This window comes from Alloprevotella sp. oral taxon 473 str. F0040 (genome assembly GCF_000318095.2).
Lineage (GTDB): Bacteria > Bacteroidota > Bacteroidia > Bacteroidales > Bacteroidaceae > Alloprevotella.
Genome location: NZ_KB290717.1, coordinates 122,520 through 237,862, shown reverse-complemented (window position 1 = coordinate 237,862; position 115,343 = coordinate 122,520). Strand labels below are relative to the sequence as shown.

Below are 115,343 nucleotides of genomic sequence, written 5' to 3'. Positions count from 1 at the left end.
TCAAACTTTTGTCCTGCACCTCCCCAGTCCTTGCGAAGGATACAAACACGACCACTCAACATCAAACCTGGCACATAGGATGGATCTAGTTGATATACTTGCTTTGCACACTGATTAGCGCAAGGATAAATCTTTTGATCCAAGAAGAACTGTCCTACAGCAGTAAGTTGCTCCTTATCCTTCTTAACTTTGGAGAGCAGCTTAGCAAAGGCCTTATTAGCAGCTTCTGGGTCACTCATCTGATTGGCGATAACCTCGTCTGCCATTGCCTGAACGTTAGCTTCCATAGGGACAGGGCTGTTTGCCTGATTCTGTGCACTCGCAGCACCAAAAGAGAATGCTGCAAACAGTAGGGCTAGGATAAGATTTTTCTTCATAGAGTCTTCTATTTATAGTTGTTTTATTCGGATTAGTATCAATTGCATAGCTTAAGTAAGCTTATCTCCCAAGTAAGCAATCTAACTGCAAATATAAGTAATTCCCAGCAAATGAAAGCTGTTTACTGGTAAAAACTTAATTTGTAAGTGTTTTTAAGGTGGTCATCCATACATAATATGGAAAAAATCAAGTTATCTCATCAAAATGGATTATATTTGCATTCTAATCTCGCAACTCACTATAAATAAGTTCATAAAATATAGAAATTATGCGTAAAAGTCTTCTTCTTGTAGTAACAACATTATTACTTGCAACCACTAGCTGTGCTTCTAAAACCAGTAAAAAGGAGTCATTGTCCACTAATACTCAGGAAACTCCAATGTCTATAGCTAATCCTTCGAATCCCGATGCTATACCTGCAACTATTGTCCCTATTAGTACAGAACTAAATGGGCATGATGCTTTTGATTCGCTTAAAAAGAAGTATAGAGGAAAGGTCGTGCTCATAGATTTTTGGGCAACCTGGTGCCCTCCATGTAGAGCGGCAATGAAGGAAGTGGACTTGATTAAAACTGAACTTCAGAAGAAAGGTGCTGTCTTTGTTTACATCACAGGCGAAACCTCTCCCGAAGCAGAGTGGAAGAATGCTCTTCAGATTATCAGTGGTGATCACTATCGTCTGACAGACAAACAATGGTCAGAACTAGGCGGAGAGCTAAACATGGCAGGAATTCCAGCTTATATGTTATTAAATAAGGATGGAAGCGTGGCATTTTCTAACATCACTCAAGGTGGCTACCCAGGGAATAGTCTGCTTCAGAATCTAATAGAAACAGCTTTAACCAAATAATCGGATGCTATTCACATCGTATCTCCAAGCATTAGGACAATATCTTGTCCTAATGAGGAGAGTCTTCGCTATTCCAGAACGATTTCGTATGTTCTGGAAACAGTATGTCAAAGAGATGGCAGCTCTGGGAGTCGACTCCATCGTTATCGTCTTATTAATTTCTTTCTTTATTGGAGCAGTTATATGCATTCAAATCAAACTAAATATAGAAAGCGCATGGATGCCTAAATGGGTAAGCGGTTATGTGACTCGAGAGATAATGCTTCTAGAGTTTTCATCATCTATTATGTGTTTAATCTTAGCAGGTAAAGTAGGTTCTAATATCGCATCAGAAATTGGTACCATGAGAGTGACTCAACAAATAGATGCACTTGAAATCATGGGGATTAATTCTGCCTCCTACCTTATCCTACCAAAGATTATAGGTCTGCTTACCATGATTCCACTATTAGTAGTTTTCTCCACTACGAGTGGTATAATTGGAGCTTATGCAACAGCTTATATAGGTCACATATTAACACCGGCACATCTAACAGAAGGAATTCAGTATGATTTTAATCAATGGTATTTCTGGATGGGAGTGGTTAAAAGCTTCTTTTTTGCTTTTATAATTTCTAGCGTGTCTGCCTATTATGGTTATCGTGTGGAAGGTGGTTCTGTCGAAGTTGGAAAAGCTTCAACAGATGCTGTAGTTAGTTCCTCGATGCTTATACTTTTCTCCGATCTCTTTCTTACACAAATGCTCTCATGATTCAACTTATAGAACTCCGCAAAGACTTTGATGATAAAAAGGTGTTGAAAGGCATCACTACAGTCTTTGAGGCAGGAAAAACTAATCTTATAATTGGGCAGTCTGGATCGGGCAAAACGGTATTGATGAAGTGCATTGTTGGACTATTCGCTCCAACTTCGGGGAAGATAGTCTATGATGGCCGAGACATTGTCCGTATGTCCAAAAAAGAGCGTGTGATGTTACGCCGAGAAATGGGAATGATATTCCAAAGTGCAGCTTTATTTGATAGCCTTACAGTAGAAGAGAATGTAATGTTCCCTCTTGATATGTTTTCAAATGAAAGTTATAAAGAGCGTCTACGAAGAGCCAGATTTTGCTTGGATCGTGTGAACTTATCTGATGCAGGACATAAGTACCCAGGAGAAATCTCTGGAGGTATGCAAAAACGTGTTGCTATTGCACGGGCCATTGCGCTGAAACCTAGGTATCTCTTTTGTGATGAACCTAATTCTGGTTTAGATCCAAAAACATCGCTAGTTATTGATGAGCTAATTCATTCAATCACTCAAGAATATGGCACGACTACTATTATAAATACTCATGACATGAATTCTGTCATGGGAATTGGAGAACACATTCTCTATATATATGAGGGACATCGTGAATGGGAAGGTTCAAAAGAAGAAGTGATGTCGGCAGAAAATGAACGTTTGAATAGCTTTATCTTTGCATCAGATCTATTCCGTAAAATCAAAGAAAGTCAGTCTGAATAACTATGTTCAACTCTTCTACTTCAACCTATCTGGAGTCATTGTTTTATGCAGTACCTCTTGCCATACTCCCCTTACTTAACTCTGGTGCACGTTTGGATTTGTGGGATCTACATAGAGCAGAACAATATGCCGCAGTCAGCAATAACCTTAATGGAGAAACTTCATTGGAGAAAGTTGATGCCAACAGTCTTACTCTCCGTTATACTCCAGCATCTACTTGGAAAATGGAATTACTTCCTGATTCGACGATTAGAATAACTCGAACTTTTTTTGCTAGAGATACGTCACAGATTACCGAACTTTACAATAAAAGATGGCAACGCATCAAGATGTAGTTCATACAAGGGCTTCTAAACATTACAGAACCTCTGTTCATCTTTTGATTTATCCATATAAATATCCCCCACGATTCCTTATCAATTCGTGGGGGATATTTGTATTGAGACCTACATCCGACACTTCCTAGCCATTATGCCTAAGATAGAGAATGCCCTGGTATAGATGACGCAACATGGGTATAAAGTGGCAAAGCCCTCGACGAGTACTATCAGCCGCAAACCAGAGACAGCGAATCCAAGCGGAGGCTCCAAATTTATAATAAGTTAGTGCTCCTTTAGAACGTTGTACACCTGCATCTACATATATCATAGAACGTTTCAACATAGTACTTGTCTCAACAACTTTATAAGGAAAATAGCGAATAGACAATCCAGCTCTAAGAGCATCTATCAACCATACTTCTTCCTCACCACAAGTCAAGAAACGAGTCCCAAGACCAAAACGCTCGTCAAAGCGTACTCTACCTTGAACTCGTTCACGACGACAGACCATTTCTATTGTCGAAATTGTATAATCCTCTGGAACACTTGTTATATTTTTCTCAAACTCTGGATAATTCTTCAATAATTTCCCTGTATAGGTACTCGCACGAAAGAACGCAACATCAATATTAGAGCTTTCATTAAAGATTCTGAAGATATAATCTACCGCACTGTCCGTTAAACGTGCATCATCATCGGCAAACATCACTAAATCAGCTTTTGCTAACTCCAATGCATGGTTACGGTTAGATGAAAGCCCTTGACCTTTATGAGCACTCACTAGTACATCCTCACGTAAAGCCAAAGAAGTGGGCAGCAAATCTAAATAACGCTCGTCCGTATACTGATACGACACAATGTATCGCACATCTTTACGTTGCGGAAGAAGCAAATCATCGATACGAACAATTCCTTTATTCAAGGAGCAAATCAGAATATCTAATGTCATACCTCAAATGAATTTAATGTGTTGATCACAGTAGTCACGTGATTGTCTGATAATACAGGGCTAATGGGTAAACTGAGTTCCTCTGCTGAAAGCAGCTCCGCCACTGGATATGTATTTTCATCAGTCCATAGCATGCTCAAACATTTCTGTTTATGAATCGGAATAGGGTAGTGGACAAGGGTTTCAATTCCATTATCCTTCAAGTAGTTTTGAAGTTTTGTCCGATGCTTAGTGAATATTGGGAAGATATGAAAAACACTCTGCATCTTCTGTTCAATATCCATGGTTGAATAAGGGAGAGTTATATAAGGGTTGAATAATTCCGTTAAATATCTTCGGGCTATAATACGACGCTTATTGTTGTCCTGAGTAAGCTCACGGAGTTTATGACGAAGAAATGCAGCTTGTAGCTCATCTAAACGACTATTTACTCCAAGAAGTTCATGATGATATTTTTCAGATGATCCATAATTAGCCAATTGCCTAATACATTGGGCTAGCCTTGCGTCACTTGTTACAACAGCCCCTCCGTCACCTAAAGCTCCCAAGTTCTTACCTGGATAAAAACTAAAAGCAGCCGCACCTTGCCAGACTCTATCCCCAGCAGAGAATCCAAGATATTGAGCTCCATGAGCTTGGGCAGCATCTTCCAACACAAATAAATTATACTCTTGTGCAATTGAGCTTATAGCTTGCATGTTGGCCATTCTCCCATAAAGATGAACAGGAATAATAGCTCGAGTTCTAGAAGAAATTAGGTCTGACAACCTACTAACATCAAGCAAATAATCTGTTTCTGAAACAGGAGCTAAAACAGGTGTCAATCCTGCTCGAACCACAGCTTGCACTGTAGCAATAAACGTATGCTCGGGTACTAGTATTTCATCTCCATCCTCCCAAGCCGCTAGCATCTTCTTACTTAGAAGCGTAAGCCAAAGAGCGTCCAAGCCATTTGCCACTCCCACACAGTAATCAGCATGGCAGAAATCTGCAAACTCTTCCTCAAACCTTTGAGTTTGAGTGCCAAGCAGTACACGGCCGCTTCGAACAACGTTCTTTAACTCTTCATCGAATGTAGTTATAAACCGTCGGTTTATGGCAGCTACATCCAAGAATTTAATCTTGTCTTTCATGAGAGTTGCAATACATATTTGTCGTAACAAATGGTATGTCCACCAAAGCTTTCTTTCTGGGCAACAAGCCCTGCATTAATTTCTGTACCCTCATTTTCCATTGATGTCCCAAAATCAAAATATCTAGGTTGCTCCGATAAAGGTCTAGCTTGTAACTGTTCAAACAAGGTAGTAAAGAGTAGGTCTAAAGCCCCAAATTTGCGACCTATAGACGAAGCAGCTATATATTGAGCATGAACGACACGAGGAGTATGGAAGAGTAGTGTACCTCCAACTAATGCCCCTTGAGTATCTTCTACCAAATGCAAGCTAATATTATTTGGAAACCTGGCTATCAAGAGTTGAAGCTCCTCTAAACTATGCACAGGGTGCACATTGTGCCTCTCTGACAAGGTAGCAGCAAGAAGACTCCAAAATGAATCTACATTACTAGAATATGATTTTACAGAGAATCCTTGTTTCAAAGCTTTTTTTACTTGTCGTTTCCTATTTGTTGAAAGCACTATAGCTTTATCCAAAGGAATAGTAGTCGAAACGTATCTTTTAAATAATCTAGCACCACATCTATACAATGCAAAAATCTGATCATCAGCTGGTCTATCGTGATATATGCTGGGGACAGGAGATACTATAATTCGATTTGCTTTATACTTTTCGCGATAAAACTGCACAACTGCATTGACTATCACACACGTTTCAATAACTCCTACGCATTGTCCTAATACTAGACCTCCGTAAGTAAGACCACCATGACTTCTAATTTCTTTATCATCCTCATGCCAAGTAGCTGGGAACAAAGCTCGTAAGCGTTGTTTGTCATCATGAACTAATAAAGAAGCATCACAAAATCGATCAGAATGGTAGTCCATGAAGGACCTTTCAAAAAGAAAGGTTGCATTTCTTGATGACTGCACAAAGGTATCCCAAATATGTTTGTCTGTAGTCTTAAATGCGCGAATATATATCATAAGAAATCAATATGAATCAGATACAGAATCAAGAAAATCCTAAAAGCAGAAAAGAACATAATATCTCTAACGAGAAAGCCTCCATAGAACAACCAAAGGAGACAGAACAACAAACTATCTGGAATTATGTTTAATTAAACTGCATTCTCTAAGAAAACCATCAAAAGTATGTAAGTAGCCATCAGGGTCATAGAGTTCGGATGTAAAGCATAACCCAACAAAATCTGATGAGAAATCATAAAGTTTCGCCCAAACCATGGATGGAATATGTATGAACCGCGAACAAGAATCTAATGTTACAACTATCTTTTGTGTCAAATCTCGTAGCTCTAACTTACAACTACCTTGCAATGCACCAAGCAACTCATGAGTTGTACGATGTGCATGACCACCGCGCTCAGCGTGCTCTGGTACATTGGTAATCCAAAATGTACGCTGTGGGAAAAATGGTAATTCAAAATGTTCAACTACATTCAAACTTCCACGTTCATCTGCGAACTGTGGTATATCAATCCATTCTACACCCAAAGGGGCAGAAGACAATTGGGAGGGGGAGATCATAATTCTAAACCTCAATTAAACATAATGACCATTCAACTAAAAGAAGGGCAAAACAAGAAACTTTTAAGATAACAGGGAATCTTCTTTTCGCTGGACTACATACTGATGTGTTTGAAAGAGGATGATGAAAAGAACAGTAAAAATCAATCAAGAACTCGGAATACCTTAGTTAAAGTAACAACATACTTTAGTGTTGATGCTTTGTACGATATATCACCTCCATTATTAGGAAGTCGACGAGCAATTGGAATCTGTCCATTTCCAATCCCTGCAACGTCGTAGGTGGCAATCATAGTAATTCTATAATTTCCACTTTCTTGGACAGTTATAGTATCTGTAGCTTCCTTGGCTTTCTCATCGTAAACTCGGGAACTTATGTATCGCTGACTACTATTATCTGCAGGTGCTACCGTCCAGTAGTAATGAACTTGATAAAGATGCTTTCCCTGTTTGGCCTCAATAGCAGAAACCACAAAGGGTTGACCTGCTTTTAGATCAGCATTCTCAACCAAGTTTTTAGCTTGAAAACCTACAAACTCTGGAAATGTAGCTGTATACTCTGCTTTATCCTCGGAACATGAGTAGAAAGAGGTAATCAGCATCAATAATAATGCTTTAAGTTTCAAATTAAACATAATCATTGCCTTTACTATATTCTTGGTCGATTATACTCTAAACTAAAAATTCAGTAGAACCTCATAAAGCCTTTGCACTGGTAACCCCATAACATTGACATATGAACCTTTAATTCCACTAATCCCTACGGCTCCAATCCATTCTTGAATACCATAACTGCCTGCTTTATCATATGGTTTATAGCAATCTACATAAAAGTCTATCATTTCGGAGGACAAAGTCGTAAATTGCACTTCCGTATGCACCGACTCCACTACAGACTTATCTTTTGTATAAACCCCGAATGCTGTTGTCACGACATGTTCTTTACCGCTGAGCAAAAGCAACATCTCCACAGCTTCTGCCCTACTCTTCGGTTTACCAAGAACCTTACCATTTATACGTACTACCGTATCTGCGACTACCAGCATTTGGTCGTCACTCAGACTTGGTAAATATGCAGATGCTTTTTTTTGAGTAATAAAGGCCGCAACCTCATCATCACTCAATTCAGTTGGATAACTTTCGTCTATACCAGGAATTACATAGGTTCGAAAAGGTAGTCCAATTTGACTTAACAACTCTTGCCTACGTGGCGAATTGCTCGCCAAAAGTACTTGATATTTCTTTAGATGTTCAAGCATAAGAGTTTTATGATTCAACTTCAAGAATAAAGTTCAAAAAAGAATCTAGGGTGTACTTTCTACCAACCAAAAGCCTCTGAGTTATGCATCCATAAATTCTTAGCGCGCAATACTTGTTCTACAACATCCCGAACACAGCCTTTTCCTCCTGAATACTCTGAAACATAGATAGAAATAGCCTTTATCTCAGGTACTGCATCCTTAGGACAACATGGACAACCGCAACATCTCATGACTTCGAAATCTGGTATATCATCACCCATATAAAGTACTTCATCAGCTTTCAACCCATTAGCCGTTATATATTCTTCAAAAACGTCTATTTTAACAGATACCCCCATAAAAATATCGGTAATACCTAATCCCATATAGCGTTCTTTGATAGTTTCATTCTTACCACCTGTAATAATAGCTACATCAAGTCCCATCTTTACAGCATGTTGGAGCGCGTATCCGTCCTTTGTGTTTGCAGTCCTAACAGGTTGTCCACCTAGCAGCAGAACGTTGCTTTCGCTCAATACCCCATCTACGTCGAAGATGAGCGCACGAATTTTAGACAAGTCGTAATTAATCATTGATGAAAAGTCTGATAGATACTCTCAGTCAAAATATTATAGATTAGCAGATGTTGAGGCTCTTGCGCCAAAATCGCTGAATGACATTCAATAACACGTTGATCTTTTCGAATAGCAGGTCCTGTTTGTGCTTCACGAGCAGATACAGTTTTAATTTTAGCAGCAGTTTCTTCAATTAATGGTTGTAACCACTCTGTTGGAAATCCATTCTGTTTTAACTGCTGTTCTGCTATATCATACAGATGATTGACAAAGTTACAAGCAAAAACGGCAGATAAATGTAATAATCTACGATGCTCCGAGGATAATGTATAAACTTTATTGGAAACACTGCGAGCTAATTCCATTAATTTCATTGTATCTTCTGTAGTAGATCCTTCTACGAAACACGGAATCTTCTTAAAATCAACGTCACGCTCTTTAGAAAAAGTCTGCAAAGGATATAAAACCCCATAAGGTATTCCTGCAGGAGCAAGCACATTTATATCAACACTGCCTGAAGTATGTACTATTAGCCCCTCGCTAAGATTACCTGGCCACTCTTCTGCAATCGTAGAGATTACGTCATCCTTAGTGGCTATTAAGTATACATCAGCCTTTGGAAGCTCATCAAGTCGAGATGTGGCCATACTCTCCTGCCCTATTCTGAGAGAAAGGCTCCTAGCTGTTTCTCCAGTCTTACTACATATTCCCACCACGTGGTGTCCAGCTTTAACAAGAGATAAAGCTAGATGCGTAGCAAGATTTCCTGCTCCTACAAGAGCAATCTTCATAGAAGTTGTTGGAAAAGTAGTCATATATGGCAAATTTACGCAATTCTCTGCAGAAAACAAAGAAGTGCAGCACAAAAGTACTGCACTTCCTATTGGATATTAAGGCAAACAACTACAGATTATCCATAGATAATGTTACCATTCTCATCTTCAAACGCTGCGGTATCTTTCGAGTATTGGTTCATAGCCCGCATGCTCATACCCATGCTTGAGAACCCACCGTCGTGATAAAGATTTTGCATGGTTACCTTGCGGGTAAGGTCAGAGAACATTACAATAGTATAATCTGCACATTCTTCAGCAGTAGCATTGCCTAATGGAGACATTTTGTCAGCAAAATCCATGAGATCGCTCATACCCTTCACACCGCTACCAGCAGTTGTAGGAGTAGGACTTTGAGATATAGTATTCACACGAACGTGCTTTTCGCGTCCATAAATATAGCCAAAGGAGCGAGCAATACTTTCTAACAAGCTCTTGGCATCAGCCATATCGTTATAGCCGAAGAAAGTACGTTGCGCTGCCACATAAGATAGAGCAACTACAGATGCATATTCATTAAGTGCATCTTGCTTCTTAGCCACTTGCAACATCTTATGAAAAGAGAGTGCTGAAATGTCAAGAGTTTTGTTGAGATAGTTATAATCTAAATCATCGTAAGTACGTTGCTTACGAACATTTAGGCTCATTCCGATGGAGTGAAGAACAAAATCAATTTTACCTCCGAGTAAACGCTGGCTTTCAGAGAAAACTTTCTCCAAATCTTCGACACTAGTCGCATCAGCTGGGATGATTGGAGCATTGAGTTGCTCAGAAAGACCGTTTAATTCGCCCATACGTAAAGCAACAGGCGTATTAGTGAGGGTAATGCTTGCCCCTTCTTCTACAGCCTTTACAGCTACTTTCCAAGCTATGGAGTGTTCATTGAGTGCGCCGAAAATAATACCGCGCTTTCCTTTGAGGAGATTGTGACTCATATGCAGTTTAAAAGATAATGATCTCCCAATAAGAGAGATTATGTTATGAATTATTCTGCGCAAAAATAGCGATTTTGTGCAAAACAGCCAACCTATAACTGAATAATTTTACTCTAGAGGAGTTTTTTTTCATTTTACTGCCATATTTGATGCTTGAGAAAAAGAGAAAATCAGGTTATATACACACAAAAAACTTTCTATATTTCAGCAAGAACAAATATATTAACAAGTAAAAGCCCATTCACAGCTAATAATAATCCTTCGGATCTATACAAAGTGTTGCTAGCATATCTGCACTCTGCAATAATGGCACTAGCGCAAACTTTCGGCAAGCTTCATAATAGGATTTTCTCATCTGAGATCCAGCCTCTCCAGCTTCAAATGCACCTCGATGCCAACGAATAGCAAGCAATTCATCCCGATGAAGTTTGAGATAATGCGAAACTATAAGATTAGATTTCTCTCCATGGCCGTAAGGAAATTCGTCTTCTTCCTCATAACCTGAATAGGTCTCCCAATATCCATAGGGATTTTTACGTCTTTTCTCACAAGGCTTATAGCGGTTACACTTCCATATATCATGAAAAAGTGCTACTATCGCTAAACTCTCTTCAGGAATCGGGTCATAGCATGCATTATCATCACTAAATACGTGTGGTTGTAACGTTGATTTATAGATACGTAGCAAGGTTTCAAACACATTTAGCGAATGCAGACACAATCCTCCAGGCTCATCTAAATGATGAGACGGAGAGGCTGGTGCAGAAAAGAAATCTGTATTGCAATTCAGGTATTCAAGAAGCCCGATTAATCCGTCTCGTTTAATGTAAAATCGACTTACATCTAAGAAAATCTTTCGGTTCTTTAGTATTTCATCTTCTGTCATAGCCTAATTCTAATCAGAGGAATGAGCGCAAACGCATCTCAGAAACAAAGCAATCACGAAACACCTCTTCAGCTTCAGGCTGCCGATTACGGAATAAACCAAAGACACTTGAACCACTACCGGACATAGAGGCATACACTGCACCCATATCATATAATGTTTGTTTGATAGCTGAAATCTCTGGATAGCGCTGAAAAACACTTAGTTCAAAGTCATTCTTTATCGTGTCTCTCCAGGTTTCCACAGGACGGGACAAAGAGAGTAATAAACTCTCACTTGAGGCTCGAGGTGTCACTAAAGCATAAGCTTCCCTAGTAGAAACATGTACTCTAGGTTTAACAAGTACCAGATTCCATCCAGAAAGTTCGAAGTCAATTGGCGTAAGTTCGTCGCCTATACCTGTGGCATACGCAGGGCGCGCGTGATAGAAAAAAGGACAATCAGCTCCTATTCTGCTTAATCGAAATTCAACATCATCATCATCCATGCCAAGTTCATATTCTTCATTGAGCAATCGCATCATAAAAGCAGCATCACTACTGCCCCCTCCTAAACCTGCACCAGAGGGAATTCGCTTATGTAGCCAAACTTCAACAGGAGGAATCTGGGGATAGTCCTCGCGAAGTTGACGATAAACCTTGACAACAAGATTATTATCAGGACTCCCATCAAGTTGAAGCCCCGTTTCATGCAGCAAACAAGGCTGAGTAGCATTAGGTGCTGATATGACCTCTAGATTATCATGCAAAGGTATGGGATAGAAAACAGTCTCAATATCATGATAGCCATCAGGACGGCGAGCAACAATATTAAGACCTAAATTAATTTTGGCGCAAGGAAAGACTACCATGGTCCAATCATATTTATAGGTTCAAGGAATTAGCATTTCACAGACAATAGAACAGCTTTATTAGCTCCTACTTTTACCTGTGTGAATGCATCAGGAATAAGGGTTATTGAAGTTTTCTCTCCAGAAAGAATATCTTCGGTAGAGAAATTCCCAGAAGTCATTGATAGAAAATCAAAGGCATGCATAGGTATACGAACCCCACAATCTGCATCTTTATCTGAAAAGTTTGCTACACAAAGAAGGAGTTCATCTTTGCCTCGTCTCAAGAAAGCAAAATGACGTTGGGGATCAAAGCCTTCACTTCCATCATAATTAACATACATCAAGTCGTAAAAAAGCCCTTCTCTTAGTGCTTGATTTATATTTCTCAATCGAAGAACGCTCTCATAACACTTATACAAATACAACTCTTTGTCTGTCAATATTTTATTTGGCACATTCTTACCCTTTGCTCCAGAAGATATCAAAGCTAATTTTCGAAGACTAGACACACTCCAATAGTCAAAAATGGTAGTTCGCCCATCTTTTCCAGAAAAACCTTCTGCATCCATTCCCTTCTCTCCGATTTCCTGACCAGCATACACCATCAAAGGGTTGTTGCCTATAAAAGCAGCAACAGCTAATGCAGGTATTGCTTTGTTCGCATCTCCACAAAAGAAATCAGAAGCTATACGTTGTTCATCATGATTTTCTAAAAAATAGAGCATATACTCCTTAATATCATCTGTACTTTGCCACACAGAAGTTATATTAGAAGCTGGTGCATTTTTACAAATCACAGCACGAAGAGTATCATAAAGTCCAACCTTATCATAAAGGTAATCAAAGCCTCCGTGATGGATATAACTACGATAAAGATTAGGATTATAGACTTCTGCAATAAACTGAACTTCATACTTTGCTTTTACTTTTGCAATTGCATGTTGCCAAAAGTAAACAGGCACCATTTCCGCCATATCACAACGAAATGCATCTACTCCCTTGGCAGCCCAAAAAAGCAGTATGTCAGTCATTTTTTGCCAAGTAGAAGGGATGGGATCGAAGTGTTGCGCTCCCCCACCGTTATAATCTACTCCATAATTAAGCTTGATTGTTTCATACCAATCGTTTGGACCAGGCCAAGCATGAAACACATCATTACCTGTTGCCTTAGCAGGATATTCTATATATGGAATCCCTCCGTGTCCATTATGCACAAAACTCTCTGTATGCAATGGTTCTCCCCAGCAATAGTAGAAGTTATTACGCGGAGAAAAAGCCATTTCATCATCATCATTAACCCCTAGATCCTCAAAATCTTTAGGAGCTACATCAGAATGATAAGATCGTGCCACATGATTAGGCACAAAATCAATTACAACTTTCAAGCCTGCTTTGTGAGTTCGTTCCACTAAAGCTTCAAATTCCGCCATACGTTGAGACACATCTTCAGCAAGATCGGGGTCAACATCAAAGTAATCTTTAATAGCGTAGGGAGAACCTGCCCTACCTTTTACTATCCAAGGATGATCTGGACGAATTCCATAGTGTGAATAGTCTGTTTGAGTAGCATGCTCTAAAACTCCCGTGAACCACACGTGAGAAAAACCAAAATCTTTAATACGCTGCAATCTATCAGTTGTAAAATCATTGAATTTAGCTACACCATTGCTCTCAATGGTTCCATTAGGAAGATTCTGAGCTGGTGACCAAGCACCGTATAATCGCGTAAAAACTTGATATATATTCATGGGGATCTAAAGTAGGGGCTTTCATACCATCGAAGAGCATTGCTCAAAGGAGACACGTAAGCCAGAAGCAATCCTCTAAAAATAAAAATATTCTACAGAATAATCGGGCAATAAAAAGAAGCAGAAGCCACAGCCCCTTGATGAGTCTGCAGCATCTGCTTTTATCTTTTAGGTATTAAAGGCTAGCACCTTGCACTGAAACGTCTGAATTTCCCTTGCATATTTTGGAAATCATACCTTGCAATGCCTTACCAGGACCGCATTCTGTGAAAACTGTAGCACCTGCTGCCACCATGCTATTCACTTCCTTTGTCCACAATACAGAAGAAGTCAACTGAGCAATAAGATTTACTTTGATTTCTTCGGGAGATGTGTGAGCAGTCCCATCAACATTCTGATAGACTGGACACTTAGGCTCTGCAAATGATGTAGTTGCAATCGCTTTCTCCAACTCATCTTTTGCAGCCTGCATAACAGGAGAATGGAACGCACCGCCAACAGGAAGAACAAGTGCACGTTTTGCACCAGCCTCTTTCAATTTTTCACAGGCCATCTCAATGGCTTCACGTTCACCTGAAATCACGAGCTGTCCAGGACAATTATAGTTGGCAGGCACTACTATCTGACCCGTTTCTTTTGCAACTGCAGCACAAATATCCTCAATGACTTGATCTTCTAAGCCAATAACAGCAGCCATAGTACCAGGGCGAGCCTCACAAGCAGTCTGCATAGCCATTGCACGCTTAGCGACCAAGCGTAGCCCGTCTTCAAAAGAAAGAGCACCAGCAGCTGTAAGTGCGGAAAGCTCTCCTAAAGAGTGACCTGCAACCATATCAGGACGAAAATCTTCTCCTAAGCAAAGCGCAGAAATCACACTATGCAAGAAGACAGCCGGTTGTGTCACTTTTGTTTGCTTGAGCTCTTCATCTGTACCACTAAACATGATATCTGTGATGTTAAAGCCCAAAATCTGATTGGCTTTATCAAAATATTCCTTGGCAATGGGATGATTCTCGTAAAGATCTTTGCCCATGCCTACGTACTGTGCACCTTGTCCAGGGAAAACGTATGCGTTCATTGTGATGATATTTGAATCTATAAATGAGTTTTACTTGAAATGTAACGTGCATTTCTCTTTACAAACAGAGAAATATCACTCTTTCCGAGAGCAAATATACTAATTATTTTGCGAAAAGAACTGTTTGAGATAGATATTTGATATCTCTTCTCTAAAATCTCCAATCTTTTGAAACAGTCATACTACCCTAGTCTTAACATTAGAAAATTCAATCACAGACTAGAATTCGTAGTACCAATTAAGACCATGATAACACAACGTTTTAACATTGAGAATCGTGTATTTTCTATGCTCTAGTCATGTAATGAAGTCATCAACCTCATAACTCTTAACCAGGCAACGCAGTATCTACCGCTCATTTCTACATGTTAAGGATGCTTCTGAATCTAACCAGCATAATTTCTCCGAGTTTTTTCATCTAAAACTCCCAGCCCAAGAACAAAATCTCCTATTTTACGCTATAAAAATAAGGAAATAACCTAGACATTGTCAAATAACCCAAAGTCTTTCCTAGTAGGCCACGTCAAAACACATCAAAAACACACATACTTACACCTATTCATACCTAACGACTTGTCTTGATAATTCGCGATTTTAACAAATTACGTAGCCATATAGTACTTGCAATCTCTCATAAACTTATCAAGGACAAACATCTACTGCATCTAGATATTTGCCCTTGATAGAAAATCCTTTTTTCACTTACCAAACAAACAATGGATAATCTTTCATAAGCTTATTCACGTATGTGCGAATTTCGGCTATAACAGACTCATTGTCATAATTGTCCAACACTCGTTCTATTAGAGCTGCAACCTCTACTACTAAGTCCTCTTTTGCTCCTCTAGTGGTAATTGCAGCTGTCCCGAGACGAATGCCAGAAGTCTGGAATGCACTACGACTATCGAAAGGTACCATATTCTTGTTTACAGTTATGTCTGCTGCAACAAGAGCATTTTCGGCTTGTTTCCCCGTGAGCTCTGGATACTTATGGCGTAAATCGATAAGCATAGAATGATTATCTGTACCCCCAGAGACTATGTCAAAACCTCGCTTAGAAAGCTCTGTAGCTAAGACACGTGCATTCTTTTGCACTTGCTTCGCCCATACTTTGAATTCAGGACGTAGAGCTTCGCCAAATGCAACAGCTTTTGCAGCTATTACATGCTCTAATGGCCCCCCTTGAATACCGGGAAAAACTGCACTATTAATGATTTGAGACATCTTTTTAATCACTCCTTTAGGTGTAGTGATTCCCCAGGGATTGTCAAAATCTTTCCCCAATAGAATAACTCCCCCTCGAGGCCCTCTCAGTGTTTTATGAGTGGTTGAAGTCACTATATGGGCGTACTTCACAGGATTCTCTAAAACCCCAGCAGCTATAAGTCCTGCTGGATGGGCCATATCCACCATCAATAACGCTCCAACTTTATCTGCAATAGAACGCATACGAGCATAATCCCATTCACGACTATAAGCAGAACCGCCGCCTACGATTAGTTTAGGCTTATGCTCTAGTGCTAGTCTTTCCATCTCGTCATAGTCCACTAAACCAGTTGCACGAACTAGATGATATGGCACTGGCTCGTATAAGATACCAGAAGTGTTCACAGCAGAACCATGTGATAGATGTCCCCCGTGATCAAGGCTAAGCCCTAGGAATTTATCTCCAGGTTTCATGACTGCTAAAAACACAGCTTGATTAGCCTGTGCTCCTGAGTGAGGTTGTACATTAGCATACTCGGCATCGAAGAGTGTACAAAGTCGATCAATAGCTAACTGCTCTACTTGATCGACAACCTGACAGCCACCATAATACCGGTGTCCAGGATAACCTTCTGCATACTTGTTTGTTAATACACTACCCATTGCAAGCATCACTTCATCACTTACGAAGTTTTCGCTAGCAATCAGCTCTACGCCATGAACTTGACGGTTCTTTTCAGCAGTAATAAGGTCGAAAATCTGTTGATCCATACTAATTATATAAGGGTAAGACTAGAAAAATAGTACTACACCAGTTTTACTTGAGTAAGGAGTTGTTCCATGTCACAATAGTGGCAAGAAAGAATTCCATCGCTCACTGTAAATCGAGTGGGCATTGGTTCGTTATTACAAATGCATTTCGGATTGTTACACCGGACAATATTAGTTAGCTCAGTAGGTAAGACTACAGCACGCTTCTCTACAACGGTGTAATCTTTGATAATGCTTAAAGTAACATTAGGCGCTACAACTGATAACTGGTTAAGTTCTAATTCAGAGAAAAAGCGATTGGCTATTTTGATGATACTCTTACGATTCATTGCACTACTCCGAAGATTATAACCTATAAACACAGTATCATGGTCTAATTCTTCAATTCCCAAAAGACGAATAACTTCAAATAGTCTATTGGATGGGATATGATCAATCACCGTTCCATTCTCAATGGCGGCAACCATGAGTTTTTCTCTTTTCATGGTGTGACTTACTCTAAATTTTCAGTGAATAACTGTTGTATCTTTTTTAATATCCTCGAGGGGGATTCCCAAGACATCACATAGAATAGCCTCACGAGCATAGAGACCATTCAAAGCCTGTTGAAAATAATAAGCATGCGGAGTTTCATCTACATCTTGCGTAATTTCATTCACACGTGGGAGAGGATGCAGAATTCGCATATTATCTTTAGCTTTCCCCAACATGTCACCTCGGAGTATATAGACATCCTTCACCCGCTCATATTCCATTAAATCAGAAAAACGTTCACGTTGCACACGCGTCATGTAGATAATATCAGCAGCCGCAATGGTGTCTTCATTAAACTCCTCGTGCTCTACAAATTTAATGCCATGCTTGTTGCAGTACTGCTTGTACTCTTCAGGCATGGCAAGTTCTTTTGGAGCAATAAAATGGAAAGTTGGATTAAAATGACGCATAGCCATAATCAAAGAATGAACCGTACGACCATATTTCAAATCACCAACAAGATGAATATTCAAGTTCTCAAGCGTTCCCTGAGTTTGAAGCATTGTGTAAAGGTCAAGTAAGGTCTGAGAAGGATGTTGGTGCGCTCCATCTCCTGCATTGACTACTGGGGTGGATGTTAGTTCACTTGCGTACAGTGCAGCTCCTTCTAGAAAGTGGCGCATAACAATCACATCACTATAATTGGCCACCATCATAATGGTGTCTTTGAGCGTTTCACCTTTAGTCGATGAAGTTACTTTCGGATCTGTAAATCCGATAACACTTGCTCCAAGTCTATGAGCGGCAGTTTCAAAGGAAAGTCTTGTACGTGTCGAAGGTTCAAAAAACAGGGTGGCAACAATGCGGCCATCCAGCAGTTTTCGGTTAGGATGACGCTCGAACTCTTGAGCCATCTCCATGAGATAAAGGATCTTATCGCGAGAAAGATCTGCGATACTAACCAAGCTACTGTTGTGTAACATAGAAGCGTTTGGATTGTTGTATTGAGAATTTAACTCCAAAACTACTAATAAATTGGATAATAACCAAAGAAAAGGGGGTTAAACTTGTGTTTCACGGCTTAACAAACATATATATAGATTGTCCTTCAATGAAATTAAAGTAGTAATCTTGGATAGCCGATAGATTATTACTACCTTTGTAGCTAGTTTTTTAGGTAATATAGATACAAATGAACACAAAACGACTCGCTACTTGGGTTATTCTTTGTAGTCTTTTCTGGACTGGAAGTGCATTGGCCCAAAAAGTTGCTAAGACTATTAGTTTCTCGATTGTAGAAACATCAGATGTGCATGGCAATTATTTTCCTTATGATTTTATCAATGGCAAACCTGGAGAAGGAAGCCTCAGTCGCGTTTCCACTTATGTAAAACAATTACGCAAAGAAAGAGGCAATCATCGTATTCTTCTTGTGGATAATGGCGATATTTTACAAGGACAACCATCAGCATATTACTACAACTACGTAGACACCGCATCTTCTCATCTCTGCGCTCGCATGCTCAATGACATGGGATATCTCTGTGCAACATTAGGAAATCATGACGTTGAGACAGGACACGCCGTATATGATAAATGGATGGATGAATGTGGCTTTGCTGTTCTTGGTGCGAACGTATATAAGCGCTCTGATCAGCGTCCTTATCTCACAGCTTATGTGCAAGAAGAAGTAGATGGCGTTCGCATCGCCGTTTTAGGTATGATCACGCCAACGATTCCTCAATGGTTACCTGAACATCTTTGGTCAAATTTAGATTTTAAAGATGCAACCGAAACAGCAAAACGGCTTGTTCCTAAGATACGCAGAGCAGCAAAAGCAGACGTTATCGCAGTAGTGGTTCACAGCGGAGTAGGTCCAGAGCATAGCAAGTCTCGCATGTTAGATCATTGTGCTTATCAAATTGCAGAGCAAGTACCGGGCATTGATGTAGTATTCTGTGGTCATGATCATCGTGAAGCAAATAGAGAAATCCTTAATGATAGTACACAGCAAAAGGTTCTCGTGCTCAACCCTGGGGCCAATGCTATGCGCGTGGCTCAAGCAGACTTTATGTTGGGACTTGATTCTAATGGGAAAGTGGTGAAGAAACAAATTACAGGACAACTGGTAGACATCCGTAATCAAGAACCAGACCAAGACTTTCTCAAAAGGTTTCAAAAGGATTTTGAAGCTATAAAAGAATTCACTACCCAAGTAATTGGCTATAATAAAGCGACACTTGACACTCGTCCTGCATTTTTTGGCTCTTCACCTTTCGTTGACTACATTCACCAGATTCAGCTCGCAGTCACTGGAGCAGACATTAGTTTTGCCGCTCCTCTGTCTTTTGATGCTGCTATACCTATTGGTCCGATAAGGATGGCAGACTTATTTAACTTATACAAGTACGAAAATCAACTATTAGTATTGAGCCTTACAGGATTAGAGATAAAGCACTATCTTGAGGAGAGTTACGGAATATGGACTAATCAAATGCACAACTCTTCTGATCATTTCCTTCTTTTCCGACCTGATTTAGAGAAGGCTTTGGAGCCTTGGCAACGTCTTCGATTTTCGTCTTACAACTTTGATTCTGCAGCAGGAATCAATTATACAGTTGATGTTCGTAAGCCCAAAGGTGAAAAGGTTTCTATACTTAGTATGGCTGATGGTACTCCTTTTGATTTGACTAAAAAATATCGTGTCGCTGTCAATTCATATCGGGCTAATGGTGGCGGCGGTCTACTCACCAAGGGGGCAGGAATCCCCTTAGACAAACTAAGAACTAGAGTTTTATGGACTAGTGATAGAGAAATGAGAGAATATCTTAGAAGAGATATTTCAAGACAGTCTGAAATCAACCCGCAATCACTAAACAACTGGAGATTCATTCCGACAGATTGGGTGAAACAAGCAGAGATTCGTGATGCAGAAATCCTCTTTAAATAACTAGTTAAGAGACTTTGCTCATAGCCACCTGCCACTTTGTGAAATCATTAAACCGTAAGTTCACCGCTAGAGCATGTAGTTTCATCACTTTTCATCGTTATGTCTTGCACGATTAAAAAAGAAATACTACCTTTGCCGTAGATAAAGCTAAATACAAACATAACTACCTTTAAAACATCACTACGATTATGTCTCTTTCTCATATCGCCCTGAGCCTTTATGCCGCTGGAGCATTGGCCAACACCCAACCCGTAAATGGTAAGTTTGAGCTTCTTACTCTCCCCTATGAAACTTCAGCCCTTGAACCCGTTATTGGTGCTAAGACGGTAGAAATTCATCATGGTAAGCATCTCAACACTTATGTTACCAACCTTAATAACCTTCTTCCAGGAAGCGGTTTCGAAGGCATGAGTTTGGAAGAAATTGTTGAGAAGTCTGAAGGCGGCATTTTCAACAATGCTGGACAACTTCTTAATCACAACCTATACTTTACGCAATTTGCTGCGCCCAATCCCGAACGTAAACCAGTAGGAAAGCTAGCTGCTGCTATCGATTCACAGTATGGTTCTTTTGATACTTTCAAGCAAGAATTTCAGCAGAAAGGTGCTACCCTCTTTGGGTCTGGATGGGTATGGCTTTCTACAGATAAAGAAGGTAAACTTGTCATTACACAAGAAGCCAACGGAAGCAACCCTATTCGTCAAGGATTGAAACCTTTAATGGGGATTGACGTTTGGGAGCACGCATACTATCTTGACTATCAAAACCGACGCCCAGACCACTTAGCTGCAGTTTGGCAAATCATTGATTGGAATGTTGTCGAAGCTCGTTATGCTTCTAAGTAAGAAACTGCATTTCTTTTATCAATCTCTCTTGAAAAAATCACCCCCATGGTATTAGGAATATACCATGGGGGTGATTGTGCATAAACAACTCTTAGACAAAGACTCTAGACTTAAATAAACAAGAATGTTGAGTAGATCTGTTAGTAAAGACTATACGCATGATTCTAGATTGTGCCCTCGATAGCTCGAAATCTCTTACTAAAACGAAGATGAAGAGCACTATTTGCAATTCTTGAATCGTTTATTTAATCCATCTACAACCTCTTTAGTAATGTCAAGTTTATCGTTTGCGTATAACACATTGTCACCTTGTTTAGAGATAATCATATCATAATGCTTCTCCCTGTTATAGTCTTTGAGAAACGACTGCACACTATCACGCAATGTCTTATTGAACTTTTCTTGCGCTTTAAGCATTCGCTGTTGCACATCCTGTTGAAGTTTTGCTCCTTCTTGTTGCAAACGAATTAAACGCTGCTGAGCAGCCTCTCCTTGAGCCTGAGATGTAAATGCACCAGATTGGACTTTCTGTTGAAAATCTACTGAAGCCTTTTGGAACTGCGACATTTTTGCATTGATCTGAGCTTCATATTGTTTGGATTTAGCTTCAAGAGCAGCTTTTTCCTTTATGCAAAACTCATATTGAGTAAGAAGGGAATCTACTTCTACATAAGCCAAAGTATTTCCAGAAGTCTCGGAATTAGCAACTTGATTTGATGTTTTGATGGCAGTGCCCTTAGGGGCTTCTTTCTTATCGCAACTTGTAAAGCTGATGGTGATAGCAATACAAAGCAAAATAAAAGGCGTGGAGAATTTTACACTAAACATGATGTAAGAGTTTTAAGAAGGAAATAGACTATTGATTGACATACTCAGATACAGCATGATCGTTTGCAATTCGCGCTTCTGTATCTTGAGTTGTAGCACACGACACTTTGTGGCGTCGCATCGCCTTATTGCCACTTATGTGCATGTTAACAAATTTCCCTTTAATGATGATTCCAATAGAAAGGAGGAAAATAGATAATGCTACAATAATTATAGTAGGGATGAGGATTTGAATCATATAAAATTGCTATATTTGCAATTGCAAAAGTACGACAACCTATTAAATGGAACAAGAGTTGTCCACATTTTAACTCACTAAGATATTTAAGATATGGTAGAGCTTACACCTAAATCCGTTTTTGATTGCTTTGCGCAAATCAATCAAGTGCCTCGTCCATCAAAGCGAGAAGAGAAGATAACTGCATTTCTGCGTAAATTTGGTGAAGATCTCGGACTTGAGACGATAGTTGACCATGCTGGTAATGTTCTGATTAAGAAACCTGCAACCCCAGGATACGAGAATCGCAAGACTGTGATTCTGCAAAGCCACCAAGACATGGTATGCGAAAAGAACAAAGAAGTAGAGTTTGATTTTGACAATGATGCAATTCAAACATACGTTGACGGAGAATGGCTCAAGGCTAAAGGAACCACTCTAGGTGCTGATGATGGAATTGGTATTGCTATGGAAATGGCTTTACTCCAAGCCACTGACATAGAACATGGTCCTATAGAATGTGTTTTCACTCGCGATGAAGAGACAGGCCTAACAGGTTCTTTTGAAATGAAATCTGATTTCATGTCAGGTGATATTCTCATTAATCTTGATTCAGAAGATGAAGGAGAAATTTTTGTTAGCTGCGCTGGTGGAGTTCGCACTGAAGCTAAATATGACTTAGAGTTGGAGGCTATTCCTGCAGGCTACAAAGCAGTAGAAGTAACCATTAAAGGACTTACAGGGGGGCATTCTGGTGATGACATTAATAAAAAGCGTGGCAATGCTAATAAGATTTTAGTTCGTTTTCTCCTAGAACAATGCGCAAAAACAGATTTGCGCTTGTGTGATATCCAAGCTGGGGGGTTACATAATGCCATCCCTCGAGAAGCTCATGCGATTGTAGTACCCCCTTCTGAACGAGTGACTGCTTTAATAGGCGACTTGTGTGAATTTGGTACTCGCATTAAAGAAGAATTCTCGTCTACAGAGCCTGATGTAATGTTCCTAGCTTCTGAAACGAATCTGCCATCAGACAGCTTGACTCGAACTCAAACAGAACGAATCTTAAAAAGTTTATCTGTAGTGCATAATGGCATCTTTGCCATGAGCCAAGATATTGACGACTTAGTAGAAACATCAAGCAATTTGGCTAATATTAAGCGAGAAGGCAACCAAATCATTGTAAACACTTCTCAACGCTCAAGTGTGGCAAGTAACTTGACTTATATGGCCGAAGTCGTTCGAGCAGCCTTTGAACTTGGTGGTGCAAAATGTGTCACTAATGAAGGTTACCCTGGTTGGAAAGTTAATCCGAAGAGCGAGATTGTTAAGGTAGCCGTAGCAAGTTACAAACGCCTTTTCAAGAAAGAGCCTAAAGTTCGCGCCATTCATGCAGGCTTAGAGTGTGGTCTATTCTCGGAAAAGTACCCTAACCTCGATATGGTAAGTTTTGGACCAACTCTACGCGGAGTTCATTCACCTGACGAAAGACTGCTTATTCCTACCGTACAAATGGTATGGGATCACCTACTCGATATTCTTAAAAACGTACCTAATGCGTAATTAGTGAAAACGTCAGCCTATATTATATCTCTAATCAGTGTTGTATCCCTTCTCGCTTCTTGTCTTAGCGAGGAGGGATTTGGCACTTCGTCCAATACTAGTATAACGTCAAGTGTAGATACTCTCTCTCTTGACACAGTTATAGCAGGAGTTCCGACTAACACATACACTTTCCAAGTTTACAACCCGTCATCTGAGAACTTGCGTATTACTCGAATCGCGTTACAAGCTGGAAACAAATCGTCATTCAGAGTAAATGTCGATGGTACATTTCTACAAGAAACCAATAGAAATAGTTGGGAATTATATAGTAAAGATAGTTTACGTGTCTTTGTTGAACTTACCGCTCCAGAGACTTCTTATGACAAACCCCAAACTATAGAGGATAAGATTTCATTTTACCTAGAGAATGGTAATACACTTAATGTAGTCCTTAAGGCTGTTGGACAGCGAGTAGAACGACTTTCAAGTACAATACTAGCAAAAGACTCCATTTTTAACAGTTCTGTACCCTATCTAATCAAAGACAGTTTGATAATTCCAGATGGGAAAACACTTACACTATCTCCTGGAACACGTCTATTGTTTCATCCTAAAGCACAGCTTATTGTCTATGGAACATTAATAGCAAAAGGCACAGCAGAACAAAACATCATACTTCGTGGTGATAGAATGGGCTATATGTTCTCTCAACAACCTTATGATAGAATACCAGGGCAATGGGGAGGCATAGTATTCAAGAAGCAAAGCTTTCATAATATACTTGATTTCTGTGATATACATAGTAGTGACTTTGGTGTAAGATGTGATTCATCTGGAGTATCAACTAGAAAACTAGTATTAAGTAATTCAATTGTACATAATGTTAGCACTAACGCCCTAACACTTAATCAGTGTAAAACAGAGATAGGCAATACACAAATCACTAACGCTGGAGGAAATTGCGTAAACATCATTGGGGGGGATAACCTTTTTATTCATTGCACTATAGGACAGTTTTATTCATTAGTTGGTGGAAGAGGAATTGCTCTTAATATCTCTAACACCATTGACCAACAACTTCTTCCTATTTCTCGGGCACACTTTAAGAATTGCATAATCACAGGTTATAATGAAGATGACATCAACATTGAAAGCTCAACACAAAACAATCAAGAAATTAATTATCTATTCGATCATTGTATACTAAATACTCCTTCTACTAGTGATCAACAGAGAATTATCGAATGCATTTTTGAAAACGATTTACCATCAAAAGAGCGTCGTGAATTGCACTTTGATCCAGCCTTTGACTTTCAAAAACTACTATTTCCTTTTACTCTGCCTTTTAATAGTCCACTGCAGGGTAAGGCGAATATAGAATTAACACGCCAAACTTTTCCTCTAGATAGATTAGGGCGTATAAGAATCATTAATGAGACATCAGCACCCGGCTGCTATGCAGGGATTACTACAAAGCAAAAGTAGAAGCTACTTATTATATCATTTCTTTTCATTTTCTCTATTAGTTCTATATAAACATGCCTGCACCTAAAACAAACAACCGCCGCAAAACTCAGGCCTCCAAAGTAGAAGACTCATTAGGTAGACTTCAGCCCCAAGAATTAGATTTTGAAAAATCTGTACTTGGAGCACTGCTACTTGAGAAAGATGCATACGCACTTATAAGCGATATCTTAACCCCTGAGTCTTTCTATGATGTAAGAAACCAGAAAGTCTTTAGTGCGATTCGCACTCTCAATTTAGCTCAAAGCCCTCTTGATTTATTGACCGTTGCAGAACAACTTCGCGTTGACGGTAATTTTGAGGAAGTCGGGGGGCCAGCATATCTAGCCTCCCTCACTCAGAATATCGTTTCTTCATCTCACATTGAGTATCATGCCAGAGTAATAGCTCAAAAAGCGACAGCACGCGAATTGATTGCATATTCTGCAAATGTACAGGACAAAGCTTTTGATCCAACTCAAGATATAGACGAGCTTATGCAAGAAGCTGAAGGTTCACTCTTCAAACTGTCTCAGAAGAAACTGAAGAAAGACTACCAGCAGATTGATCCAGTAATCAGCGAAGCCTATGAAATGCTACATAAAGCTGCAGAACGAACTGATGGTATGTCTGGGATTGCCTCAGGATTTCATGAATTAGATCGCATGACTTCTGGTTGGCAAAATTCTGATTTAGTCATCCTAGCGGCTCGTCCAGCGATGGGTAAAACTGCTTTTGCTCTATCAATGGCAAAAAACATAGCTGTAGACCAGAATATACCTGTAGCAATGTTTTCATTAGAAATGTCTAATGTACAGTTAATCAACCGTGTAATAGTCAACACCTGTGAAATTAAAGGTGAAAAGATAAAGAGTGGGCAACTTGAAGCTTACGAATGGGCTCAACTTGACAACAAGATTAAAGATCTCATCGGTAAACCCATGTTTGTAGACGACACGCCTTCTTTGTCTGTATTCGAACTACGAACAAAAGCACGTCGTTTAGTAAAAGAACATGGGGTTAAGCTGATTATGATAGACTACTTGCAACTAATGAATGCCTCTGGCATGAGTTTTGGTAGTCGGCAAGAAGAGGTTTCAACTATAAGTCGTTCATTGAAAGGTTTAGCCAAAGAGTTGAACATTCCAATATTAGCTCTTTCACAGCTCAATCGTGGTGTAGAGAATCGACCTGGCGGGGAGAACACTCTTGATTCCAAACGCCCTCAACTCTCAGATCTCCGTGAATCTGGAGCTATTGAGCAAGACGCTGACATGGTAATTTTTATCCACCGGCCTGAATACTATCATTTATACAAAGACGAGAATGGGAATGATCTTAAAGGAAAAGCTGTCATCATCATTGCCAAACACCGTAATGGTGCTGTAGGCGACGTGCTTCTAACATTTAAAGGACAGTATGCGCGTTTTGAAAACCCTAACGATGAAGCTTCCGTTCCACTCCCAGGAGAAGAATTCAATAGCATTTCACAAATAAATATAGACTCAATGACAGAAGATTATACCTCTTCTCCCCTGCCCCTCAACCCAGGACAACTTCCTTCACCTTCAGGAATTGTACCTTTCTAAGATTAAAGAGTGCAAGTTAACAATAGGAGGAGACAGAATGGAGCAGTACTAAACGAATAATACACGTCTCAAATGTAACCAAATTCTCTTCTGAACTTACAATAAAATGCACTCCATTATTTAAGAAAAGAGCAAAAAAGTTTGGCTACTTGCCCAGAAGTCACTATTTTTGTCGAGTAGTTCTGCAAGTCAAGTTGTCAAAAACAAGAGTTAAATCCGTCTGACACTTGGTTATTCTATCACCTTATAAGTGGTATTTTGAAGCTAAACGAACTACTTAAGTTCTCTCGCATCAACTAATCATTAATTCAAACCATTAATCTTTATCATCAATGGCAACTACAAATGCTACGGCACCTAAGAGTGCCCCCAAGAAATCTCAGGGTTTCACCGGCATCAAGTCCGGATTCGCAGTTATTATCGTCTGCTTCATCATTGCTGAGTGTCTTTACGTATTCGGTGCTGGTCATTTAAGCAACTTCCATGCTGAAGGTGCAACAGGTGTTCCATTCCACTTCTTCCAAGACCAATCTTACGAACCTGCAGGTATCGTAGGTACAGTTTATAAAGGTGGTTTCATTGTGCCTATCATTTGGACTCTCTTCATCACAGTTATTGCTTTGGCAATCGAACGCGCTTTCGCTATTGGTACAGCTAATGGTAAGGGTAACCTCGGTAAGTTCGCAGCAGCTGTTAAGTCTGCTCTTAAGCAAGGTGACCTCGCTAAGGCAGAAGAACTCTGCAATAAACAACAAGGCTCTGTAGCAAACGTTGTACTTGCTGCACTCACTGAGTACAAGAAGCAACAATCTACAGAAGTAGAACTCGAAAAGAAGGTGCTCGCTATTCAAAAGACAGTAGAAGAAGCTACAGCTCTTGAAATGCCTATGATGCAAGAAAACCTTCCTATCATCGGTACTATCGTAACCCTCGGTACTCTTATGGGTCTTCTCGGTACGGTAATGGGTATGATCAAGTCATTCTCTGCTATGTCAGGTGGTGAAGGTGGTGCTGACTCTTCTGCACTTGCTGTAGGTATCTCTGAAGCACTTGTAAACACCGCATCTGGTATCGCGACTGGTGCTGCTGCAGTTGTCGCTTACAACTACTTCACCAATAAGATCGACCGTCTCACTTTCGCTATCGACGAACTTGGTTTCACGATCGTAGAAACTTTCAAGACCACTCAAAAGTAATCATAAAAAGGTAACAAGACAACATGGGACGTTTTCATGTAAAAAAACAAGACACATTCATCGACATGACGCCGATGAGTGACGTCATGGTCCTGCTGCTTACCTTCTTTATGCTTACTGCAACTTTCACCAAGGAAGAACCTGTAAAGGTAAATGTTCCTGGCTCTGTTTCAGAAATTAAGATTCCAGAAAGCAATCTTCTCACCATTTTCATCAATCCAGAAGGAAAAGTATTCATGAACATGGATAATCCTAATGGCCAAAAGGCGATGGCGGAGAAATTGATCGAACAGAAGAAATTGAGTCTCACAGATGCACAGCTCAAAGCTTTCTCTGAAGTTCCTACATTTGGTACTCCCTTCAACACCATCGCAGGATGGGTTGACACTGAAGCCTCCAAGCGTAACAAACTTCTCACCGAAAGTGCTGAAGCTGGTATTCCTTGTGATAGTTTGAACAATGAACTGAAAGACTGGGTATCGGCTGCCCGCGAAGCTAATGGCGAGAACATGCGTATCGCTATTAAGGCTGACAAGAGCACGCCTTACAGCACGATCAAGAATGTTATGAACTCCTTGCGCGCTATTGATGAGCCGCGATACAATCTTATCACGACACTGAAAGGTGGCGAGGACAAATAATCTGATAGAACAAAGTTATGGCACAATTAGATACAGGCGGGAATAGCAATTCCAAGCAAAAGAAAATGAACGCCCGTGTCGACTTCACTCCTATGGTCGACATGATTATGTTGCTCGTGACTTTCTTCATGCTCTGTACAACCCTGCTCAAGCCCCAAACGATGGAAATCACGATGCCTTCCGACAAGGATGACATTAAAAAGGAGCAAAAGAGCCAAGTACAGACCGATGAGGCTATCACGATTATCATTGGCAAAGACAATAAACTCTATTATTTCGAAGGTAAGCCCTCCGAAGCTCAACTCCAAGAAACCACCTATGGTAAAGATGGTATTCGTGCAGTTCTACTGCATAAGAACCAGAAAGCCAAAGTTCAAGTAGATGCTCTAAGACGTAAACTGCAAGCTCAATTTACAGGTAACGTTGAACAAGCAAAGAAGAACAAGGAAGCATTCAAGGAAGAACTTCGCAAGATTAAGAATGCAGACGGCACTCCAACGGCTATTATCAAACCAATGGATGAGTCTACCTATCTTAACTTGATTGATGTGCTCGACGAAATGCAAAACTGCTACATCGGAAAATATGTGATCGACAAAGTAAACGATCAAGACAAGAAGATGGTAGAAGAGTTTAGTAAAAAGTAAATTCATAAGTAACAGTAATCCCTATGTCAAAAGTCGATATTATTTCGCGCGAATGGTGCGACCTCGTCTTTGAAGGACGTAATAAGAGCTACGGTGCTTATGATTTGCGTTCTAAAGCTGGTAGACGTCACCTCTATGCGATTATTGATATCCTCGTGGGTATTGCAGTCATCGCTGGTTTGATTTTCACCTACGCAAAAGCGAAGGAAGCCATCCAAGCATCTTTGGCAGCAGATACAGAAGCTGTAACTGAATTGTCAGAGTTGAAAAAGGATGAACTGAAGAAAGAAGAACCGAAAGTACAAAAGCAAGAGGAGCAGCCCAAGCAAGAGCAGCTTCAAAAAGTTGCGGTACGTGCTTCAGTTGGTTTCACAGTTCCTGACATCGTCGACAAAGTTGATGAAAGCAAGAAGGTAAAAAACCAAGACGAGCTGAACCGTAGTAACATTGCAGTAGCAGTGGCAGACTATGCTGGTGACGCTAATGGTAAGGGAACCATCGACGATCTTCTTAAAGGTCAAGAAGCTGGTGGTTCAGTAGCGCAAACCGCTCAAAAGGAAGAAGAAGCCCCCATCTACTCTGTAGTGGAACAACAAGCTCAATTCCCTGGAGGAGAAGCAGCACTTCTTGCCTATGTAGCAAAGAACATTAAATACCCAGCCATTGCAGTTGAACAAGAAATCCAAGGAACCGTGCAACTCCGTTTTGTGGTAGAGGCAAATGGTTCTATTGGTGATGTTCAAGTAATAAAATCTCTTGAATCACACTGCGATAAAGAAGCTATTCGAGTAGTAAAATCTCTCCCACGCTTCATCCCTGGTAAGCAGCAAGGTCGTCCCGTACGTGTATGGTTTACCCTTCCCGTACGATACTCCATCCAAAACTAATCATCAGTTTTGTGAGTTAGAATGACTCTAAACTGCATAATCCATCAACCTGCGTCTTAGGCCTCGGCCATGAGGCGCAGGTTCTTTTTATCCCATATAAGAGTTTAATACTTTATAGCCTTTTCTTTTTTGGGGCGTATTGAAGTGTAGTTCTATCTGAGTTTACGATATTTTTGCACACACATTGTCTCCTATTATAAAGCCCCATTTTGCTTCCATCCCCCTATACTTCATCATTATAATATCCATTTACTTTCGACTATGCGTAAACTTCTTTTCCCTTTTCTTCTACTACTATTATTAGTTAGTTGTGGTACTAATCCTAAGAAAGCTAATTCCTATTTGCACGAAGACGATGTAAAATTTGCAGCTGATGTAAGTTTCCTCCCTATTCTTCAAGAACTATCCCAACTTTATGGTCTTCGCAAACCAGAATCTGTAATGCTTCCTCTATATTGCAGTGAGGATTCTGCAATTCGCTTATTACTTGCTGATAGTGTTAGAATGGCTATCTCAACAAGACCCTTAAATGACAACGAAAAAGCTATTGTAGGGCAGCACAATCTTCCCTTACTTCAGTCCAAGATAGCCTATGATGCATTTGCACTCATAGTGAACAAAGAGAATCCAGATACGGTTATCAATGTTAATGAACTACGTAAGATTGTCCAAGGCAAGATAACTCGTTGGGAGCAACTTGAGATGGGTAGCAAGAAAGGGGAACTTAGCCTTGTTTTTGATGCGTCAGGATCCAGCACGGTTCGTTATATGAAAGACAGTCTCAATAATGGTAAAGACCTAAAAGGGAACATCTTTGCACAAGGCAGCAACTTGAAAGTTATTCAAACGATTAAGGATAATCCCAATGCTATAGGAGTTGTTTCTACAGACTGGTTACGAGTTCATCAAGGAGACACAACCACATTACAAAACTTCTATGACCTTGACGTTAGAGTAATGCTTGTTGGTAAAGTAGGGAAAGCTAAAGCAGATTGGCAGCGCCCCTATCAGTACTACATAGCAACAGGTGAATACCCTCTTGTTCGTTCTGTCTGGGAGATTCTAACTGATCCTCGCACAAGAAGTACAATACGTTCTTTTTTCTTTTTCCTGAAAGAAAATGATGGTCAACGTGTCATAAATAGTAGTTCGCAACTCCTAACTCGAAATCAAGTTCAAATTAAGGAAGTAGTGATCAAGAATTAATCCTCTTTCTACACCGATATATTTTATTCCCAATGAGCAATAGGCATACTATTGATCCTTGATACTCTCCTATTTAGTTTAATAAGAGACTTAACGAAACAGGCTGAAATCCATTTTTGGGATTTCAGCCTGTTTGTAATTCAAGACACGACTTTGATGAATACGACTATCACCTGAAAGTAACTACAAGAAATTCACTCTGGGTACCAATGCGAAATTTTGCTCCCCAAATTCCTAATCCAGAACTTACGTAATAGGTTGTACCTTTACGTTGAGAAACACCATACGCATTTTCATAAATAGCTTCAGTTAGCCAATTCCCAGGCCAGACCTGACCATGATGAGTATGCCCTGCAAACTCAAAATCAACACAATTTTCCTCAGCTTCCTCCAAATGATAAGGCTGGTGGTCTAACTCAATAATATACTTAGACCGATCAACATTATCCATTAGTTGTGCTAATGTCTTACGATGAACATTAGTCCTGTCGTCTCTTCCTATAATAGCAATGTCATCGAAATATGCAATCTCATCTTTTAGAAGCTTAATTCCTGCTTTCTCACAGAACTCACGATCAGCAGCAACTCCTGTGTAATAGTCATGGTTACCATAGATAGCGTAAACAGGAAAACCAAGTTCTTTGAACTCTTCTTCTGCCCTTTCTTCTTTTACAGGTTTGATGGTCCTATCAATCAAATCACCAGCAATTAAAAGCGCATCGGGTTCCTCGGCCTTTATCTGCTCCAACCAACGATGCAAATCTTGACGTCGATTATGATACCCTAAGTGAAGATCACTCACTAACACTAGTTTTTTAGGCTCTTTAATCTTACCTTTACCATTAAGTACTAGTTCCACACGCTTTTTATCCTCGTAATGATAACGAGCATATGAGAATAATACTAAGAGAAGCCCACACAATATGGTAGTTCCTAAGTAGCTTTGATGAAGATATTGCTTAGGTATCCAAGCTAATAAGCCACAAATATGAACTATAGCAAAAAGAATAGCCATGTAAAGAAGGACAACAATCCATGAAGTACCTAGATTGTAACCTATAGTAGCTATTTCTAGTGGAAGTTTATCTAGCCAACCACTCATTGCGACAAAAAAGGAAAGGAAAGCCAAAGCCATTAAAGAAACAGTTACTATCCTCAACCACAAAATATAGGGTAAAACTTGCCAAACCCCATAAGACACATATATTTGTCCAGCTATGGGTAAAAGCATCAAAAACAAAGCAATCGGAGGAATATTCATAAGTTTATATTTTAGCCCTGGAAATCTATTGTGAGTTCTATCTTTAGTCCTAGTCACTCAACAGAATTCACAAACAAGTTTTCATCTATACTAGTAGCAAAGTCTATACCCAAAGGATGCGCTTCCTTCATTTCTTAGCCCTGAAAGTAAGTCCTTTAGTCGCTAAAAAGCTTTTCGGGAACTATTTGTAAAAAGTTTTCTATTAACTCATCGTATAACATAGAGTATTTACTCTTAGTTAAGACTTCACGAGGTAAAGAAGTCGATAGGGCAACTACTTGTGCACCGCTATCACGTCCAGCCTTGAGCCCATTAATACTATCTTCAAAAACAACACATTTTTGTATTTCAACCCCCAAAACATCAGCAGCATTCAAATAACAATCTGGCCAAGGTTTGGAGTGAAGCACATGTTCGGCTGTAAAAACCTCAGAGAAGCAGCTAAAAAATCTGGGATGCTGAGCATACACTTTCTTCATTTTCGCTCTATTACTGCTAGTCACAACAGCACATCGGACATTCATCTCTTGTAATTGAGAAAGAAATGAAATCACACCTTCAAAAAGAGGATAATGCATCTTTCTCTCAAAATCATCAAGACGACGAGTAATTTCAGCTTGCAAAGACTCTAAGTTAGAAAAATAGGAATGATAGATTTGCACTAACGACATACCTTTAATATCCTGAGCAAAACCAGATCGTTCAGGCAAAAAATCTTGCCCAATACCTCGCCAAAAAGACTCGTATTGGCTTTCAGTATCAATGAGAACACCATCTAAATCGAAGAGAGCAGCTTTCATCTTTAATGCATTGCTTATTAAAAAGTGAGAAGTATAAAGGAAACAAAGGAGAAACCTATGTCCACAAGAAAGAATTGCATAAAATGTGTTTGGTATAAAATAAAAATTGATTGTCTCCCGACAACCAATCTTCTTTTAACCTTAAATCTAATACCATGAAAACAATGCAAAGTTACACCCTTTCTACATTTATTCCAAACAAATTGTAGAGAAACCAGAAGAAAAAAATCTTAATCAGTTGAAGATGATAGGTCAACTTACCAATTACGCATTGAATAGCTATTCATGGTCATGGAATTTATACAGACGTTCAAGTTGAACTACTTGAGTACAGTGTTCCAAAATCGCAGGACGATGAGTAATGAATATCAAGGTTTTCTTTTGACAATATGAAATTAGTCGTTTTATTACCAACTCTTCCGTTGCAACATCCAACGCAGAAGTACTCTCGTCAAAAATAAGTATTGGACATGGACGAAGCAATGCACGAGCTATGCATATACGTTGAGCCTGTCCTTCTGAAAGTCCTCCCCCAAATTCATGACATATCGTATCTAAACCTAGCGGCAAGGAAAACACAAAATCGGCTGCTGCCACATATAATGCTGATTGCATTTGTTCCTCTGTGGCATCAGGAAATGCCAATAATAAGTTGTCTCGTATTGTGCCAGAAAGTAGTGTGTTACCTTGAGGTACATAAGCTAAAGCATCTCTTCCAAGAAGAGAATATGGATAACTCCTTCCTCCCTCCAAACACCATTCTATCCTCCCCTCCTGAGGAGTTATAAGACCAAGTAACATACGAACCAACGTAGTCTTTCCTGTTCCAGTCTCACCAAGTATAGCTGACACACTACCTAAAGGGAAGTTACAAGAAAAATCCTCTAGTATCTTACGTGAATTTGAACTGTACTTATAGTGCACATTGGATAAAGATAATGTAAATGCTATACTACCTCTCAGCATCTGCTCACGAAGTACTCTAAGACTAGAATCCTCTGTTATATCTTCTTGTGAGTAAACATCCCGATCTATACTTTCTAGAGCTACGACGCGTTCAAATGCTATATGCCCTTGAATAACAGCATTAACATACTGAGAAAGATTTTTCAAAGGAGATTGTACTCGAGCTACTAATTGCACATAAGCCATGAGCGCCCCATAAGTTATCCACTCATTTTGCAAGCCTATAACTCCCCAAACAAATACAACTAGATATGCTAAGTCAAAACCAAGGCGCATCAAAAGAAATGGTCGAACAGAGTACTTGAGTTTTTGAACAACCCTTTTTTCCATTTCCAACTGAGCAGTTCCTAGTCGTTTCCTCATTATAGAATAGGCACGATGAGTTTTTATCACCAGAAAGTGCTGAGAGGCCTCTTGATATCTAGAAAGTACTTCCGCATCTTGTTCTCTCACCTTGTGAGTAAGTTCTCGTTGTTTTCTGATGTAGAGTCGACGAAGTAAGAATACTAGGGGTGTGATCAAGAGTAAACACAGCGCAAGTCGAAAATCTAAAATACCAAGGAAGACAAAAGCGCCTGTGAGCTGAAACAACATCGAGAAAATCGCAGGAAAAGTATTGACTGTCATGCCAACTAAATACTCCACATCTTTAGATATGCGCCCTTGTACGTCCCCACTGTGATATTCTTGTAGCCGTTGCCAATCACTATTCATCAATCTACTAAACAGAGCCATTCTCATATCGTTCTCTGTTTTTGTAAATAGTAAAGTACTCAACCAGCCGCTCGAGAACCCAATGATGCGTTCTAGAATGGTACCCACAACATAACACACAAGAATCAGAATCAGATTCCCAGCCTGTGCTCCTGTAGCAATATCTATTGCTGCCTTAAACAGATATACAAAACAAAGACTTAAAACCACTCCTAGAGTACCTAGAACAAGATTTAAAATATTAAGCCAACGATAAGCTAGCCAATATTGCTTCATCCAATCTAAGAATCGCAAATAGGAGCGAAGACTGAAGTTCATTGTGCTCTAAAAGTTTCTATAAATTATTGTTAGGAAAAAGCTTAAAAGTAGAGACCGTAGGTAAGAAAAACAATACACTATCCCCGTATATCCTCTCCCCACATCATTTTCTCACGCAAAACACGGAAGAAAGAGTTTGAAAATACATGAACAACTGCTATATTATAATCAGCCTTTCGAAGAGTTACTTCTGTTTCGGTCAAAAAGCTCTGACTACGTCCGTCTACCGATAATAAAAATCGCTCAGTTCGGCTATGCACTTTGAACTTAATATCGACGTCATCTCGCAATACGATTGGACGCATCGTCAAACTATGAGGAGCAACAGGAGAAAGACAAAAAGTAGCAGACTGCGGATCTAAAACAGGCCCGCCTACTGACAAGGAATAAGCAGTAGAACCTGTCGGAGTACTAATAACAAGCCCATCAGCTACATACTTAGTAAGTAACTCTCCATTCACTCTTGTTTCTATTTCAATAAGAGACGCATTATCGTGCTTCAAGAGAGCTACATCATTGAGAGCATATGGATAAGAGTCTAAAACCTCCCCTGAAGTGTTCACTTCCATCAAACTACGCTCGCTTATATTATAGTTTCCTGAAGCGACGCGCTCCAAAGCCACATCAATCATTTCAGGCTTTACATCGGCTAAAAAACCTAGTCTCCCCAAATTAATTCCCAATATAGGAATAGCTCGACGACGTATGCGTTCGGCAGCATGAAGAAAAGTTCCATCCCCTCCAATCGAAATAGCTAAATCAGCTTCACAATTTCCTACGCAAAAGCTGTTTACTTGCTTCACGACATTAGGAGCGTATTCCTGCAACACTGGCATGAAGTCTTCTGCCACCAGCACATCAAGCCCAAGCTGTTGAAGCTTAAGAATGATTTGCAGAGCACATTTGAATTTATCTGCTTGGTGGCTATTGCCAAATAGGGCAATTGTTTGAGGAGAAGAGTGCATAATAATCTGTAAATTGCCGCATTTCACACAGTACAACACGCATTATTTGAAACATTTTCGTAATTTCGCGGCATAAATTGAGAAAGAAAGTTCTTTGCTTCATTGAGCAAAATTACAGTATTCTCCTCATTATACCAAGCAATTATGACTAAACTGAGCGTAAACATCAATAAATTTGCTACATTGCGTAATGCTCGTGGTGGCAACAATCCCGATTTACTACAAGTAGCTCGTGATTGCGAACAATTTGGTGGACAAGGTATAACCATACATCCGAGACCAGATGAGCGCCATATTCGGCGTTCTGATGTGCTGGAGTTAAAAGATCACATCAACACAGAACTTAATATAGAGGGCTATCCAACTGAAGACTTCATTAACTTGGTCTGCGCGGTGAAACCTGCACAAGTAACACTTGTCCCAGATACTCCAGAGCAACTCACCTCTAATTCTGGCTGGAATACCAAAGAGAAAGCAGAATTTTTGTTGCCAATCATTTCTCACTTTCACGAAGCAAATATACGCGTTTCCATATTTATTGATCCCCAAAAAGAGATGGCGGACAATGCACTTCGTTGTGGTGCTGACCGTGTAGAACTTTATACGGAACCTTATGCTAGGCAATATCGTGTAGATCGCAAGAAAGCAGTTACTCCTTATGTAGAATGCGCGCTACATTGCCAGAAAATAGGATTAGGTATTAATGCGGGGCATGATTTGAGTTTAGAGAATCTAGCCTACTTTTCCGAACAAATTCCATTTCTTGATGAAGTAAGCATTGGGCATGCTCTGGTGTGCGATGCTCTCTACCTTGGTCTCGAAAAAACTATTGAATCTTATCTTAAATGTCTATCCACCTCTGGCAATTAAGATTTTGAAACTGTAATTGATGCAGGGCGTATACAAATAAGTAAACACGTGCAACTATACAAAAAAGAAATACTCGACAATAGATTTATGCTACACATCTTTTTGGCTGATGGGTTTGAAGAAATAGAAGCACTTACCACAATTGATATCCTTAGACGATGTGGCGTGGAAGTGCAAATTGTATCTGTAACAGGAACAAGACTCATTCATGGTTCACATGATATGTCTATCATGGCTGAAACAGTTTTTCGAAAATGTGAGATTTACAAAAGCCATGGTATTATTCTTCCAGGAGGTATGCCAGGCGCTCGCAACCTTTTTTTACATGAAGGGCTACGCAAAGCGATTCTTCACCATCACGATTGTAAAAATCTCATTGCTGCTATCTGTGCAGCTCCTATGGTACTGGGGAAACATGGTATATTGAAGGGGCATCGTGCTACTTGTTATCCGGGCTTTGAACATGAGCTTGAAGGAGCTGAGCATGTTAACGACCTTGTGGTAGAAGATGGACACATTATAACAGCTAAAGGTCCTAGAGCCGCTGTGGATTTTGCATTTGCAATTGCTTCTCGCTTTGTTGATGCCACAACCATTGCTCGTGTCAAGTCTGACATGCTATTTCTCTAAGAACGAACCTTCCACTATTCTTTTTCCTGTTTGCTTGAAACAGGTTAATAATCTTCTGCTGATATGAAATACCTCGTATGCTCAGACATTCATGGTTCTCTCCCCGTGCTTGAGAAGTTGCTCAGCCACTACCAAGAGATGCACTGTGACCAACTGCTTTTTATTGGTGACTTGCTAAATTATGGTCCCCGAAATAGCATTCCTGAGGGGATTGATCCACAAGGAATTGTCAAGCATCTCAACGCCATGGCAGAACGTATAATTGCTGTTCGGGGTAATTGCGATAGTGAAGTAGATCAAATGCTTTGTGATTTTGATCTCATGAGTGATTACACATGGATAGTAGACAATGGGATCCGCATTTTTTTGACCCATGGCCATGTCTTTGGCGAGAGCCATTTACCACGCGCTCATTTTGACATCCTCTTCAATGGACATACGCACTTACCTCATATAACACGTTTAGAGAATGGTTCGGTAGTAGTCAATACAGGTAGCCCAACATTTCCTAAAGGTGGTAATCCACCCACATTCGTCATCTATGAAGACAGAGTAGTTTCCCTTTATGATTTAGAGGGTACATTGCTGCAGAGCCTACATCTCTGATAACTTTCAAAGTGCCTAAGAATACAAAGCTGCATATTTTCTTTGACTTTTTTCACAACAGCACAGACCTATATGAGTAATCTCGCGCCTCTCCCCTATCGCATCATCGCTCTTGACTTAGATGGAACTCTCACTAATAGTCAGAAAATCATAACTTCTCGTACTTTCGAAGCTCTAATGAGCGCACAGCGTGAAGGAGTTCGCCTTGTTTTAGCGTCAGGGCGTCCTACTTTCGGTATTGCATCTCTAGCAAATCAACTGCGTTTAGCAGAGTTTGGTGGATTTGTGCTATCCTACAATGGAGGAAGAATCATTGATTGGCACAACAAAACAACGATTTATAGCCAAACAGTTCCCACTGATCTTATTGCAGACCTCTACAGGTTTGCAGAAGAAGCTAAACTCCCAATTGTAACTTACCTACCTGAAGTCATTTTAGCGAGCAGAAATGAAGGAGATTATTTAGAAGAAGAAGCACGCATCAATGGCATGCCCATCGTCGTGGCGAAAGACTTTGTAGCTGAAGCAAGTCAAATTAAGGGAGGTTCAACAAAATTTTTGATACCAGGCGACCCTCATCTTCTGCTATTGCTTGAAACTGCTATCAAAGAAGCTCTATCAGATCGCATGGAAGTTTTTCGTTCCGCACCATATTTTCTTGAGCTCCCTCCAAAAGGTATTGACAAAGCACAATCTTTGCAACGTCTACTCAAGCATATCAATCTAGAACGTGAAGATTTATTAGCTTTTGGAGATGGTTTCAATGATTTGTCTATGCTACAATTTGCTGGCACTGGGGTCGCAATGAACAATGCTGTGGATGAAGTAAAAGCCATAGCCGATTTTATCACAGCATCAAACGACGAAGATGGCATAGCTCAAGCACTAGAGCAGTTTCGCTTCTTGGCACAAAGCAAGATAACGGAAGCACTTTAATTCCATAGCTTTCGGCTGAGTTTCCGTATGAAGCTCAGCCGATTTGTCTACTATGTAAAATTACTCTCTTAAGCATTAGAGTTGTATATACAATAGAATAACCCAATCCATCTCCTTAAGATAGTCAGTATTTTTCCCAACCTAATCGTCTATGTTAAAAGCTGATTGGCGAATAAGCATTATAGAGCATAGTTGAGATAGAAAACTTAACTATCCGAAAGCACATATTTAACACCCTAAAAGAAGGTCACTGCAAGTCTGTTTAGATTTACGAGAAACTCTGTTGGCTTCCTTTCGCGCCTCATGAAGAATCTTACCTATTTTCTCCCTTCATCGTAGAAAAATCTCCGAGAAAATTCAGATTAAGTCCGATGTTGTAGATCTAGTTCTCGTAGAAAAGACTCTCGACAATCCGTGTAAATAAGTAACATTTCTCAAATAGGTAGACTAAACATCTATCTTAGGAGGTATTTTATGGTTCCACTAAGATATATTTCATTCCTCCTTAAAAGAAAACTCAGACATTATCTTCAAATTTGATTTAACACAATAGGAAGCCTAAGCTCTTAATGTATGACAAAGATTAAGCAAATCATACGCACTTGGATGTTAGCTATTGCCATATTTATAGGAATAGCTTTGTTCTTCATTGGTGATAGTTGCCTTCCCACTGCAAACGCGAAATCCATGGCGATTTATTGTATCAAGACTTTACAGCCTGTTCTCATCTTTGTTATGTTGTTGATAACTTTCTGTAAAGTAGAGCCTCGTAGTCTTCGTTTGACACGCTGGCACGGATATTTGTTAGCTTTGCAAACATTCGGATTTTTCGTTTCTACCATAGCTCTACTATGGAGTGATACTCCCTATCATCCCATTGCGGAAAGTGCACTACTCTGTTTTATAAGTCCTACAGCTACCTCGGCTGCTGTTGTTACTGATAAACTTAAGGGAGATGTTGCAGGAGTGGTTTCATATACTATACTAGCAAATATCCTCGCTGCAATCCTTATACCAGCTGTAGTCAGTTTAATGCTCCCTTCTCATGTTGATTATCTACCTTCATTATGGAGAATTATTTCTAAAGTGTTCCCCATGCTCATCTTTCCCTTTTTCATAGCATGGGGGATTCGTCGTTATTTCCCTCGTATCCTAGATTATGTTTTAACAATCAAAGACTTAGCGTTCTACATCTGGGCTGTTTGTCTCACGCTTGCCATCACCACTAGCACTAATTCTTTAGTTCACAGTCACACACCATTCGTAATTCTTCTGGCTATCTGTCTTGTAAGTCTGATAAGTTGTACTCTTCAATTTGGTTTTGGTCGAATGGTAGGTTATAAATACAGTACCCCAGTTGCAGCTTCTCAAGGAATCGGTCAGAAAAACACTGTCTTTGCAATTTGGGCTGGGTTTACTTTCTTTGATCCCATTTCCACTTTAGCAGGGGGCTTCTACAGTATCTTTCATAACCTTTGGAATAGTTATCAATTATCACAGCAAACAAGAAGACAACCAAGGACTTAAAATGTAAAGTTCGTAGATTTGGTGGAACGCAAAAAATATAGTAACTTTGCTTTGTCTTAGCACAATAGAGCTCCATCATGTTGGAGCTTTATTACTGCCACATGACAGTATGGACAACTGACAATAATAGTTCGCCCCGTATTGGGAAGACACTGCATAACATCTCCACAGCATTCACCCTTCTTTCTCTCCAAAGTTTCTTTATGATAGAAAAGCATTTCTTTTTGGAAGATGCAGACCCAGCCATCTTTTTCGGTGCTGGCAATTCCAACCTACGTTTAGTGCGCGCCTTGCGTCCTAAGCTACGCATCATGGGGCGAGATAATGTGCTTAAGGTCATGGGAGCGGAAGAAGATATGGCGGAATTTGAAGAGAGTTTCAAGCGGCTCCAACGATACTGTGTCCTCCATAATCAGCTCGATGAGGAACAAGTGATTCAGATTCTTAAAAATGTGGCAGAGAAAGCAGATTATCGAGACAATGAAACCATAGTCTATTCTATGGGTGGAAAGCCTATTGTTCCGAGAAGCTCGAACCAGCGCAAAGTTGTTGAGGCCTATCACAAGAACGATATGCTCTTCATTTCTGGACCAGCAGGTTCAGGAAAAACTTTTCTTGCTATAGCTCTAGCAGTAAGAGCCTTGAAAAACAAGGAAGTTAAGAAGATTATCTTAAGCCGTCCTGCAGTGGAGGCTGGTGAAAAATTAGGTTTTCTACCAGGGGATATGAAGGAAAAGATTGATCCTTACCTGCAACCACTCTATGATGCTTTGCAAGAGATGCTTCCCTCCATGAAACTTCAAGAATATATTGAAAATCGTGTCATTCAGATTGCTCCTCTAGCGTTCATGCGTGGCCGAACGCTCAACGACGCAGTGGTAATTCTTGATGAAGCTCAAAATACTACATCGGCACAAATTAAAATGTTCCTTACCCGTATGGGCTGGAACACTAAAATGATGGTAACAGGCGACCCAACGCAAATAGATTTACCTCCTTCACAACGTAGCGGCCTTATTGAGGCTAGCCGCATTCTACGTGAAGTTAAAGGCATAGCCTTCATTGATATGCAGCAGGAAGACATCGTACGCCATAAACTGGTGAGTCGAATTGTGGCTGCCTACGACAAAGAAGCTGCTACGCGCAAAACAAAATCGTCTGAAAAAGAAGCACCTACACTAAGCGAGGTTAAAGAAGCCTGACTTGTCAGCTTTAACGCGCGCCTTGTGTAGGTGCTTACTTTATAAAAAAGAGTGCCTAAAAATCAAATTGTAGACGAAGTTTTGGTTTAGGCTAACATTCATACACAGAGGTCATAAGATTACTTACATGCATCTCTATCCATCCACTCTACATTCTTATCGCTATTTACTCTCAAAATCTCAACAAACATGAGTGCTCTTACAAAAACCGATTTCCATTTTGAAGGACAAAAAAGTGTGTACCACGGCAAGGTGCGCGATGTGTATAACCTCGGAGAACGCCTTGTTATGGTAGCTACTGACCGTATCTCGGCTTTTGACGTTGTTCTCCCCGAAGGTATCCCTTTCAAAGGTCAAATGCTCAACCAAATTGCAGCAAAATTCTTAGATGCAACTACAGATATTTGCCCAAACTGGAAGCTTGCCACTCCAGATCCTATGGTCACTGTTGGCCTACTTTGTGAAGGCTTCCCCATCGAAATGATAGTACGTGGCTACCTCTGTGGAAGTGCATGGCGTGCTTACAAGAGTGGTGTACGTGAAATTTGTGGTATATCTCTACCTGATGGCATGCGCGAAAACGAAAAGTTCCCTACTCCTATTGTTACTCCTACCACTAAGGCTGAGATAGGAGAACATGATGCAGATATTTCTAAGGAAGAAATTTTAGCACAAGGCCTTGCCACTCCTGAAGAATACGAAATTCTTGAGAAATACACTCTAGCTCTCTTTGAGCGCGGTACTAAAATCGCAGCAGAACGCGGACTGATTCTCGTAGACACAAAGTATGAATTTGGTAAACACAACGGAGAGATTTATCTTATGGACGAGATTCATACTCCTGATTCAAGCCGCTATTTCTATGCTGAAGGCTATGAAGAACGTTTTGAAAAGGGGGAAGCTCAAAAACAGCTTTCCAAAGAATTCGTACGCGAATGGCTCATGGACAATGGATTTCAGGGAAAAGAAGGCGAACAAGTACCAGAAATGACTCCTGAAATTGTAGCAGGTATCTCCGAACGCTATATAGAACTTTATGAACATATTACGGGTGAAAAGTTCAATCGCGAAGAGAATGCGGACTTATCAGCTCGTATCGAAAAGAATGTAAGTGAATATCTAGCTAAATGAATGTTGTATCAACGACATTGATATAACATTCATTTTCGTTGCAACTTTTACAATTTATAAGATAAGTCGTAGCTTAGGCAGATTGCCCGAGCTACGACTTTTCTATTAGACTTAATCATTTAAGTCAGGACATATTACTTGTCCAAAATTCAAGATAACGTTGTGCAACTTTGATATACTCATGATGCTTCTCAATGTACTTTCGACTCTGTAGTGATAGAGTTGATATTTTGCCCTTGTTTAATACTAGCCATTCCAATTGCTCATAAACAGATTCTTGAGAAGGCAGAACATTGATAATAGGACGTAACTCAGGCTCTCCAAGTATTTCATAATTCTCTGGTTCACCTCCGCTTACAACTACCAAACCTTGTGCCATCGCTTGCAAAGCATTCATAGCAGGAGTGTAGGAATAGAGTTGATCTAATAACACATCACTTGAAGCAAGAAGCTGAACATATTTAGCAAATGGTACATTTTCTGCTTTCACATACTCGACTTCTGTAGGATAATTTGCTTTTAATCTTTCCAAGGCCCTTAGCATCACATCAGTTCCCTTGTAAGCATGGCGATGCTTCTGAATACCTATAAAGAATCGTACCTTTGATTCGCTCGTAAAAATCTTTGTCGAGCAAGAATTCCCTATAGCCATTTCATTATCTAACCTGATCGGGAAAGGGATAAATCTTACTTTATCACCAAAATGAGGACGATAGGCTGCATCATATTCATAAAGTCCAGATACAATACCATCACTATTCTCTGCTATTTCTTTATTAAGTTTTCCTTTCTCTCCATACAACCAATCGCGGATCCAAATCTCATTGTCTACACTCTTCCTTAACTTATTGCCTATATTGAAATCACTATAACGGAAAGTTTTACAATCTAGCCCTGCTTCAACCCAATAATGGTCCATCCCAAAAGCCCCCAAAAAGACTTTTCTGTTATGGCGGCGCAAAAAATGATAAAAGGGACGAATTCTTTCTGCTTTTAATGGCAAGAAACAAGGATTTATCAACTGTACGACATCATAGTTTTTGAACTGTCTAAAAGTTCGAAGCAAACGTAAAAAGTAAACAATAGAAGGAAGCTTGCCAAGGCTTGGACGCTTTAGATCTATATCACGTGGGTAATTTTTCCAAGTGTCTCCATCAGATGCCAGAGTAACTTTGTGTCCTAAGGCCCGTAAACCTAAAGCAAGCGTTGCGTGTACATTTGAATAATCACCGAGAAGAAGTATCTTCATGACAACAAAGGTATTATATCCGAAATAATGAACAAATTAGCATGTAAGAATAGCTTGATCAAAAGCATTCTTATCTAGCACACTTTTGTTGCGCAACCGCGAACGGTAAGAGTATATTGTAGGGACTGAATAGTTAAGGAAATGAGCGATGCGATTGCTATCAGTAACGCCCAAACGAATAAGTGCAAAAATCCGGAGCTCAGTATTTAGAATCTCATCACGCTTTGGGTGAACTTGGGCCTCTGGTAGAAGAAGAGCATTGAAATTATCTATGAACTGCGGAAAGAGAGTAACAAAAGCCTCATCAAAATCTGCATAAAAGGCTTGTTCTTCCTTGGTGAGAAGCTCAGCATTATGTAGTTTCTCCATGAGTTGTACATAATTTTTAGTCTTAGATAATTTAAGTAGCTCACGACGATACTCATCAAGTGTATCTATATATCCACGACAACGCTGCAAATACCTGGCTATGTAGGTTTCTTTTATCTTATCTGTCGTAGAGAGTTTGGCATTAGTCTCGAGCAACGCAGCATTTACCTCACGCACCGCAGCCAAAGCTTCCGTGAGTTCACGCCGAGCATAGGAAAGATCGCGCATCTTCTTTCGCAACAAAACAATAAAAATCAAAAGCAGTAAGACAATAAGCAAAGTGAAAGCTACAATCACGAAAGTTATTGTTTGTCGCATCTGAAGTTGCTCTTTGTGGGCTCTATTAATAATAGGGAAAACATTACTTGCTTCAAAACTACGTAGGCGAGCTTTGCAGAAGTTAGCATCATCCATTGAGCAGAGCAAATAATTGTATGATCGAGAAATCTCTCCACGATTAGAAAGTTCAACTGCAAGCTCCAATAATGCTCGATACTCTGTCACCCCACGTTCTAAATCACTCAAAGCGGCTAAACATAAATAATACAAATAGTCATCATGATTGTTGCTAGCTTCTGCAATATCCGCCAACAATGCATATAAATAGGCATGTTGCAAGGAATCTGCATGGCCGAGTGCACGTAAACAAACTTCTCTGGCGTTTTGCAGATTTCCTTCATTTAATAACTTATCAGCTTGTACAATAGCTCTATTAGTTGGATTAGTTTCTACTTGCAATATACTATCACGATAAGACGCGGTCAACTGTTGGAGAACTTTGCGATTTTCTCCGACCTCACCATAATCGGCCATCCATCCGTAGACAGAACGCGCCACTTGATAATAATAAAGCTGTAAAGAAGCCTGGTCAGCACTCACTGAAGTATTCTCCAATAAATTGGCTGCAGATCTGTAAAGTCCCATAATACCATAGACCTCAGCACGTCCTATTCTAGTCCATTGCAAAAGTTCAAAACCTCTCTTGCTGTCTTTTACATTCTCCTCAATAAGATCTAAATAAGCAAGGGCAGAATCACTCTGAAAATGTGCATATGCTCGAAAGAGTTGTTGATAGGTTTCTATGAGTTTTTCTCCTTTCTGCTCAACTGCTTTCGACTTTAGCTGCTGCAGATTATTTAGATACCGTAGGCGTAAGCTTGTTTTTTCCTCAATGGTTCGATCTAATCGTTTCAGAAGTCCCTCTGAATTTTCTACCGTAGTCTTAGCGAAAATCGTTACAGGATAAAATAGTCCTCCTAAAATAAGACATGATAGCAAAAGAGATATAATGCCAGAAGATACTACTGACAAGGAAGATAGCTTATTGCATCTGATTGAATTCTGGATCATCGGGGGAAAGAATACGTTTACCTGAAGAATACTTATTCTTGTATGTGGAAGTAGTAGAATTATGAGAACTCTTGTTTTCATTGGAGTTAATAGGCAACTCAGGCGAACTAGTCAACATTACATTGCCGCCATAACTACGCCAACGAGCCAATATACTTTGTACGTATCCTGCAGTCTCACTTCCTATCATGTAGCCATATCTCACAACTGGATCACGATAATACTGAGGCTTCTGAAGTCCTAGAATATATGGAGCAACATCATCCCACAGTTGTGGGTTCTTACCATATTTTCTGGCCAGAGCCATGGCATCACGAACGTGACCTAATCCGCCATTATATGAAGCAAGCACGAACTTTATACGTTCGTTACCATCTCGTATATCAGAGAGCTGCCCCGTAAGTCTGCGTATGAGATTAGCTGCTCCTTCAACATTTCTTCGCGGATCATTCACTTCATCAGGTGATACGCCTAAACTTGTAGCTGTTTTAGGCATCAACTGCATTAGACCTTGAGCTCCTGCCCAGGAACGAGCATTCGGGTCGAAACCACTTTCTTGAAAACTCTGAGCTGCAATCAACTTCCAGTCCCAACCAGTAGTAGCAGATGCAGATTTGAAAAGATGGTCATAAACAGAAATAATGCCACGCTCTTTCGATAGATACACAGATTGTACACGCTTTTTGACCTGATGCACCTCTTTCATTCGTTGCATCTCTGTTTTCATAACATCGACTTGCTTGTTGTCCGTGTACCATTCATTAAGCGAAGCTATCAATTCCTTGGCACTAGATCTTACCGCCCAAGCTGTATCTTCATTGCTATTGTGAACACCAGCAGCAACGAGTCCTTTTTCCTTCAATAGTTTGCAAGGGACAGGCAGCGCAAGTAAATCAGCATTTCCATCAGATAACATCTGCAATAATTCAGCTGTATCTTTAGCTATTTCCATACGCACTTTCAACCCTTCAGTAGAAGCATAATCCTCAGCCAAAGCATACTGTAACCCCATAGGTAATCCATGATAATCATAGTATGTTTCAGGCCCAGAAAGCGTGACAACGATAATCTCACCAGACCTACGGAGGTCAGCTAGGTCGTATTGCCCTGTTGTATTATGAGGCTCTTTAGTAAATGCAGCAGACATAGCAGACTCTCCCTCGCGTTTAGCCTTACAACTTACCAAAAGGAAAGAGAGAATACAAAGGAAAAAAAAGACTCTCATTTAAACAATGATTAAACTGTGTAGGGCGATATCATGGGGTTCTGTAGGAATTTCTGAAAGAACCTGTTCAGAGAACGCTACCCCCACACAATGAACGTTTTGTAAACTTCGCTGGCTTAAAAAAGAATCATAATAGGCTCTTCCGTGTCCTAATCGATGGCCCTGTGAATCAAAACCTACTCCAGGTACAAGGATATAGTCAAGAGTTGACAAATCACTAAGGGGGGCTGTCGTTGGCTCCCAAATTCCAAACTGCCCTTCCTTCATTCTAGCTTTTCCCTCATAGGGGCACACTTGAATCTTTCCATCAACAAGAGTAGGGAAGAAGAAAGTCTTTTCATCCCCCCATTGCTCGAGCACTGCCTCAGTAGACACTTCAGTAGCCATAGCATAATAAATCATCACCTTGTCCGATGACAAAAAGTGACTATCTTCAGATAGCTGGGCTATTAATTGAGAGGCTGCATACTCACGCCTTTCATGACTGAGTTGCTTCAGCACCTTGTGTAGTGTGTATCGCAAATCTTGTTTTAAATTCATAGCTTGGTCTCATCCACATTTGATGTTTAGGTACTATAATGCTAGAGGCTGTCTTCTTTACATTGGGTGCTTTAGGAAAAGCTTCCCCATTATGAAAAATCCTCAACGCACGCGCAACAAATGGGTCATCATTATTCAGATAGATTACAGCAGAACCAATTCCCAAACGATCTCCAATTATGTTACCAATAATTGAGCGCTCTAATAAGGCATGGGAAGTTCGAATCATAAGATTTCTACGCTTGATTCCATGTTGTTCGGCATAACTAACGAACTGGTCAACAATTCTTTGACTACGAAGGTATTTAGCCAATGGCAAAGCTTGTGAGTATTTATTCAATACTTGACGGTGATTATCTAAATACCAGAAAGCAAACTGGCTGATCGTTCCTGACATGTATACATCTTTATAATAAGAAGTAAACCCAAGTGTATCTCGAGGGATGAAATAGTCAGGAATAATACCACCTCCTCCATACACATTGCGTCCTAAACGAGTTTTGTATATATCTCCTGAAGTTTTTATGCTATCAGAACTGAAATATTCTCCTGTTGCAGCACGTTGAAGAAGGTCATTCTCATAATCTGCTTCATCTCCAGGTTTGAAAGGCTTTTGCACACAGCGACCAGAAGGCGTATAATAGCGTGCTACAGTGAGGCGAACCATACTTCCATCTCGAAACTCGATGGGCACTTGGACTAATCCTTTACCAAAGCTTCTTCGACCTATGATGGCAGCTCTATCATTATCTTGCATAGCACCAGCAAATATCTCACTCGCCGAAGCACTAGTTTCATCAATTAGCACTACGAGGGGTAAACTTTGATAAGCTCCTTTTCCATCACTTTTATATTCTTCCTTGTTGAAGTTCCTCCCTTCGTTATAGACTATCATGCGGTTCCTAGGTAGAAACTCATTCGCTACCTCCACAGCTGCCTGCAAATACCCACCTAGGTTTCCGCGCAAATCAATCACGAGGTTATCCATGCCTTCTGGAGATAATGTAGCCATAGCTCGAAGAAACTCAGCATATGTTTTATCTCCCCACGAAGTAATGCGGATATAACCAGTCCTAGCATCGAGCATATAACTAGCATCAACACTATTAACTTCTACATCCCCCCTAGTTATTGGAATTATTATCATATTTTTCACTCCATTTCGGCGAATACCCAGGCGCACAACACTCCCCTTCTCTCCTTTCAAATTTTTCATCACTTTGTCATTATCAATTGACTTTCCGACAAAGCTCTTTCCATTAATGGTAACTATGCGATCTCCTGCACGCAAATTAGCCTCATCTGCAGGACCACCTTCTATAATACGTACAACTCTTACGGTATCGTCATAAATCATGTACTGAACACCTATACCTGAAAAACTACCTTTCAGCTCCTGCATCGAGGCTTCTACATCCTTAGCTGAAACATACGTAGAGTGAGGGTCAAGTTCTTTCAAAATCTGTGGAAAAGCCTTTTCCACAACTTCATTCACGTCAACCTTGTCTACATATCGCTCATTGATAACTTCAAGTAACGTACTAATTTTATTCCCTGACGTGTTGATAAAACTAACTCGATTTCCAGCAAATTGGTTAGCATAAAAACTTCCAATCAAAACGCCAACAACAACGGCAATAGAGATGTAAAAGGGTAAAAGTCGAGAAGCGTAGTATTTCATTCGATTTTTATCGTTCGTGGTATCCACTCACTGAGCAAGGACGACCAATTTATATACTTTAGAAAAGACTAATAAGCTATGATGTTGAGCCCCCGCTTTTCATCATAAGACAAAATGGGGGCTTATATTTGAATAGCCAGCGGTTCAAATACATACAACATATTAAAAGGTGCATGATAGATACACACCGCTTTGCGATGTAAAACTACTGATTTCAGCAGAAACAACCAAGCTTTTTATACAAAAACAACGAGAATATACCATATCATTCTGACCTTTGTCGAATAGGTCTAACATCTTACGCCTACAAAACAAGCCAACAACTCGCTTTTTATATCAATTGTGTCAGACTCTATTTGCTTTATTATTGTCCCACACGATCTACATTTTATCATTTCAATTCTAGAAATTCACTGTTATATTACAGTTTTCCGTTTTCTAACACACTATCCTTTTAAAGTCATACTGCATTTTAACCTCAATCTCTATACTCCCCTACGTTAACTTGCGTCTTCCTAACAACTTTCTCATCATTTAGCATAGCTATCGCACTTATATCCTATTCGAAAATTTAAGATAAAACTATCTTATTGAAGAGTAAGGTGTTAGAGACAATAGAGTGATAAATAGGTCACGATATGGAAATGAGAGAAGTACTATTTTATTCATGTTTGCAATAACAAAGAACGCTCACTTTCTCATGTAAAAGAGTATCTTTGTCGCAGATAAAGTGAGCGTTCTTGTGTGTGTGATTATCTTCTTGGAAAGAGATGAATTTGTTTTCTACATATTGTATGTTTGATTGATTCCATCAATTTTACATTTAATGCCACTACTTTAAGTTCTTACTTTTTGCTACGTATTTATCCTTATCCGTGTTCATCATTGAGCCATTTCTCATAATTTTCATATAAAGGGTTGGATATGTTCATTCTTACAGTTTCGAGTATTTTGAAAGCTATTTCAAAGGTCGTATACCCACTGGTATTGTAACAAGTTGTTGCAAAAGAATGTGGTATAAATTTCCGATAACATATAGACTTTGGATTTACAATAATGTCAAGTATTTCTTTGATTCTTGTATTATCCAAAAAGATCTTCCTACCTAAAACTATATACTTGATGCAACCGTCAATGCTCAACTTGCCATCGTAGTCCATGATGAATAGTCTATGTTCATCCTCGTTAGCCCAATCCTTATGTTTCAAGAAGAACAGAGACTTCCAGTTGTTTTTTATGAACTCCTCTGGAGTCTTAGCCTCGTAATTGATATCTTTATATTCTGGGGCATTTAATAGGCTATACACCACATCTTCAAATTTGTAAAAATATTGGGACAAGACATGATTATTCTTAGCAATGAAAGCATCCTTGTCTATGACTATACAAACCCCGTTTGAATCATCAGCATAGTGAGCCCACATAGCAGGATGATTAGTACCTTCAACTCCATAACCTTGAAAGTCATAGTTCTGTGAGAAGCTGATAATATGGCATTTCTTCTTGATGTACTCTTCTGCATTGTACATTACCATGAAGTTATGGTTCAGGTACATGTTGTGTACATTGCCCTCATTCATATCGTTGAGTATTGTAAAAGAAGATGGTTTTAGAGTTAAGTCCTCCATTATCTTCTTAAAAGAGTCCAACTTAGTATAATGAAACAATATCCCATCACCCTTATATGGCAGCTCTTCAGATCCGTAGAGATATGTAGGTAATTCGGTAAGTAACATATGATTATACTTAAAATAATATTGATGGTTCCTGTGCTATAACTTTGGTTTAAACTCTCTTGACCACATTGGAGCGGTATCGTTAGAAGGTACAAATTCTACCTGAATTCGGTCTAAGCAATTCCTCTATCTCTCTGAATGAATTCTATATTTAGCACGGGTTTCTTAGACAGAAAACTATAAGCTGCAATTACCGCCATAAGATTCATTGCAAGGCCTTCTATACTTCTATGTCTAGTATGTTCCATCTGAACTATACTCTTCGGTTCACCGCTCACCATCTCGATTAGTGACCTTTTCCTCTATACCCTAATTCGAGATAAGGAATTCTTGTTTATCTCGAATTGGGGTAGACAAGAACATAATTCAGGGTGCAAGGTCTGCAACACTTGATAATCACATTTTTCTATTCTAAAATGTCTGCAAGTTCAGGGGTGAGTGCTACAATTTCATCAGACTTAGCATTATATATAACCATGCCTGTTGAATCTTGTAAGTAGAGATTGTATCTGCTTGTCTTCATTTTATCGTGTTTTAGGTGACAGGTTGAATTTATAGATGGCGTGCAACATGAAGTAGGAAGGGATGACGTTGTGGTAGATTTCGGTGCGGCCTTGCGCATTGACCGTGCGTGTCACGTTGGAAAGTTCATGCAGCAGGTCGAAGCCATCGAGAGCAAAGGTCAGATTTCCGTGCAGAATGCTGCGCTCGAGGCGAAGGTTCCAAATGAGGTGGTTGGTGTTGAGCTGCGTGTCGGTGTAGCCTCGCCGACTGAATACGGTGAAATCCGTGTTCAACCCCACCTTGCCCGGCAGGGGGAGGCGTGCAGTCAGTCCGTAACTGTAGTCCCACGCGCTAATCTCCTTGAAGTCACTGCGTCGGCCAGTAATATGATTGTAACTGCCTTGCACTTTTGCTCCCAAGTGCCAACCTCGTTGCGAATAGTTGACCGAAAGTCGTTCACGGAGATAAAGACTGCCGATGGTGCTCAACTCATGTGTGGTGCTGCCGACCACGTTGGCCATATCGACATTATGGTCGTAAGAGAAAGAGGCCTGGTTGCTCCAATCGAAAGCTTTGTTCGCACCAAACTATCCATTGGTACTGAAAGTGCCGTCGGTGCGCCAGTTGCCGTTTACATTGACCGGGCGCGTCATATAGCCTCCCGTGGCAGGATTATAGGTGCGTTCTGAGGCTAGCGCGTTAGAAGTACGTTGATAGGATACATTCAGGTTGTAGAGTTTCCTGTGCTTTTTCAGCGTAAACATTGTGAATGAAAGGTTTTGCGTAGTGCTTGGCACCAAGTGGGCATTTCCCCTTTGGATGTAGAGCGGATTGGCACTATCCTCCAATTCGAGGGCATAGATAAAGTCGGGCATTGCGCGTGACAGCGAGTAGTTGAAGGTAAATACGTGGCTGGTCTCTCCTTTCTGAAACTGTTGATGAAGATAGACTTGCGGAGAAAACAACGCCTGCGTTCGATTTCGGTCGAAGTGCTGCCCAACTTTATCGAACAACAGATGATCCAGTTCCCAACGCAACGGAAGTTGGAGGACTATCGTGGTGCGGTTTTGATGCTTCGTGCGGTATTCCATGCGCAGGCTCACCTGATGATGCCGTTGCCATAAACGCGATTGTCCGCTGTTGGGCGCGTCGAATGCCTGCATCATGTCTGCCGTTGCCGAGGGGAGCATGCCTAGGGCAAAGTTGGTGTCGGCACCCCATCCCGCAAGCCGGTCGAGGCGGTAGAAGTTGGTGTTGGCATCACGATAGTCTTGCGAATATTTGTAGCTCAAGGTCGGCCAAAACGTGCCAAGGGGCATGAAATAAGATGCTTCCGTATTGAAATTGCAATGATGGGAGGGAGCGTTGCGATAGTGGTTGCGGAAGTCGTTAGTTCCATTTCCCACACCGAGATACTCCAAACGGTAGTGGTCGAATGTCTGAGCACGATGTCGGTCGTAAACTCCGGAGAAATCAAAAGAGAAGAAGTCGTTCACCCCGAACTGTTCAAAGGGACGCCAACGTAATTGATAGGGAGCACTCAAGCGCCAATTCTCACCATTGCCGCGCATCAGCGAATAGCGGCGGTTGCGTGCCAGCTGCTGCAGACGCGTGTTACCCGGGCGAAACAGCTCGTCAAGCACCTCTCCGTTGGGCACCAGCTCAAACGGATTGACGCCCACCTCGCCGGCACGTTGCGTGGCGTCGTTGGTATTTTTGTCGTAGTTGAAACTGATTTGCCCAGATTGTCGCACCGCTTTTTTCAGAGAAAATCGATGGCTCGTGTTGAACCACGTCGTGTGGTTGTTTGCTTCCAAACGACTGAGCGAGAAGGAGCGCTGAGTGGGTAGAAAACTCTCATGGTTGTGGGTGGTGAGCGTGTAGTTGTCGGTGTGTGTCACGTCCACATTGCTCGTCCATTCAAACGTCTTGGGGTGATTTTCGTAGTTGTATTCCGCTCCAGCTGTTTGGCTAGTTTGCAAGCCCTGAGGCAGATAGGACGGCGACCACTCGCCCTTTGCTCCCGGGCGTCGCGTGTCGTTGGTGTTGTTGAGATTGCCGAAAATCGCTAAGCGCGCCAAGTCCGAAAATCGCAGCGCAAACAATCGCGCCAAGTACTTGTCTTTCGTGCCGCGTGCTGCCTCTGCATTGGCAATCCAGCCGATGGAATATTGCCGTTTGAGATTGACGTCCATCACCAGCGGCCGCTCCATTTCCTTCAGCCCCGTCATCTCCTCAAAGTCGCTTTGTTGCTCGTAGACCTTGACTTTGTTGACCATGTAGGCAGGAAGGTTTTCCAACGCAATTTTGGGGTCGCCGCGAAAGAAGTCCCTACCATTGACCAGCAGACTGCTCACCCGCTTGCCGTTCACCGTGATTACGCCGCTCACATTGAGTTGCGCCCCCGGCAGTTGCTCGATCAGCGCATCGAGCATCGAGCCTTGCGAAAGTTGGAAGGCGTCGGCGTTGTAAACGAGGGTGTCGCCTTTCATCACCATTTTTATCTTCGTTGCCCTCACCACGGCCTCTCCCAGCTTTTGCTCCTTGGGACGCTTGCGCATAAGGGCTTTTTGAGGAATGCTTACAACACCATTGTTGCGCCCGCCCAGCTTTACGGCAATGGGTAAGTAGAGCGGGAAATAATTGGGGTGCTGAAGACGAAGAATGTAGTTGCCTTCTTGGGGAATTTTACAATAATAGAGCGAAGCCGTTCGCACGTCATCATCGATATTGTACACCCATTCTCCAGAAAAGAGCACAGTCGAATCGGGAGACAGTACATCGATGGTGCCATCTTCAATAATTGCACCAGTGAAAGCGTCTGCAATATGGCCAAACACTTTGAGAGAATCCTTTTGCGAAAAAGCCGGAAAATAGAATATTAATCCAAGGAAAAAGAGAAAAACCTTCATCTTAATATCTTGTAAAAAATAACACAACACAAAGGGGATAAGTAGTACAAGAGACCACACGTAGAGTCAACCAGCAAGTGCAAAATTACAATACTTTTTTGTAGAACTCTTTTTTGGGGCTTACAAAATTAAGTTTCTGTCTGGGTCTGGAATTGATTTTCTTCTGTATCATTGCAATTTTTTTATCGGTGTAATCATCAAAGTTTGCTTGCTTAGGTATATATTGTCTAATGAGTTTGTTCGTATTCTCGATAGCCCCTTTTTGCCATGAAGAATAGGGATCGGCGAAATAGACGACCGCTCCCAAATATTTCGTAATGAGCTTGTGTGCGGCAAATTCAGGACCATTATCGGTGGTAATGGTCTTGATGTATTCCTTGTAGGGTAGAAGTAGGCGTCTGACCTCCTTAGCCAATGGTTCAGCCTTCTTCCCATGGGCAAGTTTGGTCATGAAGAGCATGTTCGTAGAACGTTCCACGATGGTGAGGATGGCATGACCAAATCGGTCCACGATTAAGTCCATCTCGTAGTCTCCAAACCTCTTGCCGTCAGCTTGTTCTGGACGTTGGTGTATGCTGATTCTATCGGCTATAGGGAAATGTTTGTGCTTAGGTCTACGTCTGTATTTTAGCTTATGACGCGTATGTTGTGCCAAGGTTCCAGTAGCATCAGCATGTATGATGTTGTAGATACTTTGGTACGACACACTGATTCCTTCTTTCTTCAAGACGCCTGATATTTGTCGTGGAGACCATTGTTCTTCTATTATGAGTTGTTTGATTCTCCACACCAATTCAGGTGCAAGAGTAGCATTGTGAACCGAACGCTTGCGACGTTCCATAGCCTTTGCATGCGCCTTGCACCAGATGTATTTGCCCGACTGAGTGCTGTTGCGTTTCAATTCACGAGAAAGTGTGGATTGACTAGTTCCCACGATACGCGCAATCTCTTTTCTTGGGCATTTTCTTTGCTGTAAGGCTAAGATTTGCGATTTTTGCTCTGAGGTTAGTTGTTAGTACATAGTAATACAAAGATAAATAATCTCCCAGAGTCCTCAAAAAGGGACTCATTTTTATGTATTGCCGGTATCGCTCTTCGGGGCTATGCGCCCCAGCTGCGAGGCAAACCCGCGTTTTCTTATAGATTAGAACCTATGAAAAAACGAATGGTTTGTTGCACTTCGATTTAGAAAGTACGAATATTTTTGTAGCTCCGGGCTTTATTTTCGGCAGTAATGGAGAACGGTATATTCGTATTTCACACTCTCGGATGAAAACATGATGACCCTCGTATTGCAACACTTTCTAACACGCAACTAATTAAATACGGTAGGTTATAATCTCTGAAAGTAGAGAACATATTATCTCCGTTATTTGTCGTATCTTTGCAACAGTAGTGCACCGATGCGCTCATTCTTTCTCTCTATATATCCTTATGGAACTCGATATTCTTCCTCTAAATCTTCCCTCCGATTCACATCGCCCTCTAGTTATAGCTGGCCCTTGCTCTGCTGAAACAGAAGAGCAAATGCTCTGCACCGCTCAAGCGCTGGCACAAAAAGGTTGCCATCTTTTTCGAGCAGGTGTATGGAAACCTCGTACAAAACCTGGAGGTTTTGAAGGGAATGGTGAAAAGGCCTTGACATGGCTGCAACAAGTTAAGACTTCTACGGGGATGCTAGTCGGCACCGAAGTAGCCACTCCTGAACATGTGGAGCTCTGTCTAAAATATGACTTAGATATGCTCTGGATAGGGGCGCGCACTACGGCAAATCCCTTTGCAATGCAATCACTCGCAGATAGTTTACAAGGAATAGATTTACCTATTTTAGTCAAAAATCCGATAAGTCCCGACCTAGAATTATGGATAGGTGCCATGCAACGGCTCAACCAGGCAGGCATCAAACGCTTAGCTGCCATACACCGTGGATTCTCAAGCTATGATAATAAACTATATCGCAATACCCCAACATGGCAAATACCCTTAGAACTTCGTCGACGAGTTCCCGAATTGCCAATCATTTGTGACCCAAGTCATATTGGAGGCAAACGTGAACTCATAGCTCCTCTCTGTCAACAAGCAATGGACTTAGGATTTGATGGGCTCATAATAGAAACCCACTGCACTCCCGACAAAGCATGGAGCGATTCAGCTCAACAAATTACGCCTGACGTACTAAATTATATCCTTTCATTGCTCATCATTCGCAACGAACACCAACAAATTGACGAAATAGTAGACTTCAGACGACAGATTGACGAATATGATCATCAAATGATGGAGCTACTAGCAAAAAGAATGCGTGTATGCCGTCAAATAGGACGTTACAAGCGAGATCACAATATTACTATATTTCAAGCAAATCGTTACAACGAAATTCTAGTAAAACGCGGTGCACAAGGAGCCTTATGCGGCATGAATGCAGATTTTATAGCCACTCTATTTGAAACTATCCACGAAGAATCGGTACGTCAACAGATGGACATCATCAATCAATGAAGATTATCCTTGCTTCTATTTTTAAGCAGATAGCAAGGTGCTTCAATTCGCACAAGGAAATCAACGAGAATATGTTTATTTTTTGGGGGCAAATCCTACAAAAATGCTCATAAAAGGCACAAGAAAGAGGAGATTTTTCTTAAATCCAGTGTGATTAGACTATCTAACAGCTGTCTTTACAAAGATATCTTCCATAAACAGTGTATTAACTATCAAACAGTTTTAAAGAGGATGACCAAACAGTAGCTTGTCTTCTAAGCTTCCTAAAAAATCATATCTCTTTGTTATTGTGACGAAACACCTAGAGACACTGTCACAACCATTAAACACCACGTGAATATTGCAGAAAGATTATAAAGGGAAGACTATTACCTTTTACAAAGAGTTTTGTTTAAGGCTCATACTTTTTGAACGAGTAGCACAAACACAAATGAACTCAATAAACTTATGGCTTTCATCTATAAAAAGCAACACGAAGTATAAACCTCGAATGAGAAAGAAAACGTAAGAATATAAATTCATAAGAACAGCTTTCGAATATACACATAAAATAGAGGAATACACAATCCTATGTGTATTCCTCTATTCTTTAAGCTTAAGTTCTCATTGGAAGTTGTCTGACCCAGCCCAACTCTTTTTCTAATCACTATTACTCTCCACTATCACATACCAAAGCACAAAGATATATATTGGCAGAGAGATAAACTTCTACTCATTTTCTAAGAATAAACATCTCGAAACCACCCCTAGAAACAACAAAAGTTGTTCATAGGGATGGAATCTTCCAATGCTAAAGATCTTATCAGATCCAATCGTGTTTTAAAGAATAGAGCTATTCAGGTGTGTCTACTTGATAGTACAAATAACACTATCACGCAACACAAGGCTGGGATAACCATAAATATCATCTCATAGTATGCAGCGTTCTACATACAACCATTAAGTCTGTACTTGTAAGTCAGTATTCTAATTAAAAGACTTTCTATACAACATAGTCTCCGAATGTAGGCTAAACACTTTTATCCTTTCGACTTTACGTCAGAGAAAATGAGAAGTAGAAACTCACAGATAACCAGAAGACTCTATTACCTTTCTGTTACAAAAGTAGCGTTTTTTCTAAGTACAACAACCCTTTCACTCAAAAAAATACAATTATTCCACACTTTTCTTCAGTATTGCTACGCATACCTAGCAAAACGCCTGAAGAATGTCACATAAAATTATGGCTATTGATTTGAAAAACGTAAGACGACAAGCGAGATTTCAAAGCAATCTTTTATTCTATTCTAAGAAGTTACCAGCTAAAATAGGTATCACATAAACATATAGCATCTACAACAGCCTTTTGAGCACCTTTATGTAGTTGCTATATTAGCACTAACTAGTAATATTCATTCAGAAACTTACTTAAACTCATAGATAATTCGTACCTTTGCAAATATCACAAGATAAACAATATTACTACATGATTGGAAGCATTATTATTGGCATTCTTGCTGGCTATATAGCTAGCAAAATACAAAAGGGGGAAGGCAGTGGATGCCTTATCAATCTTTTTCTTGGAGTCCTCGGAGGAGTAATAGGTAACTTTTTATTCTCTTTGGCTGGATTCTCAATCAACAGTATTGTTGGTGAACTTATTTCGTCTATAGTTGGAGCTGTTCTGATACTATGGATATTCTCTAGACTACGATAACTCAGATAAAACCACATTAGAAAGAGATTCTCAGACAGCACTAGCGAGTCAGAACACACTTCACACTACCATAAATCTTTTTCTAAGATTTCTTTTTCCCCAAAATAGATAGAGGAAAGATACTCACAAAGGAGGTTATAGGCTATACGATTGTCAAAAAAAATATGTTTTTTTTTGGCTGTTAGACTCATAAAAAGTAACTTTGCCCAAATAAAGAAACTGGAAATCAGAATTGTTCTGGTTTTCTGATGTATGATTATCTACCTATACAACTATATAACATCTCGTTACGATGATAAAGATTACTTTTCCCGACAGCAGTGTTCGTGAATACGAAAATGGTGTTACGGGACTGCAGATAGCTGAAAGCATTTCTAGTCGTTTGGCTCAAGACGTTGTGTCATGTGGGGTCAATGGCAAGACCGTAGAACTCAACCGCCCAATCACAGAAGATGCAACTATCTCCCTTTATAAATGGGATGATGAAGAGGGTAAGCGAACTTTCTGGCATACTTCAGCACACCTGATGGCTGAAGCTCTGCAAGAACTCTACCCTGGTACACAATTTGGCATTGGTCCTGCTATTGAGAATGGTTTCTATTATGATGTTATGCCCCCTGAAGGCGTAACGATTCGTGAAGAAGACTTCGTGAAGATAGAAAAGAAGATGCTCGAATTATCTGCCAAGAAAGAAGCACTTGTTCGTCGTCCTATTTCCAAAAATGAGGCTCTCAAGTTCTTTGGTGATCGCGGTCAATTCTATAAGAACGAATTGATAGCAGATTTAGAAGATGGCAACATCACCACCTACACTCAAGGTTCATTTACCGATTTATGTCGCGGTCCTCACCTTATGACTACTGCGCCCATTAAAGCAGCCAAGGTCATGTCTGTAAGCTCTGCTTATTGGCGCGGAGATGAGAATCGACCTATGCTCACACGCGTTTACGGTATTACCTTCCCGAAAAAGAAGATGCTCGATGAATATCTGGCTCTCTTAGAAGAAGCCAAACGCCGTGACCACCGTAAAATCGGTAAGGAAATGGAACTCTTCATGTTTTCGGAACTAGTGGGTAAGGGTCTCCCTATGTGGCTACCCAAAGGTACAGCACTTCGTTTGCGCCTTGAAGACATTTTGAAGAACATCCAAAAACGATTTGGATACCAACAAGTGATGACGCCACATATTGGTTCTAAGAATCTTTATGTCACTTCAGGCCACTATGCAAAGTATGGCAAGGACTCTTACCAACCCATCACAACTCCAGAAGAGGGCGAAGAATACTTCCTCAAACCGATGAACTGCCCTCACCACTGTGCTATCTATTCTTGGAAGCCTCGCTCTTACAAAGATCTTCCTTTGCGTTTAGCAGAATTCGGAACAGTATATCGCTACGAACAAAGTGGAGAGCTACATGGTTTGACTCGTGTGCGCGGATTTACTCAAGATGATGCCCATATCTTCTGTCGTCCTGACCAAGTAAAACAAGAGTTTCTTAATGTGATGGACATTATCCTCATCATCTTTAAGGCACTTAAGTTCGAAAATTTTGAGGCGCAAATCTCACTTCGCCACCAAACAGATCGCGCTAAATATATTGGTTCTGAAGACAATTGGGAAAAAGCAGAACAGGCTATTATAGAAGCCTGTGAAGAGAAAGGTCTTAATGCTAAAATAGAATATGGCGAAGCTGCCTTCTACGGACCAAAACTCGACTTTATGGTAAAAGATGCTTTAGGTCGTCGTTGGCAATTAGGCACGATTCAAGTAGACTACAATCTACCAGAGCGTTTCCAACTTGAGTATACAGGCGAGGACAACAAAAAGCATCGCCCTGTAATGATTCACCGTGCTCCATTTGGCTCAATGGAACGCTTCGTTGCAGTACTCATTGAACACACTGCTGGTCACTTCCCACTTTGGCTAATGCCTGACCAAGCTGTAGTACTTCCTATTTCTGATAAGTTTAACGACTACGCGCGCGAAGTACGCGACCGTTTAGAAGCAGCGGAGGTACGGACTCTTGTGGACGATCGCAGTGAGAAAATTGGTCGAAAAATTCGTGATAATGAGATGAAGCACATCCCCTTCCTACTCGTAGTAGGCGAAAAAGAAGCTGCGGAAGGCACTGTCGCCGTACGAGTACAAGGTCAAGGTGGCGGACAGGAGGTGATGTCTATTGATGACTTCGCAGCACGTGTTCGTTCAGAGGTGGCGGAACAAATGGGCGAATACTAAGCCAAAAAAACAGTTCTTCTGAAGTTATCCCCCTAGAATTTGCGCCCTGTCCAGGATGTTGGATAGGGCGCTTAACTTTATGGCTCCCCCCGTAGTCGATCAATGGACTAATCATATAGTCTTCCCTATCTTAGCCCCCTTTCTCATATAAATTTCAACAAAACTCTTCTCCTATAACAATGTCTCAATATCCAAACGCTCCATCCCCCTCATATATCCTCGAAGAACGTCGCTTACGTGACAATCTGTCTTTGATAAATAGCATTGCGAAACGAGCTAGTGTAGAGTTTATTCTAGCTTTCAAGGCCTATGCGCTGTGGCGCACATTTCCTATCTTTCGTGAGTACATCCAACATACTACTGCCTCATCACCTTATGAAGCTCGTCTTGCTTTTGAAGAATTTGGTAGTCGTGCTCACACCTATACACCAGCCTACGAAGAAGAGACCTTTCAAGAAATGCTGCGCTGTTCCTCTGTGATTACTTTCAATTCTCTAAGTCAATATGAACGATTCCGTCCTTCTGTAGAAAAATGGAATACAACTCATGATATGTCTCAATCTGTATGTTGCGGATTACGCGTAAACCCAGAATACTCGGAGATTGAAACAGCTCTCTACGATCCTTGTGCTCCAGGCTCTCGCTTTGGTGTGCTTAGTACATCACTTCCTTCTCAATTACCCAAAGACATCAGAGGCTTCCATATTCATTGCCACTGCGAAAGTAGTAGTTATGCGTTTGAGAATACCTTAAAACACATAGAACAAAAATTTGCGAAATGGTTTGACCAACTAGAATGGATAAACTTTGGAGGGGGACATCTTGTGACACGTGCCGATTATAATGCAGAACATCTAATAGCCACTTTAATGGCTTTCAAAGCTCGATATCCTCATCTACGTGTAATAATGGAACCTGGCAGCGCATTTGCCTGGCAAACTGGACCTCTAGTAGCTAAGATTGTAGACATCGTATGCAATGCAGGAGTAAAAACAGCGCTTTTCAACGCCTCATTCACGTGTCACATGCCTGATTGCTTAGAGATGCCATACCACCCTCGTATTCGAGGAGCAGAAACTCTTACAGGTGGTGCGGAAGAAGGTTTTGAAACTGCAGAGTGTGTCTATAGACTCGGCGGAAATAGTTGTCTAAGCGGAGACTATATGGGCTATTGGCGTTTTGAACGACCGCTCAATGTGGGAGATGAAATCATTTTTGAAGATATGATCCACTACACTACGGTAAAAACGACCATGTTTAACGGCATTCACCACCCTGCAATATGCCTACAACGCCTTGACGGAAACCTAGAAATACTTCGTCAATTCAAGTATGAGGACTACCGTGATCGAATGGACTGATTTCCAGAGAAATCGACTTGATCCATTATATCGCCCCCTAAATAGATTCTTCCTCATGACATTTTACCAAAAGCTATTTACGAACCATTGGTTTCCTAATTCTTTTACCGCAGTTTAACGATGCTTTCTTATTTAGATCAAGATATCACCTATCTCAAGGGAGTGGGACCACATCGTGCCCAATTGTTTCAATCACAATTGGGGATAGAAACTGTGAGAGACTTACTGCACAACTATCCTTTTCGGCATGAGGATCGAACAAAAATTCATCGAATTGCAGACATTGTAGAAGGAATGCAGAACATTCAACTACGTGGTCGCATTCTTATGATTCAGAAAGTTGGTGAAGGCCCTAAACGTAGACTCATTGCTAACTTTGCTGATGGTACAGGTTTTATACAACTCGTTTGGTTTCGAGTGTCAAAAGCATTGGAAAACATGTATAAGGTTGGAGTTGATTATCAAGTTTTTGGTGAGCCTAAAACCTTTGGAAGCTATTTCTCTATAGCTCACCCAGAGATAGAAGAGCTGGAAAGAGTAAAAAATCGTCCTCTGCTACGCATGCAGCCTGTATATCACCTCACGGAACGACTGACACGAGCACACATTTCTTCCAAAACTTTGAGCGAACTTGTGGCTACAGCTCTAGAACGTATGCCAGCACCAATCCCAGAGGTATTCGCACCAGATTTTTTAGAGGAACATTGTTTGGTTACTCACGATCGAGCCATACGTGACATTCACCTTTCGCAAAAAGCGCAAGACATAGCAGATGCAAAGCGCAGATTAAAGTTTGAAGAGTTATTCTTTCTCCAGCTTTCGATACTACAATATCATCAAGCCCGAAAAACCAATCAAATTGGTTGGCAATTTTCGAGAGTAGGGAACTACTTTAACACATTCTATAAGGAACATATTCCTTTTGCTCTCACAGAAGCTCAGAAACGGGTAATTAAGGAAGTACATTCTGATTTGCGGAGTGGCCTACAAATGAATCGGCTTCTTCAAGGCGATGTGGGTTCTGGCAAAACCATGGTAGCTACTCTCATATGCTTACTAGCATTAGATAATGGTTTTCAGGCTGCCATCATGGCACCCACTGAAATTCTAGCAGAACAACACTATAAAGGTATCGCGGAACAACTTGTACCATTAGGCATTCGTGTAGAACTACTCACAGGAAATGTAAAGGGAAAACGGCGTAAAGAGATTTTAAATGAAGTAGCTACTGGTGGAATTCAACTTCTTATCGGCACGCACGCACTAATAGAACCTACTGTAATTTTTCATAATCTCGGACTATGCGTTGTTGACGAACAACATCGTTTTGGAGTGAAACAGCGAGCAGCATTGTGGGAAAAGAATAAAAGACCTCCACATATTCTTGTCATGACAGCCACTCCAATTCCACGAACATTAGCAATGACAGTGTATGGAGATTTGGACGTTAGCGTTATTGACCAGTTGCCACCTGGTCGAAAACCGATTCAGACCCAGCACTATCGCTCTGGACAACGGAAACAACTTTTTTCTGGTATCGTACGAGAACTACAGAAGGGAAGGCAAATCTACTTTGTATATCCGCTAATAGATGAAAACGAAAAGCTAGATCTCCTAGCACTTGAACAAGGCTATGAAGCAGTGACAGAAGCTTTTCACCCATGGAAGGTCGGACGCGTGCACGGACGTATGAAACCTGCAGACAAGGAAAAAGTAATGCGTTCATTTGCTAATAACGAAACACAAATACTCGTAGCCACTACCGTAATAGAAGTTGGAGTAAACGTACCTAATGCTTCGGTGATGATTATTGAAAATGCAGAACGTTTTGGTCTAGCCCAACTACATCAATTGCGAGGACGCGTGGGGCGAGGAGCAGAACAGAGCTACTGCATTCTCATGACTAAAGAGAATCTGGCAGAAGCTACTCGACAACGTATGGACATTATGGTTGAAACTAACGATGGCTTTGTAATTGCTGAAGCAGACATGAAGCTTCGTGGTCCAGGAGATTTAGAGGGCACCGCGCAAAGTGGCTTACCTTTTGACTTGCGGATTGCTAATCTTGTAGGAGATGCAGAGCTTATGTCAGAAGCAAGAGAAGCAGCTGCAAAAATTCTTCAACAAGATCCAGATCAGCAAAACCCCTTGTTCACCTCTATATGGGGAGAATTGAGAAGAATCAAACAACAACAGCGTAATTTCTCTGGCATTTCATAGACATTTGCAACAGCAAACCACAAAGAATCAAGACAATTCACACAAAGCTCGTACTGATGGAAATTGCGATTTTCACAATTAAGTATAGCGTTCATCTACAATAAAGAGAAATAATACTCGAAATACCAAGAAAACATTTGTTGTTTTTATAGAGAATGCCGACATTTGCCATACATCATACAAACTTCTAATAAATAAGCGATATGAGACGAATCCTATTTTCTATAATTCTTGCTATGGCAGGTCTTTCTGCTGCTGCAATGAACGCACGTGATGCTCGTGAATACGCCTATTTTTTGACTGATAAAATGGCGTACGAACTTAATCTGACGCCGCAACAATACGAACGAGTTTACGAAGTTAATCTAGACTACTTCTTAGCAGTTAATTCTCCTTATGATTTAGAACGTTATCAAGAATATCGTGATGATGACTTACACTATATTCTATCAGAACGTCAATTCTGGGATTACATCAATGCCAACTATTTTTCTCAACCCCTATCATGGGGAAGAGGTAATTGGGTAGTTAATATATACAATCGCTACAGTTACCGTAATAATTACTATTTTGGACGTCCTACGTGTTATGACAGCTACCATGGTTCCAATTGGGCTTTACGATTGACTAGAGATTACTCTCCGTACTTAGGCATTTCCTTTGACTTTAGATTAGGTGGCATGCGTGATTCATATGTACGATACTACAATACGCCCATCAATGTGCAACCATATCAACATGAACCTCTAATCATACTAGATGGTCGTTATGGAGGTAGTGTAAACAGAGGCTTCAGCAACCATAGGTATAGTTCGCATAGCAATGAATACTATGTTTCTCCTTCATCTCGTTTTTATGGAAATAGCATTAGAAACTATAGTGCCCCGCAACGACAAGTTGAAATATACGAAGGAAGACGTGGGATTTCAGAAAACAACCAAGAAACTTATGATTATGGTCGCGAGTATCGCAACTATGGTAACTATCAAGGGTACAACAACTCAGTTCCTAACAAAAGACAATCTAATTCTGTAAATGATGGAACTAGGTATGATTCAGGAAGGCGTGGTAGTAGTAATTTCTCTCAACCACAACGAGACTCTCGAAGCAACGGTTATGATTTGCCAGAGAAATCCAATAACGGAAGCACGAGAGAAGTTAACGGCACCATAATTGTGGGAGGCCGTCGATAGATTAACTTCTCCCTTGAAACTATCCATCCACAATCGACTCCACATAAAACATTGATATTATTGCTTTTTCATAGCTTAGGTGGCTACTCTATTATGGGGTAGTCGCCTTTTTCCTTTAATAGAAGATAGGATATAAGTCTCACTCATATTTGCTATATATAGCTTTATTGCGTATTTTTGCAGCAAATCAATTACATAACACCATGAAATTTAAATTTCACATACTGTGGGTTCTCTTATGTTGCTCACTAACGGTACTCAAGGCTACGGCTAAAGGTAATGATAATCGCTTCAATAAAGTTAGTTTTCTTTCTTTGTCGAAGCTAGAAGTGTCTAGAGATCAAGGTCTTTCTGGAGCTTTTAGTGGAAATATTGGTGGACAAGCTGTTATTGCTGGAGGGTGTAACTTTCCCAATACCCCAGCTTCAAACGGAGGTAAAAAAGTATTCTACAATCATATTTATAGCCTACTTGATAATCAATGGACTAGAATAGGAACATTGCCAACTAATTTAGCTTATGGTGTGAGCATCACCACCCAAGAAGGCATAGTGTGTATTGGGGGTAATGATGGGAAAAATAGCAGCGACAGGGTTTTCTTGCTTAAAAAAAAGGCAAAAGATAAGCTTAGTGTTACAACTACCCCACTCCCTTCTCTTCCTATTCCTCTAGATAACTTCTCAGGTGCAGCGGCTCCAGATGGAACGATCTATGTAGCCGGAGGCCAAAGCAATGGAGTTGCTTCACAATTGGCTTTTTCACTCAAAGCAGGAGAAAAAGAATGGAAAGAACTTCCTTCAATGCCAGACAATAGTCGTATCCAATCTACGGCTGTAGTACAAAATGGAGCAAATGGACCTCTTTTCTTGGTTATTGGTGGATATTCTGATATTACTAAGAAAGTGGCTTCACAAGGCTTAATCTATGACATAAAGAAATCCACATGGCATAAAACATCTCCTATTGTCAGTGATGGGAAGCCACTTGCTGTCGTAGGAGCAGCTAGTGTACCTAGCGGGAGTATGTTTGTAGTATGCTTCGGTGGAGTAAATAAAGACATTTTTGAGTCTGCTCTTCAAGGGCAATATGGTGATGATTACTTAAAACATTCACCTGAGTGGTATAGATTCAATCCTTCACTTCTTATATACAACACGATTACGGATGCCTGGGTGACAGAAACAAGTTCTCCTCTCCTTGCTCGTGCTGGCATGTCTGTGATCCCAATGAATAACCAATGGATGGTAGTCAGTGGTGAATCCAAACCTGGCATACGAGCTACTGACGTTACCATGGTAAAAATGGAAACACATAGTGAATTTGGTTGGCTTAACTGGACAGTTCTTATTGCTTATCTTCTCATGATGATAGCACTTGGCTACTATTTCATGAAGCGTGAAAATGGTACGGAAGATTTCTTTAAAGGAGGTGGTCGAATTCCTTGGTGGGCTGCAGGCATTAGTATCTATGCCACAATGCTCTCTGCTATTACATATATGGCTTATCCAGCCAAAGCTTTCGCCACAAACTGGACATATTATCCCATGCTTGTGACAATACTTATTGTATCCCTCCCTGTGATTCGTTATTATCTGCCATTTTTCCGCCGACTTAATGTTACCTCCGCCTACGAATATTTAGAGCATCGATTCAATGCTCCACTTCGACTAATGGCATCAGCTTTATTTATAATTTTTATGGTGGCACGTATGGCTCTTGTGCTATACCTTCCTTCATTAGCACTGACAGCTGTAACAGGCATTGACATATATATATGTATAGTGCTCATGGCACTCATCACTATAGTCTATTGTACGATGGGTGGTGTTGAGGCTGTTGTGTGGGGAGATGTTGTTCAAGGCATTATCCTTGTGGGAGGAGCCCTTTTAGCAATCGCATATTTAGTTTCTTCTACAGAAGGGGGCGCATCTGGGTTTCTAAGTATAGCATCTGAGAATGGAAAATTTCAACTCTTTGATTGGTCACTAGATTATAAAAGTGCCACTTTTTGGGTTGTCATTATAGGTGGAATGGCTAACAACTTGATTTCTTACACTTCTGACCAGACAGTAATTCAGCGATATCTTACGACTAAAGACGAGAAAGCAGCCAAGAATTCCATTTTGCTAAACGGAGTCATGAGCGTATTTGTGAGTATTGCTTTCTTTGCCATTGGTGCGGGACTATTTACATTTTTCAAAACACATCCTGCAGAAATGGACTACACCATGACCAAAAATGATATTATTTTTCCCTTCTTCATGATGAGTCAACTACCTGCTGGCATTGCAGGGCTGCTTATTGCTGCAATCTTTGCAGCAACTATGAGTACTATCTCAAGTAACATCAACTCTGTTGCAACGGCTTTCACTGTTGACTTCTACCAACGCTTCAAAAAGAATGCTTCTGATCGTCACATCTTACTGACAGCACGTTATTCAAGCCTCATTTCAGGGGTGTTTGGCATGCTTATTGCTCTACTTATGGCTACATGGGACATTCTTTCCTTATTAGACTTTTTCCAAGAAATACTTGGATTGCTCTCGTCAGGTTTAGGAGGATTGTTCTTAATGGGCATTTTCTTCCCTAGAATTGGAGCTAAATCAGCAACTATGGGTTTCTTAGCTGGCATAGTTTCCGTATTCCTAACCAAGAATCTCACTGAAACCTCATTCTTGTTGTATGGTGCAATAGGGATGACCATAAGTGTATTAGTAGCATGGATCATATCTTTCATTCTACAAGAAGAAAGATCTAGTCCCATGCTTACTTGGGCAGGAATGTCTAGACAACTATAAAGCCTCATTCTTCATCTGTTTGTCTTTAATCTCAAAAAGACGAGCATATAGGACAGATTACTTTTTTCATTATAAATACAATATATCATTATGGCAAACTTAGTTAACTCTCAACAGTTCAATGAACTCAAAGCACAAGACACTCTTCTCGTAGCTGACTTTTCCGCCACTTGGTGTGGCCCTTGTAAGGCACTCGCCCCTATCCTGGATGAGGTAGGTGTGGAAATGGCAGGAAAAGCCAATGTCGTAAAGATTGACGTAGATGAAAGTGAAGATCTTGCAATCGAGTTCGGAATTCGTTCTGTCCCTACTGTACTCTTCTTCAAAAATGGGCAAATTGTGGACAAGTTTGTTGGTGTTGTCCCTAAGGCTCAAATAGTAGAAAAAATCAACAATCAACTCTAATATTTCATTCTTCAACCGTCATGTTTGGAGGACTTGGGTCCTCCTACATGGCGGTTACTTTTAACTAGACTCTTGGAACTTCTATTCTGAAACAGATTAGTACCTACAAGGGCTATACTCATCTTACCAAATAATATGGCAGTACTTGATAACGAACTCTGGGCAGATGCAGAACATGATGCTGCTGTCATAGCTCATACAAAAAGCATTCTTTCACAAGAAATGAAGGAGAAGTTCAACGAAGAGCTACTCTACTATTTTCACGATGTATTAGAAGATTACCTTGCAGAAAGTGACATTCTCGAAGGCGAGCCTGATGCTGAGGGCTATGTAAATATTGATTTAGAAGAAATCGCTAATCACCTATTGCTACAAGCTAGAAAAGATAATATAGGAGAATTTACCACTGATGAGCTACTTCTTCTTGCAGAAGCAGAACTCTCTTATGGTGATGACTTTGAAGAATAATCACTATAAGTTTACTTGTCTTCAGTGCACTAATGATTATTCTCTATAAGGAAGATAAATAGTTAGTAAAGTATAGATTAAAAGCCACATGTGTCCTGCTTTTATCCGCAAAAAAAGGCCACAAAATTTTGTTTACACAAAGTATAATCGTAACTTTGTAGCAGAAAAAACAAGCTCCAATGGTTTCAACCATACTAGTGGCTTCTCAAAATTGATAATCACTATTTTAACTCATACAGTTATGATTAATTACAAAGACCTCGGCCTCGTGAACACTCGCGATATGTTCGCTCGTGCCGTAAAGGGTGGCTATGCAATCCCTGCTTTCAACTTCAACAACATGGAGCAGCTTCAAGCTATTATTAAGGCTGCTGCAACACAAAAGAGCCCCGTGATTCTTCAAGTTTCAAAGGGTGCTCGTGAATATGCAAATCAAACTCTTCTTCGCTATATGGCAGAAGGTGCTGTAGCATATGCAAAGGAGCTCGGTTGCGCTCATCCTGAAATTGTGCTTCACCTTGACCATGGTGATAGCTTTGAAACTTGCAAGAGCTGCATCGACATGGGCTTTAGCTCTGTGATGATTGACGCTTCTCATCTTCCCTTCGAAGAAAACATCGCTCTTTCTAAAAAGGTTGTTGACTACGCACACCAATTCGATGTAACAGTTGAAGCTGAACTCGGTGTTCTCGCAGGTGTTGAAGATGAAGTTTCTCACGCTGTATCACATTACACTAAGCCTGAAGAAGTAATCGAATTCGCACAACGCACTGGTTGCGATTCACTCGCTATTTCTATCGGTACTAGCCATGGTGCTTACAAGTTCACTCCTGAACAATGCACGCGCGATCCTAAGACTGGACGTCTCGTTCCTCCTCCCCTTGCCTTCGATATCCTCAAACAAATCGAAGAGAAACTTCCAGGATTCCCCATTGTACTTCACGGTTCTTCTTCAGTTCCCCAAGAAGAGGTTGACACTATCAACCAATTTGGTGGTAAGTTGCCTGATGCAGTAGGTATTCCTGAAGAGCAACTCCGTAAGGCCTCTGAATCTGCTGTATGCAAGATTAATATTGACTCAGACTCTCGCCTTGCTATGACTGCTGCTGTACGTAAAGTCTTTGCTGAAAAGCCTGCAGAATTCGACCCACGTAAGTATCTCGGTCCTGCTCGCGACAACATGCAAAAGCTTTATGAACACAAGATTGTAGAAGTTCTTGGTTCTAATAACAAGCTTGCACAGCTCGACTAAGCACACAATGGTAGACTATATCTACAAGCAATTAAAGCGGATGTGTCAAATATGACACATCCGCTTTTTTATACTTGTACAAAATACATCTTAAGAACTAGACATAAAAAGTACAGAGAACAAACTAAAGTTCAACCACAAAAAAATCCGCATCAAACTAAGTTGAATACGGATTTTCATAATGTGGGCGCTGACGGATTCGAACCGCCGACCCTCTGCTTGTAAGGCAGACGCTCTGAACCAGCTGAGCTAAGCGCCCTAAGGAGATTCCTTATTTGCATTGCAAAGTTACAAACTTCTAAGTAATCATCCAAATTTTTCTAGTACTTATTTGGATCAGCATCTGTCATAATCCATGAATGTAAGACGATGACCATAGCAAATGATACTATCGACACATAGAGTTGAAGCAAAAGCTTTACGAACATCATCAAACTCAGCCTCATCTCACAAATAAATCGTATCTTTGTACTTATATTTCAAACTCATTTATCCCACATAACTATGTTTTCAGGAATCGTAGAAAGCACTGCACGAGTAGTAAGCATTCAAAAAGACCAAGAGAATATTCACTTTACCCTCGAATGTGATTTTATTCAGGAACTAAAGATAGACCAAAGTATAGCTCACAATGGAGTTTGCCTTACAGTCGTTCATCTAACAGATAAACAGTATGTAGTGACTGCCATGAATGAAACACTCGAACGCAGTAATCTTGCTACTTGGACAATTGGTACAGAAGTAAATGTAGAAAGGTCAATGATGATGAATGGTCGTCTTGATGGACATATTGTACAAGGTCACGTAGATCAAGTTGCTATATGCATAGGCAAAGAGAATGAAGATGGTAGCTATCGGTTTACTTTTCAATATGAAACAAACAAAGAAATGGCACAGCGCGGCTATTTTTGTGTAGACAAAGGTAGTGTAACAATTAATGGAGTCAGTTTAACAGTCTGCAATCCCACTCAAAACACCTTCCAAGTCTGCATTATCCCTTATACCTATGACAACACTAACTTTCATAGTATAGAAGTAGGTACAAAGGTAAATATCGAATTCGATATCATAGGAAAGTATATAGCACGTATGCAGCAGCTTTCATAGAATGTGTACTCAAACCTCCATGATATAAGCCTACTACTGCCCATGCGAAAGAAAGAACTCTTTACCCAAGTACTCGATTATTTCGAGAAAACAATGGATGCAACAGAAACTGAACTTAATTTTCGCAACAATTTTGAATTGATTGTCGCTGTAGTTCTATCAGCCCAATGTACAGACAAGCGCATCAACCAAGTAACTCCATCCCTATTCAAGGACTATCCCACTCCCGCAGCCATGGCACTTGCCACTCCGGAAACTATTTTTGAATACATCAAATCTGTGAGTTATCCAAACAACAAGGCCAAACACTTGGTTGGGCTTGCTCAGAAGCTAGTTGCCAACTTTAACGGAGAAGTACCATCTACACTTGAAGAACTGACCTCCCTCCCTGGCGTAGGACGAAAAACAGCCAATGTTGTTCAGGCTGTAGCTTTTCACAAAGCTGCGCTTGCTGTTGACACTCACGTATTCCGTGTATCACATCGTCTTCGTCTTGTCCCAAAACGCTGCACCACACCTTATAGTGTAGAAATGGAATTAATGAAGTACATCCCCAAAGAGAAAGTTGCAGCAGGACACTATTGGCTTTTACTTCACGGACGCTACACTTGTTTGGCTAGAAAGCCTCTTTGTCAGAAGTGCGGACTTGCTCATCTCTGTCCCTCTATAGGTGACTATATTCAAGTAAAAGTGTAATTACAATTAAGGCTTTACCCACCAATCAAGGTCGGTAAAGCCTTTTTGCTTACCTAGAAACATTATTATCTACGCGATTTATTCATACTTCGCTTAATCCAAAGATAATAACCTGTGATAGGTAGTAATGCTCCCAATAAAGCAGCAAGGAACTGCAAAACTTTGGTAAGATAACCACCCCAGCTTCCAGTATGTACAGAATACACCCATCCCTTCACCTTTACCTTGGGTTTCGCTTCTGTATAGAATTCTACACCTAACACTTTTCCTGTTTCAGCATCATAGTTGTAAGTATTGGAAGCTCTGCCATTCCCTAAACTACCAAAAGTTGCAATGGCCTCTTCTTCATCAATGCTGATAGAAGTTGCATCTGGCTGACGATGGTAAACTTCATCATAGACTCTTTGCCACACTGAATAATTCACAGGGATTACTGCAAAGGGCTTTTCTTCTTTGTTTTTTTCATTATCTTTAGCAGCTACTTTTTTGGCTTCTGACTTCACGCCAAAGATACGATAGAAACCATCTCGATACCAATCAAATGACCAAGTTGGTCCAGTTAAAGCCATTATCAAGAGAAACATTGAAGCACATGCTCCACCTATGGTGTGAAAATCAAAAAAGAAACGCTTAAATCCTTGGCCAACATGAATACGCATACGTTTTCTTAATCCACGTACTGTCTTTGGCCACCAAACAATAAGTCCACTGACAATCACAAAGACAAACATTATGGTGCTCATTCCTACTATAAGTTTTCCCCACCATACATCCGTTTCATTGTCTGGTCTTTCACATAGAAGCCAACGATGTAGCTTAAGCATTGTCATAAAAAAAGGCATTCTCTGATCCATACCTAGCACCTCACCAGTGTATTGATCAATCATCATACCAGATTTTCGAGGTTGAGAGAGATTTACTCTATATGGACGTGATGGATTCTTAGACACTGTAATTCCTCTGATAGAGACGCTATCCTTTAGTTCAGGAACAACCCTATCTATCAGTTCAGCTAATGGTAACTTTTGCGTCTTCACTTCTTTCACATGATATCTATCATAGCGTATTAGCTCGGTGATTTCGCGTTCAAAAATCTGCATTGCTCCGGTAAAACAAATCAAGCTAATAATGATACCGAAAGGCATTGCAAGCCATAAATGGAGGCGTTTAAAGGACTTCTTCATTAAGAATTCTATTATGTCATTAATTACGAAAAAAGCAGAGCATTCCATCTGATCAGCTTTGATAGTGGATGAAACGCAAAGATACAAAGAAAACAAAACTCAAACAATCGCTACTTCTAGGTATTTTATTGGTTCTAATATAATAGCACTATCAAACAAGGATTAGAACTAGATAACTCAATAAAATGGCCTCAGAGAATCATAATGATTCATCAAAAAATGGGAGATACAAAACTATCTCCCACATATTTACCTTAATAGAAAAGAGCAACCAGGATGCTATGAACTTTTGATGAGTTGCAAAAACTCTTCACGTGTCTTTGCTTGTTCGAATGCTCCGCTGAAGGAGCTTGTCGTTGTACAAGAATGCTGCTTCTCAACACCTCTCATTTGCATACACATATGCTCAGCTTCCATTACAACCATTACTCCTTTGGGGTTAAGTGCTTCACGAATAGCCTCCATAATCTGTAATGTAAGTCGTTCTTGAACTTGGAGACGGTGAGAAAAAATATCTATTACCCGAGGTATTTTTGAGAGACCACAGATATGGCCATCGGGAATATAAGCCACATGTGCTTTCCCAAAAAATGGCAACAAATGATGCTCACATAAACTATAGAACTCTATGTCCTTAACTATCACCATTTGGTTATACTCTTCTCGGAATTTGGCACTATTAAGAATAGCAACTGGATCCATTGCATAACCACGAGTTAATGTTAGCATCGCTTTGGCCACACGCTCGGGCGTCTTAAGAAGCCCCTCTCTTTCCGGATTTTCTCCAAGAACCTCGAGAGTCTCACGATAATGATATTTCAATTTTTCAATACGTTCTTGATCCGTCATATCTAATTGGAGAACACATTAAATTACAATGAAGAAGAAAAGAAGCCCTACTAAAACCTCTCTAACAAAATATTAATAAGCTCGTAGTATCGGACTCTTCACAATGGCTGCCTCAGGAGAAAGACGCTTCTTTCTGATAAGCTTTACATAATGTTGAGCTTCTTCTCGAGTCAAAAAATCTCCTACACGGCAAACCCACCTAGGAGACTGGAAATGTATGTAAACAGAAAGCTCAGGAAAATGCCGTTGCACCTTAATTTTCATCTCCTGAGCTGAACGTTTTGCAGCACGATCATTTCCTCCTGTAAATACCTGAATACGATATCCTTGAGTACGATAACGAGGACGACTTGTATCTTTCAATGGATCACCTGCTTGACGATTCGTGCTAACAACAGCACTATCCGCTACATTCAAATGATAGGTTCCATTCGCATGCAAGGATTGTGCAGCCACAGAGAAGATACTCAATAACGAAGACAAGAAAAGAAGTTTCATCATTGGAAAGAATAAACAACTATAGTTCATGATAAAACATAACTACAGCAGAAAAAATCGACTCATTCTTCCTTCAAAGGAAAACAGCGATAGTAAGAAACTTATATAAAGAATAAGGATGGCGAGATTCATAATGAATCTCACCTTCCTTACAATAGTGTAGTCAAAGGAATAATTTCCTAAGAAGCTTATTTCCAAGCATCAATAATGAGCTTAAAATCAGCAGCTTTGAGAGAAGCTCCACCGATCAAGCCACCATCAATGTCTTCCTTAGCGAAAAGCTCAGGAGCATTCTTACCGTTGCAAGAACCACCATATAGAATTGAAGTGTTGTCTGCAGCTTCTTGTCCATACTTCTCAGCTACGCACTTACGGATAAATGCATGAATTTCTTGAGCTTGGTCAGAAGTAGCTGTCTTACCTGTTCCTATTGCCCAAATGGGTTCATAAGCGATTACAATGTTCTTCCATTCTTCAGCAGAAAGATGGAACACACTTCCTTCAAGCTCAGCTTTGCAAACAGCTTCATGCTCACCAGCTTCACGTTGGGCAAGACTTTCACCGATACAGAACACAACCTTAAGACCATTTGCAAGCGCGAGGTCAACCTTTTCTTTGAGAACCTCAGGAGTTTCGTTGTAGTACTCACGACGCTCGCTGTGACCAAGAATAACATATTCAGCTCCAGTGGACTTAATCATCTCGGCTGATACCTCACCAGTATAAGCTCCAGATGCGTGGTTTGCGCAGTTCTCAGCAGAAACCTTCACAAGGCTGTGATCTACCAACTCACTCACCTTAGCTAAGTGAATAAAAGGAGTGCCAAGGATTACTTCGCAGTTGGGCTTCTCATTCTTGAGAATTTCATTAACTTCAGCGGCAAGGGCTAGACCTTCTTGAAGATTCTTGTTCATCTTCCAATTGCCGGCAACGATGTGCTTTCTCATTTTCTTTTTATTATGGGATTTATAATGTTTGTAGATACGATAATAACGACTGCCTATCCAAAGACGATCTGCAAGTAAGAGTAATCCAAAAGGAATAATAAACCAAAGGAAAAGTTTTAAGAGAGCATGACTAGTGGCGAAACGTTGAATCTGTAACTCAGGATTCTGCGTTATAGCCTTTAATTCGACTTCGTCTGGAAGATCATTTCTGCTCCACTTAGCAATTATACGTCCGTTCTTCAAAAGCATCACTCCTGGATTAGAACGCACCATGGCATTTAAAGCTTCAGTAGAACTCTCAACAAAAGGATATGCTGCACCAGTACGATCAATCCAAGCAGTTACGCTTTCTTTGCTTCCTGCTGTAGCACACAAAAGATGTTGCTGATTGTCATTTGCGAAGTCATATATATCATTGAGTTGATCACTACATCCAGCATCAGCTAAGGATGGATTTGGCATAGTTATGATATAAACCAAACCTGAGTCCGCAAGTATTTCATCAGCAAGTTCATCTCCATCTCGATCAACAAAAGAGAAGTCCTTAATGGTAGGTGCTTCTAACACCTCTGTGTGAGTATCCACATAGATCCATGAACTATCTTCGGGTAGATTATTTATATCAAAGCTACGTTGCTGTCCATTCTTCTCGTAAATGAACGTCATCTTCTGCTCCCCTTTGATAGCTTTATTAATAGATACCCCAGTGGCATAAGGAGTAAATTCCATTAAGGGCAAATAGTGCAGCGAAAAAAGAGTTACTCCAATAAGATAGACCATCGCATATAACGATAGCAACCATTGAGTATGCAAAGAGATTATACGTAAAGAATGACGCCGTTGTGTAAGAACAATCAGTGCACAAACTAATAATATGATATTCTTAGCAAGTGTTTCTCCGTTTGTCAACACAAAAGCTGTGCCAAAACATCCACAATCAGACACTGGGTTGTACACATAAATGTAGACTGTAACCAGTGTCATTATCAACATGAATCCAAAACTTCCTAAGGCTGCTACGCGCTTGCGCATTCCCAACAAGAGGTATACGCCAAGCGTGAATTCAACTAAGGCCAATAGAAGAACAGCTGCATCAAGATAGAGAGAACCTGCTGGTACATTTAGCCCCCAATGCACAAAGTAAGCCTCCAACTTATGCTCCATTCCCATTGGATCTAAAGCTTTTACAAAGCCAGAGAACAGGAAGGTACCTGCCAAAACCCACTGAGCAAGTGTGGTGATGAAGCGAAGGAGAATATGGGTGACTTTATTACTCGACATTATCTACGGACTTCTCTATTTCCAATTTGATAAGCGCAAAAATCGCATAATTTAGCATATCCATGTAATTGGCATCTATACCCTCACTCACGAGGGTTTCCCCATCGTGTTCTTCAATCTGTTTTGTGCGAAAAACTTTCGTAAGAATAAAATCTACATATGAAGACACGCGCATCAATCGCCACGCCTCATCGTAGTCGTGATTCTTCCGTAACATTAATTGAAGTGCTGCTTCTGCCTGGATATCATAGGATTCAGCCATACTGACATCGTTCAAATCTTCGTGATTTGTTCCATCTGCTATGCCCTTTTCAAGCTGGATAAGTCCCATAATGGCATAATTTACAATGGCTATAAATTCTGGAACGATTCCTTCGCCTACTTTGGAAGTACCTTTGGTTTGTAAAGAACGGATACGATTTGCTTTAATGTAAATCTGATCTGTAATGGAAGGAACTCGAAGAACGCGCCATGCAGTGCCGTAATCATACATTTTCTTCATAAATACCTCACGACATAAAGCGATGGCCTGTTCAAACTGCTGTTGCGTAGTCATAATTATATTGTGTTCTTACGCTATTATCTAGATATTTATTGCGGAAAAACGTAAATCACACTTAAAGCGCTCTAGTAAATCACAGCTATCACTACTGATAACTAGTAGCTTCGAGCTATATAGACACGTGCAACAGCTGGTTTTCCGCTAATCATGTCAGTTCCCAAATTGTCTTGTGACACATCATTGGGGATACAACGAATTGTTGCTTGAGTATCCGCTTTAAGCTGAGCTTCAGTTTCAGGAGTTCCGTCCCAATCGTAAACGAAAAAACCACCATCTTTGATACGCTCTTTAAAATCATCGTAAGTGGTGCAAGTATAAGTTTTCTCTTCACGAAGTTTCAATGCCTTTTGGTAGATATTCTCTTGGATTTCTTCCAACAAACTAACTACGCGCTCTTCTATACCCTCGAAAGACAAAGTCTCTTTCTCTAAAGTATCACGGCGCGTTACCTCGATGGTTCCATTCTCTAAGTCTCGGCCACCCATTACGAGACGTACAGGGACACCTTTTAATTCATAATCAGCAAACTTAAATCCTGGACGTTTGTTCTCAGCGTTGTCGTACTTCACTCGAATCCCCTTAGTTTGGAGCTTCTTAGTAAGTTCGCCAAGCACAGCATCAAATTTCTCTTGTTCTCCATTCTTGAAAATCGGAACAATCACCACCTGAATAGGAGCAACATGCGGAGGAAGCACCAAGCCATTATCATCAGAGTGACTCATTATCAGTGCCCCCATAAGACGAGTAGAGACTCCCCAAGAAGTAGCCCAAGCATATTCTTCTTGATTATCTTTGTTGACAAACTTAACATCAAATGCTTTACCAAAGTTTTGTCCCAAAAAGTGAGAAGTACCGCTTTGAAGAGCCTTTCCATCCTGCATCATGCCTTCAATGGTATAGGTATCAAGCGCACCAGCAAATCGTTCAGTCGCACTCTTCACTCCCTTAACCATAGGAATAGCTAGTACATCCTTAGCAAAATCAGCATAGACATCTAACATCTGTTTTGCACGAATTTCGGCTTCCTCACGGGTAGCATGCGCAGTATGACCTTCCTGCCAAAGGAATTCTGAGGTGCGAAGGAATAGACGTGTACGCATCTCCCAACGCATCACATTGCACCATTGATTACAAAGCAAAGGAAGATCACGCCAAGATTGAATCCACCCACGGAACGTATTCCAAATCGTTGTCTCAGAAGTAGGGCGAATGATAAGTTCCTCCTCTAATTTAGCAGCGGGATCTACTACCACGCCATTACCTTCATCATTGGTTTTAAGACGATAATGGGTTACTACGGCACATTCCTTAGCAAAGCCCTCTACATGTTCAGCTTCTTTTGAGAGATAGCTCTTAGGGATAAGCAGAGGGAAATAGGCATTTTGAACCCCCGTTGCTTTGAAGCGAGCATCAAGGTTCTGTTGAATGCTTTCCCAAATGGCGTAGCCATACGGCTTAATTACCATGCAACCACGCACAGGAGACTGTTCTGCGAGGTCAGCTTTTACCACCAATTCATTATACCAACGAGAGTAGTCGACACTACGTTTGGTAAGGTCTTTGAGTTCTTTGGCCATGTATATATTGAATGTGTCTTATTAACGTGATGAAATAACCGAAAGACTCAAACTGGTCATAAGAGCTTCGGTAAAAAGTAAGAATTAACGATGAAAACGACAGAGTAAACTGCAGATTTCTCGGCAAATTTACGAAATATTGCTGATATAAGCCTAGTTATTGCAGCAAAATCCCACTAAAGATTCGTCCAGAGTTCAGTCCTAATTGACGAGCAGAGAAAAAACTATCAGAGTGCGTGAAGGTATCAACACCAGCAATTTGCACATTCTGCAAGTTAACACCTATCTCTTCAAGTTCAAAAGCAACGGATGCCCACAAATCAATATGTGGTTTAACATAATTATGAAGTATGACTCTATCAGGAAAATTTGAAGCTAAGAAAGCTCTCACCACTTCATCTCCGACTTCAAAGGATGCTGGCCCTATACTAGGTCCGATGACGACTCTAATGTCACTGACATTGCTCCCCAGCTTTTTCATCTCTTCTACTGTATTTCGAGCTATATGCCCCACCACCCCGCGCCATCCAGCATGTACAGCTGCAACGACTTGTTGCTCGAAATCATATAGAAGTATGGGAACACAATCAGCTGTCGAAACTCCAATACAGACTCCAGGCAAGCGAGTTACTAAGGCATCAACTTCCTCCAAATAAGCTACTTGTTCTTGAAGAGGAAAATCAAAAAAACTCTCCTCTACAACCTTTACTTGGTTGGTGTGTGTTTGAAATGGGAGAACAACTCTCTGCTCTGTTATCCCTAATTCTTGGGCTAGCTCTGTACGACATAGAAGTACATTGTTAGGAGCATCACCACAATAAGGCGTAATATTAAAAGAGGCGTACGCTCCTTCCCCTACTCCTCCACTATTCCGAAGGGTTGAAAAAGCGCGTACACCTTTACCTAAATGATATTCAAGCAAGTTCATTTGCTAAATCTAATAGTTGTCGCTACTCTGAAATGAGAATGACTGCTCAATCTTCCACATCCTCAATCTCATAGTCTTCTAGCTCTTCAATATCATCGTCATCAATCTCTACAATATCATCTGCCCAATCAGAGAAGTCGCGATCAAAATGATCTACCTCCCGGTCGCGGTGCACAATACTTCCACCCTCTGCGACACTTTGAAGTTTATTGCTTTCACTATTTAACTCTTGCCAGAGTAAATCTTTGAGCTCTTGAATGTGAAATCCTGTGACAGCACTAATAAACACCACAGGAAGATCTTCAGGAAGCTCCTCTTTAAGCATTTCTATCAGTTCTTCATCCAGCAAATCACTTTTAGTGACAGCTAATATACGATGCTTATTAAGAAGACCTTCGTTAAACTGTCTTACTTCTTTGAGTAGGACTTCATACTCTTGTCTGATATTGTCTGTATCTCCTGGCACCATAAAGAGCAAAAGCGAGTTACGCTCTATATGACGAAGAAAGCGAAGCCCTAAACCACGGCCTTCTGCAGCCCCTTCAATAATGCCAGGAATATCAGCCATTACAAAAGAGCGACCATCGCGATAAGGTACTATACCTAAAGAAGGTTCAAGCGTAGTAAAGGGGTAATTGGCTATTTTGGGTCGAGCATTTGACAAGGCACTCACAAGCGTAGATTTGCCTGCGTTGGGAAAGCCAACCAAACCTACATCAGCAAGTAGCTTGAGTTCTAGCACAACCATCATCTCCTGCATAGGTTCTCCTGGTTGCGCAAAGCGAGGTGCTTGATTTGTGGCCGTACGGAATTGGAAATTCCCCAATCCCCCACGTCCTCCTTTGAGAAGCATGACAACTTGTCCATCTTCTACAACATCGCACAAGTATTTTCCAGTCTCTGCATCATAAGCAACTGTGCCTGGTGGGACGTCAATATACTTATCTTCTCCGTCACTTCCGTGGCTACAGCATTTTCCTCCGTTGCCTCCATGCCCTGCAAATACATGTCGATCAAAACGAAGATGTAACAACGTCCAATAGTTATGGTTGCCACGAAGATAAACATTACCTCCGCGACCACCATCACCACCATCGGGGCCACCCAAAGGTTGGTACTTACCACGATGCATGTGCATCGATCCACGACCTCCCTTACCTGAGCGACAATATATCTTTACGTAGTCAATGAAATTTGATTCCATCGAGATTATTTATGGCACGACACCTGATGCTTAGAGGGCATCAATAACCGCACACAAGTTTGCATTGATTTCTTCGAGCGAACCATAACCCTTCACTGCATTGCGAAGACCTTCTTGCTCGTACCACTCAATGAGTGGCATGGTCTGGTTGTGATAAACACCAAGACGCTTTGCGATGGTCTCTTCATTATCATCTGCACGACCACTCGTTTTACCACGATTAATCAAACGCTCCATAAGCATTTCGTCAGGAACGTTGAGTTCGAGCATAGCGTGTACTTGTGTACCACGTTCTGCGAGCATAGCCTTTAGTGCCTCTGCTTGTGGGATAGTACGGGGGAAACCATCGAAAATAACACCTTGGGTTTTAGGTAATGCATCGTAAGTTGCAGCCAAAATATCTATCATCAAAGAATCTGGAATCAACTGACCATTGTCAATATATTCCTTCGCTGTACGACCTAAATCGCTACCAGCTTTGATTTCCGAACGAAGCACATCACCAGTGGAAATGTGATCAAAACCATATTTTTCTACGAGAATATCGCTTTGCGTGCCCTTACCTGAACCAGGCGCACCAAAGATAACGAGATTTTTCATTATTATAGGATGAAAATGTATTATCTAATCAATTAAAAAGTAGATTCCTCTATTGCTTAGCCTGAGGACGTAGTGCTTGTGCATCAGGAATCGTTCTTAAATAAAAATTATCCTTCTACGACAGTATAGATTGCAGGCAGATTACGTCCGAAGCCATCATAATCTAAACCATATCCTACGATAAAATCATTGGGGATTTCAAAGCAAGTGTAATCTATATCTAGCTTCACCTGCATGTTACCAGGTTTAACCAAAAGAGAAGCAACCTTCAAGTCAGTAGGCTCAAACTTCTGTAGATACACCAAAAGCTCTTGCATAGTCAGACCAGAATCAATGATATCTTCTATCACTACAACAGTACGTCCTTTGAGGCTTTGATTGAGTCCAAGAAGCTCTTTAACACTTCCCGTGCTATTCATACCTTCGTAACTAGAGAAACGCACGAAATTGATTTCACAAGGAATAGAAATTCCACGCATAAGATCAGCTGCGAATACGAAAGAACCATTCAATACTGCCAAGAATACTGGATTTTTCCCTTCGAGGTCTTGACTGATCTGAGCTGCCGTCTCAGCAACACGCTGACGAATACGTTCTTCAGAGAGCGAGATGGCGAATTGTTTGTCTTTTACGGTAACGAGATCCATAGAGTGATAAAAATTTGTCTGCAAAAGTAGGAAAAAAAAGCCGAAGTTCGTGCATTTCTATCCCTTTTCTGAAGAAAAATCGTACCTTCGCAGACAAAATAACCACTTCATGAAGGAATCTCATTTGTTTTACGCTCCTAATCTGGCACAAACACTCCAACTTCCAGACGAGGAAGCTGCTCATGCGGTGCGTGTGTTGCGCCGTAAAGAAGGTGACTCTTTGTGGGCGACAGACGGCAAAGGCACATTCTTCGATTGTACAATTTCTGCCATTGGAATGGGGCGTCATCCTCAGTGTTTTGTTGTAATAGAGCGTCATTATCCATGGGAACAGCATTGGGCAAGTAATATTCATCTTGCTGTTGCTCCCACTAAAAACATGGATAGAATAGAATGGTTCGCAGAAAAAGCAACTGAAATCGGCCTCAATGGATTACACTTTCTTGATTGCTGTAACTCTGAACGCCGTGTTCTCAAAACAGAGCGTATCGAAAAAATAGTAGTTAGTGCTGCAAAACAAAGTCACAAAGGCAGTTTTCCAACTATTTATTCAATGGAAAAATTCAAATCCTTTGTTTCGACACCCTTTGAAGGTGACAAGTACATTGCCCATTGCTACGAACAAAACGACATAGATGGCACGCCAGAAAAACCGTTCCTCTTTGATGTAGTACAAAAAAACCGCCCTAGCCTTGTTCTCATTGGGCCTGAAGGTGACTTCTCCATTGAAGAAGTAGGATTAGCCAGCTCACTTGGTTTTCAGAGTATCTCTCTTGGTCAAAGTCGCTTACGTACTGAAACAGCAGCACTTGTGGCAGTACAATTGATGAACCATAAAAAAGCGCATTAACGATATGGATGATTTTCTCCAACAAACGAAGAATGCACTACTCTCTCTTTTTGAACATCACTTTGGAGAGGCTCCAGCTTCCACACAAATCTTACATAGTGCTGGATCCAATCGGGTTTACATCAGACTCTTTCGCGCAAACGGAGCTAGTGTTGTAGGAGCTTATGGTAGCAACCCCCAAGAGAATGATGCATTCATCTATCTATCTCAACATTTCTACGCTGGTTCCTTACCAGTACCTCAGATTTACGCTATATCAGAAGATCATCACTGCTATTTACAAACTGACCTAGGAGACCTCTCTCTTCATGAAAAACTTGCTTCTTGGAAGAAAGTGGGATATTCACTTGACTTATCGCCAAAAGAAGTTTGCCATAACAGAAACACGAAAGTAGAAGGTTCCGATAGAAAACTCGGAGAATACTCAAAACATCTCGGAGACTTTTCGGCAAAAGTCGGAGAACTTTCAACAACTCTCGGAGATTCCTATCAACATCTCCGAGAGTTGTTGCGAGACAAAGACTATCCCTCCCATTGTCCCACATCTGTAGCCCCAATAGCCTGTGAAGGGTTCGACCTACTTCGAAAGACGATTAGACTTTTAGCAAGAATACAAATAAAAGGGGGAGAATCGCTTGAAACAAGCCATTTAATCCCCCCTCATTCTTTTGATCAGCGGTCTATAATGTTCGATTTGAACTATTTCAAATATTGTTTTCTAAAGCCCTCAGGTTTACCGTTTGACGAAATGGCTTTAGAAGACGACTTTGATTCTTTTGCTAGACGTTTGCTTCAATGTGACAAAGAAGGGAAGACGTTCCTGTATCGAGATTTTCAAGCTAGAAACGTAATGATTCATGATGGCCAACCATGGCTCATAGATTTTCAAAGTGGACGAAGAGGACCATTACACTACGATGTGGCTTCTTTCCTCTGGCAAGCTTCTGCTCAATACCCGGATGCCCTGCGTAGCACTCTGGTAGAAGAGTATCTAGATGAAGTATCCACACTAACCTGTATCAATCGTACACAGTTCCAAACAGACCTCCAGCTATTCGTTCTATTCCGCACCTTGCAAGTATTGGGAGCTTATGGTCTCCGCGGTCTGTACGAACGAAAACCATATTTTTTACAATCTATTCCACTAGCATTAAAACAAGCTGTACAATTAGTAGAAAACGGAACAACTAAAGAATATCCCACACTCTCGAAAATTCTATTAGGACTAGCACAATCACCATTATTTCAACAATATAAATCAAATCATGCATAGTAAAGATACAATAGAAAGTAAGAATAATCTTGTAGTACGTATATTCAGTTTTTCCTATAAGAAAGGCATCCCTAGTGATGAAAGCGGGAATGGTGGGGGATACATTTTTGATTGTCGTAGCACACATAACCCTGGCCGCTACGAACCCTACAAACAACTTACGGGACTAGACCAACCTGTCATTGATTTTCTTGAGAATGATGGAGAAATACTCATATTCTTAGAGCACGTATTTGCGCTGGCAGATGTTCATGTATCTCGCTATATGGAACGCGGTTTCACCAGCTTGATGTTTTCTTTTGGATGCACAGGGGGGCAACATCGTAGCGTATATTCAGCTCAACACCTTGCGGAGCATCTTCATAAGAAATTTGGGATAGCTGTGATACTAGAACATCGCGAACAAGGCATTCGCCAGACATTTGCAGCACAATATTAAGACTTGTTTATCGTTATTCTTATATGCTTCGTTTACGTCTTCTCCTTTTTCTTACCTTTACCACTCTATTGATAGCCACGGCGTCTGCCCAACGGGTCAAGATTTTTGGTTCCGTTCGCGATACCCATGGTTTACCCATAGAGCTTGCCTCTGTGCGCATAGCCGGCACAGCAGTAGTAACAGTGAGTAATCTTCGAGGAGAATACAGCTTATATTGTGCTTCTTCTGACAGCGTTATAGTAGTTTGTGGCATGATAGGCTACGAAACTCGTAAACGGACACTACTAGCCCCCAAAGACTCTGTACGCATTGACTTCATTCTTCCCGACTATTCTGTTATGGTAGGTGAAGCGGTAGTCAAAGCGCAAGGCAAACAATTGGGCACAACTCAAAGAATTACACTCGACTCCAATCGTCAAGCCCCTTCCACTACTGGTAATGCCGTCGAAGAGCTTGTTACTGCACAAGCAGGGGTTTCGACTCATAGTGAACTTTCATCTCAATATAACGTACGAGGGGGTTCCTTTGACGAGAATGTCGTATATCTTAATGGTATTGAACTTTATCGCCCTCAACTAGTTCGTTCGGGACAGCAAGAGGGTCTTTCTATTATTAATAGCGACATGGTAGAAAGCATCCGCTTCTCTGCAGGTGGTTTTGAAGCTAAATATGGTGACAAAATGTCATCAGTACTAGATATTAGCTATAAACGCCCTGACCGCTTTGAAGCATCCGCAAACGCTTCACTTTTAGGTGGTGGCCTGTATGCTGGTTGGGGGAATAAAAAGGGAACATACTCTCTCATGAGTAGCATCCGCTATAAGACTACTAGTTATTTACTTGGTTCTCTTGACACAAATGGAGAGTATAATCCAAACTTTTTGGATTACCAACTCTTTGCATCATGGAAGCCTTCTGCTAAATGGTCACTTGATGTATTAGGTAATTTCGCAGACAACCGTTATTCCTTTGTTCCTCAAGACCGTGAAACACGTTTTGGTACCTTGTTCGATGCGCGTTCATTCAAAGTATATTTTGATGGCAAAGAAGAGGATCGATTCCAATCCCTATTTACAGCTGCAACCCTCACACGACACCTAACCTCATCTACTTATTTAGCTGCCCAAGTTTCAAATTTTTCAACTAATGAACGAGAAACTTATGATATTCAAGGGCAATACTGGCTAAGTGAAGCTACGACAACTACGCATTTAGGTGTGGGGACTTACATGGAACATGCACGTAATTTCTTAAATGCTCGAATTTTCAAATTGGGGCTTCGCTTCGGTACTCGTTTATATAGTCACCAGTTGTCAGCTGGCATTGACTGGAGAAAAGAATATGCTATGGAGCGATCAAGAGAATGGGAGATGCGTGACTCCTCAGGTTATTCACTGCCACATTCAGCAGAAACATTACAGCTTATTCGTTCGCTACATTCAGAAAACAGACTGACGGCTCATACTACTGAAGCATTCCTCCAAGATACTTATCGCAAGAATGCTGCTATTGGGTTGTTTAATATCACATACGGCTTGAGATTTACATACAGGAATTGGAATTCTGAGTCCTTCTTCTCTCCTCGTTTTTCAATTGGGTTTATACCATCACGCCGCGACAATTGGACTTTTCGTCTAGCAACAGGATGGTACTATCAGACTCCTTTCTACAAAGAATTGCGACAAACAACCATGCGTAATGGCGTTACTGAAGTCTTGCTAAACACCCAAGCTCGCAGTCAGCGTTCTTTCCAGCTTGTAATAGGCAGTGACTATGCTTTTCGCATGATGAACAGACCTTTTAAACTAACAGCAGAAGCCTACTATAAGTACTTCTCTCGCCTCATCCCTTATAGCGTAGACAACGTACGAATAGTATACGAGGGTGACAAAACCACTAATGGCTTTGCGGCAGGTATTGACTTTAAGCTCTTTGGAGAGTTTGTACCAGGAACAGACTCTTGGCTGACCCTTTCTCTGATGCGAACTAAAGAGAAGTTACATGGATCATGGACTCCTCGACCTACTGATCAGATTTATAACCTCTCTCTCTTCTTCACAGACTACTTTCCAGGTAGTACCCGCTGGGCTGTAACTCTGCGAGGGGCTTTAACTGGTGGACTTCCTTTTGTTCCTCCCCACTCAAGTCAAAACTCACTAATCTACCGTGCCCCTTCCTACAAACGTGTTGATATAGGTTTAGCTTATCATCTGTTCAAAGTCCAGTTAAAAGATGGACGTCGCCCAGTCATTGGTCCAGGACGATGGCTGAGCAACGCCTGGATTGGTCTTGACTGCTTCAATCTATTAGGCATCAGAAACGTCAGTTCCTACTATTGGATTACTGATGTTAGCAACATACAACACGCGGTGCCCAATTATTTAACTGGACGTCAACTAAATCTCAGGTTCTCATTGCAATTCTGACTCAATGATCTCATAAAATAGGCTCTCCTTGCAGAGGGATATTACACTTCACAGAATCTAAATAGTAAATGAAGTCTATGCTAATGAATAACTTAAAAGGATGAATTGGTCTTTCAACCAATCCATCCTTTTAAGTAGTATAGTTTGAAAACAAAGCAGAAACTGTGTCGTAAGTAGTTCTCTAAACAACTAAATTGAACTTTTTACTTCATTGCTCCTATACAAAGAAACAATAGACTGATAAAAACTAAGAGAAGATCAATAGCCTTTGCACGAATATTATTCTCGTGCCATAAAAAAGCACCAAAGAGAAAACTAACTAATACACTACTTCTGCGCGTCATCGAAACAATAGCTATTAGTACATCAGGATCTGTAAGCGCATAAAAATAGACTAAATCTGCTAAGGCCAAAAAAATACTAATGCCAAGAATCGACCATCTCCACTGAAAAGGTGTAGTACTTTTACGAACAGGCCACCAAAGAAAAGCATAAATCAAACCCATCAATCCAAACTGATAGATATTGAACCACGATTGTACGAAGACTGGATTGAGACCTAACCCACCTAAATCGGAACTACGGAGCAGAAACTTATCGTAAAGTCCACTACATGCACCAAGTATCGCGGCTAGCATCAGGAGAAAAATCCATTTATTGCGAAAGAAAAGAACTCCTTCTTTCCGGCCACTTCTACTCATCAAGAAGAAGGAGAAAATAGCTAAAGTAACACCAACCCACTGCCACTCATTAAACTGCTCGTGAAAAATTAGCATAGCGCCCAATAAGGTCATTACTGGCCGTGTAGCATTAATGGGACCCACCAATGTTATCGGTAAATGCTTCATGGCAAAATAACCACAAATCCAAGAAGATAATACAATTATGGCTTTGAGTAAGACCCAAGAATGTACTTCTATGGTTGAAGATGGCACAAACCAATGACTCTCCGAAGATACCAAACCTACATGTGATAATAGAATTAGAGGGAGAAACAAGAGACTACCAATAAGAGTGTTGAGCAGCAACACGGGAAGCACTGCATTATCACGCAAAGATATTTTTTTGAATACATCATAAAATCCCAAGCAGATAGCAGAAACAACGGCAAGAAAAAACCACATGACTAAATTTGCACTAGCTATTAATACTGGATATCAACTAAGAATAAAGCGTTACCTGCAACACTTTCACCTGCAGAGCATCTATTTTGCGCCATAATAACTTCTCGAAATTCTTTCACAGACATACGTCCCCTTCCAACCTCCAATAAAGTCCCAACTATTGCACGCACCATATTGCGCAGGAAACGATTAGCAGTTATTTCAAATCTCCAATAATCTCCGTCTATCTGCGCCCACTGTGCATGAGTTACAGTGCAAATATTGGTTTTTTGATCGTTGTTTACTTTAGAAAAGCTAGTAAAGTCATCGACATCTAGTAACACTTTAGCAGCTTCATTCATCAAATCATAGTCTGGCACATAAGACAATCTGTTTGCGTAATGGCGACGATAGGGATTCTTTTTAGAATAGACATAATAATGGTATGTTCGTTGTTTCGCGTCAAAGCGCGCATGCTTATCATCCGCCACTCTTTCCACTTTCTCAATGGCTATATCTGCAGGAACTATGCGATTTAATCTGAAAGCAAAAGCTTCTTCATCCAAGATTTGGTCAGTATCAAAATGAGCCACCATCATAGATGCATGAACCCCAGTGTCTGTTCGCCCAGCTCCAACACATTCTGTGGGAACTGGCAACAATTTCGTTAGGGCATCATTCAGGCGGGCTTGTACACTGTTTGCATTGGGTTGGACTTGCCATCCATGATAATTGGTACCGTCGTAAGAAAAGGTGATAAAGTAACGCATAAAATATAATTTATAGTGCAGAGAGATGCAAGTTATATTTTCGGATAAAAATCAATCTCCGCACTTACTAGCGACTTAGTATGAAAGAGGATGCAGTATGCCACCAACCAAGCTTCCTCGGAATTGCAGCTTAATACAAGAAAAGTCATCACTTGCGCAAAATCATAAGTAAAGAAAAACGCTGTACCCCTGTTATAGGAGTACAGCGTAAATGCTAGTTACTTACAGCTGCAAGGGGAAGTTTAGGCTTCTTCAGCAACAACTTCGAAAGCAACTTCAGCAGTTACATCCTTGTGAAGCTTTACAGCAGCCTTGTAAGAACCAATTTCTTTAACGTCCTTCAGAACAATGCTCTTACGATCTACTTCAAGACCGAGCTTAGCAAGCTCTTCTGAAATGTGAAGGCTAGTTACAGAGCCGTAGATTGCACCAGTAGCGCTAACCTTAGTTGCAATCTTGATACCTTCAACAGCATTGATTTTGGCAGCAAGTGCGAGAGCATCATTCTTGATTTTCTCGAGCTTGTGAGCTTGTTGCTTAAGAACTTCAGCGAGTTCCTTCTTTGCAGAAGGAGTAGCAACAACAGCCTTACCAGTAGGAATGAGGAAGTTACGACCGTAGCCGTCCTTCACGGTAACGATTTCATTCTTGAAACCGAGACCTTGCACGTTTTCTTTGAGAATAATTTCCATGTGTGTACCTCCTCTTTATTATTTCATCAAGTCAGTTACGAAGGGAAGGAGTGCAAGATGACGAGCACGCTTCACGGCCTGAGCCACACGACGTTGGAACTTCAAAGAAGTACCAGTGATACGACGGGGTAGAATCTTACCTTGTTCGTTTAGGAACTTCTTGAGGAATTCAGGATCTTTGTAGTCGATGTACTTAATACCGCTCTTCTTGAAACGGCAGTACTTCTTCTTCTTAACGTCTACGGTAGGGGGAGTCAAATAACGAATTTCAGATTGTGCCATGTTTTAGTCCTCCTTCTTATTTGAACGACGCTTTGCAGCATATTCAGCAGCAAACTTGTCGAGTTTAACAGTAAGGAAACGGATTACGCGTTCATCACGACGGAAACCAACTTCCAATTTGTCTACTACAGAGGGTTCAGCCTTGAACTCCACCAATTGATAAAAACCAGTGCTCTTCTTATCGATGGCATAAGCCAACTTCTTGAGGCCCCAGTTCTCTTCATTGATAACCTCAGCACCATTAGCGGTGAGGATACCTTTGAACTTTTCGACCGCTTCCTTCATCTGAACTTCAGACAAAACGGGAGTGAGGATGAAAACGGTCTCATACTGATTCATCATGTTGTGAATGTATTGAGTGAATAAATAATGCTCTTTCTGACTTACTTCTAGACTAATCATTTACCTGATAGCACACTATAAGTCCAAAAGACGTTGCAAAATTACAACATTCTGATAAAACAGCCAAGTTTTTCGACGAAAAACCATGCTTTGGCATTATTATTGTAGGAAGAGAGCAAGGTTTACAGCTAGAAAGTTGTACCTTTGCAAAGATTACTCTTTTATAAAGATATATCCGATACAGAATAATGATTGACAACTTATCGCCTATAATTGCCCAAGTTCTCACCCTAAGTAAGGAGGAGTCTCGTCGCTTTCATCATCCGAAAGTGACTTCCTTGGCGTTGTTGCTTGCCATGCTCCGTAATCAAGAGGGGCAGGTGCGACAAATGATTGAGAATTTGGGAGCCCCAGTGGAGCTTCTACGTGATACGCTCGAACAAAGGATGGCCAACCTCACTAATAAGGAAGTCACTGCTGAAGAACCTCAGCTCGATGCTGATACAGAACGTATCCTCCGATTGTCACATTTAGAAGCACGACTACAGAAATCACAAGAAACAACCGATATACACATGCTTCTTGCTTTGCTTCGAGACCGTCATAACGAGGCATGCAAGCTAATTAATCAATATGGCGTAGAATATAAGGACATCACAAGCAAAAACTCTACTCCCGCAACCTCTCAGTCTAACACAGACAATTCTTTGGAAATGGCTGGCGATATGCCTAGCAATAATGGAGAAGCTCAACGTAGTGTACCACAAAACACACCATCTAGTGGCTCCCCCAATAGCGAAACTCCTATCTTAGATAAGTTCGGTCAAGATTTAACGCAAGCAGCAGAACAAGGATGGTTAGACCCTATTGTGGGGCGTCATGATGAAATACAACGCGTAGCTCAGATTCTTACACGTCGTAAGAAGAATAACCCCATCTTAATAGGAGAACCTGGTGTGGGTAAGAGTGCACTGGTGGAAGGCTTGGCACAACTGATAGTAAAAAACCAAGTACCTCATCTTTTGATGAACAAACGCATTGTTACTATTGACATGGCCTCTATTGTTGCAGGTACTCAGTATCGAGGACAATTTGAAGATCGTTTGAGAAAACTCATCGAAGAACTCAAAGCTCATCGTGAGATTATCCTCTTTATCGATGAAATACACACCATTATTGGTGCAGGAAGTGCCCCTGGTTCACTTGATGCAGCCAACATACTCAAGCCAGCTTTAGCACGTGGTGAAGTGCAGTGTATTGGTGCTACTACCATTAGCGAGTATCGAAAAACAATCGAGAAAGACGGTGCACTCGAACGCCGTTTCCAAAAGATACAACTGGAGCCTACTACCCCATCCGATACTCTCATCATCCTCAAGAACATCAAAGCGCGCTACGAAGATCATCATAATGTGTGCTACACCGATGCAGCTCTGCGAGCGTGTGTCACAATGACAGAACGCTATATTTCTGATCGTTCTCTCCCAGACAAAGCTATTGACGCTTTAGATGAGGCTGGCAGCCGTATGCACTTATTAAAAGTACAATTGCCTGATCCTATTGTCGCGCAAGAAAAGATTGTAGAAGAACTTCGCCTATCCAAAGAAAATGCAGCTGCTGAACAAAAATATGAGGAAGCAGCTAAATTGCGTGACAAACTTAGACAAGCCGAAGGAGAAATGGAACGCTTGAAAGCAGAATGGAAAGCAAACCTGAAGGAACATCGTATTACTGTAGACGAAGCGGACATAGCCAGTGTAGTTTCACTGATGAGTGGTATTCCCGTAGAACGCATGCAAGAAGAAGAGACTGTTCGCCTTAAAGGAATGCAACAAGCTCTAGCAAGCAAAGTAATTGCACAAAATCGTGCGATACACCGCCTAACTCGCGCTATCACGAGGAATCGTCTTGGCCTTAAAGACCCTAATCGCCCCATTGGGACGTTTATGTTTGTTGGGCCTACTGGTGTAGGTAAAACCCATTTAGTAAAAACTTTGGCAGAGTTCATGTTTGGCACGAAAGACTCTTTGATTCGTATTGACATGAGTGAATACGGAGAAAAGTTCTCAACCTCTCGCCTTATTGGTGCCCCTCCAGGATATGTCGGGTATGAAGAAGGAGGTCAGCTCACTGAGCAAGTGCGTAGACATCCGTACTCTATTATCCTACTCGATGAAATAGAAAAGGCACACCCTGATGTATTCAACACCCTTCTTCAAGTTATGGATGAAGGGCGTATGACAGATGGTAACGGAACTACTGTTGATTTTCGCAACACGGTCATTATAATGACCTCAAATAGCGGGAGTCGCCAAGTAAAAGAATTTGGAGCTGGTGTAGGCTTTGGTAGTTCTTCCGATGGAATCTCAGCAGATGCGGCAGAAAGCATTGTTCGGAAAGCACTACAACGCCAGTTTGCACCTGAATTCCTCAATCGTCTTGATGAAATCATCATGTTTGACCCTCTCAATGCAGAAGGAATCGCCCAAATTGCCGAATTGGAAATTCAAGCTCTTGCCAAACGTCTGTCAGACAACGGACACCAATTAATACTTACGCCTGCAGCTAAGCAGTTTATTGCCAAAAAAGCTTTTGACCCAGTATATGGTGCCCGTTCTTTGCGCCGAACACTACAAGAATATGTGGAGGATCCAATCTGTGACCTCTTCTTGGATGGAGAGCAAAAGCCTATTCTTCACATCGATTTAGATGAACAAGGTGAAAAATTGAAATTAACCGCTTCCGATACCCTTTAACCCGTGGTAGACACTCACGCACGCTTTTTTTCGTGAACATAGAATGCAGTGTTGAGTGATTCAACGGAACTCTTCGCCTTCGAGCGAATACAGCTTTATTAGAATATGACTGCATCAATTGATTTCTTCATCTATTGCCGTCCTTCCCAAAACATAGACATCGCACTTTCCATGGCAGCTCACCCTGCTGTGGAAAGTGTGCACGTTTTACAGGACGATGTTGAGCACCCTACAACAGCAATATCCACTATAAACATTGATTACCCCTCTTCTTCAAAGAGCATTCGCACTATTGCTCGGGAGAGTTCTGCTGAATTTGTACTTCTATTCTTGCAGCCCAAGGGATTTTTACCCAATTATCGTTGTATAGATCGCATGCTTCAAGTAGCAAAAGATACTCATGCTTCGATGGTCTATGCAGATCGCTGGGAACAACATGAAAATGAAGATGGAAGTTTCACAGCTCCTACGTTACACCCTGTCAATGACTATCAAATTGGGTCTGTTCGTGATGACTTTGACTTTGGTGGTTTGTGGCTTATCCGTGGGGATTTACTTCGAGACTTTGCAATAGGACACAAGCAACGCTTCAAATATGCAGCTTCTTATGCCTTACGGCTTTACCTAAGTCGTAAAGGAGGAATTGTACACCTACGTGAGCCACTCTATTCTATGATAGAAACGGACATACGCAAAAGTGGTGAAAAGCAGTTTGACTACGTAAAACCTTCAGCTCGCGAAGTACAATTAGAAATGGAAAAAGCATGTACTCAGCATCTTAAAGAGATCGGTGCCTGGATTTCCCCTGAAGAATTTGACGATATCCCCACTCCATTTCCTCCCTCTTTACTAAACGCAACAGGGTATATACACAACGTATCTCAAACATCAACGGAAATAGTTTCACTACCCACTGTTCCCCTCGAAGGCAATACGGAGAAATTTCCAGTGATAGCATCGGTGATTATCCCCGTGCGCAATCGTGTGCGCACTATTGCTGATGCGGTTCAGTCTGCACTATCACAAAAAGCAGACTTCGCCTTTAATGTCATTGTTGTTGACAATCATTCGACCGATGGTACAAGCGAGATTCTAGAGAAACTTGCTACTGACTCGAGAGTAAAAGTGCTAACGCCTCAACAAACCGACCTTGGGATAGGAGGTTGCTGGGATTTGGCCATTCGCAGTGAGTTCTGTGGCCGCTTTGCAATACAACTTGACTCAGACGATCTATATAGCGATACTGATGTTTTGACTCGAATAGTCGCAGCCTTTCGTGAGCAAAAGGCAGCTATGGTGATAGGCTCCTATCGTATGGTTGACTTTTCGCTTAACACTCTTCCTCCTGGCCTCATTGATCATGCTGAATGGACGTCTGACAATGGTCGAAACAATGCACTGCGTATCAATGGTTTGGGAGCTCCACGTGCGTTTGACGTTACAATACTACGCGGCATTGGTGTTCCCAACACAAGCTATGGTGAAGACTATGCACTGGGTCTCGCGATATCACGCCACTATCGCATTGGACGCATCTATGACGAGCTTTATCTTTGCCGCCGATGGGAGGGTAATTCTGATGCAGCTCTTGCCATTGATGCTGTAAATCGCCATAACGCTTATAAAGACCAGTTGCGTACCATTGAGATTCAGGCAAGACAACAAATGAATCTCCGCTGGAATCACAATCTTCAACAGTCGGAAGTACTCGATTTCATTCGACAACAGCTCTTTGCGTGGGAAGAAGTGCGCGAACGTTTTGAGAACCTTCACCACTCAACAGAGTTAAAGTCTCTCCCAACTGCCACTTGTACTCTTGCAGCACAGCATAATCCCACACGTATTCACTCTACAAAGGCAAATATCACCCAAGACTTCTTAAAGAAGCGTCCTTGCTTTCTCTGCGACAATCATCGTCCCAAGATACAGATTTCTCTTCCTGTAGAAGGCAAGTATCAGGTATTGATCAATCCCTACCCCATTCTTCCTCAACACCTCACCATTGTAAGCCGTCGACACACCCCACAATCACTCAAAGGACGTTTAGGAGATTTCTGTAAGATGGCTATGGAGTTGCCCGATTTCCTTTTATTTTACAATGGGGCTCGCTGTGGGGCATCTGCTCCAGACCACATGCACTTTCAGGCAGGTTCAAGAGGCGTTGTACCTCTTGAACGCGATTGGGCTCAATACGAAGGAAGTCTCGAACGCATCTATCCGATTTCCACTGAAGAAATTGTAGAAGTTGAAGAAGCTGGTTATACACACAAGCATGAAGGTATCTATTTACTACGTAACTATGCTTGCCCTGCCTTCGTGGTAATCGGAGAAAAATCCGAGGGAGACCAATTGTTACTCTCCAAACTATTGTCTGCCCTTCCTATTGCTTCGGGCATGAATGAACCCGACGTGAACCTTCTTGCATGGCGTTCATCAGGCCATGCGGCTCATCCTGACACTACTATTACGATTATCTTCCCTCGCAAGAAACATCGCCCTGCGTGCTACGCAGCAGAAGATTCCAAACAATGTCTTATTTCTCCAGGAGCAATTGATATGGCTGGATTGATCATTACTCCTCGCCATGAAGATTTTGATGCGCTCACCTCTCAACAAGCAGCTGAAATTTTAGCCGAAGTAACGCTCTCTGAAAGTGAAATCGCAACAATCATGCGAAAACTTCACAAACCGATATCCAGTTCAGCTGCCAGACGCAAGACTAATATCTTCAATGGTCGCCGAGAACCCAATGTAGAGGTGGCTATTATGAGTCACTCTCGCATAGAGTTCACGCTGAATACTCCCTTCTCTGCTAAAGGTCATATCATTTCGGGTAATCAAATAGTAGAATATAAGGATGGTACAATTTTATGGAATGGCAATGCTTATAGCGAATTGTCCTTCCTCCCGGACACTCCTCTCAACGAAGCGTCATTTACCCTTCAAGGTGTACCCATTGGCATCAACTTTCACTGGGAACGTAAGCTTAACCAAACCTTCCATGGTGCGCTCTACTTCAAGGTTCATGAAGAATCCATCCTTGCTATCAACCACATTCCCGCAGAATTATACCTTGAAAGTGTGATTTCTTCAGAGATGAGCCCAAATGCTTCCCTTGAACTACTAAAAGCTCATGCTGTTGTTAGCCGTAGTTGGCTATTCCGCATGATGATACAACGCAGAAATAATGCACAAGGAGAAGGCAACTTCTTTACCTTCCAACGCAAAGACGATGAGTATATCCGCTGGTATGGCCGTGAAGAGCACACACTCTTTGATGTATGCGCCGACGACCACTGCCAGCGTTACCAAGGAATACCCACTATTTCCCGCCCAGAAGTGCAAAAAGCCATCAACGAAACTCGCGGTTTGGTACTGATGTCCGAAGGAGACATCTGCGACGCTCGCTTCTCTAAATGCTGTGGTGGAATGACTGAACGCTTCTCTTCCTGCTGGGAAGATCAAGATGAGCCCTATTTAGTGGCAACTCGCGACTTACTCCCCAAGTCTTACAACGAACAGACTGCCTCTGAAGTAGACTTAACGAGCGAGCAACAGGCTACAGCTTGGATAAAATCAACACCAGCTGCTTTCTGTCATACCCAGGACAAGAAAATATTGGCTCAAATCCTCAACGACTACGACCAAGAAACAACTGACTATTATCGTTGGGAAGTCTCTTATTCTCAAGAGGAGATATCTAATCTGATTCAAGAGAAATTAGGACTTAATCTAGGTGGCATTCGCGCAATGATACCTATTGAACGTGGAGAAAGCGGACGTCTCATTCGACTTAAGCTAGTGGGAACTGATAAAACAATGACCATCGGCAAAGAACTTGAGATACGTCGTGCGCTTTCCCGCACACACCTCTACTCTAGTGCCTTTGTAGTTGAAACTTCTGGTGAAACTCCCGAAGGACTTCCTGCAACTTTCCACCTCTATGGCGCAGGATGGGGGCATGGTGTTGGTCTTTGTCAAATAGGTGCTGCTATGATGGGTGCAGAAGGCTACAACTACGAAGAAATCCTTCTCCACTATTACAAAAACGCTACAATCGAAACTAAGTATGAATAACTCGAAGCACCATCCACTTTCTTGGATTCCATCGCTCTACTTTGTAGAAGGACTCCCATACATCATTGTGACGGTGGTATCGTTAATTATGTACAAGCGATTTGGACTTAGTGATACTGAAAGCGCTGCGTACAGTGCGTGGCTCAGTCTACCGTGGGTGATCAAACCTCTATGGAGCCCGATTGTGGAGATGTTCAAGACAAAACGGTGGTGGATCCTAACCATGCAGGCACTTATGGGTATGGCACTTTCACTTATCGCTTTCTCCATCCCTACTTCATACTACGTCCAAACCTCATTTGCGCTGTTTTTCCTTATCGCCTTCTCCAGTGCAACACACGACATCGCAGCAGACGGATTCTATATGGCAGCGTTAAATGAGCATGACCAAGCGCAATATGTAGGTATTCGTAGCACATTCTACAGACTAGCTACCATTTTCACGGAAGGCCTTTTGCTCATGTACATCGGCACATGGGAAGTCATCACGAGAAACGTCCCATTGGCTTGGAGCATAGGGCTAGGCACAATAGCGATTCTCCTTTTTTTAGCAGCTTCTTACCACCTTTTGGCATTGCCCAAGGTCGAACATGAAGCACTCGAAAACCAACATCGCCTCACTTTTGAGACCGCTGCCAAAGAGTTTGCAACAACATTTCTCACATTCTTCCAGAAGCCCATGATTGGTTCAGCCATCATCTTCATGCTATTCTACCGGTTGCCGGAAGCTCTACTCACAAAAATCTTCCCGCTATTCCTCACGGCAAAAGCAGAACATGGAGGTTTAGCTCTAACTACTCAACAATTTGGCTTCGCTTATGGCACAGTAGGGGTGATAGGTCTCACCCTCGGAGGGATATTAGGAGGAATGGCTGTAGCGCGTCATGGTTTTCAACGATGGAAATGGCCCATGGTCATAGCCATCTCTCTACCCAATATTTTCTATTGTGTGCTGGCGTACTATCAACCCACTAACTTCTTGTGGGCAAACCTTGCTATTGCCGTAGAACAATTCGGCTATGGCTTTGGATTTACGCTCTATATGCTATTTCTCCTATACTTCGCCCAGGGACAATCCAAAGCATCACATTACGCACTATGTACAGGATTCATGGCATTAAGCATGACCATCCCTGGATTTACTGCAGGATGGCTAGCTGATACGCTTGGATATTACACAAGCTTTATTGTTGTTATGTGTTTAGTTCCTATTACATTTTGGGTAACCTCTATTATCAAAGTGCCTAATGACTTTGGCCGCAAGGAAAAAGCATAGGCAATATTCATACAACTCTTATTCATGGGCACTAAAAAATCCTCTACAAAAACCGTTAGTCCTTTTACTCAGACCAATGCTTTCGCCATGCAACATGGCATTATTTTAGGAATCCTACTCATAATCTTACTTGGCACTCTAGTGATGGGACTCACAGACGGCACAGCATCTCTCATTTCAACCATTCTAGTAGTGGCCTATCCGATCATAGTAGGAAGACTCACGTTCAGTTTTCGCAGAATTGTATCTCCCATTGGACGTTTCACCATCTTCCAAGGATTTATGCACGCACTTCTAAGTATGTTTTATGCTGCTATATGGGGGGCTATTGCGACATATATCTACATGAGATTCTTTGACAACGGGCATTTTGTAAACACTCTGGTATCAGCTATTTCTAACCCTCAAACGCAAGAACTACTTAAGGCTAATGGCCTTTGGCAAATCACACAAGGGCAATCAGACCAATCCTTACTCGCCACGGTGAACCAAATGCAAAATATCCCTCCTTCACTTTATGCTGAAATGATTCTCTACATGAACATCACTCTTGCTCCCATCACGGCACTAATTATAGGTCTTTGCACAATGCGACTTTCTTCCTCCAGTAGCCAATAGGTAAAGCTATAATTCAGCGATTGGTAAAACATGAAGACATTAGTTTCAGAGAATACAAGTATATATCTCTAAGAATCCTTTAATTATCTCCCACATTATTCCTAAAAACTCGGAGTTTTTTTGGAAAATGTGGGAGATTTTCATTTCTCATCTCCTAGTTCTTTACAATTATCTCCTGCAAACCTCAAGCAAACACTTATCTCCTTATTTATGCTACATAGTCCATGTATCATGCACCTCACTGAACTCTCATTCTACTTGTTTAAAAAGTGACACAGAAATCATTTGTCTGAGCAAAGATAAATTACTAACTTTGCATATAGGTTCGTGCGCAAGAATCTCACATAATAGTGCAACAGTCGCAGAACATGGAAGTCTAAAAAGAAAGTAAAGCATCTTCATGCTTAGAAATGCTTTCTCTACAAGATGAACTAAGGAAAACGATTTTCCTATCCACTGATAGCCAAAGTCTACAGGCATTTTCACAATGAATACACCCACCACTTATCCATACGACATCACAGTTGTCGTTCCCCTTTTCAACGAAGATGAAAGTCTTCCCGAACTTTATGCGTGGATCAAACGCGTGATGTATGAACATCAGTTCAGCTATGAAGTGATTTTTGTGGACGATGGCTCTACAGACAATTCTTGGAATGTCATCCAACAACTATCTCAAGATGAAGAAATAGTGCATGGTATCAAATTTCGTCGTAACTATGGCAAAAGTCCTGCATTGTTCTGCGGTTTCCGCAGCGCAAAAGGTCGAGTGGTCGTTACTATGGATGCAGATTTACAAGATAGCCCTGACGAGATTCCTGAGTTGTATCGCATGATTACAGAAGATGGCTACGACCTAGTGAGTGGTTATAAACAGAAACGATATGACCCAATATCTAAAACCATTCCCACAAAACTTTTCAACGCCACGGCGCGCAAGGTGAGTGGCATCTCTAATCTACACGACTTCAACTGCGGACTTAAGGCCTATCGCCTTGAAGTGGTGAAGAATATTGAGGTGTATGGAGAAATGCACCGCTACATTCCATATTTGGCTAAAAATGCAGGGTTTTCAAAGATTGGAGAAAAAGTCGTACAACACCAAGCTCGTAAGTTTGGATCCTCCAAATTCATGGGCTTAAATCGATTTGTCAATGGCTATCTAGACTTGCTTTCATTGTGGTTCCTCAATAGCTTTGGACTCAAGCCAATGCACGTGTTTGGCTTTCTAGGGACGCTGATGTTTGTCTTTGGTTTTCTGGCAACCATTGCCGTAGGTGGTATCAAACTTTATCATCTATTTGCTGGTATTCCAGCTCCATTGATCACAAACTCTCCCTATTTCTACATTTCGCTCACCATGATGATTCTTGGTACACAACTCTTTGTAGCAGGCTTCTTAGGGGAACTCATTAGCCGTAATGCGCAAGGACGTAACGACTATCACATTGAAGAAGAAATTTAAGGATTTTACTGGGGTGTACTCCTTTTTCCCTAATATCTCAATCACTATGGAACGAACTATCCGACATAGTCTCCTCGCTATTACAATCGTGAGCACCATGATAGGAGTAGTAAGTTGTACCAACATAGACTGTCCGCTTGACAATCAAGTGGAAATGGTACTAAACTTCTATCACTTTGAGACTAAAAAAGAAGTTGCACTCACAGATACCTTGAGTGTATACGGGATAAAGAATGACACAACACAGTTGTTGTTTAATCGAGCAATAGGGCAACGTACCATTAGAGTTCCCCTAAATGTGGCATCTGACCGAGACACGCTGTTGCTCCGCTTCACTTCTAGAACCGAAACAACGGCTGATACACTCTTTGTGCATCACATCCGGAAGTCGCACTTCGAGTCGCTGGACTGTCCAGCATCCGTTTTCCACACCCTAACCAATGTCGAGTGGCGCGCCCATCAAGATAGAACCAAACTCCCTTCTGTGCAGGAAGTTGTCATCACTAATCACAATGTAGCTTACGAAAATGTGGAGCATCTCAAAGTTTTCCTTCGTCCTGCTAATCAGTAGCCTATCAATTCTAAGCTCATCACTTAGTGGAAGAGCTGCAACACCTCAAACTCTCAGTTCACCATATTCGTCTTCTATCGAAGCACCTACTTCACAGGTTGCTTCACATACATCTACTAGCTTCAATGTTCTTTCGCCACAATTAAAGAGCTCTCCTCTTTTGTATCAAGACGATAGCACCTCCATTACGCGCTCACCACAGGGTGTAGAGTTTACCGACAACAAACGTGACGAGCTTAATCGTTTGATAGGAAATAAAAGTGTTCCTCTATTAGCAGGTGTGAGTGTTTCTGCAAATTTAGCGGGAGCATTTCTCAACACATTCACTTCAACAGGCACATACGAAGGTGCTTTACGCCTCAATTTTCGCAATAGATATTTCCCTATATTAGAGCTTGGCATCGGAGCGGCAAATCAAACAAGTGAAACAACGCAACTACATTATACGACTCGAGCTCCCTTTGGTAGAATTGGATTAGACTATAATCTAAAGCGTGACAAACGTAGCACGAATCGCGTTTTTGTTGGAGCTCGCTATGGGTTTTCTTCCTTCAACTATGATCTCATCGGAAAGTCCGTCCGGGACACACATTGGAAAACAGAATTTCCTTTCCAATTCCGCAACGTGAACGATAATGCTCATTGGGGAGAATTAGTTTTCGGCTTAGAAACCTCATTATGGAAATTTATTCACCTTGGTTGGTCTGTGCGCTATCAAGTGCGTATTTATGAGCATAATACAGATCTCGGAAGAGCATGGCACGTGCCTGGCTTCGGACGGAACTCAGAAAACAACCATTTTTCAGGTACATTCCAGCTTATTTTCGACTTTACTTATTTCAAAAAGGTGAAAAGCAAACTGTAAATTCAAACCAATGAAACGTATTATCTCCCTTATATTCCTCATCCTTCTTGTAGCTGGTACTATTTTTATTCTATCCCGAAGCAAATACCAAACTAGTCAAGGGGAGATTTTTGGTACTACCTACCATGTACGCTACAACTCTACCCAAAACCTTGACAAGGAAATAGAACAAGAACTTTTTCGAGTAGACACTATTTTCTCGCTCTTCAAAGAGAATAGCCTACTTTCTCGCTTCAATCGTGGTGAAGATAAGGGAAAAGGAAACACGCTCTTTGCAGAAGTGATAAAGTTATCACTTGAAATTTCGAACGAAACAGAAGGGGCATTTGACATCACCGTAGCACCATTGGTTAATGCCTGGGGATTTGGCTTCAAGAACAAACAACCCTTATCAAACCAACAAGTAGATTCTCTACAAAAACTCGTAGGATACCAGCACTTATCTTTTAATGGTAAAGAGCTTACTAAAGACATTCCTAACCTACAAATAGATTGTGGTGCAATTGCCAAGGGGTATGCAGTAGATCGTATAGCGAAACTGCTCAGCGATAAGGGGTGCCAAAACTATATGGTGGAGATTGGAGGAGAAGTTGTAGTAAAAGGAAATAACGACAAAGGCGAAAAGTGGAAAATTGGAATCAATAAACCCACTCAACATGCTCTCCCCACAGAAGAAGATCTACAAACACTCCTTAGCCTTACCAACTGTGGTATAGCAACTTCAGGTAATTACCGCAACTTTTATATTAAGGATGGGAAAAAATATGCCCATTCGATTGACCCTAAAACCGGGTATCCTGTACAGCATTCCTTGCTTTCTGCTACTGTTATTAGTCAATCCTGTGCAAAAAGCGATGCTCTTGCCACAGCTTTCATGGTTATGGGCTTAGACAAAGCTAAAGCATTCGTAGAAACTCACAAGGACATCCAGGTATATTTTATATATGCTGACGAAAAAGGCAACTACCAAGTGTGGATGTCCGACGGCATGAAACCTTTGATAGACAACTAACCATGAGCAGCCACATTTTTCACCGATTCGTCGGTAATCCCCTTTTTCAAGGTCTGAGTGTTGATGACTTTGAGCATATTGCCGAACGTGTACCTTTTGATTTCCACACCGTAGCTCCTGGCCATACTATCGTACATGCAGATGATCCCTGTGAAGGTCTTATATGCACGCTATCAGGCACAGTCTGTAAAGAAGAAGTAAGCGACTTACGCCACTATAGCTTTCGTGAATTCATTACTACCAACACAGTTATCCAGCCTGAACGACTCTTCGGACTACGTCCACGTTATAGTGCTAGTTTTTTGGCTGAGACAGAAGTACAGTATTTCTCCGTACCAAAGCGAGAAGTTAGAGACGTGCTATTCACTCTAACGCCTTTTCATCTCAACTATCTCAACCTTATATGCACTACTCAGCAATTACAAGATAGCAGAGTTTGGCGTTCACTCCCCGATTCCTTGGAAGGACGTTTCTTACACTTCCTATACTCTCGTTCATCCCGACCAGCAGGACGTAAAGAACTCATAATAGATATGGTTGCTCTTGCTGGAGAACTTACAGCTACACGCTTGAGAGTCTCACAAATGCTCAATGACCTCAATGATCGTGGTTTAATAGAACTACGCCGCCGGCATATCCTTATCCCCTCTCTAGAAACTCTTCTTCAAAAAAATTAGGTACACTACAATATCTATTGGGTTAGTTTCCTATTTTCTTATATTTATGTGGGATTATTCCATCATTGTTTATGCATACTCGACAAGAACAATTAGAAGCTTTTAGTCGCATGCTCGATGTACTCAACGAGCTACGCGAGAAATGTCCTTGGGATCGCAAACAAACTAACGAAAGTTTACGCCCCAATACGATTGAAGAAGTCTACGAACTTTGTGATGCCCTCATGAAGTCAGACGAAAAAGAAATTTGTAAGGAATTAGGAGATGTGCTTCTTCATGTTTGTTTCTACGCAAAGCTGGCGGACGAGAAAGGACAATTTGATATAGCCGATGTTTGTAACCGACTATGTGATAAATTGATATTCCGTCATCCTCATGTTTACCCACCTTCGGACATCGCTGCAGCAGGTTTGCGCCAAGGTATCAAAATAGAGACCGCATCTGATGTGAGTATGCAATGGGAACAACTGAAGCAACTCGAAAAAGATGGCAATGAAACAGTATTAAGTGGCGTTCCAAATTCTCTTCCAGCCTTGATTAAAGCCTATCGTGTGCAGGATAAAGCGCGCAATGTCGGTTTTGATTGGGAAGAACGCTCACAAGTGTGGGAGAAAGTCAAAGAAGAACTGGCGGAATTCGAGGCTGAGGCGGAAAATATGGACAAGGACAAAGCAGAAGCCGAATTTGGCGACCTCATGTTCTCCTTAATCAACGCAGCCCGTCTGTATAAAATCAATCCAGACAACGCATTAGAGCGCACCAATCAGAAGTTTATCCGCCGATTCAACTATTTAGAATCTCAAACCCTCAAGAAAGGACGCAAGCTCACCGAGATGTCCCTAGAAGAAATGGACAAATACTGGGAAGAAGCCAAACGTCTAGAACAAGAATAACGCAGTAATGCTTGCATCCGTACGCTATCGTCTTCCAGGGGAAACCCTAGTGCATGAAATTGGCACAAAGCATCCTCCTAAAAGATGCACATCATTAGCTGAGATACCCCCTCAAAAAGGGTATCTCTTTGCACCATTTCAGGAAAACGACGCGCATCCACTATGGTTCTTCCCAGCAGATGAGCAGCGCACTTGGACGCAACCCACAGAAGTGCCAAGTTTTTCGCTAGCTTATGAAGTAGAAGAAGACCATCGTACGGAATATATTCGTGCCTTCGAAGCATGTCAAGCTGCATTTCAACGAAGCGAACTACAGAAAGTAGTGCTTTCTCGCACTCTCTCTGTTCATTTTGACCAAAACCTTACTAAAGACGATTATTATCGCTTGTTCGAACAAGCCTGCATCGCCTATCCTAATAGCTTTGTCAGCCTAATCTCATTACCAGCTCCTTGGGGAACCTGGTTGATGGCTACGCCAGAAATCCTCATCTCAGCACAAGATAGTTTATGGCATACCATGGCTTTGGCAGGAACAATGGAAAAGACTTCAGACTCCTCTCTCAGCCTAGAAGTTTGGTCAGAGAAAAATCGCAAGGAACAACAATGGGTGGTGGATTATATCAGTCGACAATTAGAAAAACTCGGCTGTGACTATCAGAAGAGTCCAACCTACGTGCGACCTGCAGCGCATTTACTGCATCTATGCACAGACTTCTCTGTGATTCCCCCCAAGGAGAAAAGCATAGCTTGCGTCATTGAAGCACTCCACCCCACTCCTGCTGTCTGTGGTTGGGAGACTTCTACTGCCAAAGCACTAATTTCTAAAGTAGAATCGCACGATCGCAGTTATTATTCAGGATATTCTGGTCCGATTAATCCCAATTCGGCACACCTGTTCGTGACGTTACGCTGTATGAATCTGATTAATGACACCGCAACTCTCTATGCAGGTGGTGGACTGTTGTCAGAAAGCAACGAGAACAGCGAATGGCAAGAGACAGAACGCAAGCTCAATACGATGTTACGTTTGTTCTCTGCTCATAAATGAAGACTAAACTAGGCTACAACGCTATATATGTATTCCAAAAAGGCTAATATAAATTTACTCACAGCGCGCCTGATTGCACATGACATTCGCGATATTGTCGTATGTCCAGGTTCGCGCAATGCCCCCATCGTACATAATTTGTACGAAGCAGGGAGTAAATTTCAGCTACATCCCATCACCGACGAGCGCAGTGCAGCTTTCGTAGCCATTGGTCTGTGGATTAAGAGAAAAAGACCTATTGCCATCTGTGTCACCTCTGGTAGCGCCTTATTAAACTGCCTGCCAGGTATAGCAGAGGCGGCTTTTCGCCATATTCCTCTTGTGATGATTTCTGCCGACCGCCCTTTGTCCTTGCAAGGACAATTAGACGGACAGACAATTCCTCAGCAAGGTGCATGCCTCCCCTATGCAAGATGCTGGCAAATAGATGAAATAGAAGAGGATGCTCAAGCCTGGGAAGTAAACCACGACTTGCAAACGGCATTCGCTGCTTTGTCAGATAATGGTGGACAACCGATACATTTGAATATCCCCATCAGCGAACCCCTCTTTGAGTTTACGACTAAGGAGTTGCCCAAAGTGGAAGTTTCCACAAAAGTAAACAAACCTGTAGCCAAACTCCCTAAACATTGGCAAGAGCTTCTTTACAATGCGCATCTTCCCCTCCTGATTGTCGGACAATATGAAGAATCATTTATACCTGCCATTCAGCAATTACGCGCCAACAATCAGTTGCTAGTTTACGCTGAAAACATCAGCAATCAGCAGGATGCGCGCATGGCATTGTGGCTTGATGAGCAAAAACTGTCACCGGACTCAGTGATTCACATAGGCGGCTGTTTAGTTAATAAGTTTTTCAAGCAGCATTTGCGCACAATTTCCCAACTTCCGGTACTCCGTATCGATGAAACAGATGAGTGCCCCGACACCTTTTTTCAAAAGGCAGAGAAACTCACCTGCAATCCTGCGGAAATTTTGCAACAGCTTGTAGATACCCTTCCCACAAAAAACGAAGTAGCTGCGGCTTATTCTCAACTCCGCCCTCCAGAACATACCTTCGACTACCCTATCGAAGCTATGTTTGTAGGGAATAGCACAGCTGTTCGTTGGACAAATCGACAATGGCCTGTCTTAAATGTACCGATATATTGTAATCGAGGTACGAACGGTATTGAAGGTTCATTGTCCACAGCTGCAGGATACTCCCTTGTAGCAGAAGAAAAAATTCTCTGTATCATCGGAGATCTCTCGTTTTTCTATGATGCCAATGGACTTTGGAATCAGCACCTTGATGGTAAACTGCGCATTTTATTGATTAATAACCAGTGCGGTGCTATCTTCCACCATCTTCCAGGCTTGAAAGAAACTCCTGCTCTCCCTCATCTTGTGGCAGCAGCCCACCATAATTCCGCAAAAGGTATAGCCGAAAGCTACCATTGCACGTACCTTTCTGCAGAAAGTTCGTGTGTAGAGGAAGATGCTCATCATCTCCTCATCAAACTATTGAACATTGAGAGTACACGTCCCGTTATACTAGAAGTGTTTACTCCCATTTAATCAGCATATACATCCCTATAATTCACTCCTTCTTATGAGAACTTGGACTTCCCTCCACACCTATCAAGAAATTCTCTTCGACTTCTTCGAAGGCATCGCTCGTATCACCATCAATCGCCCCCGATACCGCAACGCGTTTACGCCAACAACCATCATGGAAATCTCTGATGCACTACGCACTTGCCGCGAGAATCCAGACATTAATGTGGTTGTTTTAACTGGTGCCCACTCGCCTTTGCAAGAAGGACAAACAGAAGAAGAGCGTTTACATACCGAAGCTTTTTGTGCTGGTGGCGATATGCACGTGAAAGGACGTGGCGGTTACGTGGGAGGAGACGGCGTGCCACGTTTGAATGTTTTGGAGGTACAGAAGCAAATCCGCTCACTACCTAAGCCCGTTATTGCCATGGTCAATGGTTTTGCTGTGGGCGGTGGCCACGTATTACATCTTATGTGCGACCTCACTATTGCCTCCGAAAATGCAAAATTTGGACAAACAGGACCTAAAGTTGGTTCGTTTGATGCTGGATTTGGAGCAAGCTACATGGCACGCATCGTAGGACAAAAGAAAGCACGTGAGATTTGGTTCCTTTGCAACCTTTATTCTGCCGAAGAAGCAGAGCGTATGGGCATGGTCAATAAGGTCGTTCCTTTTGAACAACTCGAAGATGAAGTGGTGGCATGGGCAAAACGCATGATGGAACACTCTCCTCTTGCCCTGCGCATGATTAAAGCAGGCTTGAATGCTGAGCTCGATGGTCAAGCTGGTATCCAAGAGTTGGCGGGTGATGCCACGATGCTCTACTACCTTCTCGATGAAGCACACGAAGGTGGTCAAGCTTTTCTTGAAAAGCGAAAGCCTGACTGGAGCAAGTTCCCCAAACTTCCCTAAGTTTTCTCCCTCTTCTACCGAAACACTTTTGTAAATCGTCATCTTATGTCGCACGATTTCGAGCAACTTACAATAACTTATTCCGAGAAGTCTCTGCATTTCCTCCAACCTGCAGGGACTTCTCGCGGTGTTTATCACGAGCGCAAAGTTTGGTATGTAGAAGCGCGCGCATATTATTGCGGACGCCCTGTTTATGGCATTGGTGAGTGTGCTCCACTTCCTCAACTGAGCTGCGATGATGTCCCTAATTATGTTGAGATTCTTGCAGAAGCCTGTCAATTATGGGAAAAGTCAGGACAACTACCTCGCGAGTTCTTACAAGTCTATCCCTCTATTTTGATGGGATTTGAGACTGCAGAGCTCTCACTTCGCTCTTACGCCCAAAATGGTAATCCTTTTCAACTGTCCTCTACCCCATTTTCACGTGGAGAAAAAGGTATTTCTATCAATGGTCTTGTGTGGATGGGCAATGCAGAAGAGATGCTAGAACGCATGGAAACGAAGTTATCAGCAGGTTATCGTTGCGTTAAAATCAAAATCGGTGCTATTGACTTTGCTGCAGAACTGAATCTTTTGCGTATCTTGCGACAAAAATATTCAAAAGCCGAGGTTGAACTTCGACTCGATGCCAATGGAGCCTTTTCTCCTACCGAAGCCATGGAGAAACTACTACAACTTGCAGCATTCGATATTCATAGCATTGAGCAACCTATTCGTGCTGGGCAATGGGAGGCTATGGCTGAGCTCTGCCGCAAAAGCCCAATTCCCATAGCCTTAGACGAAGAACTTATCGGGATTCATACAAGGGAAGAGAAGGAACGTCTGCTGGATACAATTCGTCCACACTATGTCATATTGAAACCTTCTTTACATGGAGGATTCTCAGGAGCAGAGGAATGGGAAGAACTTGCTGATGCACGGGGAATTGCTCACTGGGCTACCTCAGCACTTGAGAGCAACGTAGGCTTGAATGCTATTGCGCATTGGACGGCACGCAGACAGCAAGACCAAACTAAGCAAGATGGAGAATTGATGCCACAAGGACTGGGTACTGGTCAACTATTTGCAGATAATTATACGGCTATTTCTTTAGAAATCAAGGGAGATGAGCTGTGGAATGGTACAGAGAAAGAGCGTTCTTTTAAGCAAGAACTCCGCACCTTCACCGAAGAATGGAATGATAGCACCAAAGATGTCGTAGAATTACAAACGAGTGGCAGCACGGGCAAGCCCAAAGTGATGCAAGCCACTAAAAGTGCCATGCGTGCCAGTGCCCAACGCAGCCTTGAAACTTTACACATCACTCCTGGATCTACCACCCTCCTCTGCCTTCCTCTGCAATACGTAGCGGGGAAAATGATGGTCGTTCGCGCACTGATAGGCGACTTACGACTGATTACAGCTGCTCCTAGTCTGCACCCTTATGAACATCTATCAGTAGCTCCGCAATTTGTAGCCTTAACTCCACTACAAGCAGCAGCATCTCTCGAAGTAGCAAAGGAAAAAGCTCTCCTAGAGGCTACCGACTGCATCATTCTTGGAGGAGGCAATGTCAGCCATACGCTAGAAGATAATCTTCAATCCTGTCGCGGACGGGTATATAGCACATATGGTATGACTGAGACCTTCTCTCATATCGCTTTGCGACTTCTCAATGGAGATGGTCGTACTGATTGGTATTCCCCATTAAGAGGTGTAAAGGTTTCTCTCAATACAAATGGGTGCTTGGTTGTCTCAGATTCCATCACCAATAATAGTCTACTCGACACCAATGATATTGCAGAAATCAATGACTTAGGTCAATTCCGCATTCTTGGACGACGTGATAATGTAGTGTGTTCGGGAGGAATAAAATTGCATCTGGAAAAAATTGAAGCTACATTGCAAGCGGAAAAATACGGTATACTCCTCACTTCAATTCCCGATGCTGCCCTCGGTGAAGCATTAGTGTGCCTATATTCTTCAGACGTAGAAGAGGTATTCTTAAGAGAGCATTGTGCTAAATCACTAGCAAAATACGAACAACCTCGATACTACCTTCGTGTGAAAGCAATTCCCCTCACTGAGACAGGAAAACCAGCACGTGCATCTGCAAAAGAAATAGCAAGAAAAAACCTATCTTTGCGATAAGTTACCATACTCTACCCCAACATACAGGATAGTTGTGTCGAAATCCTAAGAGCATAACGAAGTCCATCACAGGAAGATCTATAAAGCTCCTATCAACTTCAACAAAAAGTAGGAGAACTAATCTAAAAAGTCCGAGATACTCCCAAACTTCTCAGAGAATTTTTCTAGAATCTCCGAGAGAAACTTGTAAATCACAAAGTTTTTGCCTGACCACAATAAATTATCGCTCAGATGCTTGGCCAACTCTGTGAAATATCGTATCTTTGCAGCGATTTAGACCAAATTAAGGCACGACTCTATTAGAAAGTGCCGCGTGGATTTGTCCATTATCCAATGAATCGTGGCCGTGTTCGCTCGGTGGCATTCAGGACAATTCTGTGTTTATTTACTAATAAACGAACAACAAACAACTAACCACAATGAAAAAGGATTTGCATCCCGAAAATTATCGTCCTGTAGTCTTCAAAGACATGTCTAACGGCGATGTTTTCTTGTCTCGCTCTACTTGCAAGACTTCTGACACCATCGAATTCGAAGGTGAAACTTACCCCCTCGTGAAGCTTGAAATTTCTTCAACTTCTCACCCATTCTACACTGGTAAGTCCAAGCTCGTCGATACTGCTGGTCGCGTAGATAAGTTCATGAGCCGCTACGGTAAGAGCCGTAAATAAGACTCACGACGCAACATCATAGCAATGCCTCATACTTTCATCCAAAGTATGGGGCTTTTTCTTTAGGCTCATCACAAACTCTCCATCAAATACTCTTAAAATCTGGATTAGACTTTTCTCACACTGATAAACCTCTTACCCATTTTACTGGATGGGCACGTCAAAGCAAGAATTATCCACTAATCCTCAAACCTAGTCAATAAGAGTATCTTATACTAGAGCAATAAAAAAGCCTTTCCAAAGAAAGGCTCCTTTTAAATTAGAAGAAATGCTTGAAACCTACATCTCTAATATCGTAAGACTATGGTTACCCATAAGACGAATCCTGTCTACATTACCTCGAATGCCAGGTAGTCGTCCAGTCTGTGTATACTGCCACATCATGTAATCCACGTTGTCAGTGAGCATAGGCTCTTCATCTTTATACTTCGCCATCACCCAATGATAACCTTTAAAAGTACCAACAAGATGACGATTATAAAAATTCTGATAAGTATAAAGAAGAGGCTTCTTGCCATAGTACGCTGCAATACGCTCAACAAACTCTTGTAAGTCAGCAACGAACTTATCATTGGCAACACCTCCAGTTGTTTCGATATCTATGAGGGGCACTAAATCCTGATCGGCTTTAAGCACCACAGAAGTCATATTTGAAACTTGCTCATCTACACTCACTTTGGGACGATAGAAGTGGTAACTACCCACGCTCAGGCCAGCTTGTCTAGCATTAGCTAAGTTATAAGCATAAGTTGGATCAACAAGACTACTTCCTTCAGTAGCTTTTATGTAAACAAAGCTCACATTAGCCTCTGTACCTACACGCATCCAATCTATTACTCCCTGATAACGACTTACATCTATTCCCTCACGAAACTTCGTGTTCACGCGGCTATTTCCGCGCGACACTTGCATCATCTGTACAGAAGTCTGCACATTCTTCTTCGACTGTTTAGGAAGCATATCAGGTACGATATGCTCACTGGGCTCACCAGTTGATGAAGCTCGATGCTTGCGCTCAGCATGAATGGACATCCCCATAAAGGAGAAACACCCTACAAGACATAGAGCTTTGAGGGAAAAGGGATGGGAAATCCACATAGGCAATGAAGTTTTAATACTGTTCGTGTTGGTTCGGAAAATCGCAGCTTTTTACATCTTCAACAAATTTCCCTATAGCATCGGTCATGATTGTATGAAGGTCAGCATAACGACGTAAGAATTTGGGAGAAAACGACTTATTCTTGCCCAACATATCATCTATAACAAGAACTTGTCCATCGGAAGCACCAGCACCAATACCTATTACGGGGATATCAAGCAACTTACACACTTTAGCGTTGAGAGAAGCTGGGACCTTCTCAACGACCAAGGCAAAACAACCAACTTCTTGTAGAGCTTTTGCATCGCTCAATAGTTTAGCAGCTTCTGCTTCCTCTTTAGCACGAACAGCATACGTGCCAAACTTATTGATACTCTGAGGAGTCAATCCAAGATGTCCCATCACAGGGATACCGGCTTCTAGAATCTTACGAACAGTGTCAAGGATCTCCACCCCACCTTCTAGCTTGAGCGCATCAGCACCAGTCTCTTGCATGATGCGAATGGCGTTGCGCACACCATCTGTGGGATTCACTTGGTAGGTACCAAAGGGCATATCACACACCACCAGTGCACGCTGTACACCACGTACAACCGAACGGGCATGATAGATCATTTGATCAAGCGTAATGGGGAGAGTAGTAACATTTCCTGCCATCACGTTACTAGCACTATCTCCTACGAGAATACAATCTACCCCAGCTCCATCTACGATAGAGGCGGTGGTATAGTCGTAAGAAGTAAGCATGGCTATCTTCTTGCCCTGTTGCTTCATTTCTAAAAGGCGATGTGTGGTCACCTTTCGTAAATCGTCTACTAAATATCCTGCCATATAATAGCTATTATCACTTGAAATCAATGAGGATTCTCACTTTTAAGTTGCACTCCCATCGAGATAATCCTCACTTGTAAGGGGAACTACTTATAAATATTTTATTGATGCCTTGTCATTACTTGTGATATTCTTCGGCCAATCCTCCTTCCGACGTTTCACGATAGAGAGAAGGTAAGTCTCGACCTGTTTTCCCCATGACAATTACCGCCTTATCATAAGAAATATGATGAATACCTTCGGCAAACGTAGCATAAATGTTAGCATCAAGTGCACGAGCTGCAGCATGAGCATTACGTTCTATACACGGAATTTGTACTAGACCACATATAGGATCGCACGTCATTCCGAGATGATGCTCTAATCCCATCTCAGCAGCGTATTCTATAGATTGAAGACTACCTCCAAATATATAGTTGGCAGCAGCAGCCGCCATAGCACAAGCCACCCCTACTTCGGCTTGACATCCTGCTTCAGCTCCAGAGATAGAAGCCAAAGTTTTAGCGATGTTACCAACCAATCCAGCCACAGCTAAAGCATGGAGTATGCGAGTCTCACTTACCTGTCGACTCTTTGCGATATGATAAAGTACTGCTGGCACAACTCCACAAGATCCACACGTAGGCGCCGTAACTATCTGACCACCACCTGCATTTTCTTCACTGACAGCCAAGGCATAAGCAAAAACTAAGCCTCGAGATTGAAGGTTCTTACCATAGCCCAATGCTTTGATGTAATAACGTGGGGCTTTACGTTGTAGATTGAGCTCGCCTGGCAATACACCTTCATGCTCAATCCCCCGCTCCACAGCTTCTTTCATTGCTTGCCAAATCTCGCGAAGGAAGTCCCAAATTTCGCGACCCTCTCGAGCTTCCACATAACTCCAATAGTCCATCCCACGCTCTTCACACCATTTCATGATGTCATTTAAGCGGTTGAACTCATAAACATCGGGGGATTCTTTGGCACCATCTCCTTCTTCCGCTAAAGCTCCACCACCCACAGAATAAACAGTCCACGCATCTTGACCATGTCCATCGGCATCAAGACATTCAAACTTCATACCATTGGGATGAAAAGGAAGCACAATCTCTGGATGCCACACAATTTCTGTGCGCTCTTCTCCCAATACCTCGCGAACAGCTTCATCAGTCAAGTGTCCTTTACCAGTAGCTGCCAAGCTACCATAGAGAGTTACTCTAAAACGCTTTGCTTCTAAATGACGTTGCAGATATTGTTCAGCTGCTGATCGTGGCCCCATAGTATGGGAGCTACTTGGCCCATAGCCTATACGAAAGAGTTCTCTGAGACTTTTCATTTATCGTTTTTGTGCTTAATCACCATCATATTGGCTTTGTGTCCTTACTTCAAGAACTTGCTCTGCTCTTTTAAGGAGTAAAGTATAGGAAGCTTATCGGATTTCTTTTCTCTTCATTGATCCAAGAACGGCAAAACTGCCAATCCATCTACAAAGGTACTGCTTTTTAGGCTATCATGGGCTAATCTCATCGTATTTTTCCCTTCTTTTAGTCCTAAAAGCTTCAAAACACAAGAAAAATGCTCTTTTCTCAAAAAAAACTCTGATAACATTTGGCAGATTCAGAAAAATGTATTTCCTTTGCAATCGCAAACGAGAAACAACGGAAGACAAAACAAGTTGACTCGAGTTTCTTCTTAAGCAAATTCCCCTAATGGTGCGTTAGTTCAGTTGGTTAGAATACATGCCT

General features: G+C 41.3%; 99 protein-coding genes, 2 tRNA genes and 3 pseudogenes (2 of these 104 cut by a window edge). 53 read left to right on the top strand and 51 right to left on the bottom strand.

Annotated elements, in window-relative coordinates:
- A protein-coding gene (locus HMPREF9999_RS06615) for a tetratricopeptide repeat protein (protein ID WP_009437744.1) crosses the window boundary here: on the bottom strand, positions 1–377 show its 5' portion. 1,075 nt of this gene lie to the left of the window's left edge; the window shows 377 of its 1,452 coding nt (coding positions 1–377); it begins with the start codon at positions 375–377; its stop codon lies beyond the left edge, outside the window.
- Between the two features lie 269 nt (positions 378–646).
- Here HMPREF9999_RS06615 and HMPREF9999_RS06610 point away from each other — a divergent pair, with 269 nt between their 5' ends.
- Genes HMPREF9999_RS06610 through HMPREF9999_RS06595 form a run of 4 tightly spaced genes read left to right on the top strand, consistent with a single transcriptional unit; the run spans position 647 to position 3,069 of the window.
- A complete protein-coding gene (locus HMPREF9999_RS06610) occupies positions 647–1,228 on the top strand; it encodes a TlpA family protein disulfide reductase (RefSeq protein ID WP_009437743.1) in 582 nt (193 codons plus the stop codon).
- Between the two features lie 4 nt (positions 1,229–1,232).
- Complete coding sequence (locus tag HMPREF9999_RS06605) at positions 1,233–1,979, top strand: MlaE family ABC transporter permease (protein WP_009437742.1); 747 nt, start codon at positions 1,233–1,235, stop codon at positions 1,977–1,979.
- Complete coding sequence (locus HMPREF9999_RS06600) at positions 1,976–2,734, top strand: ABC transporter ATP-binding protein (RefSeq protein WP_009437741.1); 759 nt, start codon at positions 1,976–1,978, stop codon at positions 2,732–2,734. Before HMPREF9999_RS06605 ends, HMPREF9999_RS06600 begins: the two co-directional genes overlap by 4 nt.
- A gap of 2 nt (positions 2,735–2,736) precedes the next feature.
- The gene (locus HMPREF9999_RS06595; RefSeq protein WP_009437740.1) at positions 2,737–3,069 is read left to right on the top strand and encodes a DUF3256 family protein; all 333 of its coding nucleotides are present in this window, start codon (positions 2,737–2,739) and stop codon (positions 3,067–3,069) included.
- A gap of 127 nt (positions 3,070–3,196) precedes the next feature.
- Here the strand turns inward: HMPREF9999_RS06595 and HMPREF9999_RS06590 are convergent, their stop codons facing one another.
- From HMPREF9999_RS06590 to pyrB, 16 genes are all read right to left on the bottom strand, one after another.
- On the bottom strand, positions 3,197–4,003 hold the full coding sequence (locus HMPREF9999_RS06590; RefSeq protein WP_009437739.1) for a glycosyltransferase family A protein: 807 nt from the start codon (positions 4,001–4,003) through the stop codon (positions 3,197–3,199).
- Positions 4,000–5,136 carry a DegT/DnrJ/EryC1/StrS family aminotransferase gene (locus HMPREF9999_RS06585; RefSeq protein ID WP_009437738.1) on the bottom strand — a complete coding sequence of 379 codons (1,137 nt, stop codon included), beginning with the start codon at positions 5,134–5,136 and terminating at the stop codon, positions 4,000–4,002. The genes HMPREF9999_RS06590 and HMPREF9999_RS06585 overlap by 4 nt, the downstream gene beginning before the upstream one ends.
- Complete coding sequence (locus HMPREF9999_RS06580; RefSeq protein ID WP_009437737.1) at positions 5,133–6,104, bottom strand: GNAT family N-acetyltransferase; 972 nt, start codon at positions 6,102–6,104, stop codon at positions 5,133–5,135. The genes HMPREF9999_RS06585 and HMPREF9999_RS06580 overlap by 4 nt, the downstream gene beginning before the upstream one ends.
- Before the next feature lie 114 nt (positions 6,105–6,218).
- A complete protein-coding gene (locus HMPREF9999_RS10290) occupies positions 6,219–6,665 on the bottom strand; it encodes a sugar 3,4-ketoisomerase (protein WP_009437734.1) in 447 nt (148 codons plus the stop codon).
- A 143-nt stretch (positions 6,666–6,808) separates the two neighbouring features.
- Complete coding sequence (locus HMPREF9999_RS06575; RefSeq protein ID WP_009437732.1) at positions 6,809–7,306, bottom strand: hypothetical protein; 498 nt, start codon at positions 7,304–7,306, stop codon at positions 6,809–6,811.
- Between the two features lie 36 nt (positions 7,307–7,342).
- Positions 7,343–7,924: a Maf family nucleotide pyrophosphatase gene (locus HMPREF9999_RS06570; protein ID WP_009437731.1), complete on the bottom strand. Its 582-nt coding sequence runs from the start codon at positions 7,922–7,924 to the stop codon at positions 7,343–7,345.
- A gap of 59 nt (positions 7,925–7,983) precedes the next feature.
- Positions 7,984–8,499 (bottom strand): KdsC family phosphatase, encoded by a 516-nt coding sequence (locus tag HMPREF9999_RS06565; protein ID WP_009437730.1) that lies wholly within the window; start codon positions 8,497–8,499, stop codon positions 7,984–7,986.
- Entirely contained in the window at positions 8,496–9,296 is an 801-nt protein-coding gene (locus HMPREF9999_RS06560) for a Rossmann-like and DUF2520 domain-containing protein (protein ID WP_052316494.1), read from the bottom strand. The genes HMPREF9999_RS06565 and HMPREF9999_RS06560 overlap by 4 nt, the downstream gene beginning before the upstream one ends.
- Before the next feature lie 95 nt (positions 9,297–9,391).
- Entirely contained in the window at positions 9,392–10,249 is an 858-nt protein-coding gene (locus HMPREF9999_RS06555; protein ID WP_009437728.1) for an enoyl-ACP reductase, read from the bottom strand.
- 247 nt (positions 10,250–10,496) lie between these two features.
- Positions 10,497–11,135 carry a hypothetical protein gene (locus HMPREF9999_RS06550; protein WP_009437727.1) on the bottom strand — a complete coding sequence of 213 codons (639 nt, stop codon included), beginning with the start codon at positions 11,133–11,135 and terminating at the stop codon, positions 10,497–10,499.
- Positions 11,136–11,148: 13 nt separating this feature from the next.
- Positions 11,149–11,985, bottom strand: coding sequence for a 4-(cytidine 5'-diphospho)-2-C-methyl-D-erythritol kinase (gene ispE / locus HMPREF9999_RS06545; RefSeq protein ID WP_009437726.1), 837 nt, complete (start codon positions 11,983–11,985; stop codon positions 11,149–11,151).
- A gap of 29 nt (positions 11,986–12,014) precedes the next feature.
- Positions 12,015–13,715, bottom strand: a complete 1,701-nt coding sequence (locus HMPREF9999_RS06540; protein ID WP_009437725.1) for an alpha-amylase family glycosyl hydrolase — start codon at positions 13,713–13,715, stop codon at positions 12,015–12,017.
- A gap of 175 nt (positions 13,716–13,890) precedes the next feature.
- Positions 13,891–14,793: an ACP S-malonyltransferase gene (gene fabD / locus HMPREF9999_RS06535; protein WP_009437724.1), complete on the bottom strand. Its 903-nt coding sequence runs from the start codon at positions 14,791–14,793 to the stop codon at positions 13,891–13,893.
- Positions 14,794–15,495: 702 nt separating this feature from the next.
- Positions 15,496–16,770 carry a serine hydroxymethyltransferase gene (gene glyA / locus HMPREF9999_RS06530; protein ID WP_009437723.1) on the bottom strand — a complete coding sequence of 425 codons (1,275 nt, stop codon included), beginning with the start codon at positions 16,768–16,770 and terminating at the stop codon, positions 15,496–15,498.
- Between the two features lie 35 nt (positions 16,771–16,805).
- Positions 16,806–17,255, bottom strand: coding sequence for an aspartate carbamoyltransferase regulatory subunit (locus HMPREF9999_RS06525; protein WP_009437722.1), 450 nt, complete (start codon positions 17,253–17,255; stop codon positions 16,806–16,808).
- Positions 17,256–17,276: 21 nt separating this feature from the next.
- A complete protein-coding gene (pyrB, locus tag HMPREF9999_RS06520; protein WP_009437721.1) occupies positions 17,277–18,227 on the bottom strand; it encodes an aspartate carbamoyltransferase in 951 nt (316 codons plus the stop codon).
- Positions 18,228–18,436: 209 nt separating this feature from the next.
- Between pyrB and HMPREF9999_RS06515 the strand changes: the two genes are divergently transcribed.
- Positions 18,437–20,194, top strand: coding sequence for a bifunctional metallophosphatase/5'-nucleotidase (locus HMPREF9999_RS06515; RefSeq protein WP_009437720.1), 1,758 nt, complete (start codon positions 18,437–18,439; stop codon positions 20,192–20,194).
- A gap of 188 nt (positions 20,195–20,382) precedes the next feature.
- Complete coding sequence (locus tag HMPREF9999_RS06510; protein ID WP_009437719.1) at positions 20,383–21,039, top strand: superoxide dismutase; 657 nt, start codon at positions 20,383–20,385, stop codon at positions 21,037–21,039.
- Between the two features lie 219 nt (positions 21,040–21,258).
- Here HMPREF9999_RS06510 and HMPREF9999_RS06505 read toward each other — a convergent pair whose 3' ends face one another.
- Entirely contained in the window at positions 21,259–21,867 is a 609-nt protein-coding gene (locus tag HMPREF9999_RS06505) for an OmpH family outer membrane protein (RefSeq protein WP_009437718.1), read from the bottom strand.
- Positions 21,868–21,895: 28 nt separating this feature from the next.
- Entirely contained in the window at positions 21,896–22,105 is a 210-nt protein-coding gene (locus tag HMPREF9999_RS06500; protein ID WP_009437717.1) for a hypothetical protein, read from the bottom strand.
- A 93-nt stretch (positions 22,106–22,198) separates the two neighbouring features.
- Here HMPREF9999_RS06500 and HMPREF9999_RS06495 point away from each other — a divergent pair, with 93 nt between their 5' ends.
- The 8 genes from HMPREF9999_RS06495 (at position 22,199) to HMPREF9999_RS06460 (ending at position 31,298) form a co-directional block, all read left to right on the top strand.
- On the top strand, positions 22,199–23,647 hold the full coding sequence (locus HMPREF9999_RS06495) for an aminoacyl-histidine dipeptidase (RefSeq protein WP_009437716.1): 1,449 nt from the start codon (positions 22,199–22,201) through the stop codon (positions 23,645–23,647).
- A gap of 201 nt (positions 23,648–23,848) precedes the next feature.
- A complete protein-coding gene (locus HMPREF9999_RS06490; protein ID WP_009437715.1) occupies positions 23,849–25,114 on the top strand; it encodes a hypothetical protein in 1,266 nt (421 codons plus the stop codon).
- 53 nt (positions 25,115–25,167) lie between these two features.
- Entirely contained in the window at positions 25,168–26,721 is a 1,554-nt protein-coding gene (gene dnaB / locus HMPREF9999_RS06485) for a replicative DNA helicase (protein WP_009437714.1), read from the top strand.
- Between the two features lie 332 nt (positions 26,722–27,053).
- Complete coding sequence (locus HMPREF9999_RS06480; RefSeq protein WP_009437713.1) at positions 27,054–27,917, top strand: MotA/TolQ/ExbB proton channel family protein; 864 nt, start codon at positions 27,054–27,056, stop codon at positions 27,915–27,917.
- 23 nt (positions 27,918–27,940) lie between these two features.
- Positions 27,941–28,558: an ExbD/TolR family protein gene (locus HMPREF9999_RS06475; RefSeq protein WP_009437712.1), complete on the top strand. Its 618-nt coding sequence runs from the start codon at positions 27,941–27,943 to the stop codon at positions 28,556–28,558.
- Positions 28,559–28,575: 17 nt separating this feature from the next.
- Positions 28,576–29,205 carry an ExbD/TolR family protein gene (locus tag HMPREF9999_RS06470; protein ID WP_009437711.1) on the top strand — a complete coding sequence of 210 codons (630 nt, stop codon included), beginning with the start codon at positions 28,576–28,578 and terminating at the stop codon, positions 29,203–29,205.
- Positions 29,206–29,228: 23 nt separating this feature from the next.
- Complete coding sequence (locus HMPREF9999_RS06465; protein ID WP_009437710.1) at positions 29,229–30,092, top strand: energy transducer TonB; 864 nt, start codon at positions 29,229–29,231, stop codon at positions 30,090–30,092.
- Positions 30,093–30,353: 261 nt separating this feature from the next.
- A complete protein-coding gene (locus tag HMPREF9999_RS06460; protein WP_009437709.1) occupies positions 30,354–31,298 on the top strand; it encodes a PstS family phosphate ABC transporter substrate-binding protein in 945 nt (314 codons plus the stop codon).
- 169 nt (positions 31,299–31,467) lie between these two features.
- Here HMPREF9999_RS06460 and HMPREF9999_RS06455 read toward each other — a convergent pair whose 3' ends face one another.
- From HMPREF9999_RS06455 to HMPREF9999_RS06440, 4 genes are all read right to left on the bottom strand, one after another.
- On the bottom strand, positions 31,468–32,559 hold the full coding sequence (locus HMPREF9999_RS06455; RefSeq protein ID WP_009437708.1) for a metallophosphoesterase: 1,092 nt from the start codon (positions 32,557–32,559) through the stop codon (positions 31,468–31,470).
- A 155-nt stretch (positions 32,560–32,714) separates the two neighbouring features.
- The gene (locus HMPREF9999_RS06450; protein ID WP_009437707.1) at positions 32,715–33,359 is read right to left on the bottom strand and encodes an HAD family hydrolase; all 645 of its coding nucleotides are present in this window, start codon (positions 33,357–33,359) and stop codon (positions 32,715–32,717) included.
- A 279-nt stretch (positions 33,360–33,638) separates the two neighbouring features.
- Complete coding sequence (locus HMPREF9999_RS06445; RefSeq protein WP_083475833.1) at positions 33,639–35,357, bottom strand: ABC transporter ATP-binding protein; 1,719 nt, start codon at positions 35,355–35,357, stop codon at positions 33,639–33,641.
- A 77-nt stretch (positions 35,358–35,434) separates the two neighbouring features.
- A complete protein-coding gene (locus HMPREF9999_RS06440) occupies positions 35,435–36,322 on the bottom strand; it encodes an NAD kinase (RefSeq protein WP_009437705.1) in 888 nt (295 codons plus the stop codon).
- Positions 36,323–36,466: 144 nt separating this feature from the next.
- Here HMPREF9999_RS06440 and HMPREF9999_RS06435 point away from each other — a divergent pair, with 144 nt between their 5' ends.
- The 7 genes from HMPREF9999_RS06435 (at position 36,467) to HMPREF9999_RS06405 (ending at position 43,224) form a co-directional block, all read left to right on the top strand.
- Complete coding sequence (locus HMPREF9999_RS06435) at positions 36,467–37,192, top strand: pyridoxine 5'-phosphate synthase (protein WP_009437704.1); 726 nt, start codon at positions 36,467–36,469, stop codon at positions 37,190–37,192.
- 87 nt (positions 37,193–37,279) lie between these two features.
- Positions 37,280–37,822, top strand: a complete 543-nt coding sequence (locus HMPREF9999_RS06430) for a DJ-1 family glyoxalase III (RefSeq protein ID WP_044063240.1) — start codon at positions 37,280–37,282, stop codon at positions 37,820–37,822.
- Positions 37,823–37,885: 63 nt separating this feature from the next.
- Positions 37,886–38,428 (top strand): phosphodiesterase, encoded by a 543-nt coding sequence (gene yfcE / locus HMPREF9999_RS06425; protein WP_009437702.1) that lies wholly within the window; start codon positions 37,886–37,888, stop codon positions 38,426–38,428.
- A gap of 72 nt (positions 38,429–38,500) precedes the next feature.
- Positions 38,501–39,364, top strand: coding sequence for a Cof-type HAD-IIB family hydrolase (locus tag HMPREF9999_RS06420; RefSeq protein WP_009437701.1), 864 nt, complete (start codon positions 38,501–38,503; stop codon positions 39,362–39,364).
- Positions 39,365–39,937: 573 nt separating this feature from the next.
- Positions 39,938–40,891 carry a bile acid:sodium symporter family protein gene (locus tag HMPREF9999_RS06415; protein ID WP_009437700.1) on the top strand — a complete coding sequence of 318 codons (954 nt, stop codon included), beginning with the start codon at positions 39,938–39,940 and terminating at the stop codon, positions 40,889–40,891.
- 203 nt (positions 40,892–41,094) lie between these two features.
- A complete protein-coding gene (locus tag HMPREF9999_RS06410) occupies positions 41,095–42,093 on the top strand; it encodes a PhoH family protein (RefSeq protein WP_044063322.1) in 999 nt (332 codons plus the stop codon).
- Positions 42,094–42,282: 189 nt separating this feature from the next.
- Complete coding sequence (locus tag HMPREF9999_RS06405) at positions 42,283–43,224, top strand: phosphoribosylaminoimidazolesuccinocarboxamide synthase (protein WP_009437698.1); 942 nt, start codon at positions 42,283–42,285, stop codon at positions 43,222–43,224.
- Between the two features lie 124 nt (positions 43,225–43,348).
- Here the strand turns inward: HMPREF9999_RS06405 and HMPREF9999_RS06400 are convergent, their stop codons facing one another.
- The 9 genes and pseudogenes from HMPREF9999_RS06400 to HMPREF9999_RS06360 form a co-directional block, all read right to left on the bottom strand.
- A complete protein-coding gene (locus HMPREF9999_RS06400) occupies positions 43,349–44,473 on the bottom strand; it encodes a hypothetical protein (RefSeq protein WP_009437697.1) in 1,125 nt (374 codons plus the stop codon).
- Between the two features lie 36 nt (positions 44,474–44,509).
- Entirely contained in the window at positions 44,510–46,153 is a 1,644-nt protein-coding gene (locus tag HMPREF9999_RS06395; RefSeq protein ID WP_157049630.1) for a DUF6377 domain-containing protein, read from the bottom strand.
- A gap of 10 nt (positions 46,154–46,163) precedes the next feature.
- On the bottom strand, positions 46,164–47,339 hold the full coding sequence (locus HMPREF9999_RS10865) for a transglycosylase SLT domain-containing protein (RefSeq protein ID WP_198144630.1): 1,176 nt from the start codon (positions 47,337–47,339) through the stop codon (positions 46,164–46,166).
- A 78-nt stretch (positions 47,340–47,417) separates the two neighbouring features.
- Positions 47,418–47,957, bottom strand: coding sequence for a 5-formyltetrahydrofolate cyclo-ligase (locus HMPREF9999_RS06385; RefSeq protein ID WP_083475832.1), 540 nt, complete (start codon positions 47,955–47,957; stop codon positions 47,418–47,420).
- Positions 47,896–49,638 carry a S41 family peptidase gene (locus HMPREF9999_RS06380; RefSeq protein WP_009437693.1) on the bottom strand — a complete coding sequence of 581 codons (1,743 nt, stop codon included), beginning with the start codon at positions 49,636–49,638 and terminating at the stop codon, positions 47,896–47,898. The genes HMPREF9999_RS06385 and HMPREF9999_RS06380 overlap by 62 nt, the downstream gene beginning before the upstream one ends.
- An 869-nt stretch (positions 49,639–50,507) precedes the next feature.
- Positions 50,508–51,374 (bottom strand): DUF2971 domain-containing protein, encoded by an 867-nt coding sequence (locus HMPREF9999_RS06375; RefSeq protein ID WP_009437692.1) that lies wholly within the window; start codon positions 51,372–51,374, stop codon positions 50,508–50,510.
- Between the two features lie 524 nt (positions 51,375–51,898).
- Positions 51,899–52,399, bottom strand: coding sequence for an outer membrane beta-barrel protein (locus HMPREF9999_RS10915; protein ID WP_009437690.1), 501 nt, complete (start codon positions 52,397–52,399; stop codon positions 51,899–51,901).
- Positions 52,400–52,465: 66 nt separating this feature from the next.
- Positions 52,466–54,790, bottom strand: coding sequence for an outer membrane beta-barrel protein (locus HMPREF9999_RS10910; protein WP_009437689.1), 2,325 nt, complete (start codon positions 54,788–54,790; stop codon positions 52,466–52,468).
- Between the two features lie 85 nt (positions 54,791–54,875).
- Positions 54,876–55,802, bottom strand: a pseudogene (locus HMPREF9999_RS06360) (IS30 family transposase); the annotation flags it as partial.
- Positions 55,803–56,224: 422 nt separating this feature from the next.
- Between HMPREF9999_RS06360 and HMPREF9999_RS06355 the strand changes: the two are divergent.
- From HMPREF9999_RS06355 to HMPREF9999_RS06310, 10 genes are all read left to right on the top strand, one after another.
- A complete protein-coding gene (locus tag HMPREF9999_RS06355) occupies positions 56,225–57,289 on the top strand; it encodes a bifunctional 3-deoxy-7-phosphoheptulonate synthase/chorismate mutase type II (protein ID WP_009437686.1) in 1,065 nt (354 codons plus the stop codon).
- A gap of 1,465 nt (positions 57,290–58,754) precedes the next feature.
- Positions 58,755–58,985, top strand: coding sequence for a GlsB/YeaQ/YmgE family stress response membrane protein (locus HMPREF9999_RS06350; RefSeq protein WP_009437685.1), 231 nt, complete (start codon positions 58,755–58,757; stop codon positions 58,983–58,985).
- A gap of 292 nt (positions 58,986–59,277) precedes the next feature.
- Positions 59,278–61,224 (top strand): threonine--tRNA ligase, encoded by a 1,947-nt coding sequence (gene thrS / locus HMPREF9999_RS06345; RefSeq protein WP_009437683.1) that lies wholly within the window; start codon positions 59,278–59,280, stop codon positions 61,222–61,224.
- Between the two features lie 179 nt (positions 61,225–61,403).
- Positions 61,404–62,585 (top strand): carboxynorspermidine decarboxylase, encoded by a 1,182-nt coding sequence (gene nspC, locus HMPREF9999_RS06340; protein WP_009437682.1) that lies wholly within the window; start codon positions 61,404–61,406, stop codon positions 62,583–62,585.
- A gap of 120 nt (positions 62,586–62,705) precedes the next feature.
- The gene (gene recG, locus HMPREF9999_RS06335) at positions 62,706–64,805 is read left to right on the top strand and encodes an ATP-dependent DNA helicase RecG (protein WP_009437681.1); all 2,100 of its coding nucleotides are present in this window, start codon (positions 62,706–62,708) and stop codon (positions 64,803–64,805) included.
- Positions 64,806–65,008: 203 nt separating this feature from the next.
- A complete protein-coding gene (locus HMPREF9999_RS10465; protein ID WP_009437680.1) occupies positions 65,009–65,998 on the top strand; it encodes a hypothetical protein in 990 nt (329 codons plus the stop codon).
- 149 nt (positions 65,999–66,147) lie between these two features.
- On the top strand, positions 66,148–68,796 hold the full coding sequence (locus tag HMPREF9999_RS06325) for a cyclically-permuted mutarotase family protein (RefSeq protein ID WP_232301286.1): 2,649 nt from the start codon (positions 66,148–66,150) through the stop codon (positions 68,794–68,796).
- Between the two features lie 90 nt (positions 68,797–68,886).
- Positions 68,887–69,201 carry a thioredoxin gene (gene trxA, locus HMPREF9999_RS06320; RefSeq protein WP_009437678.1) on the top strand — a complete coding sequence of 105 codons (315 nt, stop codon included), beginning with the start codon at positions 68,887–68,889 and terminating at the stop codon, positions 69,199–69,201.
- Between the two features lie 135 nt (positions 69,202–69,336).
- Positions 69,337–69,669 (top strand): hypothetical protein, encoded by a 333-nt coding sequence (locus HMPREF9999_RS06315; protein WP_009437677.1) that lies wholly within the window; start codon positions 69,337–69,339, stop codon positions 69,667–69,669.
- A gap of 241 nt (positions 69,670–69,910) precedes the next feature.
- A complete protein-coding gene (locus HMPREF9999_RS06310; RefSeq protein WP_044063237.1) occupies positions 69,911–70,921 on the top strand; it encodes a class II fructose-bisphosphate aldolase in 1,011 nt (336 codons plus the stop codon).
- A gap of 184 nt (positions 70,922–71,105) precedes the next feature.
- On the opposite strand, the gene HMPREF9999_RS06305 is transcribed toward HMPREF9999_RS06310, so the two are convergent.
- Positions 71,106–71,180 (bottom strand) — tRNA-Val (locus tag HMPREF9999_RS06305).
- A gap of 245 nt (positions 71,181–71,425) precedes the next feature.
- Between HMPREF9999_RS06305 and HMPREF9999_RS06300 the strand changes: the two genes are divergently transcribed.
- Entirely contained in the window at positions 71,426–72,028 is a 603-nt protein-coding gene (locus HMPREF9999_RS06300; protein WP_009437675.1) for a riboflavin synthase, read from the top strand.
- Positions 72,029–72,070: 42 nt separating this feature from the next.
- Positions 72,071–72,724 (top strand): endonuclease III, encoded by a 654-nt coding sequence (gene nth, locus HMPREF9999_RS06295; RefSeq protein WP_009437674.1) that lies wholly within the window; start codon positions 72,071–72,073, stop codon positions 72,722–72,724.
- A 65-nt stretch (positions 72,725–72,789) separates the two neighbouring features.
- On the opposite strand, the gene HMPREF9999_RS06290 is transcribed toward nth, so the two are convergent.
- The 10 genes from HMPREF9999_RS06290 to hpt form a co-directional block, all read right to left on the bottom strand.
- Positions 72,790–73,908: a PepSY-associated TM helix domain-containing protein gene (locus HMPREF9999_RS06290; protein ID WP_044063316.1), complete on the bottom strand. Its 1,119-nt coding sequence runs from the start codon at positions 73,906–73,908 to the stop codon at positions 72,790–72,792.
- Between the two features lie 279 nt (positions 73,909–74,187).
- Positions 74,188–74,757: a GTP cyclohydrolase I FolE gene (gene folE / locus HMPREF9999_RS06285; protein ID WP_009437671.1), complete on the bottom strand. Its 570-nt coding sequence runs from the start codon at positions 74,755–74,757 to the stop codon at positions 74,188–74,190.
- A 72-nt stretch (positions 74,758–74,829) separates the two neighbouring features.
- Entirely contained in the window at positions 74,830–75,258 is a 429-nt protein-coding gene (locus HMPREF9999_RS09980) for an SPOR domain-containing protein (protein WP_009437670.1), read from the bottom strand.
- Positions 75,259–75,443: 185 nt separating this feature from the next.
- Complete coding sequence (locus HMPREF9999_RS10285; protein WP_009437669.1) at positions 75,444–77,483, bottom strand: BT_3928 family protein; 2,040 nt, start codon at positions 77,481–77,483, stop codon at positions 75,444–75,446.
- Positions 77,473–78,042 carry a DUF1599 domain-containing protein gene (locus tag HMPREF9999_RS06270; RefSeq protein ID WP_157049629.1) on the bottom strand — a complete coding sequence of 190 codons (570 nt, stop codon included), beginning with the start codon at positions 78,040–78,042 and terminating at the stop codon, positions 77,473–77,475. Before HMPREF9999_RS06270 ends, HMPREF9999_RS10285 begins: the two co-directional genes overlap by 11 nt.
- A 98-nt stretch (positions 78,043–78,140) precedes the next feature.
- Positions 78,141–79,622: a proline--tRNA ligase gene (proS, locus tag HMPREF9999_RS06265; RefSeq protein ID WP_009437667.1), complete on the bottom strand. Its 1,482-nt coding sequence runs from the start codon at positions 79,620–79,622 to the stop codon at positions 78,141–78,143.
- Between the two features lie 157 nt (positions 79,623–79,779).
- Entirely contained in the window at positions 79,780–80,550 is a 771-nt protein-coding gene (pgeF, locus tag HMPREF9999_RS06260; RefSeq protein ID WP_009437666.1) for a peptidoglycan editing factor PgeF, read from the bottom strand.
- A 46-nt stretch (positions 80,551–80,596) separates the two neighbouring features.
- Positions 80,597–81,754, bottom strand: coding sequence for a GTPase ObgE (obgE, locus tag HMPREF9999_RS06255; RefSeq protein ID WP_044063236.1), 1,158 nt, complete (start codon positions 81,752–81,754; stop codon positions 80,597–80,599).
- A 30-nt stretch (positions 81,755–81,784) separates the two neighbouring features.
- Positions 81,785–82,354, bottom strand: a complete 570-nt coding sequence (locus tag HMPREF9999_RS06250; RefSeq protein WP_009437663.1) for an adenylate kinase — start codon at positions 82,352–82,354, stop codon at positions 81,785–81,787.
- A gap of 107 nt (positions 82,355–82,461) precedes the next feature.
- Positions 82,462–83,001, bottom strand: coding sequence for a hypoxanthine phosphoribosyltransferase (gene hpt / locus HMPREF9999_RS06245; RefSeq protein WP_009437662.1), 540 nt, complete (start codon positions 82,999–83,001; stop codon positions 82,462–82,464).
- A 109-nt stretch (positions 83,002–83,110) separates the two neighbouring features.
- Here hpt and HMPREF9999_RS06240 point away from each other — a divergent pair, with 109 nt between their 5' ends.
- The 3 genes and pseudogenes from HMPREF9999_RS06240 to HMPREF9999_RS06230 all read left to right on the top strand — a co-directional run bounded on the left by HMPREF9999_RS06240 (position 83,111) and on the right by HMPREF9999_RS06230 (position 87,989).
- Positions 83,111–83,851 carry a 16S rRNA (uracil(1498)-N(3))-methyltransferase gene (locus HMPREF9999_RS06240; protein ID WP_009437661.1) on the top strand — a complete coding sequence of 247 codons (741 nt, stop codon included), beginning with the start codon at positions 83,111–83,113 and terminating at the stop codon, positions 83,849–83,851.
- A 4-nt stretch (positions 83,852–83,855) separates the two neighbouring features.
- A pseudogene (locus tag HMPREF9999_RS10905) lies at positions 83,856–85,563 on the top strand (phosphotransferase).
- Positions 85,564–85,586: 23 nt separating this feature from the next.
- Complete coding sequence (locus tag HMPREF9999_RS06230; RefSeq protein WP_009437658.1) at positions 85,587–87,989, top strand: carboxypeptidase-like regulatory domain-containing protein; 2,403 nt, start codon at positions 85,587–85,589, stop codon at positions 87,987–87,989.
- A 203-nt stretch (positions 87,990–88,192) separates the two neighbouring features.
- Here HMPREF9999_RS06230 and HMPREF9999_RS06225 read toward each other — a convergent pair whose 3' ends face one another.
- The 5 genes from HMPREF9999_RS06225 to rpsF form a co-directional block, all read right to left on the bottom strand.
- Positions 88,193–89,113 (bottom strand): EamA family transporter, encoded by a 921-nt coding sequence (locus HMPREF9999_RS06225; RefSeq protein ID WP_009437657.1) that lies wholly within the window; start codon positions 89,111–89,113, stop codon positions 88,193–88,195.
- A gap of 20 nt (positions 89,114–89,133) precedes the next feature.
- On the bottom strand, positions 89,134–89,862 hold the full coding sequence (gene truA, locus HMPREF9999_RS06220) for a tRNA pseudouridine(38-40) synthase TruA (protein ID WP_009437656.1): 729 nt from the start codon (positions 89,860–89,862) through the stop codon (positions 89,134–89,136).
- 242 nt (positions 89,863–90,104) lie between these two features.
- Complete coding sequence (gene rplI / locus HMPREF9999_RS06215) at positions 90,105–90,554, bottom strand: 50S ribosomal protein L9 (RefSeq protein WP_009437655.1); 450 nt, start codon at positions 90,552–90,554, stop codon at positions 90,105–90,107.
- 18 nt (positions 90,555–90,572) lie between these two features.
- Positions 90,573–90,836, bottom strand: coding sequence for a 30S ribosomal protein S18 (rpsR, locus tag HMPREF9999_RS06210; protein WP_009437654.1), 264 nt, complete (start codon positions 90,834–90,836; stop codon positions 90,573–90,575).
- A 3-nt stretch (positions 90,837–90,839) separates the two neighbouring features.
- Entirely contained in the window at positions 90,840–91,175 is a 336-nt protein-coding gene (gene rpsF / locus HMPREF9999_RS06205; RefSeq protein WP_044063311.1) for a 30S ribosomal protein S6, read from the bottom strand.
- A gap of 251 nt (positions 91,176–91,426) precedes the next feature.
- Here rpsF and HMPREF9999_RS06200 point away from each other — a divergent pair, with 251 nt between their 5' ends.
- The 16 genes and pseudogenes from HMPREF9999_RS06200 to HMPREF9999_RS06130 all read left to right on the top strand — a co-directional run bounded on the left by HMPREF9999_RS06200 (position 91,427) and on the right by HMPREF9999_RS06130 (position 111,686).
- Positions 91,427–93,934, top strand: coding sequence for an ATP-dependent Clp protease ATP-binding subunit (locus HMPREF9999_RS06200; RefSeq protein WP_009437652.1), 2,508 nt, complete (start codon positions 91,427–91,429; stop codon positions 93,932–93,934).
- Positions 93,935–94,039: 105 nt separating this feature from the next.
- A complete protein-coding gene (locus HMPREF9999_RS09965) occupies positions 94,040–98,011 on the top strand; it encodes a DUF4922 domain-containing protein (protein ID WP_009437651.1) in 3,972 nt (1,323 codons plus the stop codon).
- The gene (locus HMPREF9999_RS06190) at positions 98,004–99,287 is read left to right on the top strand and encodes an MFS transporter (protein WP_009437650.1); all 1,284 of its coding nucleotides are present in this window, start codon (positions 98,004–98,006) and stop codon (positions 99,285–99,287) included. Before HMPREF9999_RS09965 ends, HMPREF9999_RS06190 begins: the two co-directional genes overlap by 8 nt.
- Positions 99,288–99,311: 24 nt before the next feature.
- Positions 99,312–99,905, top strand: coding sequence for a DUF4199 domain-containing protein (locus HMPREF9999_RS06185; protein WP_009437649.1), 594 nt, complete (start codon positions 99,312–99,314; stop codon positions 99,903–99,905).
- A 487-nt stretch (positions 99,906–100,392) separates the two neighbouring features.
- Positions 100,393–101,370, top strand: coding sequence for a glycosyltransferase family 2 protein (locus HMPREF9999_RS06180; protein WP_009437648.1), 978 nt, complete (start codon positions 100,393–100,395; stop codon positions 101,368–101,370).
- A 46-nt stretch (positions 101,371–101,416) separates the two neighbouring features.
- A complete protein-coding gene (locus HMPREF9999_RS06175) occupies positions 101,417–101,941 on the top strand; it encodes a DUF6452 family protein (protein WP_044063235.1) in 525 nt (174 codons plus the stop codon).
- A 160-nt stretch (positions 101,942–102,101) separates the two neighbouring features.
- Positions 102,102–102,806 carry a DUF6048 family protein gene (locus tag HMPREF9999_RS06170; RefSeq protein ID WP_009437646.1) on the top strand — a complete coding sequence of 235 codons (705 nt, stop codon included), beginning with the start codon at positions 102,102–102,104 and terminating at the stop codon, positions 102,804–102,806.
- Positions 102,807–102,816: 10 nt separating this feature from the next.
- The gene (locus HMPREF9999_RS06165) at positions 102,817–103,818 is read left to right on the top strand and encodes an FAD:protein FMN transferase (RefSeq protein ID WP_009437645.1); all 1,002 of its coding nucleotides are present in this window, start codon (positions 102,817–102,819) and stop codon (positions 103,816–103,818) included.
- A gap of 2 nt (positions 103,819–103,820) precedes the next feature.
- Positions 103,821–104,495: a Crp/Fnr family transcriptional regulator gene (locus HMPREF9999_RS06160; RefSeq protein ID WP_009437644.1), complete on the top strand. Its 675-nt coding sequence runs from the start codon at positions 103,821–103,823 to the stop codon at positions 104,493–104,495.
- A gap of 71 nt (positions 104,496–104,566) precedes the next feature.
- A complete protein-coding gene (mazG, locus tag HMPREF9999_RS06155) occupies positions 104,567–105,388 on the top strand; it encodes a nucleoside triphosphate pyrophosphohydrolase (protein ID WP_009437643.1) in 822 nt (273 codons plus the stop codon).
- A gap of 7 nt (positions 105,389–105,395) precedes the next feature.
- Entirely contained in the window at positions 105,396–106,436 is a 1,041-nt protein-coding gene (locus HMPREF9999_RS06150; RefSeq protein WP_009437642.1) for an isochorismate synthase, read from the top strand.
- Between the two features lie 27 nt (positions 106,437–106,463).
- Complete coding sequence (gene menD, locus HMPREF9999_RS06145; RefSeq protein ID WP_009437641.1) at positions 106,464–107,993, top strand: 2-succinyl-5-enolpyruvyl-6-hydroxy-3-cyclohexene-1-carboxylate synthase; 1,530 nt, start codon at positions 106,464–106,466, stop codon at positions 107,991–107,993.
- 34 nt (positions 107,994–108,027) lie between these two features.
- Positions 108,028–108,885, top strand: a complete 858-nt coding sequence (menB, locus tag HMPREF9999_RS06140; RefSeq protein ID WP_009437640.1) for a 1,4-dihydroxy-2-naphthoyl-CoA synthase — start codon at positions 108,028–108,030, stop codon at positions 108,883–108,885.
- Positions 108,886–108,930: 45 nt separating this feature from the next.
- Positions 108,931–110,019: pseudogene (locus HMPREF9999_RS10760) on the top strand (o-succinylbenzoate synthase); the annotation flags it as partial.
- Positions 109,996–111,015: an AMP-binding protein gene (locus tag HMPREF9999_RS10755; protein ID WP_232301292.1), complete on the top strand. Its 1,020-nt coding sequence runs from the start codon at positions 109,996–109,998 to the stop codon at positions 111,013–111,015. The pseudogene HMPREF9999_RS10760 and the gene HMPREF9999_RS10755, both read left to right, overlap by 24 nt.
- A 419-nt stretch (positions 111,016–111,434) precedes the next feature.
- Positions 111,435–111,686, top strand: coding sequence for a type B 50S ribosomal protein L31 (locus HMPREF9999_RS06130; protein ID WP_009437637.1), 252 nt, complete (start codon positions 111,435–111,437; stop codon positions 111,684–111,686).
- A gap of 279 nt (positions 111,687–111,965) precedes the next feature.
- Here the strand turns inward: HMPREF9999_RS06130 and HMPREF9999_RS06125 are convergent, their stop codons facing one another.
- From HMPREF9999_RS06125 to HMPREF9999_RS06115, 3 genes are all read right to left on the bottom strand, one after another.
- Positions 111,966–112,784 (bottom strand): glycoside hydrolase family 25 protein, encoded by an 819-nt coding sequence (locus HMPREF9999_RS06125; RefSeq protein WP_083475831.1) that lies wholly within the window; start codon positions 112,782–112,784, stop codon positions 111,966–111,968.
- A 13-nt stretch (positions 112,785–112,797) separates the two neighbouring features.
- Positions 112,798–113,616, bottom strand: a complete 819-nt coding sequence (gene panB / locus HMPREF9999_RS06120) for a 3-methyl-2-oxobutanoate hydroxymethyltransferase (protein ID WP_009437635.1) — start codon at positions 113,614–113,616, stop codon at positions 112,798–112,800.
- A 118-nt stretch (positions 113,617–113,734) separates the two neighbouring features.
- Positions 113,735–114,934 carry an L-serine ammonia-lyase, iron-sulfur-dependent, subunit alpha gene (locus HMPREF9999_RS06115; protein ID WP_044063234.1) on the bottom strand — a complete coding sequence of 400 codons (1,200 nt, stop codon included), beginning with the start codon at positions 114,932–114,934 and terminating at the stop codon, positions 113,735–113,737.
- A gap of 375 nt (positions 114,935–115,309) precedes the next feature.
- On the opposite strand from HMPREF9999_RS06115, the gene HMPREF9999_RS06110 reads away from it, so the two are divergent.
- A tRNA-OTHER gene (locus tag HMPREF9999_RS06110) sits at positions 115,310–115,343 on the top strand (it continues 52 nt past the right edge of the window).

Excerpts from the sequence above, each read along its gene's own strand:
- HMPREF9999_RS06610 (WP_009437743.1), top strand. The coding sequence starts at position 647 with ATGCGTAAAAGTCTTCTTCTTGTAGTAACAACATTATTACTTGCAACC.
- HMPREF9999_RS06605 (WP_009437742.1), top strand. The coding sequence starts at position 1,233 with ATGCTATTCACATCGTATCTCCAAGCATTAGGACAATATCTTGTCCTA.
- HMPREF9999_RS06600 (WP_009437741.1), top strand. The coding sequence starts at position 1,976 with ATGATTCAACTTATAGAACTCCGCAAAGACTTTGATGATAAAAAGGTG.
- HMPREF9999_RS06595 (WP_009437740.1), top strand. The coding sequence starts at position 2,737 with ATGTTCAACTCTTCTACTTCAACCTATCTGGAGTCATTGTTTTATGCA.
- HMPREF9999_RS06590 (WP_009437739.1), bottom strand. The coding sequence starts at position 4,003 with ATGACATTAGATATTCTGATTTGCTCCTTGAATAAAGGAATTGTTCGT.
- HMPREF9999_RS06585 (WP_009437738.1), bottom strand. The coding sequence starts at position 5,136 with ATGAAAGACAAGATTAAATTCTTGGATGTAGCTGCCATAAACCGACGG.
- HMPREF9999_RS06580 (WP_009437737.1), bottom strand. The coding sequence starts at position 6,104 with ATGATATATATTCGCGCATTTAAGACTACAGACAAACATATTTGGGAT.
- HMPREF9999_RS10290 (WP_009437734.1), bottom strand. The coding sequence starts at position 6,665 with ATGATCTCCCCCTCCCAATTGTCTTCTGCCCCTTTGGGTGTAGAATGG.
- HMPREF9999_RS06575 (WP_009437732.1), bottom strand. The coding sequence starts at position 7,306 with ATGATTATGTTTAATTTGAAACTTAAAGCATTATTATTGATGCTGATT.
- HMPREF9999_RS06570 (WP_009437731.1), bottom strand. The coding sequence starts at position 7,924 with ATGCTTGAACATCTAAAGAAATATCAAGTACTTTTGGCGAGCAATTCG.
- HMPREF9999_RS06565 (WP_009437730.1), bottom strand. The coding sequence starts at position 8,499 with ATGATTAATTACGACTTGTCTAAAATTCGTGCGCTCATCTTCGACGTA.
- HMPREF9999_RS06560 (WP_052316494.1), bottom strand. The coding sequence starts at position 9,296 with ATGACTACTTTTCCAACAACTTCTATGAAGATTGCTCTTGTAGGAGCA.
- HMPREF9999_RS06555 (WP_009437728.1), bottom strand. The coding sequence starts at position 10,249 with ATGAGTCACAATCTCCTCAAAGGAAAGCGCGGTATTATTTTCGGCGCA.
- HMPREF9999_RS06550 (WP_009437727.1), bottom strand. The coding sequence starts at position 11,135 with ATGACAGAAGATGAAATACTAAAGAACCGAAAGATTTTCTTAGATGTA.
- ispE (WP_009437726.1), bottom strand. The coding sequence starts at position 11,985 with ATGGTAGTCTTTCCTTGCGCCAAAATTAATTTAGGTCTTAATATTGTT.
- HMPREF9999_RS06540 (WP_009437725.1), bottom strand. The coding sequence starts at position 13,715 with ATGAATATATATCAAGTTTTTACGCGATTATACGGTGCTTGGTCACCA.
- fabD (WP_009437724.1), bottom strand. The coding sequence starts at position 14,793 with ATGAACGCATACGTTTTCCCTGGACAAGGTGCACAGTACGTAGGCATG.
- glyA (WP_009437723.1), bottom strand. The coding sequence starts at position 16,770 with ATGGATCAACAGATTTTCGACCTTATTACTGCTGAAAAGAACCGTCAA.
- HMPREF9999_RS06525 (WP_009437722.1), bottom strand. The coding sequence starts at position 17,255 with ATGAAAAGAGAAAAACTCATGGTTGCCGCCATTGAGAATGGAACGGTG.
- pyrB (WP_009437721.1), bottom strand. The coding sequence starts at position 18,227 with ATGTTACACAACAGTAGCTTGGTTAGTATCGCAGATCTTTCTCGCGAT.
- HMPREF9999_RS06515 (WP_009437720.1), top strand. The coding sequence starts at position 18,437 with ATGAACACAAAACGACTCGCTACTTGGGTTATTCTTTGTAGTCTTTTC.
- HMPREF9999_RS06510 (WP_009437719.1), top strand. The coding sequence starts at position 20,383 with ATGTCTCTTTCTCATATCGCCCTGAGCCTTTATGCCGCTGGAGCATTG.
- HMPREF9999_RS06505 (WP_009437718.1), bottom strand. The coding sequence starts at position 21,867 with ATGTTTAGTGTAAAATTCTCCACGCCTTTTATTTTGCTTTGTATTGCT.
- HMPREF9999_RS06500 (WP_009437717.1), bottom strand. The coding sequence starts at position 22,105 with ATGATTCAAATCCTCATCCCTACTATAATTATTGTAGCATTATCTATT.
- HMPREF9999_RS06495 (WP_009437716.1), top strand. The coding sequence starts at position 22,199 with ATGGTAGAGCTTACACCTAAATCCGTTTTTGATTGCTTTGCGCAAATC.
- dnaB (WP_009437714.1), top strand. The coding sequence starts at position 25,168 with ATGCCTGCACCTAAAACAAACAACCGCCGCAAAACTCAGGCCTCCAAA.
- HMPREF9999_RS06480 (WP_009437713.1), top strand. The coding sequence starts at position 27,054 with ATGGCAACTACAAATGCTACGGCACCTAAGAGTGCCCCCAAGAAATCT.
- HMPREF9999_RS06475 (WP_009437712.1), top strand. The coding sequence starts at position 27,941 with ATGGGACGTTTTCATGTAAAAAAACAAGACACATTCATCGACATGACG.
- HMPREF9999_RS06470 (WP_009437711.1), top strand. The coding sequence starts at position 28,576 with ATGGCACAATTAGATACAGGCGGGAATAGCAATTCCAAGCAAAAGAAA.
- HMPREF9999_RS06465 (WP_009437710.1), top strand. The coding sequence starts at position 29,229 with ATGTCAAAAGTCGATATTATTTCGCGCGAATGGTGCGACCTCGTCTTT.
- HMPREF9999_RS06460 (WP_009437709.1), top strand. The coding sequence starts at position 30,354 with ATGCGTAAACTTCTTTTCCCTTTTCTTCTACTACTATTATTAGTTAGT.
- HMPREF9999_RS06455 (WP_009437708.1), bottom strand. The coding sequence starts at position 32,559 with ATGAATATTCCTCCGATTGCTTTGTTTTTGATGCTTTTACCCATAGCT.
- HMPREF9999_RS06450 (WP_009437707.1), bottom strand. The coding sequence starts at position 33,359 with ATGAAAGCTGCTCTCTTCGATTTAGATGGTGTTCTCATTGATACTGAA.
- HMPREF9999_RS06445 (WP_083475833.1), bottom strand. The coding sequence starts at position 35,357 with ATGAACTTCAGTCTTCGCTCCTATTTGCGATTCTTAGATTGGATGAAG.
- HMPREF9999_RS06440 (WP_009437705.1), bottom strand. The coding sequence starts at position 36,322 with ATGCACTCTTCTCCTCAAACAATTGCCCTATTTGGCAATAGCCACCAA.
- HMPREF9999_RS06435 (WP_009437704.1), top strand. The coding sequence starts at position 36,467 with ATGACTAAACTGAGCGTAAACATCAATAAATTTGCTACATTGCGTAAT.
- HMPREF9999_RS06430 (WP_044063240.1), top strand. The coding sequence starts at position 37,280 with ATGCTACACATCTTTTTGGCTGATGGGTTTGAAGAAATAGAAGCACTT.
- yfcE (WP_009437702.1), top strand. The coding sequence starts at position 37,886 with ATGAAATACCTCGTATGCTCAGACATTCATGGTTCTCTCCCCGTGCTT.
- HMPREF9999_RS06420 (WP_009437701.1), top strand. The coding sequence starts at position 38,501 with ATGAGTAATCTCGCGCCTCTCCCCTATCGCATCATCGCTCTTGACTTA.
- HMPREF9999_RS06415 (WP_009437700.1), top strand. The coding sequence starts at position 39,938 with ATGACAAAGATTAAGCAAATCATACGCACTTGGATGTTAGCTATTGCC.
- HMPREF9999_RS06410 (WP_044063322.1), top strand. The coding sequence starts at position 41,095 with ATGATAGAAAAGCATTTCTTTTTGGAAGATGCAGACCCAGCCATCTTT.
- HMPREF9999_RS06405 (WP_009437698.1), top strand. The coding sequence starts at position 42,283 with ATGAGTGCTCTTACAAAAACCGATTTCCATTTTGAAGGACAAAAAAGT.
- HMPREF9999_RS06400 (WP_009437697.1), bottom strand. The coding sequence starts at position 44,473 with ATGAAGATACTTCTTCTCGGTGATTATTCAAATGTACACGCAACGCTT.
- HMPREF9999_RS10865 (WP_198144630.1), bottom strand. The coding sequence starts at position 47,339 with ATGTCTGCTGCATTTACTAAAGAGCCTCATAATACAACAGGGCAATAC.
- HMPREF9999_RS06385 (WP_083475832.1), bottom strand. The coding sequence starts at position 47,957 with ATGAATTTAAAACAAGATTTGCGATACACACTACACAAGGTGCTGAAG.
- HMPREF9999_RS06380 (WP_009437693.1), bottom strand. The coding sequence starts at position 49,638 with ATGAAATACTACGCTTCTCGACTTTTACCCTTTTACATCTCTATTGCC.
- HMPREF9999_RS06375 (WP_009437692.1), bottom strand. The coding sequence starts at position 51,374 with ATGTTACTTACCGAATTACCTACATATCTCTACGGATCTGAAGAGCTG.
- HMPREF9999_RS10915 (WP_009437690.1), bottom strand. The coding sequence starts at position 52,399 with ATGGCCAACGTGGTCGGCAGCACCACACATGAGTTGAGCACCATCGGC.
- HMPREF9999_RS10910 (WP_009437689.1), bottom strand. The coding sequence starts at position 54,790 with ATGAAGGTTTTTCTCTTTTTCCTTGGATTAATATTCTATTTTCCGGCT.
- HMPREF9999_RS06355 (WP_009437686.1), top strand. The coding sequence starts at position 56,225 with ATGGAACTCGATATTCTTCCTCTAAATCTTCCCTCCGATTCACATCGC.
- HMPREF9999_RS06350 (WP_009437685.1), top strand. The coding sequence starts at position 58,755 with ATGATTGGAAGCATTATTATTGGCATTCTTGCTGGCTATATAGCTAGC.
- thrS (WP_009437683.1), top strand. The coding sequence starts at position 59,278 with ATGATAAAGATTACTTTTCCCGACAGCAGTGTTCGTGAATACGAAAAT.
- nspC (WP_009437682.1), top strand. The coding sequence starts at position 61,404 with ATGTCTCAATATCCAAACGCTCCATCCCCCTCATATATCCTCGAAGAA.
- recG (WP_009437681.1), top strand. The coding sequence starts at position 62,706 with ATGCTTTCTTATTTAGATCAAGATATCACCTATCTCAAGGGAGTGGGA.
- HMPREF9999_RS10465 (WP_009437680.1), top strand. The coding sequence starts at position 65,009 with ATGAGACGAATCCTATTTTCTATAATTCTTGCTATGGCAGGTCTTTCT.
- trxA (WP_009437678.1), top strand. The coding sequence starts at position 68,887 with ATGGCAAACTTAGTTAACTCTCAACAGTTCAATGAACTCAAAGCACAA.
- HMPREF9999_RS06315 (WP_009437677.1), top strand. The coding sequence starts at position 69,337 with ATGGCAGTACTTGATAACGAACTCTGGGCAGATGCAGAACATGATGCT.
- HMPREF9999_RS06310 (WP_044063237.1), top strand. The coding sequence starts at position 69,911 with ATGATTAATTACAAAGACCTCGGCCTCGTGAACACTCGCGATATGTTC.
- HMPREF9999_RS06300 (WP_009437675.1), top strand. The coding sequence starts at position 71,426 with ATGTTTTCAGGAATCGTAGAAAGCACTGCACGAGTAGTAAGCATTCAA.
- nth (WP_009437674.1), top strand. The coding sequence starts at position 72,071 with ATGCGAAAGAAAGAACTCTTTACCCAAGTACTCGATTATTTCGAGAAA.
- HMPREF9999_RS06290 (WP_044063316.1), bottom strand. The coding sequence starts at position 73,908 with ATGAAGAAGTCCTTTAAACGCCTCCATTTATGGCTTGCAATGCCTTTC.
- folE (WP_009437671.1), bottom strand. The coding sequence starts at position 74,757 with ATGACGGATCAAGAACGTATTGAAAAATTGAAATATCATTATCGTGAG.
- HMPREF9999_RS09980 (WP_009437670.1), bottom strand. The coding sequence starts at position 75,258 with ATGATGAAACTTCTTTTCTTGTCTTCGTTATTGAGTATCTTCTCTGTG.
- HMPREF9999_RS10285 (WP_009437669.1), bottom strand. The coding sequence starts at position 77,483 with ATGTCGAGTAATAAAGTCACCCATATTCTCCTTCGCTTCATCACCACA.
- proS (WP_009437667.1), bottom strand. The coding sequence starts at position 79,622 with ATGGCCAAAGAACTCAAAGACCTTACCAAACGTAGTGTCGACTACTCT.
- pgeF (WP_009437666.1), bottom strand. The coding sequence starts at position 80,550 with ATGAACTTGCTTGAATATCATTTAGGTAAAGGTGTACGCGCTTTTTCA.
- obgE (WP_044063236.1), bottom strand. The coding sequence starts at position 81,754 with ATGGAATCAAATTTCATTGACTACGTAAAGATATATTGTCGCTCAGGT.
- HMPREF9999_RS06250 (WP_009437663.1), bottom strand. The coding sequence starts at position 82,354 with ATGAAAAATCTCGTTATCTTTGGTGCGCCTGGTTCAGGTAAGGGCACG.
- hpt (WP_009437662.1), bottom strand. The coding sequence starts at position 83,001 with ATGGATCTCGTTACCGTAAAAGACAAACAATTCGCCATCTCGCTCTCT.
- HMPREF9999_RS06240 (WP_009437661.1), top strand. The coding sequence starts at position 83,111 with ATGAAGGAATCTCATTTGTTTTACGCTCCTAATCTGGCACAAACACTC.
- HMPREF9999_RS06230 (WP_009437658.1), top strand. The coding sequence starts at position 85,587 with ATGCTTCGTTTACGTCTTCTCCTTTTTCTTACCTTTACCACTCTATTG.
- HMPREF9999_RS06225 (WP_009437657.1), bottom strand. The coding sequence starts at position 89,113 with ATGTGGTTTTTTCTTGCCGTTGTTTCTGCTATCTGCTTGGGATTTTAT.
- truA (WP_009437656.1), bottom strand. The coding sequence starts at position 89,862 with ATGCGTTACTTTATCACCTTTTCTTACGACGGTACCAATTATCATGGA.
- rplI (WP_009437655.1), bottom strand. The coding sequence starts at position 90,554 with ATGGAAATTATTCTCAAAGAAAACGTGCAAGGTCTCGGTTTCAAGAAT.
- rpsR (WP_009437654.1), bottom strand. The coding sequence starts at position 90,836 with ATGGCACAATCTGAAATTCGTTATTTGACTCCCCCTACCGTAGACGTT.
- rpsF (WP_044063311.1), bottom strand. The coding sequence starts at position 91,175 with ATGAATCAGTATGAGACCGTTTTCATCCTCACTCCCGTTTTGTCTGAA.
- HMPREF9999_RS06200 (WP_009437652.1), top strand. The coding sequence starts at position 91,427 with ATGATTGACAACTTATCGCCTATAATTGCCCAAGTTCTCACCCTAAGT.
- HMPREF9999_RS09965 (WP_009437651.1), top strand. The coding sequence starts at position 94,040 with ATGACTGCATCAATTGATTTCTTCATCTATTGCCGTCCTTCCCAAAAC.
- HMPREF9999_RS06190 (WP_009437650.1), top strand. The coding sequence starts at position 98,004 with ATGAATAACTCGAAGCACCATCCACTTTCTTGGATTCCATCGCTCTAC.
- HMPREF9999_RS06185 (WP_009437649.1), top strand. The coding sequence starts at position 99,312 with ATGGGCACTAAAAAATCCTCTACAAAAACCGTTAGTCCTTTTACTCAG.
- HMPREF9999_RS06180 (WP_009437648.1), top strand. The coding sequence starts at position 100,393 with ATGAATACACCCACCACTTATCCATACGACATCACAGTTGTCGTTCCC.
- HMPREF9999_RS06175 (WP_044063235.1), top strand. The coding sequence starts at position 101,417 with ATGGAACGAACTATCCGACATAGTCTCCTCGCTATTACAATCGTGAGC.
- HMPREF9999_RS06165 (WP_009437645.1), top strand. The coding sequence starts at position 102,817 with ATGAAACGTATTATCTCCCTTATATTCCTCATCCTTCTTGTAGCTGGT.
- HMPREF9999_RS06160 (WP_009437644.1), top strand. The coding sequence starts at position 103,821 with ATGAGCAGCCACATTTTTCACCGATTCGTCGGTAATCCCCTTTTTCAA.
- mazG (WP_009437643.1), top strand. The coding sequence starts at position 104,567 with ATGCATACTCGACAAGAACAATTAGAAGCTTTTAGTCGCATGCTCGAT.
- HMPREF9999_RS06150 (WP_009437642.1), top strand. The coding sequence starts at position 105,396 with ATGCTTGCATCCGTACGCTATCGTCTTCCAGGGGAAACCCTAGTGCAT.
- menD (WP_009437641.1), top strand. The coding sequence starts at position 106,464 with ATGTATTCCAAAAAGGCTAATATAAATTTACTCACAGCGCGCCTGATT.
- menB (WP_009437640.1), top strand. The coding sequence starts at position 108,028 with ATGAGAACTTGGACTTCCCTCCACACCTATCAAGAAATTCTCTTCGAC.
- HMPREF9999_RS06130 (WP_009437637.1), top strand. The coding sequence starts at position 111,435 with ATGAAAAAGGATTTGCATCCCGAAAATTATCGTCCTGTAGTCTTCAAA.
- HMPREF9999_RS06125 (WP_083475831.1), bottom strand. The coding sequence starts at position 112,784 with ATGTGGATTTCCCATCCCTTTTCCCTCAAAGCTCTATGTCTTGTAGGG.
- panB (WP_009437635.1), bottom strand. The coding sequence starts at position 113,616 with ATGGCAGGATATTTAGTAGACGATTTACGAAAGGTGACCACACATCGC.
- HMPREF9999_RS06115 (WP_044063234.1), bottom strand. The coding sequence starts at position 114,934 with ATGAAAAGTCTCAGAGAACTCTTTCGTATAGGCTATGGGCCAAGTAGC.